The organism is Aeromonas sp. PrichA-15, assembly GCF_017939245.1.
GTDB lineage: Bacteria > Pseudomonadota > Gammaproteobacteria > Enterobacterales > Aeromonadaceae > Aeromonas > Aeromonas caviae.
Window position 1 is genome coordinate 1 of record NZ_JAGKRH010000028.1, and the last position, 108,425, is coordinate 108,425.

Here is a 108,425-nt window from a genome sequence, read left to right on the forward strand (position 1 = left end):
ATAACCTGGCCAGAAGGAGGCAATATCAATATGATGCACGGCGACAGCAGGGTGATGGTGGTGGTGTGTTTGGAGACAACCAGTTTACCAGCACCCTGTCTGTCAACTTCCACTTTCCCAGGATCCCGCGAAGAACCTTTTTTTATCCCTCTTTTTTCTACTGCGCCGCCTCGTCTGCCCCCTTCTCTGCTCACGCAATGAAAACAAATCCGGCCCAGCCCTTGAAAATGTGACATGCAGGACAGAAATTGAACTTCGACAATGAGTTATCTCCGAAGGCCTGAGATATTCATGTTAGGTACAGTTGTGATGGTCTATCTAATAAATAGATTTATGTGATTCAAAATTGTGGCTTTGACCGATTAGAAAAAGTCACTATGATGACTCCATCGAAAGTTAAGCGCCTCGTCTGGCACGACTCTTCAACACCAGACAGGCATATGTACATCACCAAGGAGCAAATACATGTCTACCTACATCAACACTGAAATCAAGCCGTTCAACGCCACCGCCTACCACAATGGCAAATTCGTTCAGGTGTCTGACGCTGACCTGAAAGGCAAGTGGTCCGTGGTGTTCTTCTACCCGGCTGATTTCACCTTCGTCTGCCCGACCGAGCTGGGCGACCTGGCCGACAACTACGCCGAATTCCAGAAGCTGGGCGTCGAGATCTACGCCGTCTCCACCGACACCCACTTCACCCACAAGGCCTGGCACGACACTTCTGACACCATCCAGAAGATCCAGTACCCGATGATCGGCGACCCCACCGGCACCATCACTCGCAACTTCGGCGTGATGATCGAAGAAGCTGGCCTGGCTGACCGCGGTACCTTCGTCATCGACCCGCAAGGCGTCATCCAGATCGTTGAAATCAACGCTGGCGGCATCGGCCGTGACGCACTGGAACTGCTGCGCAAGGTCAAGGCTGCCCAGTACGTTGCTTCCCACCCGGGTGAAGTGTGCCCGGCCAAGTGGAAAGAAGGCGACGCCACCCTGGCCCCGTCCCTGGATCTGGTAGGCAAAATCTAAGCCTCCCCGCTCTGAAGACCGGCCCGTTCAAGGGCCGGTCTTGTTTACGGCCCTCAGAAAATGCGCCGGTCTGCTGTGTGGACCTCTGTTTTCTGTATCCGGTCATCGTGCCGGCCCGCATTCAGCAAGAAGGAATTCGACCATGTTAGATACCAACCTCAAACAACAACTCAACGGTTACTTGCAGTACATCGTCAATCCCATCGAGATCAGCGTGTCCGGCAATGACAGCGACAAATCCGCCGAACTCCTGGCATTGGCCAGCGAGATTGCCGAGATGTCCCCCAAAATTTCCCTGACCGATGGCACCAATGCCCGCAAGCCTTCCATGAGCATCGCGCCCCAGGGCCAGGCCCCGCGCGTGCACTTTGCCGGCATTCCCATGGGTCATGAATTCACCTCCCTGGTGCTCGCCCTGCTGCAAAGCGGCGGTCACCCCTCCAAGGCCGATCCGGCCGTGCTGGAGCAGGTGAAGAACCTCAAGGGCGAGTTCCACTTCGAGACCTATATTTCACTCTCCTGCCACAACTGTCCGGACGTGGTACAGGCCCTGAACCTGATGTCCACTCTGAATCCCGGCATCACCCACACCATGATCGACGGTGCCCTGTTCCAGGATGAGGTGAACGAGCGTCAAATCATGGCGGTCCCGAACGTCTACCTGAACGGTCAGCCGTTCAGCCAGGGCCGTATTTCGCTGGAAGAGATCGTCGCCAAACTCGACACCGGCGCTGCCGAGCGCAAGGCGCAAGAGCTGAGCGAAAAAGCGCCTTATGACATGCTGGTGGTGGGCGGTGGCCCGGCCGGCGCCGCCGCGGCCATCTATGCCGCCCGCAAAGGCATTCGCACCGCCATTGTCGCCGAACGTTTCGGTGGCCAGGTGATGGACACCGTCGGCATCGAGAACTTCATCTCCGTGCCCTACACCGAGGGCCCCAAGCTGGCCGCCAGCCTGGAGCAGCACGTCAAGCAGTACGGCGTGGAAGTGATCACCGAGCAGCGTGCCGCCGCCATCAGCAAGGATGGTTACGTCAACGTGGATCTCGCCTCCGGTGCCACCTTGAAGAGCCGCGCCGTGATCCTGGCGACCGGTGCCCGCTGGCGCGACCTGAACGTGCCGGGTGAACTCGAGTACCGTACCAAGGGTGTGGCCTACTGCCCCCACTGTGACGGCCCCTTCTTCAAGGGCAAGCGCGTGGCGGTAATCGGTGGCGGCAACTCCGGCATCGAGGCGGCCATCGATCTGGCCGGCATCGTCGAGCACGTCACCGTGGTGGAGTTCGCCGATACCCTGCGTGCCGACGACGTGTTGCAGAAGAAGGCCCGTTCCATGGGCAATATCGACATCATCATGAGCGCCCGCACCACCGAAGTCATCGGCGACGGCAGCAAGGTGGTGGGCATGGACTACGAAGATCGCACCACCGGCGAGATCAAGCATCTGGCGGTGGCCGGCATATTCGTCCAGATAGGCCTGGTGCCGAACACCGAGTTCCTCAAGGGGAGCGAAGTGGCCCTGACCCGCTTTGGCGAAATCGAGATCGACACCAAGGGTGCCACCTCCCTGCCCGGCGTCTATGCCGCAGGGGATGCCACCACGGTACCGTTCAAGCAGATCATCATCTCCATGGGGGCAGGTGCCACCGCCGCCCTGGGTGCGTTTGATTACCTCATTCGCAACCCGGCGCCGGAAGCACAAGCTACCCAGGCCGATGCCACCGCCTGATAACCGCCGCCCAACAAAAAACCGACTCCCTGGAGTCGGTTTTTTTATCCCTGTCGTTGGGTCGGCAGCCTTCAACGCCCCTGCGGCGCGTCCCTCTCCTGCCCCTCTTCACTCACCGCTCTCTCTTCTGCATCAGGCACGGCATAGCTCGCCGGCACTGCCTCCCCTTCCAGATCCGTTCTTGGCTCCAGCTCCGCCGTCATGGGGGTGTTGGGGGGCACCGGCATGAAAACCTGATGCTCCGTCAGCGGAATGGGGGCTCGCTTACGCCTGCGCCAGCCGAGATAGGCCGACAGCAGCAGACCGCACAGGGCAAAGTAGACGAACAGCCCCTGTGGTCCGAACGTTGCCATGGTAAAGGGGGCCAGCAGCGGACCCGTCATGGCCCCCAGGCTGTAGGCAAGCAGCAACCCCTGGTTTGCCCCCAGCACCTGATCCGGGCGCAGTTCATCGCAGGCATGGCTGAGGCTCAAGGGATAGATGGAGAACGCCATGCCCCCCAGCAGGAAGACAAGAGTCCCCTCGACTGGCTCACGCCAGGGCTCCGGCAGCAGCACCATCCACAACGCGATCAGGGTCAGCAGGGCGCAGAGCAGCAGGATCACCAACCGTCTGTCGTAACGATCAGATGCACGTCCGATAGGATATTGCAGACACATCCCCCCCAGGATCACCAGCGCCATCATGTCCGCCACCTGGGAGAGGGAGGCACCGCTGTCGGTGAAATAGAGCGGCAACAGCCCATAGATGGCCCCGAGGATGAGGCCCGAGGTAAAGCTGCTGCCCATCCCCGCCGGAGTGAGGCGCACCAGCTCCAGCATTCCCACCGGCTGGGGTGCCACCATGGCCGGCGTCGCCACTCGGGAGAGAGCCAGAGGCACCACGGAGAGAGTCGCCGCCATGGCGCACAGGGCGAACGGCGTCAGCACCATGGGGTCCACCTGCTTGAGCAGCAGCTGGCCCAGGGCAAGTGAACCGTACAGCAGGATCATGTAGAGGGACATCAACCGCCCCCGGTTCGCCGGGGTGCTTGAGACCAGCATCCAGGACTCCAGCACCACGAACAGGCCGCCGGTGGCAAACCCCCGATCAGCCGCAGCGCCGCCCAGGTGACAGGCTCCACCACCATGCCGTGCAGCAGAAACAGAAAACAGAGCAGGGAGGCATAAGCCGCATAGGCCCGGATATGCCCCACCCGGATGATGAGGCGGGCATTGATGAAGGTCCCCAGCACCAGGCCGCCGAAATAGGCAGCCGACACCAGACCGATGGCCTGGGCGGACACCTGCTCGGCGGAGAGACGCACCGTCAGCAGGGTATTGAACAGACCGTGACCCAGAATGAAGATCACCAGACTGGTCAGGGGGGACAGCAACCTTGTCAGTGCCATGGAGTCTCCTCGCAATAAAAGGGTCATGGTAGCCCCTGCCTCCCGCCCCCTTCAACCCGAATGCCCTCCCCCTGCGGGGCTATGCTTGACGGGAACCCCACATGGAGATCCGAAAGATGAGACTCATGCTGTTGTTGGCCGCCCTGCTCTTTTGCGGCAGCGCCCTCGCCTTCCACTGCCCCATGGACAGCGAGACGGGGACCAGCAAGGCCAGCAACGGCGCGGCATAGAGTGGTGACGCGCCGGGTTCATGGTACTGGCCGTGGTACATTTTCCCGCTGATGGGTCAAGACAGCGCCCCCGCCGTACCCTCCCACGCCTTCCACGCCTTCGCCCTGGCCTTCACCCTGGCCCCGGCCCGCTTGGGGATGTCTTGCGCCACCGCGCACCACGCATCGCTCGCTTCATCAACCCGGATCCGGGCCAGGGCGTCAGCGCCGATACCCAGGGCAGGTTTGCCGGGTCTGGTCGGTGCCTTGGGCTGCTCCACCCGCTTCATGGTGCCGACACCCAAGATCATGCACACAGCATCAGCCACGGCCACCAGCTCACCGGGTAGAGCGCTCACAACGCCCGGAGCGGAGACAGCGGCAACCGTCTGCATGGCAACCTTGCGAACGGGTTTCCTCCCTGCTCGTTTCGACTTGTTTTTGCGTGAGAAGGAAGCCCCATAGCAGGCTCTCACGTGAGCCGTAAAGCTGGTGGCTATGATGGCATTGCCCACGCTCGCGGACAGCGCCTGATGCGGCGTGGCGAGGCCAGCAGGACGGGGAAGGGACGGGAACGGCAGGGCGGCGGCAAACATTGGTTAGGACCTCCAGATTGGGGCCATCCTGGCCGGGTATCACGCGCTCCTATGCGAAGTTTTCAGGGTTGCGGAGGTCATTGCCCCCAGGATTTCACGCAGCGACGCGCTATGGCACATCCATATGGACCCTGTTACCAGGGAAGCGGTATCCGGCGACCAGGGACAGCTCGCCGGGGGTGTATCGGTCGCCAGCATCAGCCACCAGCACCTCAAGCGCGACACGCTCGGGGGCCAGCAGCTCGCCCGCTTCCCACAACCACACGGGCCAGGGGTAGGCGTCCCCGAAGTCGTTGAAGCTCTCCAGGGTCAGCCCCTGCCGGGTGGCGCCGGAGCGCAGGGCAATGGCTCCCAGGGCCTCGTCAAGGGCACCGTGGTAGGAGGTGCGGGGATCGCGGTCCAGGTACTCGGAGACGACAACCCATCGGCTCCGGGTCTGCTCGCCCTCCGGCGCCTCCAGGGCGGTCAGGTCAACAAGGCGCATTTAGATGGCCTCCCCTGCCAGGATAGAGCGGGTAACGGCTTCCTTGGCAGCGTAGGGCAGGTCAAGGTCACCCTTGATTTCACCCCAGAGCTTGAGGAGCTGGAGTTTCGTCATCCCCGACATGGGCGAGTCAGCAAACAGCCGGGACATGGCGACCGTGGCGCCCAGGGCTGCCGGGAGGCTGTTCGGGGTGCCTTCCGGGCTGATCTTGATACCCAGGTTGTAGATCTTGTCCAGGCGCCGGACCTGCTCCACCAGCAACCCTTTCGCGTCACCGAACTGGACTTCGATAACAGCGCTCCGGGCCTTGTTCACGGCGTCCTTGATGTGGGGTTGGCTGGCCCAGTCGCTGGCCCTCTGGCGAACGTGGGGACTGTCCGGCTCGCGGGCAATGTGGGTCCGGTATGCCTCGGTCAGGTTGCCCGTCTCGATCCAGAGTTCCAGGCAAGCGCGGTCCTTGATGCGCAGGGGCTTGGCTACGGTCATGCACCCCCCTTACGCAGGCGCTGGCGCAGGTGGCGCAGGTCGCCCAAGGCTCGCTGGTGGATGGCCTCATTGCCGAAGGTGCGGGATGGCAGGGCTGACAGGTCGGCGATCACGGCGGCCAGGATTTCATCATTGGTGCGCTCGGACAGGGCCTTGGCCTTGATGGCCTGTTTGGCGGTGAGGCCCTTGCCGAAGTCGGCGGGGAAGTTGGTTACATCGTTCATGTGTGTCTCTCGCTTGTACCACCAGCGGGGCCAGTGGGCGATAATGCAGTTTTGCGCTATCAATGAAATCAATGACTTGGCGGCCTTGTCTCGCTGCTCAACCGTCAGTAGATGCCCAGTCCACCAGCAGCGACCAGGGCAATCCAGGCGCCGAGCAGCAGGTAGAACAGCCAGGGGATCATGGGCGGGCCCTCATGCGGGCCTGGGAAGCCTCGCGGCGGTCATGCACCTTCTGGCAGTCCTGGCAGAGGCCAGACAGGCCGACCTCAAGCAGGGGGCGAGAGCGCTTGCACCACTTGCAGACCCGGCGCAGGCGTCCGTCTGGCTCGGGAGCGGCGTTCACCTGCACCACTTGGACGGCTTGGACCCCTTTCGGCTGGTGGGAGCGACCCAGCAGCCAGTCCAGTGCGCGGCCCATCAATGCCGACCCGTGTAGCCCTTCGGGCGGCAACGTGCGATACACCCGGCGAGGTATTTTGTCATCTGGGGCAGCGGGTCTTTCTCGTTGCCTACGCCGTTGGCGTTCTGGTGTGCCAGGAAGGCGTCACGCACCTTGCTGGCCTCCGGGTTGCGCAGGCGGTCGATATTGCCCTGGGCCCAGGCGATCAGGTTCTGGTCACGCTGGAGGGCGTCAGGCTTGGCGTTCTCCAGGTCGATGGCTTGTTGGTAGTCGGATTCGCGCAGGTCGGTGCTCATGGTATGGCCTCGTTTGAGTGATAAATGGTCAGCTTATGATGAACGGTCATCATAATTGTCCGGGTAATGTACTGGAACGGGCCCGTTGGATACAAATCTGGCTGGTGGGCAGGCAAAAGAAAGCCCGCCAGGGCGGGGAGCCGATGGCGGGCAAGAGTAGTCAGCGAGACTGGGTGCAGTGTGCCAGGGGGCGGGGGGCGGTTACAAATCGGGTTGGTGGAAGTAACCAGGGGGCGGTGTACCACTACTGACACCACGACCCAGCCCGATTATTTTCATTGTTCCTACGAATCAATCACTTGCCCGCGTCCCCTCGCTGCCTATAGAGCATGGGGAACAGGGGCCAGAACTGGCCGGGGGCGTCCGGTTGGGCGGTGTAGTGCAAAACTGGCTTTCGCAGTGAAGGGCGTCAAGCGCCAAGGCCTCGTCCGTGGGCCCGAGGAGGTTAGGGTTACCTCCACACTGGGAAAACCGTCTTTGTGGTGTGCTTACCCGCCCCGCTTCGGTCGGTACTTGGCGAGGATGGCAAGGCGTTCATCCTCGGTCAGCTCGGCTGGCTTGTGCTCGATGCCCTTCCGACCCTTGATGGCCTGCCACTCGGCGTCCAGATCTGCACCACCAGCAGCACGGGCCACTAGCTCGTCGTATTTGCGCTTAAACAACCTCTCCCACTCGTCCGCCTTGACGTTGCCGCCATGCCACTTACAGGCCCTGGCAGCGAGCTTGACGGCAGCCGGGGCCAGGGGGTCGCGCCTGCTTGCCATGCGGGCCGCCTCGTCATCGTCAGGGAGGCAGAGGTCAGTTGCTGACACCTTGCACCACGCGATGAACGTCCCCACCGATGGCAGGAAGGGGGAGTTGTGCGCCCTGGCCTTGGTCATGCCTCGCCCAAGCTGCTCGCGGGTGGTGATCCCGTTCTCACCGAACGCCTTGAGCCATTCCATTCGCGCCCTCTGCTGCTGCTCCTCGTTCGGCCATGCAGTGTGCCATGCAGGGAAGATGATCTTGAGCTGTTCAAACAGCTTCGCCATCACTGTGAGGTCAAGGGCTGCCACGATCTGCTGGTGGCCCTGGCCGGGGATTGCTGGTGTTGTCAAAACGATTCCTCCAGATACTGGTTTGCGAATTCCACATCAGCCGGGGTGGCTGTTAACTGATAAACACGGTTTTGCATGGACGATGGTGCGGGCCTGTTCTGCTGGTAGCTCTTTAGCACCCATTCAGCCTTGAACCCTGTCCAGCCCCTGGTATCCCATTCACCTATGATTTGCTCGTCAGATAGGCCACCAGCCCTCGCCTTGGCAAACTCCTGGGCCAGGATGCCTATCACCCTCTGACTGACCTTGCCCTTGCTGCCATGCTTCCTCCTGATCGCCTTCACGGCGTCGATGTGTTCGGGTGTCAGGTTGATAGGCGACCAGTCCAGCTCCTGCACCAACTTTTTCGTCGCGCCAGCGACAAGATCTGTTGAACTACCATCTTCTTTATCCCTGTGTTCATTATTCTTACTGTGGGGCTCTGCTGGGCTTTTGCCGGGGCCTTGCTGGGGCTCTGCTGGGGCATTCTCCAGCGAACGCATTGATATTATTGAAAATTTAGCTCGGTTTTGCTGGGTGATTTCCCCGGCGTCTGCAAGTTGCTTCATGATGCGCCGGATTACGTCCTGACTGATGCCAGTTTTGTCTGCCCATTGGGCCCGACCGAATACCAATTGACCCCGCTTAAGGTGGACTGTCTGGCCGCAAGCCGTAACAGTGCGATCCTTGATTGCGGCCTCGCGCAGAAGTCGGGCGTACAGGTGCGACCCCGCCGGGTCTTTCTCGAACATCTCCAAAATGCGGCGCTGTGCCATTACGAAACCCTCCATTACTCATGGTCTCTCTCTATGCCACCCAGACAGTCAGGGGCGGCGCCTATGTGGCTGATTAGGAAGGATTCCCCGGACTTGGGGAATACCGCTGGTGCGGCTGGTGGTACTAGCCAGCGATGCGGGAGGCGATCCAGGCATCCACGGCGTCACTCGGCCATGCGGAGCAGCGGGCGGACAGCTTCACCGGAGCCGGGAAGCGGCCATCGGCGATCAGCACGTACATGGTGGAGCGGGACAGGCCGGTTTTTGCCAGAACAGACTTGATGCGGAGAAGTTGGGGCATGATGCGTTCCTCTGGTGCGGGGCTGGATTGCCCTCGCTTCAATGGGCGTATCCTGGACGAACTGGGATAACGAGACAAACCGGGCATCGGTCCGTTATTGTGCCACCCTCCCCATGTCCCTGATGCGCAAGGGGATTCGACCACCAGCGATGCGGGCATAAGAAAGGGAGCCTAAGCTCCCAGTTTCACGCCACCAACTCCAGCCCTCGCCGCCCGGCCTCCAGGTTGAACACCCCCGCCCTCGCTCGCTCAATGTGGGCAGACCACCACGCCATCATCACAACGCGCTGGGTCAGGTGGTTGGCATGGTTGTAAGACGCCGCCACCTTGTCTTGCAGGCCGTGAGCGAGCGCAGCCTCCACCACCATATGGTTGAATCCGGCCTCATTCAGGGTGGTTGACCCTAGCGCCCTGACCCCGTGCGCCGTCTGGCGATCCTGGAAGCCAAGGCGCTTAAGCGTGATGTTGAGCGTTGACGGGTGCATGTGCTCCAGCGGCTTCCCCCTGTTCGGGAACAGGTGTTCACGGTTTCCAGTGAGACGCCGCAGCTCGGCCAGGATCGCCAGGGTTGAATCGGTCAGGGGGATGATGTGCTCTTTGCCAGCCTTCATCCTGCTCGCGGGTATGGTCCAGGTGCGGGCCTCCTCGTCGATCTCCTCCCACCTCGCGCCAGCAGTCTCCGCAGGTCTGGTCAGGGTGTGGAGCTGTAGCAGCAGGGCGGAGCGGGTCAGAAATTCCATGGACCCGGTATCTATGGCTCCCACCAGCTCCGCGATCCCCTCCATGGGTAGGTGCGGGTTGTTCTCCCGCTTTACCTTCTTGAACACCTGCTTGATGCCCGCGCATGGGTTGGCGTCTATCAGGCCGAAGTTGACAGCGTAGGTCATCACCTCGTTGATGTTGGCGCAACACCGCTTGAGGGTGTCCAGCTTGCCCGCAACCTCCAGCGGACGGAGCATGGCGATCACAGCAGGAGCCCGGACGTCGGCTATCTGGACCTTGCCCAAGCCCGGAAGAATGTGCAGGTCAAACCGCGCCTGGACCTCTCCGCAGTGCTTGGGCGTGTGTTCCGCTGCCTTCAACTCCATGAGCTGGGCCACCAGCGCCCCGAAGGTGTTTACCTGGGCGACCCTCTCCGCCTCCTGGCGGGCCTTCCGGTCGGCTGCCGGGTCAACCCCCTGGGCAATCAAGGCTCGCGCATCCTGGCGCATCTGGCGAGCCAGGGCGAGGCCGACATCAGGGTATTGGCCGAATCCCATATTGGTCCTCTTGCCGCTGGTGGGGCTCACGTACTTGAACACCCAGGACTTGCTGGACTTGCTGATCCGCAGCTCCAGGCCGGAGCCGTCGCGGCGGGTGTTGTTGGCTGGAGTGTTGGGGTCAAACTTGGCCGTCTTCACGGCGCTATCGGTCAGCGGCTTCAGGGCCATTACTTCACCGCCTTGGCTTTGGTCAGGATCCAGCCAGTGTCCTCTGACCATGTGCGCCACAGGGATTCGCAGAAATCAATGGGGTTATTGTAGGCCCCGGCAAGGTAGCCAGAAGCCCAGGCCGACTGCCATGTGATTTGTTCGCTGATCTGCTCTCTGGTATACGCCTGATCATGTAGAAGGGTGATCGCCGCAGCCGCCATCTCCTTGGATAGGGCTTGCCATCCGTCCTCAAGGTTGCGCTGCTCGGAGGCGCACACCTCGGCCCATGTCGAGTACCTGATAGCCTGCTTGTAGGCTGGCGCCTGTGCGGCCATGGAGGGGGCGCTCAGAGCGGACAGCAGGCCGACCAGTGCGATGTTGTTCAGTAATTTCATGACATCTACTCCGGTCGGTTACAGGGTCGGGCCAAACTTGTTGGCAATAGCCCAGTCGATAGTCAACTGCTCGGCGGCCTCCATGTCACCGGCTGCCGTAGCCTCGGCGATCATGGTGATGCGGAGGGCTTGCTCGGCAGCGTGAGCCTCGGCGGCCCTTTTCCGCGCCTCATATGCGGCCTTCTCGCGGTAATGGTTCCTGATCATCCAGGCGATGCCGATGATTGTCACGGTGGCGGTGATGGTGTCCATGATGTTACCTCGCTGATGTACCACGGGCCGATCCCAGTGGTACGCGCAATGGTACATTTTGGGGTAGCTCCCCCCAAACATTACCGGATTATTTCGGACAACCTGGAAAGGCTAGATTCAGTTACGGCGCGGCCCAGAGGGACTTTTCAGGATTTTCATGGACTTAGAAAATGATGCCCCATGGACATGAAGAAGATAGACGACGCCCTGGCCGCAGGCCCCGCCCTCAGTGCCGAGCAACTGGCCGAGGTGAAGCAGTTGAGGGCGAACGGAGAGACCCTGCACAACGCGGGCAAGCATCAGGAATCGGTCGATACTCTGGCCAAGGCCATGGCCATTCTCAGCATCGATCAGGGCTGATACCGCCCCTTCGCCGCGCGACGGTCTCTTTCGCATCGCCCGGATACAGACCGCCAAAATGAAACAAGGCCCTCGCCATCACTGGCGGGGGCCTTTTCACTGCGGATGTCAGCGCTGAACGGGGCTACACCCGGCCACTGTAGACCAGAGTGCAATAGTTGAAGGCTATCTTGCCGTCAACGGCATGGCGAGCAAACTCGCGGCGAACGAGCGCCGTCATCTGATCGTGGGCCGGCGTGCCCGCCACAGGCGCATAGGAGGAGGAGTTGAGCCGTCCAAGCACCCCGTCAAGATCGAATAGCTGGCTGTTCTCGAAGCGATCGAGCCGGTACTCCCCGGTGAAGAAGGCGCGAAAATCCGCCTCACCGAGGTTGCGATGATTGACCTCCTCGTAATCCCCCGAGTAGGCGTGCAGCCCCTCTTCATAGGCCTTGAGAAACGGGGTGTTCGTCAGCCTGTCATTCCAGATGAGGGCGACCTGGCCACCGGGCTTGAGCAGCCGCTGGCACTCCTGCCGAAAAGCCGCGCGATCGAACCAGTGAAACGCCTGGGCGACCGTCACCAGATCCATCGCCCCCGTGGGCAGGCCCGTGGCTTCCGCACTGCCGTGCAGCCAGCCGATGTTCCCCACCTGGGCGAGCAGCCGTTTGGCGGCTGCCCGCATATCGTCGTTGGGCTCCACCGCCCAGACCCGCGCGACCCGGGGGGCCAGCAGGGCGGTCAGGATGCCGGTGCCCGCGCCGATGTCGGCCACCTGGGCCTCTGGCCCCATGGCCAGCTCCCTTGCCAGAAAATCCAGCATGGCGACGGGATAGCTGGGGCGATACTTCACATAGGCCTCGACCCGGGTCGAGAATCGCTGGGTACTGTCCATGGCAGACTCCTCTCTTGCTGCGGCCTTCATGCCGGCTCCCGGCCTGGTGACCAGGATCCCCATGCCACTACACTTGACCCCATCATGCAAGCCCCAAGCGGGTGGCAAACGGCGTACAGGCTGGCTTGCCACCCAGCGAAGCCGCAGGCGCTGCGGGCGGCAGGATACCCATCGGGGCGCCCGCTCACGGGCGTCGAAGGACAAACACCAGGATGGAGCTGCGACACAATGAGACCAGTCAAGAACAGGATTTGCCTCTGGTATGACGGGGATGCCGAGGAGGCGGCACGGTTTTACGCCAGCCTCTTCCCCGACTCCGCCGTCGGTGCCGTACACCGGGCCCCGGCCGACTATCCCGCCGGCAAGAAAGGGGACGTGCTGACGGTCGAGTTCAGGGTGATGGGGATCCCCTGCCTCGGCCTCAACGGCGGGCCCGGGGTCCGCCACAACTGGGCCTTCTCGTTTCAGGTGGCTACCCAGGACCAGGCCGAGACGGATCGTTACTGGCACGCCATCATCGACAACGGCGGTCAGGCGAGCGAGTGCGGCTGGTGCCAGGACAAGTGGGGCATCTCCTGGCAGATCACCCCTCAGGTCCTCATCGAGGCGATAAGCGATCCCGACCCCGAGGCAGCGAGGCGCGCCTTCGAGGCCATGATGCAGATGGACAAGATTGACATTGCCACCATCGAGGCGGCGCGCCGGAGCGAGTAGCCCGTTCGCGCGGGCGCCACACACAACAAGGCCACCCCTGGGGGTGGCCTTGTGCGTATTGGCTGTCAGCCCTTCACGGCGCCGCGATTACTTGGCGTAATCCTCGGTGGGCACGCAGGAGCAGAACAGGTTGCGATCGCCATAGACGTCGTCGATGCGGTTGACCGACGGCCACAGCTTGCTGGCGCGCACGGCGTCGGATGGGAAGACCGCCTCGGCGCGGCTGTAGCCACGGTTCCACTCTGCATCCATCACGTCATCCTGGGTATGCGGCGCATGGACCAGGGGGTTGTCGGCGAGGCTCCAGTGACCGTCCTGCACCCGGGCAATCTCTGCGCGGATGGCGGTCATGGCTTCCACGAAGCGATCCAGCTCGCGCTTGGATTCGGATTCGGTCGGCTCGACCATCAGGGTGCCCGCTACCGGGAAGCTCATGGTCGGCGCGTGGAAGCCGTAGTCCATCAGGCGCTTGGCCACGTCCATCTCGCTGATGCCACTGACTTCTTTGAGCGGGCGGATGTCCAGGATGCACTCGTGGGCCACCCGGCCGTTGCGACCTGTATAGAGCACGGGGAAGGATTCACCCAGCTTCTTGGCCAGGTAGTTGGCGTTGAGGATGGCGACCTGGGTGGATTTCTTGAGCCCCTCGTCCCCCAGCATGGCGATGTACATCCAGCTGATGGGCAGGATGCTGGCCGAGCCGAACGGGGCGGCAGACACGGCGCCGTTGTCACGGCTCTCCTTGTCGGTCTTGACCACGGCGTGACCGGCTACAAACGGTGCCAGGTGTTTCTTCACACCGATGGGGCCCATGCCCGGACCGCCACCGCCATGAGGAATGGCGAAGGTCTTGTGCAGGTTGAGGTGAGACACGTCCGCGCCGATAAAGCCTGGTGCCGTCAGCCCGACCTGCGCGTTCATGTTGGCGCCGTCGAGGTACACCTGACCACCATACTGGTGAACGATGTCGCACACCTCCTTGATGGTCTCCTCGTACACCCCGTGGGTGGAGGGGTAGGTCACCATCAGGCAGGAGAGCTGGTCTCCGACCTCGGCGGCCTTGGCGCGCAGGTCGTCCAGATCCACGTTGCCGGCCTTGTCACAGGCGGTGACGATCACCTTGAGGCCCGCCATCTGGGCGGAGGCCGGGTTGGTGCCGTGGGCAGAGGCCGGGATGAGGCAGACATCGCGATGCCCCTCGCCGCGAGACTCGTGGTACTTCTTGATGGCGAGCAGGCCCGCGTATTCGCCCTGCGCGCCGGAGTTGGGCTGCATGCAGACCGCATCGTAGCCGGTCACCTTCACCAGCCAGTCTTCCAGATCTGCCAGCAGCAGCTGGTAGCCCTGGGTCTGCTTGAGCGGCGCGAAGGGGTGCAGCTTGCCGAATTCAGGCCAGGTCACCGGGATCATCTCGGCGGTGGCGTTGAGCTTCATGGTGCAGGAGCCGAGAGAAATCATGGCGTAGTTCAGGGCCAGATCTTTCGCTTCGAGACGGTGGATGTAGCGCAGCATCTCGGTCTCGGAGTGGTACTTGTTGAACACCTCGTGGGTCAGCACGGCGTCGGTGCGCAGCAGATCCTGCGGGATCGCCTGATGAGTCTGGGCGGCCTGGTCGAGGGTCTCCACATCGAGGCCGTGACCCGCCCCAAGGAACAGGTCGAACAGCTCGGCCACATCCCCTCGGGTGGTGGTTTCAGAGAGGGACACACCGACCGCACCATCGAGATCCGCGCGCAAGTTGATGCCGAGCCCTTCGGCCTTGGCAATGAGTGCAGCCTTGTCCGACGTCAGGACTGTGAGGGTATCGAACCAGCTGTCGTGCTTGAGGGCCACGCCCTTGGCGGTAAGGCCGAGCGCCAGGATGGTGGTCAGACGGTGCACGCGGGAGGCAATAGTCTTGAGCCCCACCGGGCCGTGGTAAACGGCGTAGAAGCTCGCCATGTTGGCCAGCAGCACCTGGGCGGTACAGATGTTGGAGTTGGCCTTCTCGCGGCGGATGTGCTGCTCGCGGGTCTGCATGGCCATGCGCAGGGCGCTCTTGCCACGGGCATCCTTGGAGACGCCGATGATGCGACCCGGCATGGAGCGCTTGTAGGCGTCGCGGGTGGCGAAGAAGGCGGCGTGGGGGCCACCGTAACCCATGGGCACGCCGAAGCGCTGGGCACTGCCGAACACCACGTCGGCACCCAGTTCACCCGGGGATTTGAGCAGCAGCAGGGAGAGCATGTCGGTCCCGACGCAGGCCAGCCCCTTCTGGGCCTGGACGGCGGCAATGAGGGAACGCAGATCGGCCACATTGCCGGTGGTGCCCGGGTACTGGAACATGGCACCGAACACCTCTTCGCTCACGGCCTCGCCCGCAGGGCCGACCACCACCTCGAAACCGAAGTGGACCGCGCGCTCCTTGACCACGTCGATCACCTGGGGGTGAACATCGTCGGCCACGAAGAAGAGGTTGGATTTGGATTTGGCCATGCGCTTGGCCAGCGCCATGGCTTCGGCGGCGGCGGTGGCTTCATCGAGCAGGGAGGCGCTCGCCAGATCCATGCCGGTGAGATCCAGGGTGAGCTGCTGGAAGTTGAGCAGGGCTTCGAGACGGCCCTGGGCCAGCTCGGGCTGATAGGGGGTGTAGGCGGTGTACCAGCCCGGGTTTTCCAGCACGTTGCGCAGGATGACGTGGGGCACATGGGTGTCGTGGTAACCCATGCCGATGTAGCTCTTGGCGATCTGGTTCTTGGCCGCATAGCCCTTGAGCTTGGCCAGGGCCTCCACTTCGGTCATGGGGGCGCCGATACCAAGCGGCCCCGGACGACGGATGGCGGCGGGGACCGTCTGCTCAATCAGATCGTCCAGGCTCTCGGCACCCACGGTGGCGAGCAGGGCCCGCAGTTCTTCCTCACCCGGGCCGATATGACGGCGGATGAAATCGGTTTTTTGCTCGAGTTCAAACAGTGACTGGGTCATTTCCCTATTTCCTGGTAATAGGTCCTGGCATGACATACTGACAACCAAGACCTGATGTTCCTGTAGCCGGTCGATACCGGCTCCACTCATGTTCTGTGTCCGCCGCGGGCAGACGGGGAATGCGGCAAGGGCATCCCGAAGGCGCAAAGACTGCGCCCTTCCTGCAACCGCCATGGCCGCATGATGGCAGTCATACAAGAGGGCCCTGCTGTGTTGGCAGGGCCCGGGGGCATTACTCTTCGTCCACCACGTTCTGGTAGCCGTCGGCATCCAGCAGGTTGGCGAGCTCGCCCGCGTCGTCCAGCTTGATGCGGAACAGCCAGCCGGCGCCGTAGGGGTCGGAGTTGACCAGCTCGGGGCTGCCTTCCAGCTCTTCGTTGACAGCCAGGATCTCGCCGCTCACCGGGCTGTAGATGTCGGAGGCGGCCTTGACGGACTCCGCCACGGCGCAATCTTCACCGGCGCTCACCTGCTTGCCCACTTCCGGCAGATCGACGAACACCATGTCCCCCAGCAGATCCTGGGCGTGCTCGGTGATGCCGACCACGGCTTCGCCGTTGGCTTCGACACGGACCCACTCGTGGGAGGTGGCATATTTCAGTTCGCTCGGGATATGGCTCATTTGTGCTTCCTTTATGCTCTTGGATCGCTTCAACAAAAATGGGGCGGCGAAGGTCAACCCTCGCCGCAATCAATGATTACACCAGCGGCTGGCCGTTGCGCACGAAGGCCGGCTTGGTGACTTTCACGGTGACCTGCTTCTTGCGGATCTCCACCTGGGCCTGTTCGCCGATATCGCGGGGCACCCGCGCCAGGGCGATGCTGTAACCCAGGGTGGGCGAGAAGGAGCCGGAGGTGATCACCCCTTCCCGTGTCTCGCCGCTCTCGCTGGTGAAGGTGACCGGCATGCCGGCACGCAGCACGCCCTTTTCTTCCATCACCAGACCCACCAGTTTGGGCTGGTTGCCGGCGGCCTTCTGGGCTTCCAGGGCGGCGCGGCCGATGAATTGGCGGGAGGCAGGCTCCCAGGCCAGGGTCCAGGCCATGTTGGCGGCGAGCGGAGAGATTGTCTCGTCCATGTCCTGACCGTAGAGGTTCATGCCCGCTTCCAAGCGCAGGGTATCACGGGCACCCAGGCCACAAGGGGCCACGCCGTTGTCCAGCAGGGCCTGCCACAGATCGCACGCCTTCTCTTGGGGGACCACGATCTCGTAGCCATCTTCGCCGGTGTAGCCGGTGGTGGCGATGAAGAGATCCCCGGCCTGCACGCCGAAGAAGGGCTTCATGCCTTCGACCGCCCCATTCTGCTCGGGGGTGAACACCTTGGCCGCCTTGGCCTTGGCGTGGGGGCCCTGCACCGCGATCATGGCAAGCTCGGGGCGCTCGGTCACGCTCACGGCAAAGTCGATGGCGTGATGGCGGATCCAGGCCAGATCCTTCTCGCGGGTGGCGGAGTTCACCACCAGGCGGTAGAAGGTATCGGTCAGGAAATAGGTGATGAGGTCATCGATGACGCCGCCTTCCGGATTGAGCATGCCACTGTAGAGGGCCTTGCCGGGGACGGTAAGTTTGGCCACGTCGTTGGCCAGCAGGTGTTGCAGGAAGGCTTTGACCCGCTCGCCGGTCAAATCGACGATGGTCATGTGGGAGACATCGAACATGCCTGCATCGGTGCGCACCACATGGTGCTCTTCCAACTGGGAACCGTAGTTGATGGGCATCTCCCAACCGTGGAAGTCCACCATCTTGGCACCCGCTTCCAGGTGTTTCGGATGCAATACAGTAGTCTGGATCATCGCTGTGTTTCCTTAAGCGTTCGCGACAACACTCGCAATCCGCCCCGGCTCGTCGGGAACTACGGACCACAAGCTCTGTGCTCGTTCCCGCCCGGGCGGGCAGGAGTGATTCCTTGAACGGAGCGGATTATATGACAAGCGTGCCGGGGCACCGCTCAAAAAAAACTAATCCTCACCCAACTCACTGACACCAGACACTAAGGCAAAAACAGTGATAAAAACAGCCAAAACCGCGCCATTGCGGGATTTAATATTGATTTTTACCGTCCCGTCACAATTTACAGAAAAACGTTTCGCTTCTCGCCAACATTAAAGGCTGACACCCCTAAGGGGCATCTCGCCCTGTCAGATTAGTTTTTTTGTTAAAACCCCGGGGTAAGATTAGATTTTTTCACCTTTGGCCAGGGTGGGCAGCTCCCCATCCAGCCCCATGGCGGCCCGGATCATGCCCTGCTTGAGGGGGCCGAGGGCGTCGACGGCGCGAAGCCCCACCCCGCGCACCAGCTTCTTGAGGGGGTTGCTGCCCGCAAACAGTCGCTTGAGCCCCTCCATGGCCGCCAGCATGCGCGCCGCCTCGCTCTTGCGCCAGCGCTCATAGCCCCGCAGGTTGGCGAGCAGGCCGATGTCCGCGCCCTTGCCGTGATGAATGAGGATCTGCTCCGCCAGGGCGGCGGCATCCAGCAAGCCCAGATTCACCCCCTGCCCCGCCAGCGGGTGTATGGTGTGGGCCGCATCCCCCACCAGCACCAGGCGCTCGCGGGCAAAGTCGCGGGCGTAGCGGGCGGTGAGCGGAATGGCGCTGCGAGCCCCCTCCACCTTGCACAGCCCGAGGCGCCCATCAAAGGCGGCGGTGAGCTGGCGGTTGAAGCCGTCGTCATCCAGGGCGCAGAGCGCCTCGGTGCGGGCCGCGGGCACAGACCACACGATGGAGCAGAGGTCGGGCTGCCACAGGGGCAGGAAGGCGAGCGGCCCCTGAGGGGTGAAGATCTGGCGGGCCACCGCCTCATGGGGCTCGGCACAACGCACCGTCGCCACCAGGGCGTGATGACCGTAATCCCAGCTGGTGAGCGGGATATCGGCCTGACGGCGCACCCAGGAGTGGGCGCCATCGGCGGCCACCACCAGCTTGGCCGAGAGGGCCTGGCCATCTTCCAGCAGCAGCAGGGCGCCCGCTGGCCCGCACTGCAGGCTGGTGGCCCGGGCCGGGGTCAGCATCTGGATATTGCTTGCCCCCGCGATGGCGTCCAGCAGCGCAAGCTGGATCACCCGGTTCTCGACGATGTGGCCAAGGGCCCCCTGACGCAGGCTGGCAGCATCGAAATCGATGTGGCCGAAACTGTCCTGCTCCCACACCTGCATCTTCTCATAGGGCTTCAGGCGGCGCGCCACTATGGCGTCCCAGGCGCCGACCCCTTGCAGGATGTGCTGACTCGCGAGGCTCAGGGCACTGACCCTGTTGTCCGGCGTCTCACCGAGCGTTGCATCGGGCAGCCGGCCTTCCACGATGGCCACCTTGATCGCCCGGTTCTTGAGGGCGGCAGCGAGCCCCAGGCCCACCATGCCCCCCCCCACGATCACCACATCCACATCTTGCATCTGCATTCTCTTGTGTCCTTTCCGGGCGAGTCGCCAGGATCTGCGAGGCGACGCCCACAGGCGTGCCTCTTGCTCGAAATCGTCTTTGCCGCCGGGGCGACAGCGCTTATTGGCCGCACACCTCGTTCACGAATCCCAGGGTGCGGGAGGCGAGCGGTGCCTTGAGCCAGGGCACTCTGCCCATCAGGGAGAGCGCCAGATTGCGGCCCACCACCAGGGGAGCATGATGGTTTGAGAAGAGCTGGGCCAGGGAGGACGTGAGCCAGACGGTCTGGGCCTGATCGTCCCGCCGCGACTGCCAGTAGCCGCTTAGCACCTCAAAGCCGCCGATGTCTTCCCCCGCCGCGAGCGCACGGGCCAGGGTCCGGGTCAGCACGTCCAGATCCCGCATGCCGAGGTTGAACCCCTGACCGGCGATGGGGTGCAGCAGGTGGGCGGCGTTACCCACCAGCACGGTGCGCTGGGCCAGCGGGTAGTCGGCCACCGTCAGCACCAGCGGATAGAGGTGGCGCACGCCGGTGCGCTCGATGCGCCCGAGGCGCCAGCCAAAAGCCTGCTGCAGACGGGCGAGAAAGGCGGCGTCATCCAGTGCAAGCAGCCCCTGTGCCTCGTCCCGCGGCACGCTCCACACCAGGGAGGAGAGGCCGTCCTGCATGGGCAGCAGGGCCAGCGGCCCTCCATCGGTGAAGCGCTCGAAGGCCCGTCCGGCGGGATCCTCGGCGGTCTTGACGGTGGCGATGATGGCGCTCTGGCCATAATCGTGGCGACTGACCGGCATCTTGAAATGCTGGCGCACGAAGGAGTGGCCCCCGTCGGCCGCCACCAGCAGCCGGGTGCGGTAGCGCGCGCCGCCCTCCAGGGCGAGCGTCACTCCCGCCTCGTCGGGGTCGATGGCCTCAAGCCTGGCCGGGCACAACATACGGATCTGCGGGCAGGCGGCGATCGCCTCTTGCAGCACGATGCCCGCCGCCGACAGCTCGATCACCTGACCGAGGGCGGGTAGACCATACTCCGCCGCCGACAGCCGGGTCTGGCCACAGTGGCCCCGATCCGACACATGGATATGGGTGATGGGGGAGCAGTGGGGTACCAGGTGCGGCCAGAGGCCGTGACGAGCCAGCGCCTCGCAAGTACCGGCGGAAAGCGCGATGGCACGGGCATCGAAACCGGGATGAGCATTGAGCTCGGGCGCACTCGCCTCCAGCAGCAGGATCTGCAGGGGGGCGCCATCCTGTCCTTTCAGGGCGGCAAGGGAGAGGGCCAGCACGGCACCGCTCATACCACCGCCGACGATAGCCACGTCGACGTGAACCAGATCAGATTGAGACATGAGAAGAGGGCATAGGCGAAAAAACGTGGGCCAATCCTACCACAAAGGTGGCGGACGGGATGCGAAGCCACGGGCAAAAAACCGCTTTGGCGCCATGGGTTAGCAGAGTACCTCCCCTGCTCTCACCCCTTGTAAAACAGAAAGAGCGCCGTGATGCGCTCTTTCATTGACCCGCTGGGCGGGCAGATCAGTGCAGGGTCGGCGGCGTGCTCGGCGCGGCCGGGCGCTTGCCAAACTCCTCGAACGCCATCATGACCCCGAGGCGCACGTGTTCGTAGAGCACCAGGAAGGAGGCTTCGTTCTCTTCATCTTCCTGATCGAACTCGGCAGAGACCTGGGTGATGCTGGCGATGTCCTGAATCATCTCCTGCAGCTCTTCGGATGCCTTGGAGAGCTCCTGTTGGACCACGCCAAAGCCGGCTAGGAAGGCCTGGGACCAGTCCACCAGCGAGTCGATGCGCTCATCGAGCGGCGCCTCGTCGCTTGGCAGCAGCAACTCGACGCCCTTTTGTGCCATCAGGCTCTCGATCACCTCGTGATAGAGGTCGGTCATCACCTGGCGCACCGGTGCCGGCAGACCGAAACCGTCGTTGATCAGATCATTGAAATGGGGCTGCCAGCTTTTGTCGTCCAGGGCCACGCCACCGCACACCAGGCCGCAGATCACGCCATGGGCCTCGACGGCCGTCGCCATGAGGTCGTGCTGTGCCATCAGGTCCGCCACGGCGGCGTATTTCAGGGGGTTTGTTTTGCTCATCTAGGATCCGCTCAAAGTTCAGGCAAATATGCAGAATTTATGGCCGAGATCCTAGCATTCTCCCCCTGCCAGAGCCAGCAAGGCCTTGAAACTTCTGCATCTGCGCTATATAGTCCCGCCCAGTTGTCCACGTGGATAAAGGCGGAAATCAGCCCCGCCGTATTGAGGAAGGCATGAGCATAGAGGCCGTAGAAATCGTCATTCTGGGACGTCCCTACAAGGTGTCCTGTCCCCTGGGACAACAAGATGCCCTGCGCCAGGCCGCCGACCAGCTGACCGACAAGCTCATTGAGCTTCGTCAACGTTCCAAGGTCTCCAGCAACGAACAGCTGGCCGTCATGGCAGCGCTCAATTTCTGTCACGAGCTCTGCCTTGAAAAAGAGAAAAACCACCAATACTCTGAGACCATGGACAAGCGGATCAAGATGCTGCAACGCACCATCGAAGCCGCCTTGATCGAGCACGGACAATACGGTGAATCCAGCGAAGAGGCGCAACAGCCCTAATCGCACCGAGTTTTGAAATTCCCTGGAGTGTTTGTCAGCCGGTTCAAGTCCCCGAGCCGATATTCATACCAAACAGGGGGTCTGCCTTCTGGCTATTGAGCATGCTCGGCCCGACCGAGAAGCCTGCGGCCAGATTAGATCTCCGCCTTGAACCGACGGTTCAAGGGCCCAAACCGGCAACGGCATCTCCGGGGTACCTACCCAAAAAAGCCCGTCATCACGACGGGCTTTTTCTTTGCCTGCGCGGCAACCCCCTTCCACTCGACTGCGGCGTCTCGCCACCCGGCAGGAGGCAGTAAAAAGCCCGCCAACGGGGCGCAATGCTGTTCAGATAAGCACTTTTTTGACTGATTATTCATAAATTGGATTTGAGTTGAGGGGGCAAGGCTGTGTCCAGTCGATCTTCCTCCAGCCTTTATCCAGCGGGGCTTGCAATAGAAAGAGGGAGGCATCATGCCTCCCTCGCTTTTTTGTCCTGATACTACGTGGACTGGAACTCAAATTCTCTTAAGTGAACAGCATTGCGCTTGATGCGGGCGGGCTCTTGGCCGTGTCAGACGGCCATCTGCTCGTGGGGCGCGCCGTGGTGGCGCAGCCACACAAAGCTCAAGGCCACGATCAGCACCATCACCGTCATGATGGCCCCCAGGGTCACCTGCCCCGTCATCGGGAAGCTGGCGGCCAGCAGGGTTACCACGCCAGCCCCCAGATTCTGCATGCCCCCGAGCACGGCTCCCGCGGTGCCCGCCTGACCCGGGAAGGGCTCGATGGCACAGGAGGTGGCGGTCGGATAGAGGATGCCGCTGCCAATGAAGTAGACCGCAGCCCCGCCCACCAGGGAGGCAGCACTCACCATGCCGAGCAACCCGGGTACTAGGATGATGAGCGACCCCAGGGCCAGGAAGGCGATGCCAAGGCGCATCAGCTTGCCCTGGCTCAGGCGAAAACTCAGTCTGGCGGAAAGCCAGGCGCCGAACAGATAACCGGGCAGCGGCAGCACGAACAGTACGCTGACGGTGCGGGCACTCAGCTTGAGCACGTCCCCCAACAACACCCCGGCCGCCGCCTCGAACACCGCGAGGCCGGCAAAGGTGGCCATCAGACAGAGCAGGTTGCCTTGAAAGCGCGGGTTGCCGAGCACATGACGATAGGCGGCGCCCACCCGCAGCGAATGCTGGCGGGCGGATGCTGGCAGCGTCTCCCCAAACCAGGCCAGCAGTGCCAGGGTGGTCAAGGCACCAAAACCGAATAGGAACCAGTAGCCGGCACGCCAGTTGAACAGCTCGGTGAGCCAGCCGCCCAGCACAGGTGCCAGCAGCGGGGAGAAGATGACCCCCATGCTTACCAGGCTGTTGGCACGGTTGAGCTCGGCGCCACTGTAACGGTCGCGCATTACGGTCCGGCTCATGGCGCCCCCTGCCCCGGTGCCCAGCCCCTGGATCAGGCTGCCCGCCAGCAGGGCGGTGAAGCTTGGGATCAGCTGGATGGTGAGGGTGCCGACCAGGAAGATCATCATGCCGATGATGAGCACAGGGCGACGACCGATGCGATCCGACAAGGGGCCATAAACGAACTGGGAGAGGCCGTAGGGAATGAGGTAGCAGGCCATCACCGCCTGCATCTGGCCGGAGGCCACATGGAAGTCCCCCGCCATCATGGGAATGGAGGGCACATAGAGGGTCTGGGTCATCTGACCCACGGCGACCATCAGAATGGTCAGGAAAAACAGGGGATAGAAGCTGTGCCGATACATACTGTCGTCCGAAAAAGATCAAAAAGCCGCCACCCTCCGGGCAGGGATCTGCAGGAGGTGTCTGACAAAGGTCGTTGAAGAGGAACAAGGCGGAGGACCCGCACCCGCCAGCAGCAGGACGCTCTCTGGCTTACGACAATATTAGTGATTCATATCACAAAAAACGAACGAAACTTTATAATCTGCTTACCCAAGTTTTTCTAATGCGACGGGGCCCAAGGCCCCGTCACTGTCATCTCATCATGGGGGAAGGATTCATCCTGTCCCCTCTTTATCCCACTCTTCTCACCTCGGCCGACGCGCCTTCGAACATGGGGGTACCCGCCTCCCCCAGTCTCAGACAACGAGGAGCAACCTTGCCGGCCAGCCCCTCGTCATGGGTCACCAGCAGCAGGGCGCAGCCTATCTCTCCCAGTTCCTCCAGCAGACAGGCGATGGTCTGTTGCTGGCTCAGGGGATCGAGCCGGGACGTGGGCTCATCGGCGAACAGCAGCACGGGGCGCAGCAACAGGGCCCGGATAAGCGACAGCCGCTGCAGCTCCCCTCCCGAGACCTGGTTTGGCAGGCGCGTCAGCAGCCGTTCATCCAGCCCCAACCGGGCCAGATAGTCGACAAGCCGATGGCGAGGCAGCCTGTGCAGACGCAGCACATCATCGAACTGGGTGGCGAGGCGCACTCGGCTGGCAAAGGCCAGCACCGGATCCTGATAGAGCTTCTGCCAGCGGCAGGGGGCTATCCCTTCCCGGCGCAGCACCTCCCCTTGCAGGGGGCGTTGCAGACCCAGCAGCACGTTGCCGAGGGTGCTCTTGCCCGCGCCGCTCGGCGCCATGATGGCCATTCGCTCCCCTTGCGCCAGGGCAAGGTCGAGCCCCGTGAACAGGGGTTGATCCCCATATCCCATGGCAAGCCCCTTCCCGCGGATGAGCCAGTCACCGGTGGGAGGGATGGTCGCCTCGGGCCAGGCGGAGGGCTCCGCCGCCAGCAGGGCCCGGGTATAGGCATGGGATGGCGTGTGCAGCACACGCTCGGCGGGCCCCTGCTCCACGATCTCTCCTCCCTTGACCACCAGCACCCAGCCCCCCAATGCGCGAGCCAGGGAGAGATCATGGGTGATGGTCAGCAGATGGCGTCCACGGGCCAGGTAGCCCAGCAACAAGGCACCCAGCCTGGCTGCGGCCTGGCTGTCGAGCCCCTTGGTGGGCTCGTCGGCCACCAGCAGACGGGCCTCCCCCAGGGTGGCGGCGGCAAAGGCCGCGCGCTGGGCCATGCCTCCCGAGAGCTGGTGTACAAAAGCGCCCTCCCGCCCGGCCAGTCCAAGCCACTCGAGGGCGGCGCGGGCCCGCGATCGGGCCTCCTTACCCCCTGGCAGCCACCCCTCCTCCACCTGGGCAAGCAACCCCATGGTGGGATCCAGCGCCAGCACCGGCTCCTGGGGTAGCATCGCCAGCTCCCTCCCCCAGAGAGTGCGCAGGCGAGGCGTGTCGGCCAGGTTGTGATGGCGGCCACCCGACACCATCTCACCCCGGCCTGTCAGAGGGGCTGGCAACGTCCCCATCAGGGCATGAGCCAACAGGGATTTGCCCGAACCGCTCTCCCCGATCAGGGTCAGGGCGGTGCCGGGATGAATGGTGAAATCCAGCGCCTGCAACAGAGTTTTCTGGCCATCATCGACCTGCAACCCCTTGATTTTAATGGCCGTCATGAGGTGGCTCCTTGTGAAGATGGCATGTCAAGGCCGCGCGTCTGATGAAGCAGCACCAGAGCCAGCAACATCAGCCCCATGACAAGAATGGGGGCCAGTAGCAGACGGGGAGCCTCCTGATAGTGGGGCAGCGCCTCCGTCATCATCAGCCCCAGCTCGGGCGTGGGCGGCTGAATGCCCACTCCGACAAAGCCCAGGGTAGAGAGGGTTAGAATGGCACCCGCTAGGCCGAAGGCCATCATGGTGAGCAACTGGGGGGCGAGCTCGGGCCAGAGATGGCGCCGCACCACATGGGCATGGCCGAATCCCAGCAGACGGGACGCCTCCACCTGGGGCGAGGCGAGCAGCCCCCGGCTGCGGGCACGCACCACCCGGTAATACTCCACCCACTGGGCCATGGCCAACCCGAGATAGAGGATGGCAAAGCCCCCCTGGGCCATGGCGGAGAAGAGCAGCACCAGCAACAGGCCTGGCAGGGCCAGCACGCCGTCGGCCAGACTGCGCAGCAGACCGTCGACCCAGCCGCCGCGCCAGGCCGAGAGCCAGCCCAGCAATGACCCCAGCAGCGCCGCCGTGATGACGCACAGCAGTCCCAGCAGCAGGGAGAGCCGGGTCGCCGCCGCGAGGCGCGCCATCAGGCTGCGCCCCATCTGATCCCGCCCGAGGGGCTCCTGCCAGGAGGGATCAGCCAGAAACTGTGCCAGATCCTGAGCCGCCGGATCGGGCCAGAGCACGGGGCCCAGCAGGGCAAACAACACCACCAGCAGGAGCAGGCCCAGCCCCGTTTTGACAGACAACGACATGATCAGAACTCCTTGGGACCACGGGGGTCAATGGCAAGACAAAGCAGATCGGTGAGGGTATTGAGCAGCACGAAGAGCACCGCCAGCACCAGCACAGTCCCCTGAACCATGGGGATGTCGCGCCAGAAGATGGCGTGCACCAGCGCATGGCCGATCCCGGGCCAGGCAAACAGGCTCTCGACCACCACGACCCCCTCGATGAGCAGCACCAGCTGCACGCTGGTGTAGGCGATGATGCTGACCCCGGTGTTGCGCAGACCGTGGCGCCAGAAAACCCGGGCCGGCGAAAGCCCCTTGGTGAGGGCAAATCGGTAATAACCGGACTGCACCACGGTGAGCACGCTTTCACGCACCACCCGAGAGAGCACGCCGGAGAGCCCCAATCCCAGGGTCAGGGCGGGCAGCAGCAGGTTGCTCCCCTCCCCGTGCCCTGCCGCACTGACCCAGCCCAGCTCCACCGAGAGCATCACCATGAGCACCAGGCCGAGCAAGAAGGGGGGCAACGCACGCATCAGCACGCTCCAGCCCAGGGTCAGGCGATCACACCATCCCCCCGGGCGCAGCGCACTCAGGCTGCCAAGCGGCAGCGCCACCACCAGCGCCAGCACCACGGAGGCGCTCGCGAGCGTCAGGGTGGCGCCCAGGTGATGACCCACGTCGGTGGCGACCGGTGCGCCCGTCACCAGGGAGCTGCCGAGATTCCCTTGCAGCAAGGCCCACAGCCAGTCGCCAAAACGGGCAAGGGCCGAGCCGGCCAGCCCCAGCTCGCTGCGCACCGCGTTGGCCGCCTCGGCGGTGACATAGTCATAGCCATAACGACCCGCCGCGATGCGAAAGGCGATGTCTCCGGGCAGGGACTGCACCATCAGAAAACAGAGTCCGGCCACCAGCAGGGCAACCACCAGCGCCTGCATCAGACGCTGACCCAGTATCACCATGACGCGAGACAAGGGGGTCGCTGTCATCGTGCGCTCCATGTCAACTTGTCCAGGCCATAGCTGCGCTCCTGGGGATCGAGTTCAAACCCCTCCAGCCCCCGACTGACCGCCGCGCTCTGGCGGTACCAGGCGATGGGCAGGAGCGGCAACTCCTGTTGCAGTGTCGTGGCTATCTCCCGGCGAGCCGCGGCGGCGTCTGTGGGCGACAAGGCTTGCGTGGCAAGGCGGGTCAGTGTTTGCGTCATGGCCGGGGAGTGCCAGTTCATCACCCCCCAGTCCGCACCGGCAGGGGCCAAGTCCCCCAGCAAAGTGACCAGGGGATCCGGTACCAGGGCATAATTGCGGGCGTAGAGACCAAGCTGGAGCGAGCCGTCCTGATGGCCCGCCGGGATCTCGCTCGAGTTGCCCACCGCCACCTTGAGATCCACCCCCACCGCCTTCCACTGCGCCTGCAGTGCCGTGGCGAGGAGCGGCAGCTCCGGACGGTCAGGGAAGGTACGCAGGGTCAGGGCGAAGCGCTCTTCCCCCTTGCGCAGCACACCGTCCTCCCCCGGCTGCCAGCCTGCCGCCGCGAAGGCCGCCCGGGCCGCCTTGACGTCATAGGCAAGCGGCGTCAACCCGAGCTGGTGCCACTCCCCCAGAGTGGGAGGAAAGAGCTGGGTTGCCGCCATCTCGGGATCCCGCAACAGGGCGGCTGCCATACCACGACGATCGATGGCGAGACTCAGGGCACGGCGCACCACCGGATCACTCAGACGGGGATCGGCGCCATTGAGCTTGAGCTGGATGGTTCGTGGCAGGGTGACCGAGGCGATGGAGACCCGTGACGCCTGCTGCAAGCGGCGGATGCTGACCGGATCCAGCCCCCAGGCGATGTCGGCCTGACCGCTCTCGGCCATCAGGGTGCGGCTCTCTGCACGCCCCACCGTCAGGTAGCTGACCACCTCGATTGCGGGCCTGACCCCCTGCCAGCCGTCGAAACGCACAGTCTCTATCCGCTGGGGTTGTTGCAGGCGGGTGATGCGATAGGGGCCAGAGCCTATCACCTGGGTTACCTCCCCCTTGGCATCGTAGGCGGCCTTCGCCAGGATCTGGGTGCTGGGATGGGCCAGCACGGCCGGCAGGGAGGCGAAGGGTTCGCTCAGGGTGACCTTCAAGACGCCATCTCCAGATCCGATGGACGCAATGGGAGTGCTGGTCATCACGCCGGGCTTGCGCCAGGCCTGTTGCAGGGCAAAAGCGGCCTGCTCGGCGCTCACCTCGCTGCCATCGTGAAAACGGGCCCCGGGGCGCAATGTGAATCGCCACTGCAGACCGTCATCGCTACGCGACCACTCACTGGCAAGCCCGGGTTGCAGATTGCCTTTCCCATCGACATCCACCAGGGTCTCCGCCACCTGCATGCGAGTAAAGAAGACCCCGTTGCTGGCGGGGTCGACACTGTGGATCTCCCAAGGCCCCACCATGGCAAGCGGTTTGCCGTCGGCTGCAGTCGTTCCTGCCATCAGAGCCAGGGCGAACCACCCGGCTGCGGTGCATTTTTTTGTCATCCTTTCCATCCAAGCTTCATGTTCATCAACCAAAGAGGCAACGTTATAACATAACAATTAATCAGGAAGAATGACTTTTGATTTTTGATAAATGGCTTATTTGAAAGACAAAAAGCGACTGCGATGCAGATCGTCAAACAACGGGGAGTCAAAGGGGAATAAAAAAGATGGCCCGTCAGGGCCATCATGATGGCGTCAGCGAGTCACCATCTGCTGCGCCCGCTTGACCTGATCCTCGGGGCTCTCATTGCGCGGTGGAATGGTGATGCCCTTCTGGCAGGCGGGCCTGGCTTCCATGCGTGCCATCCAGGCCTGCAAATGCACCAACCCCTCGATGGAGATACCACTCCAGTCGTGGATGCGCACCCAGGGCCAGGTAGCGATGTCGGCGATGCTGTACTCGTCTGCCAGATACTCATGGTGTGCCAGATGGCCGTCGAGCACCTCGAACAGGCGTCGCCCTTCCTTCTGGTAACGCTCGATGGCGGCCGGGATCTTCTCGGGGAAATAGCGATAGAAGACGTTGGCCTGCCCCATCATGGGACCGACGCCTCCCATCTGGAACATCAGCCACTGGATGGCCTGGGAGCAGCGCTTGGGATCCTGCGGCAGCAACTTGCCGGTTTTTTCCGCCAGATAGATAAGGATGGCGCCGGACTCGAACACCGCGAAGTCACCATTGTCCCGATCGATGATGGCCGGGATGCGGCCATTGGGGTTGATGGCCAGGAACTCGGGCTTCTTCTGCTCCATGGTCGCGAAATCAAGGGGAATGACCTTGTAGGGCAGCCCCAGCTCTTCGAGGGCGATCGACACCTTGAACCCGTTGGGCGTGGCGGCAGTGTACAACTCTATCATCTTGGACTCCTTGAACGTTCAGGGGAAAGGATCAGGCCTGGGCGCTGGGCCGGGCACTCACCCGGTCATGCCAGTCCTGCAAACGGGGCTGTTCGGGGGTGATACGCAGGCCAACCACCTTGCCAAAATCAATGGTACAGAGGGCAAGAATGTCGGCGATGGTGAAGCGCTCCCCCGCAATATAGGGCACCTCGGCAAGACGGGCATCAAGCTTGTCAAACCAGATCTGAGCCTGTTGCTTGCACTCCTCCCCCCATTCGGGGAAGACCCGCTCCCGGTCTTTGTAAAAACCGGTGATATGACGAAACGCCATACCGGTCGGCAACCAGAGGTTGAACTCGATGAAGCGACTCCACATCTCTATGGTGGCGCGCTCCAGCGCGGTGCTGCCAAACAGGTTCGGCTCGGGGTGGAGCTCTTCAAAATAGCGGCAGATGGCCAGGGTTTCACTCAGACAGGTTCCGTCATCGAGTTCCAGCACAGGAATGCGCCCGGCCGGGTTCTTGGTCAAAAAGGCGGGCGCCAGGTTTTCCCCCGCCCCCAGATCGACCTGTTGATATTCCATCTCGATCCCCTTCTCCGCCAGAAACATTCTGACCCGACGGGCATTGGGGGCTCGTCTCAACTCATAAACCTTCATGTCACCTCCGTCGACGAACACACAGTGAGCCGCTGCGCAGGCCATAGCAAAGCGGCACAATGTCGGTCAGTTATGACAAATATTGTGCCGCTTGAACAGCCCGCATCGAGGGGGAGATGATTAGCTGCTCAGTCCCCCTGGTTGGCGCTGGCGCAGCAAGATAAGACGGGAAAGCAGCGGGAAATAGGATTCAAACTTGCTTTGCAGCACCAGGCTGCAGGCAGGATCCGCCAGTTCGGCCTCATCCAGAAGAATACCGTTGGAAACGAAATAAAAATGCGGATCCCGGACATCCGGCCCCTGTGGAGTATGTTCATACTGTCGATGCACCAACAGGGGAAGCACCGGCAATCCCAGTGTACTGCCTCCTGCTGGCCAGAGCGGAACAGGCCAGGCAGCGCCCTCTTCTTCCAGCAGCAGGATCGCCGCTTCGTCCTTCGACGGTTGCCACTGCTGGGGCTGTGCCACCCGGACCTCGGTGACATAATCGCTCTCTTCGCTGGCGGCACGCAGTGCGGCCAACACACCCAGAGTCGTCGGCGACGACGGTTTCTGACTAACTAATGACAGATTCATGGCTCATATCCCTATGCTCACCACAGCCTGTTATCCGGCTGTCGCGATAAGACTAGTTGATTACAGGTCTTTATTGGAGCCGTCAGATCTGTCAGTCACCACCCTGACCGAATGAGGGCATAGCAGTTGCTATTCCCGAATATCTTGGTAAGATGTCGCGTCCTTTTATCCCCCGTTCTTTAACATCCAGTGGTGAACCTATGCATCCGATGCTGAATATCGCCGTGCGCGCTGCGCGCAACGCCGGTCAAGTAGTAGTAAAAGCCTTTTCTCAACCCGAGAACATCGAGGTTATCCAGAAAGGCAGCAATGACTTCGTGACCAACGTTGACCGTGACGCCGAAGCGGCCATCATTCACACCATCAAAAAATCTTACCCGGAACACAGCATCGTTGCTGAAGAGTCTGGCGAGATTGCCGGTACCAATCCGGACTACCAATGGATCATCGACCCACTGGATGGCACGACCAACCTGGTCAAAGGCGTTCCGCACTTTGCCGTTTCCATCGCTCTGCGCGTCAAGGGCAAGACCGAACAAGCCGTTGTCTACGATCCCATCCGTGACGAGCTGTTCACTGCCACCCGCGGCAGCGGCGCCCAGCTGAACGGCTACCGCATCCGTGTCGGCAAGGCCAAAGAGCTCTCCGGCACCATCCTGGCCACCGGGTTCCCGTTCAAGCAGAAGCACCACATCGAACCCTACCTGAAGATGTTCCAGAGCATGTTCATCGAGTGTGCAGACATCCGTCGTGCTGGCTCCGCCGCGCTGGATCTCGCCTATGTGGCCGCTGGCCGCGTCGACGGTTTCTGGGAAATCGGCCTGAAACCCTGGGACACAGCCGCCGGTGAGCTGCTGGCCAAAGAAGCCGGCGCCATCGTCACCGATTTCGTCGGTGGTCACAACTACGAAAACTCCGGCAACATCGTGGTAGCCAACCCCCGCGTGCTGAAAGAGATGCTCGGCAAGATCCGCGAAAACCTGCCGGAATCCCTGGCCAAGTAATCCCGGATACCCGCGAAAAAAATGCCAGTCGGTTCGCCGACTGGCATTTTTTATTCCTGACTACAGCGAAAATCCCGCCCCTCTCGATGACTCAGCGGGATCAGATAGTGCCGTTGCGTCCCATGTTGATCACCACCCGGCGGTTCTTGGCTCGGCCAGCTTCCGTTTCGTTGGAGGCCACGTGCTGTTTCTCACCGTGCCCTTCCACCGAGATCTTGCCCTCCTCGATGCCGAGATCCACAAACACCTGCTTGATGGCATCCGCCCGCTTCTCGGAGAGCTTCTGGTTTGGCCAGCGGCCGCCATAGCTGTCGCTGTAGGCGTCGATCACCACCACATCGATGCTCTTGTCTGCCTTCACATAATCACCGATCATCGCCAGCCGCCGCTTGGAGGCCGGTGACAACTGATCGCTGTTCTTGTCATAGGAGAGCACGCTGAAGGCGATGTCGTTGAAGCTGTAGGGCAGCAAGCCACTCAGGCAGTCCATGAACGCCTGGTACTTGACCCTGAAATTGACCGACGAGAGCGATACCCGCACCGGCCTGTCCTGACGATACCAGTCGCGATACTGGAAAGTCGGCATACGCCCTCCTTCCAGCTCGTCCAACATGGTCCAGGCGGTCTGCCCCGCCACCAGGCCGTCAAACTGCTGATAGAACTGCAACTGGCTGATCTGTCGCCCGGCCACCCCGGGACGCCAGCTGGGGGGCATGATCCCGAGGCTCACTGTCTGGGTACGCGCCTGGGGTCGCTGCCCCTTGAGCTCGAAATCCAGATTGATCTTGCGCCCGGCCCGGCTGACAAAGGCCCCGGTTCCCCAGCGGGGAATAGGATGCTCCAGCCTGCACTCCACCTGGGTATCAGAGGTCAGGCGCCAGACGGATTGATCCAGACCGGCGCCAAATTCGGTCACGCCCGCCTGCAACTGCATACTCACTGATATGCTGATCAACCCCAACACCCAAGCATTCAACGGCTTGTCCTCCACACTATCTCGAATTATCTATCGGCAGCGGCAGGACAAGCTTTAGGTCAAAACGCTCAGTGGGGGGAAGAAGGGGCCATCAGCTTGAAGCTGGCGATGCGTCCCGCCAGATCCCGGGCCAGGGCATCCAGTTCGGCACTGTGTTGTTGCAGGGTATGGGAGTGCTGGCGATGGGCCTCATACACGTCACGGATGGTCATCACGTTTTGCTGGATGTCGTCGGTCACGTAACGCTGCTCCTCGGTGGCGGTGGCCACCTGGGCCGTCATGTCGCTCACCTTGCGCACCTCGTTGACGATGTCGGTCAGCTCGCTCCCCGCCCGTTTGGCCTCCGTCACGCTAAGGCCGGCCTGTTCGGTGCCCGTGTGCATGGCAGCCACCGCCTCGTTGGCCCCCTGGCGCAAGCGGCCCAGCATCCGCTCTATGTCATCCGCCGCCTGCTGGGTACGGGAGGCAAGCGCTCTCACCTCGTCGGCCACCACCGCAAAGCCGCGCCCGGATTCACCGGCACGGGCCGCCTCGATGGCGGCATTGAGGGCCAGCAGGTTGGTTCTGTCCGAGATCTGCTTGATGAGGCTCAAGGCCTCCCCCACCGACTCGGTATCCCGATGCAGGCTGTCCACCAGGTGCCGGGTATCCACCAGCGTGCCCGCGACCTGCTGGATGGTGTGGATGGTCTGATCCACCTCCTTGTCACCCTGCTTCGCCCGGCCGATGGCCTGCTGGGTCGCCTGGGAGGTCTGGGTGGCGTTGCGGGCAATCTCCGCGACAGTCGATGCCATCTCGGTGGCGGCAGTCGCCACCAGATCCACCTGCCCGCATCCCCTGACTACGCCGGCATTCACCTCGGCAATGACCTCGGCCGAGCTGGCGGCGCTGCGTATCAGCACGTCACAGGAGTGGCGCACAGCCAGCAGCAAACTCTCCAGGTGCCCGAGGAAATGGTTCAGATCCCGCGCCAGGGCACCCAGCTCATCCCCGGATCGCCAGTCGACCCGCACAGTCAGGTCGTTCTCCTGCACCAGGCGCTTGAAGGTCTGGTGCAGGGCCATGAAGCCCAGATGCAGATCCCGCACCACCCGCCAGCAGACGAAGGTGGTCAGGACGATGCACAGCAACACGCCAGCCGCCCCCCACCAGAAGTCACTGGCACTCCCGACCCGCATCTGTTCAACCCGCTCGAAGAGCTGCTGATAGAGGCTGTCTTCTATCTCCTTGAGCAGGCCTATCTTGTCGGTACTCAAGGCAAACCAGGCCTCCGCATCGACACCAAAACTGCCGCTTGCCGCCTTGTCCAGGGCCAGTTTCTCCATGGCGGCCACCTTGGCCACCACGGGTGAGGCGAGGCTGTCGTTCAGCAACTGACGCTGGGCTGGACTCGCCACCGCCTGGAAACGTTCGAGATAGGTGTTCTGGGCCGCCAGCAGGGAGATGAACTGCTGCAACAGCGCAGGCGTGAAGCTGTCACGGCCAAAGACGTTGCTGAGCGTCGCCCGCTCCAGCCCCGCACGCTCCTTGCTCTGCAGGAAGGCGGCGTAGGCATTGGTCTGCAGGGCGATGGTGGCATCCATGCTGTCGACGCTTATCTTGTCCACTACCGCCAGCAAGGCGGTCACGAGGCGGGTATAGAAGCCGACCTGTTCCGCCACCTCGACCCCCAGGGCGCTGACCCGCTCACGCATGGCGGTGAGTCCCGCCACTCCCTGCTGCACCTCCGTCAGAGCCAGCAAGGCAGGATCCTGATGAAAACGCTGCAACAGGCTGTCCACCACCTTGCGCTGGGCAGGCAGCGCATCGCGAAACTTGTTGCCACCAGAGCCGAGGAAGCCGGCCGACATGCCGCGCTCCCGTTGCAGCTCATGGGCCAGCTGCGCCGCCTCCTTCACCACCGCCAGCGCGACCAGGGCGCCGCTCATCTCCTGTTCGACCCGATAACGTTCGTAGACGTACCGGCCGGAGAAAAACAGCAGGGCCAACAGCGGCAGACAGACCACCAACATCATCTTGTGTGCCAATCCCAGCTTCTTCATCGTCCTCTCCCTCCATGGTTGACGTCGCCAATTATAAGCACAGGTGTTTCAAAATGGCCCTCTTGCCGTCCCATGGCGGCAGATAAGGGACAAGGGCACGCTTTTTTGCCATAATGCCGCCTCCTTTCACGCCGACCGAGATACCATGACCGACGCCGTTCACACCCTCAAGGGCCGTTTTCGCGGCTTTTACCCCGTCGTCATCGATGTTGAAACCGCCGGATTCAATGCCAAGACCGATGCCCTGCTGGAAATAGCCGCCCACACCCTCAAGATGGATGAGCAGGGCTGGCTCGTCCCTGACCAGATCTTCCATTTTCATGTCCAGCCCTTTGAGGGCGCCAATCTGGAGAAAGCGGCGCTGGAGTTCACCGGCATCGACCCCTTCAACCCGCTGCGGGGCGCGGTGGACGAGAAGGAAGCACTCACCGAGATCTTCAAGGGGGTGCGCAAGGGCATGAAGGAGCAGGATTGTGGTCGCGCCATCATAGTGGCCCACAACGCCACCTTCGACCACGGCTTCGTGATGGCCGCCGCCGAGCGGGCCGGCCTCAAGCGCAATCCGTTCCACCCCTTCGCCACCTTCGACACCGCCGCCCTCTCGGGTCTTGCCCTGGGGCAGACGGTGCTGGCCAAGGCCTGTCAGAGCGCCAATATCCCCTTTGACAACAAAGAGGCCCACTCGGCCCTCTACGACACCGAGCGCACCACAGAGCTCTTCTGCCACATCGTCAATCGCTGGAAGAGCCTGGGAGGCTGGCCTCTGGCCAACCCGGATGAAACGACGGACACCGAAGACGAGGGCTGAACACTCCCAGCCCCTGCCCAGACAGGCTGCCCATGGCAGCCTGTCTGCATGAGGGGACCTGTCTGGGCAACGAAGAAGGGCCATTTTCCCGGTTCCCGTTCACCTCCAGCAGAAGATGCGTCCCTTGGCCGGGATCCGCCGATTTTTTTCTCGACATTTAGCCTGTTTTTCGCAAACTAGCTGGCTTTCACACGACTGACAGCAACACAATCCATAAGGAAATCAAATGAATCCTGTTGTTATCGCGGTGGCGCTGATGCTGGTGCTCAGCCTGCTGCGGATCAATGTGGTGGTCTCCCTCGCCATCGGTGCCATCGTGGGTGGCCTGCTCGGCGGACTCTCCCTCGAGCAGACCCTCAGCACCTTCACCGGCGGCCTGGGCGGCGGTGCAGAAATCGCCCTCTCCTACGCCATGCTGGGGGCTTTCGCGGTAGCCATCTCCCGCTCCGGCATCACGGATCTGCTGGCCCGCAAGGTCATCAACCAGCTCGGCAAGGATGCTAGCAGCACCCGCATTCTCTGGGTCAAGAGCCTGCTGCTCACCTCGGTGCTCGCGGTCTCCGTCTCCTCCCAGAACCTGATCCCGGTGCACATCGCCTTCATTCCCATCCTGATCCCGCCGCTGCTGCATGTCATGGCCCAGATGCAGATCGACCGCCGTCAGGTGGCCTGCGTCATCACCTTCGGCCTGACCGCTACCTACATGCTGCTGCCGGTCGGCTTTGGCGGTATCTTCCTGAACAACATCCTGGCCAAGAATCTCGTCGACAACGGCGTACCGGTGGAATTCAGCCAACTGCCCCTGGCGATGGCCATCCCGGTATTCGGCATGTTCCTCGGCCTGCTCATCGCCGTCTTCTTCAGCTACCGCAAGCCGCGTCAGTATGATCTGGAGCAGATCCTGGCCGCCGAACCCGAGACGGTCGAGCTCAATCTCAACCACATCTGGGTAGCCCTGCTGGCCATCGCCGTGGCACTCGGCCTGCAACTGATGACCAACAGCATCGTGCTGGGGGCGCTCGCAGGCTTCATCATCTTCACCTGCGGTGGCGTCATCAAATTCCGCGAGAGCCAGGATGCCTTCACCCAGGGTGTGCGCATGATGTCCCTCATCGGCTTCATCATGATCTCCGCAGCAGGCTTCGCCGCCGTCATGAAGGAGACCCACGGGGTGGAGAGTCTGGTGCAGTCCGTCTCCAGCATGATGGCAGGTCACAAGGGATTGGCGGCCTTCCTGATGCTGCTGGTGGGCCTGCTTATCACCATGGGGATCGGCTCCTCCTTCTCCACCGTGCCCATCATCGCCACCATCTATGTGCCCCTGTGCATCCACCTCGGCTTCTCGCCCATGGCGACCATCGCCCTGGTGGGCACCGCGGGCGCGCTGGGGGACGCGGGTTCCCCCGCCTCCGACTCGACGCTCGGCCCCACATCGGGCCTCAATGCCGACGGTCAGCACGACCACATCTGGGACAGCGTGGTGCCAACCTTCATCCACTACAACATCCCCCTGGTGATCTTCGGCTGGATTGCCGCCATGGTGCTCTGAGTCCATCCCGAGCAGACAGACAAAAGGCGACCCCGGGGTCGCCTTTCTTGTCTTGCACATGCCTCAGATGGCCGGTTGCAGTCCCCGCCTGCCGGCCAGGGCACAGAGACAGGCCACCAGGGCCAACCCCATGCCGGCTGCTCCCACCCCGAGCCAGTGACCCTGTTGCCAGACCAGCATCCCCAGGCTGGAGCCGAGGGTTCCCCCCAGGAACATGCCGGTCATGAAGAGGGTATTGATGCGCCCCCTGGCTTCAGGTCTCAGACCATAGATGCGCTGCTGATGGGCGATGAGTGCGCTCTGCACTCCGAGATCCAGCAAGATGACCCCGCACGCCAGCCCGGCCAGAGAGAGCCACAGCTCGAAGCAGATCCAGGCAAGCACCACCAGCACAGCACCGGCCAATACCACTGGTCTGGCCCCCAACCGATCCGCCATCCGGCCTGCCAGAGGGGCCGCCACCACCCCAGCCACCCCGATGACGCCGAAGAGACCCACCATGTCGGCCCCCAACCCATAGGCAGGTTCGGCCAGGTAGAACGCCAGCACGGTCCAGAAGGCGCTGAAGGAGGCAAACAGCAAGGCCTGGGTCAGGGTCGCGCGGCGCAAGGCGGGCTCCTCGCGCCACAGACCGACCAGAGAGTGAAGCAGACGGCCATAACCGAGGGGAGAGCGCGGCAATCCGGACGGTATCATCCTGGCCATCAGCAGGGCCCCCGACAGGGCCAGGGGAATGGCCAGCCAGAACATGGCGCGCCAACTGCCATAGGCGGTGACCAGGCCGGCGACGGTGCGGCTGAGCAGTATCCCGGCCAGCAGGCCGCTCATCACGCTGCCGACCACGGCACCACGGCGGGCGGGATCTGCCAGGGTCGCCGCCACCGGAACTATCTGCTGGGCAGCCGTGGCCCCGATGCCGAGCAGGACGGAGGCCAGCATCAAGGTGGTGGCACTCGTGGCCGTGGCCGCCAGCAGGGAAGCCAGCGCGATCAGTGCAAACTGCCCCGGAATGAGCCAGCGGCGCTCGACCACATCGCCAAGCGGCACCAGCAAAAGCAGACCCATGGCATAGCCAAGCTGGGTCAGCATGGCGATCAATGGCATGCCCGAGTGCCCGGGAAAGTCCTGCGCCATCACCGCCAGCATGGGCTGGTTGTAGTAGATGTTGGCAACTGCCAGGCCGCATGACAGGGCCATGGCGAAGAGCAGGGAGGGGCCGGGGGTTGCGGCCCCTCCGGCAGAAGGCGATGTACTCATGATCTTCTCCTCGTGGTAGAAGGGCTCCCGCCAGGATACGGGCCCCATGCGCACAGCCTACCCGGGGAGCGTCGCCACCAGTAGAGCGGTGGGGACCATAACAGTTATTCCGCTGGCGTATGCCCCACGCCGGGCAGGCCGGTCACGAATGCCAGAAAGGCGCTCGCCTTGGCACCAGGCTGGCGACCTGCCGGGAGCAGGGTCCAGAGCTCCTGCATGGGCAGTTGCCACTCGGGCAGCACCGCCACCACCTCGCCGCGGGCAAGCTCGGGGGCAAACATCCACTCCGAGGCGATACCGAGCCCCAGTCCAGCCAGCACGGCGGCGCGCATGCCTTCGGCCGCCGAGACCATCAGCCTGCCTTCTCCGGAAACCACCCTCTCCTCGACGCCACGGCGAAATCGCCACTGCTGCCCCATTCCGGGCCGTGGACTGTAAAGCACCAGGTCATGCTGTTGCAGGGCCTGAGGGGTCTCAGGCTCTCCTTTGGCGGCCAGATAGGCCGGCGTCGCCAGCACCCGCATGTCGCTTCGAGCGAGACAGCGGGCGACCAGCGACGAGTCGGCCTGTTTGCCGATCCGCAGAGCCACCTCGATGCCCGCCGAAATGAGATCCACATTGCCGTCATCCAGCAGGATCTCCAGATCCAGTCCCGGGTGAGCCGCCAGAAAACCGGCAAGATGGGGAATGATATGCAGGCGGGCGAAGGTGACGGGAGCGCTCACCCGCAGACGCCCGCTCAGGCCCGCCCGGCATTGCTGCACCATGGCATCGGCCTCGTGGACCTGGGCCAGGATCTCTCTCGCCCGCAGATAGTAGGCCTCTCCGGCCTCGGTGGGCGCCAGCCCCCGGGTCGAACGCAGCAACAGGCGGCTGCCAAGGTGCGCCTCAAGCTGGGCAATCAATCTGGAAACCGTGGGTTGCCCCATCCCCAGTCGGCGGGCCACCGCCGAAAACGAGCCGGTCTCCACCGCCAGCACGAACACCTCCATCACCCCCAAGCGATCCATTTATGGCTCCTCTGCCCTGTGGCACTGTTCGTGGCACAAGGTAGCACCGGGCCTGCCCTCTCGCACCCTCGTTCTGGCTGGAGGCACAAGAAAACCGCGTCAAGGGCGGTCCTGCCATGGAAGAAAGGTGTCGGGATGAAATATCAACCAGGAACGATCGAACAGAGGGACTCGAAGACAAGGCTACAGGGGCTCGATTGCCCCAAGGCTACCCCAGTGCCACTTCCTGAATGGCGGCGCTGTGGGCGAAATAGCGGTGACAGAACTGCATGAACTCCGGCAGCGGCAAGGGACGCGAGTAGAAATAACCCTGGATCTCATCCACCCCTATGGTGAGCACCGCCTTGAGCTCATCGCTGTTTTCCACCCCTTCTGCCACGACACGCACCCCCAACTGATGAGAGAGGGTGGTGATGGTCTCGACGAACAGCGCCTGACGGGGATCCTTGTCGATGGCGGTGATGAAGGAGCGGTCGATCTTGAGCTTGTCGAAAGAGAGTTCACGCAGGTAAGAGAGCGAGGACCAGCCGGTCCCGAAGTCATCGAGGGCCACCCGCACCCCTATCTGGCGCAGGGAGTGAATGATCTGCTTGCTGAGGGCGATGTCATCGAGGGCGATGGTTTCGGTCAGCTCCACTATCAACTGGTGCAGCCCCAACGGCCCATCTTCCATCTTCTCTTCAATCTCCCTGGCCAACCCCATGTTGAACATGGAGTTGGAGAGGTTGATGGAGATCTCGAGCGGTGCTAGCACCTCCTCCGGGAAGCCGGACAGATCGAGCTGCATGCGCCGGATGATCCAGCCCCCGAGCGCCTCGCCCAACCCGTTCTCTTCTGCCAGCGAGATGATGTCGAGGGGGGCAATAAAGCCATATTCCGGATGATGCCAGCGGATCAGCGCCTCGGCCCCCAGCCTCACTACACTCTGGCCGCGCACGATGGGCTGATAGTAAAGGGCCAGTTGCGGGCATTGCGGGCAGTGGATAAGCTCCCGCAGCTCGGTCGACAGCCGGCGTTTGCGCTGATAATGCTGATACATGCTGCTGGAGAAGAGCACATTGTCATTCAGCCGTTTGCGCTTGGCGCTGTCGAGGGCGATATCGGCAAACAACAGCATCTCTTCCGGTGAATGATCCGGTTTCACGTACTGGCTGGTGCCCATGAAGACCCGCACCCGGTGCGCCGGATCGGCGGCAAACACCAGATCCGCCAGCTCGCTGCGCAGTTGCTCCAGAAACGGGAAGCGCAGATAGGTGGGCATGGTGCCGGTGATGATGAGGGTGAACTCGTCACTGCCGGTTCGGGCAACGAAGATCCCCTGGCCAGAGGCGGCCTTGATCCGCGCCGCAAGCCGTTTGAGCAAGGCGTCCCCCACTTCGTAACCCAGACTGTTATTGACCTCCCTGAAATGCCCCAGATCCATGAGGCAGACGGTGATGCTGCTGCGCCGCCCGGGGTGGCTGGTCCACTGCTGGAGGTGCTTGATGAGCGCCGCCCGGTTAGGGAGACGGGTGAGAGGGTCGTTCCACGCCAGAAAATGCTGGCGACGCACTTCGCGAAACAGCACCATCAACATCACCATAGTCGCCAGCATCAGAAACCCCAGGATGAAGAAGTTCTGGGTTCTCGACTCGTTGAGCAGCTCACGCTGGGCGATGGCAGAAGGCCCGGTAAAGTTTTTCACCATCACGTCCCGCACCCCGCGCATCTCGTCATCGAGTGCGGCCGTGAACATCTTGAGTGCGGGGGAATCCGGCTCCCCTTGCACCACATCCTGCTCATAGCGTTCGAAGAGGGCGAGGATCTTGCCGACCGCCTTGTCCGCACCGAATCGGGCCCTGACCGACTTTGCCTCCTTCCCGTGCAGGAAGACATCGAGCCGGTTCCAGGCAATGTCAAAGCGTTTGTTCATCTCCTCCCGGCTGACGGCACCGGCACGATAGAGCTTCAAACCCTCTTCGAAGGCGTGGATCTCCAGCTCGAGCTGGGCCAGTGCCCAGGCGGAGAGCTGGGTGTAGCGCGTCACCTCATTGAACGCGCGGTCATAGTTCCAGACCGACCAGAGGGTCACCCCCAAAAAGGTGGTCACCATCAGGATCAGGCTCAAGAACTTGCTGCTCAGCATCTTATTTGCTCTCCAGCGCCGTCAGCTGCCACACCATCCGGCTGTGATAGATCTCCTTGTTGAGTTCGGGATGGTCGGTGAGGGGATAAATGACCCAGAGCGGCCCCTTGTTGCGCAGGGTCAGAGCCTTGCCATCCTGCTTCTCGGCCACCAGCACCGGGTACTTCTCCCCGTCTTCCAGCGGCAGTGCGGCCCAGTATTCATTGACCGCGAGGGCCTTGACCTCCTGGCTCTTGAGACCGTAGATCCTGACCAGGTCCCGCAGCAACACCCCGCGATAGAGGTGCTCCCCCTCGGTCCAGGGCGTCCCCGTCTTAACTTCCGTCTGCGGCAAGGCCTCAAACTCGGCACGGGTCAGCACCACCTCCCCCTTGCCATTGCAGCACCCCGCCCCCGCAATTCTGAAGAAGGGCTCCTCCGCCAACACCATACCCGACACGAGCCATCCAGATATCAGCAACACCTTGCCAAGCCACTTGCCCATCACGCCCCCCCCTGTCATACGGTTTATTTATTCATCTCACTCTGCTGACTCATATGCAAACAACAGAATGCACCTTCAGACCAAAGTCGCAGTCGTTTGCAACCAGCAACGATTGTGCGTCTTCCAAAAGTATCCAATCGCTTCCCAAAGAATGACACCAGGCGCCACCCCCAGGCAAATGGATTGCACCATTTTTCTTTCACTGGCTCCTCATCAAACCGGATGCCCACCACGGCCGGAAAAAGGTGACAATCTTCGCTACGCATCTGAAAAACAGACACAAAAAGGGCCACTCCATGGAGCGGCCTTCTCATCAGTGCAGTCAGGGTTTAGCTGTCGCGGCGCTTGTTGCCACCGAATTTGCGACCCTTGTCGAAACCGCCTTCACGGCGATCCTTGTTGAAGGGACGGTCACCCTGGGGACGGCGATCCTTGTTGAAAGGACGGTCGCCACGGAACGGACGATCACCACGGGGCGGACGGGGAGCAGTGTTGCCACCGGCCGGCACTTCGGTGTAACGGGTGATCTGCAGCGGACGCTGGCAGACACGGGCCTTCTTGATCACTTCCAGCACCTCGGCGCTCATGCCCTTGGGCAGATCGACGGTGGAGAAGTCATCGGCGATGTCGATGTTGCCGATGAAGCGGCTCTCGATGTTCGCTTCGTTGGCGATGGCACCCACGATCTGGCCCGGCTTGACGCCGTGATGGGCACCCACGTCGACGCGGTAGCGCTCCATCTCCACGTCCGGGTTGTCTTTCAGTGGACGCGGCTCCAGGGACGGCATGCGACGGGCCGGACGATCGCCACGGTCACCGAAGTCACGACCGCCACGGTCGTTGAACTCACGACGCTCGAAGCCACCGCGATCGTTGCCGGCGTTGAACACCGGATCCGGAATGGAGTCATCCAGCAGCAGCGGTTGGTCGCCCTGTACCAGCTTGGCCAGTGCAGCAGCCAGCTCCAGCGGATCGGCAGAATCTTCTTCGATCAGCTCGTTCACCAGGTTGTGGTAGATCTCGAGCTCTTCACCCATCATGGTTTCGCGGATGCGCTCCTTGAACTTGGCCAGACGGTGCTGGTTGATGTCCTCGGTGCTCGGCATCTTCATCGGCTCGATCGCTTGACGAGTTGCGTGCTCGATGGCGCGCAGCATGCGACGCTCGCGCGGTGCCACGAACAGGATGGCTTCACCCTTGCGACCAGCACGGCCGGTACGGCCGATACGGTGAACATAGGATTCGGTGTCGTAGGGGATGTCGTAGTTCACCACGTGGGTGATGCGCTCAACGTCCAGACCGCGGGCGACCACGTCGGTGGCGATCAGAATGTCCAGCTGGCCCTGACGCAGCTTGTCGACGGTACGCTCACGCAGCTTCTGCGGGATGTCACCGTGCAGCGCTTCACAGGCGTGACCACGGGCAGCCAGCTTGCCTGCCAGCTCTTCGGCGGCGTTCTTGGTACGCACGAACACCAGCAGGGCTTCGTAGGATTCCACTTCCAGCAGACGGGTCATGGCGTCCAGCTTGTGCAGACCGGTCACCTGCCAGTAACGCTGGCGAATGGTGGTTGCGGTCGCGGTCTTGGAAGCGATCTTGATCTCTTTGGGCTGCTTCAGGTGCTTCTGGGCAACACGACGGATCTGCTCCGGCATGGTGGCAGAGAACAGGGCAACCTGACGACCGGCCGGGCACTGATCCATGATCCAGTCCACGTCGTCGATGAAGCCCATGCGCAGCATTTCGTCCGCTTCGTCCAGCACCAGGGCTTTCAGACCGGAGAGGTCCAGGTTCTTGCGACGGATCAGGTCCATCACGCGGCCCGGGGTACCCACGACAACCTGAGCACCGCGGCGCAGGGCGCGGGTCTGGGTTTCGTAGGAAGCGCCGCCGTAGATGGGCAGCACGTGGAAATCGGGCATGTGGTGGGCATAGCGTTGGCACGCCTCTGCCACCTGCAGGGCCAGCTCGCGGGTCGGGGCCAGCACCAGGATCTGGGTGTTGCGGTTACCAGCTTCCAGACGAGACAACAGAGGCAAGGCAAAAGCAGCGGTCTTCCCTGTACCGGTTTGTGCCTGCCCCAGCAGATCGTGTCCCGCCATCAGGTGGGGAATTGCTGCGGCCTGGATGGGAGACGGACGCTCATAGCCCACGTCCTGCAGCGCTTTCAATACAGGCGCGGCCAGTCCAAGCTCACTAAAAAGGGGCAGTTGTTCGGTATCAGACATAGATTCTTCCAGATTAAGGCAGGCGGCTAACACCGCGGAATAGCAAAAAGGCGGCGATTATAGCGCCACTTTGTTCTGCTGTCTTGAAAAATGTGATAGGTGTCTCAAGACGTTGGCAATTATAGAGGGATCTCGCGACTATGGCTTGCTTATTTTTCACTCATGATGCGTTATTGCGGATCACGCTTCGCCAGAGTCCTTGTCCCGCTTGTGCTTGAGCACCGCCATGGTCAATCGGCTGGTGCACAATAAACGACCACGTTCATCGCGAATTTCGATCTGCCACACCTGAGTCGTGGTCCCCAGATGCAGCGGGCTGCAGCGCCCCGTCACCACCCCTTCCCGCTTGGCCCTCAGGTGGTTGGCATTGACCTCCAGCCCCACACAGTAACTCTCCTCCCCGACCGCCATGTTGGCCGCAAGCGATCCCAGCGTTTCCGCCAGCACCACGGAGGCGCCTCCGTGCAGCATGCCGAGTGGTTGATGGGTGCGGTGATCCACCGGCATGGTGGCCTCCAGCCAGTCGGGGCCAAAGGCGCTGTAGACGATGTCGAGGTGGGCCATCAGGGTGTTGCGGGAGCTGGCGTTGAGCCCCTCCAGGCTCATGGGTTTGCGCCAGATGGGGCTGCTTTCTTGACTCATGGTGAGCGGACTCCTTGCGTGATCAACGGGTTATCGCTGCGCTGTAGCGGCAAACCAGCAGTGTCGGCGAAAAAGGCGCAAAAAAAAAGATGCCCACGCCGGGGCATCTTGCATCGAGGTTTGCCCTCACCAGGGATAGGTCCCCCCTGGCCACTCGGCCCAGGGACCGTCCCGCCCCGGCAGGCGCGGCTCGGACCAGCGCCATACCTTGCCGAGCCAGGTGCGCAGTTCGGCTTCGAGTTCGCTGTCAGTGAGCGGCGCCTCGGCCACCTTCCAGAAGAAGAGCTCCACCTGCACCTCCGGCAGCACCGACGGATAGAGGTAAACCCCGCCCCAGAAGCGGGGCTCCCTGTCCGGGCTCCAGAGGCCATAGGCAAAGGAGCGCTTGGCCAGGAACTCGGAACGTTGCCACTCAAGATCGGCCTCGTGTTGGCTCAGGCTGAAATGGGCGGAAGGCCACACATCGTCCGGGCGAAACAGCTGATGAAGCTGCTCGCGCTCGCGCAGGATGGCGACAAACTCCACCACGGCCTGGGACGGCGTGGTGGGGAGCAACAGAAAATGCGGGTGCCGATAGGCCTTTGGCACCCGGAATCCCTTGGTAAAGTGGAACATCAGAGCAGTTCCAGCAGGGCCTGCAGCGGATGCTTGAGCTTCTCCCCCTCCATCCGCTTGACCTGGCTGCGGCACGAATATCCGGTGGCCAGGCAGCGAGCCTTGGGCAGGCGTTCAAGAGGCTCGGCCCAGCTCAGGCCATAGATCCCCTTGGAGTTCTCCACCTGTTTGGCGTCGTGACCATAGGTGCCCGCCATGCCGCAGCAACCCACCGACACCGGCTGCAAACGTGCACCGAAGCGACCAAACAGGGTGCTCCAGTCACCGTGGGTGGTGGGCTTGGCGGTCTTCTCGGTGCAGTGGGCAAACAGATACCAGGGGTCGGTGCCAACCTCTTCCCGCAGCGGCAGCGCCTCGGCAGGCAGGGAGAGCAGCCACTCCTGGGGCAGCAGCACCTGGAAGTCGCCGCGGGCGGTGCCGAGCGCCTTCACGTACTCGTCCCGGTAGCAGAGCACCAGAGAGGGGTCCACCCCCACCATGGGGATGCCGAGGGCCGCCACCTTGTTGAGGAACTGGGCGCTGCTGGCTGCGGTGCGGGCGAAGGCGCGCAGGAATCCCTTCACGTGCTGGGGCTTGCCATTGGGTTTGAACGGCAGCAGGTAGGGCTGATAGCCCAGCTTGCTGGCCAGCTTCACCAGGTCACGCACCACGGGGGCGTCGTAGTAGCTGGTGAAGGGATCCTGCACGATGAGCACCACTTTATGGCGCTGCTCGGGGCTCATGGCCTCGAGGCCCGGCAGGTCGAAATAGCGGGCGCGATGGTCGCGCAGCTCCTCGGCCAGGGTCGGTACGCTCAAGAGCGGCACGTCCACCATGCCGATGCTCTTCTCGGTCGCCTTCTGGGCCCAGTCTTTTTCGAGGAAGAAGTTGACCAGTTTCGGCGCCTTGGCCAGCAGGGGCGCATAGCTCTCTACCGTGCCCACGAAGTAATCCTTGGGGCCGCGCAGATAGCGGCTGTGATAGAGCTGCATGAAGCGGGCACGGAAGGTGGGCACATCCACCTTGATGGGGCACTGGCTGGTGCATGCCTTGCACGCAAGGCACCCCTCCATCGCCTCCATCACCTCGTGGGAGAAGTCATACTCGCCCCGGGCGCGGGCCACCGTATTGCGGAACTTGTCGACGATCTGCTTGAAGCGCAGACCGCCGCTTTGCAGCGCCACCTCTTCGGCAAGGGGATCGAAGCCCTGCTCCGACAACTGGCGCAGCCATTCACGCATCAGGCCAGCCCGCCCCTTGGGGGAGTGACGGCGGTCGCGGCTGATCTTGACCGAGGGGCACATGGGGGAGTCGGTCTCGAAGGTGAAACACAGACCGTTGCCGTTGCAATCCAGCGCCCGTGTATAGCTCTCGCGCACGGCAATCGGGATCTGGCGGTCGAACTTGCCGCGCTTGGGCCCGTCCACCGAGACAAGCGAAGCGCCGCTGCCATAAGGCATGCAGATCTTGCCCGGGTTGATGCGGTTGGCCGGGTCGAACGCCCCCTTGACCCGTTGCAGCTCTTCCCACAGCTCGCCGAAGAAGGCGGGGCTGTATTCGGAGCGAAAGCCCTTGCCGTGCTCCCCCCACATCAGGCCGCCGTATTTGGCGGTGAGCGCCACCACCTGATCGGAGATGCGCCGCAGCAGCACCTCCTGCTCGGGATCGCACAAGTCCAGCGCCGGGCGCACGTGCAGCACCCCGGCATCGACGTGGCCGAACATGCCGTAGTCAAGGCCGTGAGCATCCAGCAGGGCACGAAACTCCATGATGAAGTCCGCCAGCGACTCCGGCGGCACGGCGGTGTCTTCGGTGAAGGCCACCGGCTTCTTGCGCCCTTCGGCGTTGCCGAGCAGCCCCACCGACTTCTTGCGCATGGCGTAGATGGTCTCGATGCTCGGCAGGTGGTCGCACACCTGATAGCCAATGACCCCGGCTTCACCACGCGACAGCAGGGCGTCGATGCGCCGGCACAGCTCCGCCACCTTGGCCTTGTGCTCATTCTCGTCGGTGTCGGCAAACTCGACGATGTTGAGCCCCTGCAGATCCTTGCCGGGCACATCCTGGATGAGATCCTTCACCGAGTGCCAGATGATGTCGGCGCGAGCCAGTCCCAGCACCCGGGAGTCTACCGTCTCCACCGACAGGGCGTGGGCCTGTACCATAAAGGGGGCGTTTCTGAGCGCGGAGGGGAAGCTGTCGTACTTGACGTTGACCAAGGTGCGGTAGCGCGGGATGGGGGTGATGTTGAGCCGGGCTTCGGTGATGAAGCCCAAGGAGCCTTCCGAGCCGCACAGCACCCGGCTGACGTCCAGGGTGTCGCTCTCGGGTTGATAGAGGTGCTTGAGATCGTAACCGGTCAGAAAGCGGTTGAGCTTGGGGAAGGTGGCCTCAATGTCGGCGCGCCGCTCGCGGCCGATGCGATAGAGGGTGCGATAGATCTCCCCTTCACGGGTCTCGAGGGCCAGCTTGTCCGCCAGACGCTGACCGGTCACCGGCTCGGTCGCCATGAGATCGCCGTTTTCCAGCACGGCCTTGAGGCCGAGCACATGATCCGAGGTCTTACCGTACACCAAGGAGCCCTGCCCCGAGGCATCGGTGTTGACCATGCCCCCCAGGGTGGCCCGGTTGGAAGTGGAGAGATCCGGCGAGAAGAAGTAGCCGTGGGGCTTCAAAAAGGCGTTGAGCTGATCCTTGACCACCCCGGCCTGGGCCCGCACCCAACCCTCTTCCAGATTAATTTCCATGATCTGGTTCATATGGCGCGAGAGATCGACGATAATGCCGCCGCCCAAGGATTGACCATTGGTGCCGGTACCGCCGCCGCGAGGGAAGAAACTCAAGGTCGCGTACTCGGGCCCCTGGGCCAACTTGAGCATCACCGCAATATCGTCCGCGCTGCGCGGATAGAGAACCGCCTGAGGTACGACCTGATAGACGCTGTTATCCGTCGCCATCGCCAACCGGCTTGCATAAGACTTTTCGATATCACCACGAAATGCTGATCGCGCCAGCAACTCAAGAAACTGCAGGGTTGTAGGTGACAAACTGTCCTGGTAATCGAGTCTCGGGATCATAAATCCTTGTTCCCATCCTTTGCTTGATGCCGGCATTCCGGCGACAACGACCGTTCGGACCAGCCTCTTTGCGGGTGTCCGAACCAGTCCGCTCACATGTGAGCGGGCAGTATATCAGCTAGAAAACCGCTTGCGCGCGCAATCTTCACCATTTGAAAGGAGGACTTTTATGGCTCACTACAGCCATGTTATCAGTACGCTTATTCGCACCGAAAAACAGGCGCTGACCCTGTCGCTGTTTGGTTGCATCACCTTTGCCATCTTCGGGATCGGTTATGGCCTCTTCGTCGGTTCCAACGCCATCATGCTGGACGGCATCTTCACTCTGTTCAGCATTGGCATGACGGGCCTTGGGCTCATCACTGCCTACCTGGTTACTCGCCCCTCCGACGCCCGTTTCCAATACGGCTACGCCCACTTCGAACCCATCGCCAACGTCATCAACGGCGCCATCATTCTGCTGCTTTGCCTTGGCGCCCTCTATGGCGGCATCACCTCCCTGCTGGCGGGCGGACGAGAAATAGATCTCGGCCACGCCCTCATCTATGCCGTCGTCTCCACCTTCTTCTGCGGCATCCTCTATCTCATCGAGGCCGACGTGGCCGAGCGGGTCAACTCCGAGCTGGTGCGGGTGGACTCCAAGGAGTGGCTGGTGGATACCCTGCTCAGCGCCACCCTGCTCATCGGCTTTCTGGTCGCCATCGGGCTCGATACCCTGGGTTACGGCCACTACAACCGCTATATAGACCCGGTGCTGGTCTCGCTGCTGGCCCTGTGTGCCACCCTCATTCCCATCAAGGTGCTCGGTCGCAACCTGCGGGAAGTGCTAAAAATTGCCCCCAAGGGGGATGTTTCCCGGCTGGTGGCCAGCGAAGTCGAAGCCCTGCGCCTGCGCCATGGGGTCGAGTGCTACAGCCACCTGGCAAAAAGCGGCCGCCGCTTCGATCTCGAGCTCAACATCCTGGTGGCCCCCGGCCAGGAGTGGCCCGTCGAACGCCAGGATGCCCTGCGCCAGGAGCTCTGGTCCCGCCTCGGCGACACCCTGGGAGACGCTTGGCTCTCGGTCTGCTTCACCCGGGAAAAACGCTGGTTGTAAGCCGCAAGGCGGGGGCTTGCCTGGCAAGCTCCGCCTGTCCCTGTTGCCCTGTTGGGCGAGCGCCTCTCCCTGCGCGTCCAGACCCCCTTGCCAAATGGCGGCGAGTCGTTATCATCAGGGCTCACTTTTGACCCGAGGTTTTATTGCCCATCATGGACAATCCCCGAAGTAGCCCTTCGTCTTTTCCCATCAAAGCCTATCTGTACCTGCTCAACCAACGCCTCTGAAGCGATCGTCTCCGTCACCACGGCCACGCCGTGACCACGATTCACTGCATCTGTCTTCATTGAGGTCAATCACATGGAATTCTTGCTGGACCCGTCAATCTGGGTCGGTCTGCTTACCCTGATCATCCTGGAAATCGTTCTCGGGATAGACAACCTGGTCTTCATCGCCATCCTGGTGAAAAAACTGCCCCCCGCCCAGCGGGACAAGGCGCGCATCATCGGTCTCTCCCTCGCCCTGCTGATGCGCCTGGGACTGCTCACCATCATGTCATGGCTGGTCACCCTCACGGCTCCTCTGCTGCACATCTGGGATCACCCCTTCTCCGGTCGGGATCTCATCCTGATGGGAGGCGGACTCTTCCTGCTGTTCAAGGCCACCTCCGAGCTGCATGAGCGACTCGAGGCCAAGCCCGAGGAGCAAGGCGGCACCGGCGTCTATGCCGGGTTCGGGGTGGTGATCGCCCAGATCCTGGTGCTGGATGCCATCTTCTCGCTGGACTCCATCATCACCGCCGTCGGCATGGTGGATCACCTCGGCGTCATGATGGCGGCCTTGACCATCGCCATGGTGGTGATGGTGCTCGCCTCCAAGCCCCTGACCCGCTTCGTCAACGCCCATCCCACTGTGGTGGTGCTCTGCCTGAGCTTCCTCTTGATGATCGGCTTCAGCCTGGTGGCGGAGGGCTTCGGCTTCCACATTCCGAAGGGCTACCTCTACGCGGCCATCGGCTTCTCGGTGCTCATCGAGTTCTTCAACCAGCTCGCCCAGCGCAGTGCCCTGCGCCACGAGGCGCGCCAGCCCCTGCGCGAGCGCACCACCGCCGCCATCTTCAAGCTGATGGGGGGGAACAAGCGCTCCGCCCACCCGCAGGAGGACGAAGAAGAGGTGCAGGCTCAGCCCCTGCCCCCTGGTTTCGGTGAAGAGGAGCGTTACATGGTGAGCGGCGTGCTGTCGCTGGCCGAGCGTTCCATTCGCACCATCATGACCCCGCGCTCCGAGATGGAGTGGATCGACATGAGCGACAGCGAGGACGAGATCCGCGCCCTGCTGCAACGGGCCCCCCACAGCCTGTTCCCGGTCTGTGACGGGGAGCTGGACGAGATCATCGGGGTGGTCAAGGCTCGGGATCTGCTGTTTGCCCTCAACGAGGGGCAATCCCTGGCAGCACTAGCCAGACAGAACGAGCCCGTCATCGTGCCCCAGACCATCAACGTGATCCGGCTGCTGGCGGAGCTGCGCCAGGCCAGGGGCAGCCTCATTCTGGTGGCGGACGAGTTTGGCGTCATCCAGGGGCTGGTCACCAACCACGATCTGCTGGAGGCCATCGTCGGCGAGCTGCCGGACGAGGACGAGACCCCCGATGTGGTGCGCGAGGGCGAGCATTGGCTCATCCACGGCACCACCAACATCCATCAGGTGGAGCAGGCCCTGAACTGCGACGGTCTGGTGAGCGAGAGCGACGAGTACGTGACCCTGGCGGGCATGCTGCTCTCCCACTTCGGCAGCTTGCCCGACGTCGGTCAGCAGTTGCACCTCGGCCAGTTCTGCTTCGAGGTCATGGCCGTGAGCGAGCGGCGCATCGAGCGAGTACGGGTCACCCCACTCTCCCCCTGATCATCGGTGGCAATGCAGCAAAAGAGGGCCTTTGGCCCTCTTTTTTCTGGCCCGAGCCCGGCCCCTCCCGCGCCATTGCTGCGATAACGGCAATTCTCTTCTGCAATACCCCCTCTTTTTCACAATAAAAATCCCCTTTAGAGTCACCTCACGCCCAAAGATTGAGGAATCCATCATGCACCACGATCCCCTGTTCTGCCCCCTTCGCCTCGGCCAGCTGCACCTTGCCAACCGCATCGTCATGCCCCCCATGACTCGCTCCCGCGCCAGCCAGCCCGGGGACGTGGCCAACGCCATGATGGCGACCTACTACGCCCAGCGTGCCGGGGCCGGCCTCATCATCAGCGAAGGCACCCAGATAGATCCCTTGGGCAAGGGCTACGCCTGGACGCCGGGCATCCACAGCGCCGAGCAGGTGGCAGGCTGGAAGCAGGTAACAGACGCGGTCCACGCCCAGGGGGGCATCATGTTCGCCCAGCTCTGGCACGTGGGCCGGGTCACCCATCCTGGCAACATCGGCGGCGCCCAGCCCCTCTCCTCCTCCGCCATCCAGGCCAAGGGAGTGAAGGTGTTCGTCGACAACGGCAGCGATGCCCCGGGGTTTGTGGAGACCGTCACCCCGCGCGCCATGACCCAGGCCGACATCGACGCCGTGGTGGGGCAGTTTCGCCGGGCCGCCCGCAACGCCATGGAAGCGGGCTTTGACGGCATCGAGTTGCACGCCGCCAACGGCTACCTCATCAACCAGTTCCTCGACTCCGAGTCCAATACCCGCACCGACGGCTATGGCGGTTCGCTCGAAAACCGGCTGCGTTTCCTCAAAGAGGTGACCGAGGCGGTCTGTGACGAGATCGGTCCCGACCGGGTCGGGGTACGCCTTGCGCCGCTCACCACCCTCAACGGCACCGTGGATGCCAACCCCCAGGAGACCTATCTGGCCGCCGCGCGCCTGCTGGGCCAGCTCGGCGTGGTCTATCTGCACGTCGCCGAAGCGGACTGGGACGACGCCCCCTTGATGGCGGAGAGCTTCAAGCAGGGGCTGCGCGATGCCTTCCCCAACACCCTCATCTACGCCGGCAAGTACGATGGGGAACGCGCCCGCGCCGCCATCGAGGCGGGCTGGGCCGACATGATTGGCTTCGGTCGCCCCTTCGTGGCCAACCCCGACTTGCCGAACCGCCTGCGCCACGGCCATCCGTTCGCCCCCCATGACCCCGCCACCCTGTTTGGCGGCGGCGAGAAAGGGCTGACGGACTACCCCGTCTATGGGGCAGAGCGGGCATAAGGCGGCTGGCGCCGAACCTCTTCCAGGGCGGGCCCTCCAACAGGGGGCTCGCCTTGTTGTCTTGCCAGTGCAACAGCAGTTCAAGGCATTGTTACGCCATGTAATTCAATCAAGGCACCCACCCCTCTCATCCAAGGAGTCACCATGACCCATACCCAGGCATGGTGCTGGCACGCCCCCGGCGAACCGGACCAGCTCACCCTCACCCGGCAAGCGCTCCCCACCCCCGGGCCCGACGAGGTCCTCGTCGCCAACCGGATCATCGCCTTCAATCCGGTGGACTGGAAACTCATCGAACAGGGTCATCCCCACTGGCAGCCAGGCCATGTGCCCGGCGTCGATGGCATGGGCACCCTGGTGGCGCCAGGGGCCAACGTCACCCACCTGCGCCCCGGCACCCGGGTCGCCTATCACACCGACTTGCGCCACGGCGGCAGCTTTGCCCGCCACACCCTGGTGCCGGCTCGCGCCCTGATGCCGGTGCCCGATGCCCTGAGCGACGAGGCGGCCGCCGCGCTCCCCTGCCCCGGCCTCACCGCCTGGCAGGCACTGGCCAAGCTGCCTCACCTGCACGGGGAGGCCCTGCTCATCACGGGGGCTGGCAGCAGTGTCGGCCGCTTCGCGGTGCAACTTGCCCTCCAGAAGGGGGCCCGCGTCTTTGCCAGCGCCAGCCCGCGCCATCACCAGTGGCTCAAACAGCTAGGCGTGCAGGGGGTGGCGGACTATCGGGATCCCGACTGGCTGGCCCAGTTGCAGGCCGCCAACGGCGGTGAACCCTTCGAGGGGATCATCGATCTGGTCTCCAGCCAGCAGGCAGAAGCCTTGCTGCCTGCCCTTGGCTATTACGGCCACATGGTGACGGTGCTCGGGCGCATCGCGCGCAACCCGCTGCCCGCCTTTAGCCATTGCCACTCGTTGCACGAGATTGCCCTCGGCGCCCAGCACGCCTTTGGCTCGGACAAACAGTGGAGCCGTCTGGTAGCGGCCGGTGTCGCCATGATGGCGCAGATGGCGAGCGGCGAGCTGACCCTGCCGCCGCTGGTGGTGGGCGACTTCGACGCCCTGCCCGCCCTGCTCACCCGCGTCAAGCAGGAGGGACAAGGGGAAAAGTATCTGGTGAGGGTGGGTTGATACCCGCCCAACGATGGCACAAAGAGGCCCGCCATGGCGGGCCTCCTGCATTCAAGGTGTGCAAGGCGGCCTGCTCAGTGCAGGCTCACCCCGTGCAGGGCGGCATGGAGGCGAATGTCCCGGGTCAGACGCACCTTGTCCGCGAGGCTCAGCCAGCTCGCCTCCACGGCATTGAGACTGAGGCGGCACAACTGCTCCTGGCTGGCGCCAAGCCCGTCGGCCAGGGCCTGGAAGTTGGCCCCCAGGTATCCCCCGAAATAGGCGGGATCGTCGGAGTTCACGGTGACGCAGAGCCCCTGCTCCAGCAGCCTCAGCACATTGTGGTGGGCCATCTGGTCAAACACCCAGAGCCGCACGTTGGAGAGGGGGCAGACGGTGAGGGGCAGCCGGGTGTCGGCAAGATAGCTCAGCAGCGCGGGATCCTCGACGCAGCGCACCCCGTGATCGATGCGTTGCACTCCGAGCTCCCGGATCGCCTGCCAGATGTAGTCAGCCGGCCCCTCCTCGCCGACATGGGCCACCAGCGGCAACCCCAGCTCGCGGCAGCGAGCGAAGACCCGGGCGAACTTGCTGGGCGGGTTGCCCTGCACCCCCGAATCGAGGCCGACCCCGTGCAGGCGCGCCAGGTGCGGCGTGGCCTCTGCCAGGGTGGCGAATGCCGCCTCTTCACTCAGGTGGCGCAGGAAGCTCATGATGAGCCGCCAGCTGATGCCAAAGGCTGCTTCGCCAGCCTGCAGCGCCCGCTCGATACCCCCCAACACGGTGGCAAAGGGCACGCCGCGGGCGGTGTGGGTCTGGGGGTCGAAAAAGATCTCCACGTGCACCACGTGATCGGCAACGCAGCGCTCGAGATAGGCCCAGGTGAGGTCGAAGAAATCCTGTTCGTGGATGAGCACGCTGGCACCGAGGTAGTAGAGATCGAGGAAGGATTGCAGGCCGTCGAACTCATAGGCGGCGCGCAGGCTGCCAACATCGGGCCAGGGCAGCGCCACCCCGTTGCGCTGGCCGAGCGCGAACATCAGCTCGGGTTCGAGGGTTCCCTCGATATGCAGCTGCAGTTCCAGCTTGGGCAAGCCGGCAATAAAGTGCTCCATGATGACGGCTCCATCGTCAGACTCCGTGCGGGCACCACCGGGGCGGCGCCCTCCCTTCGCCTTCATTGTGCACCCATCTGGCCCGCCGGAGGAGACTTGTCATCAAAGGGCCTTATAATGGCGGCACAAAAACCATAACCGATTGAAGAGACGAACAGAGGGATGCCCTGTCCCCGCTCTTGCGCCCTACAAGGAGAATTCATGAAGAAAAACGTCATCTGTGACATTGACGGCGTCATCCTGCACAACAACGATCTCATTCCCGGCGCCGACCGCTTCGTCCACCGCCTGCTGGAGCAGGGCAGCAAGCTCCTGTTCCTCACCAACTACCCGGCCCAGACCCAGAAAGATCTGCAAAACCGCTTCCGATCCGCCGGAATAGAGGTGCCCGAGGAGTGCTTCTACACCTCCGCCATGGGCACCGCCGACTTTCTCAAGCGCCAGGATGGCAAGAAGGCCTATGTGATTGGCGAAGGGGCCCTGACCCACGAGCTCTACAAGGCCGGCTTCACCATCACCGACATAGACCCCGACTTCGTGGTGGTGGGGGAGACCCGCAACTACAACTGGACCATGATGCAGCAGGGCGCCAAGTTCGTGGATCAGGGGGCCCGCTTCATCGCCACCAACCCCGATACCCACGGCCCCCTGATGTACCCGGCCTGCGGCGCCCTGTGTGCCCCCATCGAGCGGATGACCGGCAAGAAGCCCTTCTATGTCGGCAAGCCGAGCGCCTGGATCATTCGCGCGGCCCTCAACCGGATGGAGGCCCACTCCGACGACACCATCATCATCGGCGACAACCTGCGCACCGACATCCTGGCAGGCTTCCAGGCCGGTCTCGAGACGGTGCTGGTGCTCTCCGGGGTGAGCAAGGTGGCGGACATCGACCGCATGCCGTTTCGACCGAACCACATCTTCGACTCCGTGGTGGACATCGACATCGTCTGATCCCGGGTGCCGCCCTTCCGGTAGCCTTCAGCCTGCACGGGCCCCCTTGGCAAAGGGGGCCCGTTTCGTTTAACGTAAGCGCAACATCGTTAAACAAACTAAACGGGAGCAGGATGCTCCCCTCGCCACCCCAAGGACGCACCATGAAGAGCCTGAACGACTGGATCCTGCTGGACAAGCACACTGTCTCCCCCACCCCGATGATGCCAGCCCCCGAGCGCATCAGGGCCGGAACGCCGAGCCAGACGGCATGGAACCACTACTCCGACCCGAGCCAGCAGTTTCACGTGGGCTTCTGGGCTTGCGAGCCGGGCTGCTGGGCCGTTCACTATACCGAACACGAATACTGCCAGATGCTGGAAGGGGAGGCGGTGCTCCACGACGAGCAGGGCGGCCGCCTGCACCTCAAACCGGGGGATCAGTTCGTCATTCCCGCCGGTTTTGTCGGGCAGTGGGAGACCCTCACCCCTTGTCGCAAGCTCTATGTGATCTTCGAACCCGCCGCGACTTGACGCGCACGTCAACCCTGACCCTCTCTCTTCAGGCGGCCGGGCGGCCGCCATCCCCTGCGCAACTTGACGCTTACGGCATGATTTTCTGCGGTTTTCCCGCTTGCAAAAGGGTTTTCCGCTAGGCATTGTGATTGGCGAGGAATGTAAATGGAATTTCGAGCCCAAACGTGGGGGGCTCATATAAAAATCAAGAGGATTACCGCCAATGTGTTCTATTTTCGGCATTCTGGACATCAAGACCGACGCCACTGCCCTGCGCAAATCGGCCTTGGAGATGTCCAAGCGACTGCGTCACCGCGGGCCTGACTGGTCCGGCGTCTACAGCTCCGACAAGGCCATCCTGGTGCACGAGCGCCTGGCCATCGTCGATCCGGGCAACGGCGCACAGCCTCTCTACAACCCCGAGCGCACGCACGTATTGGCCGTCAACGGCGAGATCTACAACCACAAGGAGCTGGAGAAGAACCTCAAGGTCGACTTCCAGTTCCAGACCCACTCCGACTGTGAAGTGCTGCTGGCCCTCTACAAGGAGAAGGGCCCGGCGTTCCTGGACGATTTGAACGGCATCTTCGCCTTCATCCTCTATGACGCCGAGCAGGATGCCTACCTGATTGGTCGCGACCACATGGGGATCATCCCCCTCTATACCGGCCGCGACGAACACGGCAACTTCTATGTCGCCTCCGAGATGAAGGCCCTGGTGCCGGTGTGCAAGAGCGTCGAGACCTTCCCGCCGGGACACTACCTGTGGAGCAAGGATGGCGAGCTTAAAACTTGGTACAAACGGGACTGGATGGAATACGCGCCGGTCGAGCACAACGTCAGCGACAAGGCCGAGCTCAAAGCGGCCCTGGAAGCGGCGGTCAAGCGCCAGCTGATGTGCGACGTGCCCTATGGCGTGCTGCTCTCCGGTGGTCTGGATTCGTCCGTCATCTCCGCCATCACCAAGCTCTATGCCGCCCGCCGGGTGGAAGACGATGGCAAGAGCGAAGCCTGGTGGCCGCAGCTGCACTCCTTCGCCGTGGGCCTGGAAGGGTCGCCGGATCTCGCTGCCGCCCGCAAGGTGGCCGATCACCTCGGCACCATCCACCACCAGATCCACTTCACCGTGCAGGAAGGACTGGATGCCCTGCGTGACGTCATCTATCACCTCGAGACCTATGACGTCACCACCATCCGCGCCTCCACGCCCATGTATCTGATGGCCCGCTACATCAAGGCGATGGGGATCAAGATGGTGCTGTCGGGAGAGGGCTCCGACGAGCTGTTCGGCGGCTACCTCTACTTCCACAAGGCCCCCAACGCCCGTGAGTTCCACGAGGAGAACGTGCGCAAGCTCGCCTCCCTGCACCTCTATGACTGCCTGCGCGCCAACAAGTCCATGGCCGCCTGGGGCGTGGAAGGCCGCGTGCCCTTCCTCGACAAGGAGTTCATGGACGTGGCGATGCGCCTCAATCCCGCCGACAAGATGTGCGGCAAGGGCAAGATCGAGAAGCACATCCTGCGGGAAGCCTTCGAGGATCTGCTGCCCCACGAAGTGGCGTGGCGCCAGAAGGAGCAGTTCTCCGACGGCGTGGGCTACTCCTGGATTGACAGCCTGAAAGCCATGGTCGAGGAAGAGGTGACGGATCAAATGTTCGAGGCCGCGGCCTTCCGCTTCCCCGTCAACACCCCGCTCACCAAGGAGGCGTACTACTACCGCGCCATCTTCGACGAGCACTTCCCGCTGGAGTCCGCCGCCCGCACCGTGCCCTACGGCAAGTCGGTCGCCTGCTCCACCCCGACCGCGCTCGAATGGGATGCCAAGTTCAAGGAGATGGCCGACCCCTCCGGTCGCGCCGTGATGGACGTCCACCAGCAGGGTTACTGATCGCCCCTGACCTGAATACAAAGCCCCTCTCGAGGGGCTTTGTTGTTTTCTGCCATTCCATTGCCGCTTTTTGCCTTCCCCTTCCCTGTTTGCGGCTTGGCGCAGGAAACGCCTCGTGTCACATTGTCTGCGCCTGGAAGCAAAGATAACGACACAAGGAAGAGACCATGAAACGACTGTTACTGCCCCTGATACTGGGCACCCTCCTTTTCAATGGCGCCGCCTGCGCGGGCGACCACCTCTGGAGTCAGAGCCTGCCCGATTACAGCCAGGGTTATGACGAGACGCGGGATCCGGCCCGCGATCTCGCCGCCGCTACCGCCAAGGCCAGTGCCGAGGGCAAGAAAGTCCTGTTGCTGGTGGGGGGCGAATGGTGCAGTTGGTGCCAGGAGATGAACCGCTTTCTAGACCGGGAACCCGATCTCGCCGGCCAGCTCAACCGCACCTTCGTGGTGGTCAAGGTGAACGTCAGCGAGCAGAACAAGAATGAATCCTTCCTGAAAGCCTATCCCGAGTATCTGGGGGTCCCCCACTTCTACGTGCTGGATGCCAAAGGCAGGCTGCTCGAGTCCTTCAACACCGGGCTGCTGGAGAAGGGGAAGAGTTACGACGGGGAGAAACTCGGCAAATTTATCGCCTATTTCCAGCCCAGGACCACCCACGGCTGACTCGCCAGTCAATCAAACAGGGCCCCGCACGGTCAGTGACAGTACAGGGCCTTGATGGCAGCGCAAACAGGGAAGTGGCATGTCTGCGACACACCGACCATCCATCACCCAGGACAAGGACGAAAAAGATGTTGCGAATACTGGGCAAGGCGTCGTCAATCAATGTGCGCAAGGTACTGTGGACCTGTGCCGAACTGACCCTCCCGTTCGAGCTGGAGGAGTGGGGATCCGGCTTCAGACCCACGGACACCCCGGCGTTTCTGGCACTCAACCCCAATGCCATGGTGCCCGTCATTCAGGATGAGGATTTTACGCTGTGGGAGTCGAACACCATCATCCGCTACCTGGCGACGCGCCATGGTGCCAATGCACTCTATCCCGCCGAGGCGAGAGCCAGGGCCAGGGTCGATCAATGGATTGACTGGCAGGCATCGGACTTGAACACCGCCTGGCGCTACGCCTTCCTGTCGCTGGTGAGGCGCTCCCCCCAGCATCAAGACCATCAGGCCCTTCACGCAGCTTGCCTGCAGTGGTCTCACTGCATGGAGATCCTGGAGAGACAGCTTCAAACAACCGGAGGATATGTGGCCGGTCCGCACTTCTCGCTGGCAGACATTCCCATCGGGCTGTCAGTCAACCGCTGGCTGGAGACGCCCTATGATCGCCCGTCGCTACCCGCCGTGGACGACTACTACCAGCGACTGAAAGAGCGGCCGGGGTTTCGACGCTACGGGGCCAATGGCACGCCCTGAGGCGAGCAAGATAACCCGGGCAAGGAAAGAGACGGCAGACCGGGCCAACGCGCTGACCCGGTCTGCACAGCTTCAGGGCTGGGCATCCGGCTGATTGGCGGGGGCGGCCTTGATAAAGGCCTGCAACTGCTCGCAGTTGGCGACGATGCGCGCAATGGTGGGGTAGTCATCCAGGGTCATGTCGAAGCGACGGGCGTTGTAGACCTGGGGCACCAGCATGCAGTCCGCCAGGGTGACCTCGTTGCCCACGCAATAGATGCCGGCGGTGGTCATGAGAAGCTGTTCCAGCGCGGTGAAGGTCTCGTCTATCCAGTGGCGATACCATGCATCCCGCGCCATCTTGCTCTGCTCCAACTCCTGCTCCAGGTAGTGCAGCACGCGCAGGTTGTTGAGGGGGTGGGTGTCACAGGCGATCATGTTGACGATCTGGCGCACCCGGGCACGTTCGATGGGGGCGGAGGGCATCAGGGGGTAGGCGGGATAGGTCTCGTCGAGGTACTCCATGATGGCCACCGACTGACCCAGATGCACGTCATCGTCCACGAGAAACGGCACCAGTCCCTGGGGATTGACCCGGCGGTAGGCCTTCTCCTTCTGCTCACCCTGCCGCAAGTTGACCGGGTGCTGCTCATAATCGAGCCCCTTGAGTTGCAGTACCAAACGCACACGAAAGCTGGCCGATGAGCGCCAATATCCAAACAACTGCAGCATAGTGTGTCCCTGTGGTGGCAGGTGTCTGCCACCTGCCGTGTCGCCCGCCCCTCCCGGGGTCGGGCTCTCCTAGCTAGCCCGCTTGGCCGTTGCTTGCGTGACCCGCTGCAAAATGGTGCCAAACAGACTCATCCCGTTGCGATCCTGCATCGCGATGGACACTGTATCACCAAAGCGCAGAAAGGGTGTAGTGGCTTGACCTGACTCGATAATTTCCAGCATCCGCCGCTCGGCAAGGCAGGAGGATCCCCGGCTTCTGTCGTAGTTGGAGACGGTGCCCGAGCCGATGATGCAGCCCGCCCCGAGCGGCCTTGTCTTGGCGGCATGGGCAATCAGCTCATCAAAGTTGAAGGTCATGTCCACCCCGGCGTCGGGCTGCCCGAACAGGGCGCCGTTGAGGTGGGTCACCAGGGGCAGGTGGACCTTGCCATCGCGCCAGTCATCCCCCAGCTCGTCCGGGGTGATGGCCACCGGCGAGAAGCTGCTGGAGGGCTTGGACTGGAAGAAGCCAAAGCCCTTGGCAAGCTCCCCGGGAATGAGGTTGCGCAGGCTCACGTCGTTGACCAGCATCAAGAGCTTGATGTGGCTCGCCGCCCCCTGCGAACGGGTGCCCATGGGCACGTCGTCGGTGATGACGGCGACTTCCGACTCGAAGTCGATCCCCCACTCCTCGGAGCCCATCACGATGGGGCCACGGGGCGGCAGGAAGCTGTCAGAGCCTCCCTGATACATCAGGGGATCGTGCCAGAAGCTTTCTGGCATGTCGGCGCCGCGCGCCTTGCGCACCAGCTCCACGTGGTTGACGTAGGCACTGCCGTCAATCCACTGGTAGGCGCGGGGCAGCGGGGAGAGGCACGCCTCCTCATCGAAGGGGAAGGCGTCGGGGCAGGCGCCCTCGTTGAGTCGCTGATAAACCTTCGCCAATTGCGGCGCCACTTCTCCCCACTGGTCGAGGGCCGACTGCAGGGTCGGGGCGATGGTCGTCACATGGACGGTGCGCGCCAGATCGCGGCTCACCACCACCAGGGCGCCGTCGCGCTTGCCATTGTTCAGGGTTGCCAGTTTCATATCGAATTCCTTATTTGCCGAGCGCCTCTGGACGCTGCCAGCTGGTGACATAACCGGGGTATTCAACCCCTTCGCAGATCGGGCCGACGGCCAGGGCATCCCGGGTGTCGAGCATCACCGCCACCTCGTCGGTGAAGGTCTTGGCATGGGCCTGCCCCGCCGCAAAGGCCTTGGGATGGGGACCATGGGTGAAGCCGGCAGGGTGGAAGGTGACCATGCCCCGCTTGATGTTGTCCCGGCTGAAGAAGTCCCCGGCGTGGTAGAAGAGCACTTCGTCGAAGTCGTCGTTGCTGTGGTAGAAGGGCACCCGCAGGGCGCCTGGGTCGCTCTCGATGGGACGCGGCACGAAGGTGCAGACCACGAACCGGCTCGCAACGAAGGTGGTGTGGGCCGAGGGAGGCAGGTGGTAGCGGTGGCTCATCAGCGGGCGGATATCCCGCCAGTTGAGGCGCACCACGCACAAGTCCCCGTGCCACCCTTGTGCATCCAGCGGGTTGAACGGCCAGGTGACGACCGAGACCTGATCGTGGCGCTTGATCTGCAGCGACCAGGGGTTTTCATCCTGCTGGGCCAGGAAGCGCTCGTTGATGGCGGGCACGTCCAGGGCCGCCGGATCGAAGATGGCGTGATTGCCCACCAGTCCCTTGTCCGGCAGCTGATAACTGTCTTCCGTCGCCTCGATCATCAGGATGAAGAGGGGTGCGGTGGGCTCGATGCGCCACATGGTGCCACGGGGGATCACCACGTAGTCCCCCTCCCGCAGGGTCAGATGGCCGTAGTCGCAGAAGAAGTCGCCTCCCCCCTCGTGAATGAACAGGAGCTCGTCGCCATCGGCGTTGCGCACCAGAAACGGCATCCTCTCGCTCAGGCGCCAGATGCGGTAGCGGCAGTGGGGGTTGCTGAGCAGATCCGGCATCACCCAGGGGGAGAGGGAGCTCACCTCCTCCTGCAGATCGTTTAAGTCAAACGCCCGTGGCCGAAGCGGCCCTTCCCAGTTGACCCAGTCGGTGGGAGCGTGCTTGTGGTGCATGTGGGTGGCCGGACCGAAGAAGCCCGAGCGCCCCAGCTCGCGCTCATAGATGGCCTGCTCCGGCAGATCGGCATGGGCCTGGCGGGAGTGGGTTCCCTCCCGATGGGGGAAGCTTATCCAGTTACGCATCGCTCGGTTCTCCGTTTTTCTGGCCCTGCGCGGCACTGTTCACCTCCCCTTGCGTGGATCCGTCCAGCACGCCACGGCGGATCTGATCCAGCTCGATGGATTCGAACAATGCCTGGAAGTTGCCCTCACCAAAGCCCTCGTTACCCTTGCGCTGGATGATCTCGAAGAACACGGGACCGATGACGGTATCGGTGAAGATCTGCAGCAGGATGCCGTCTTTCGTCGGCGAGCCGTCGATGAGGATGCACAGCGCCTTCAGCGCGGCCAGATCCTCCTGATGACCCGCGACCCGGCTGTCCACCTTCTCGTAGTAGGTGTCCGGCGTCGGCATGAAGCCGGTTCCCCGCCCTCTGAGCGTGCGGATGGTGTGATAGATGTCGGCAGAGGCGAGCGCGATGTGCTGGATCCCCTCCCCCTTGTACTGGCGCAGGTACTCCTCTATCTGGGACTTGTCGTCCGCCGACTCGTTGATGGGGATGCGAATTTTGCCGCAAGGGGCCGTCATGGCGCGCGAGTGCAGTCCGGTCAGCTTGCCCTCGATGTCGAAGTAGCGGATTTCCCGGAAGTTGCCGATCCGCTCGTAGAAATTCGACCAGAGGTTCATATTGCCGCGATGGACGTTGTGGGTCAGGTGGTCGATCTCATAGAGCCCCGCGTCCACCTCGGCCATGCGGGCCTGCCAGTCGGGGTAGAAGATAAAGTCCACGTCATAGATGGAGCCCCGATCGCCATAGCGATCGACAAAGGAGAGGGTGCTCTCGCCGATGCCGTAGATGGCGGGGATGTTGAGCTCCATGGGGCCGATTTTGCCCACAAACGGCTTGGCCCCCTGGCCAATGGCGTACTGCTGGGCACGGCCGGCATCGCTCACCCGAAACGCCATGCCGCACACGCTCGGACCATGGGCCCGGGCAAACTCCTCCGCCTGGGAGTGGGGCTCGGCATTGACCACGAAGTTGATGTCCCCCTGGCGATAGAGCCAGCACTGCTTGTGCCTGTGCTTGGCCACTTCGGCAAAGCCCAGTGAGACGAACAGCGCCTTGAGAGCCGCAATGCCCTTGAGATCCGGCGCCGTGTACTCGACAAACTCAAACCCGTCGGTGCCAAGGGGGTTGATGGTGTGAGTACGGGAAGAAGGGGTGGTCATGATGCGCTCCTTGCGATGAACTGATAACGAAACGGTTCACGCCGCAAGGGCTCGACAGGCAGCCCGCACGGCATTGTTAACAACTTGTTTCATTAGAGTGGCGAGCGCAGGGAATGAGAAGGGGCGGCGTTCAGATAGTTTGGCGGGGATCCGCGCCAAAAAATGTAAATGAAATGTGACATCACAGCCCCAACCTTGCACTGCGCTCGTTAGCGTCCCGCAAGGCTGTCAGCTTTGCCTTACAGCGACCAATAACGGGGTTCGATATGGGGCAGCACCGCCCTCGCCTTTAGCAATCGAGTCCTTTGCGGGTTGATGAGCCAGGCTTGCTCCCCCAACGCCAGCAGGGGCAGATCGTGCAGGCTGTCACTCAGGGTGAGTGCGGCCTCCAGGGTCAGGAGCTCGGGCAGCAGCTTGTGCCTGCCATGGCAATAGAAGCGCGGCACTAGGCCGCCGAAACGGTAACCCATCCGCGAGCCGATGATGCGGTGAGGGAGCCTTGGCAGTTGACGATGGAGCTGGGCACGGACCAGGGCGCGGGGACTGGCGGAGATGACCCAGCAGCGGCACCCCTCCCCCGTCAGGAGGGCTCGCGCCTCCCGATACAGACCGGGCCGGGTCAGGCTGTACTGCCGTATCAAGGCGTGCCAGGCCAGGGGGTATAGCCCGAGGGTGATGGTCCACCAGATGAGTGCAATGCCGCGACTGCGCTGACCTGGCAGCAGATAGATCACGGCACCGAACGCCATCAGTGGCCACAGCAGCAGCGGCCAGATACGGCGGCGCAAGATGAAACGCAGCAACCCCGCATGGCTGTCATCCGGCGCCAGGGTGTCATCGAAGTCGGCCAGGATCCAGCCACGGGCTGGGACTCTCACGGTTGCTGCGCTCATTCGGTGATCTCTGCGATGGCGGCATGCAACTCGGGCAGGAGGAACAGTGTCCCCTCATCGGGCGGACAGACGAGATCGAAACTCTCACCTGCCAGGGTGAAGGCGAGGCGCCAGGCGTGCAGATAACCGCGATCCGCCACCGTGCCGCCGTAACGCTCATCCCCGAGGATGGGGGCTCCCACGCTCTTCAAGGCCACCCGGATCTGATGGGTCTTGCCGGTCCGGGGCTTGATGCGATAAAGGCGCAGCCCCTCGCGCACCGAAACGGAGTCGAACCAGCTGATGGCCGGGTTATCCTGGGTGCGGCTCAGCATCCAGCTGCCGCCTCGCCCTTTCTCCATGTCCCCCTTCACCCAGCCCTGCTTCTTCTTCGGCTTGCGATCGGAGAGGGCCAGATACTGCTTGCTCACTTCCCGCGCCGCGAAAGCCATGCTGAGGGCGCGATTCGCTTCGGGGGTGCGGGCCAACAGCACCAACCCAGAGGTCATCTTGTCCAGTCGATGGACCGGATAGAGGTCAAGACCGGTATCCATTCTGACCCGATTGACGAGACCCGGCTCGCCGGCATCATCGTGCATGCCAATGCCCGGACGCTTGTTGATCACCATGAAATCTTTGTGCTGCAATTGTATCCGGTACATGTATAACCCTTTAGAATGTTACTTGTTAACAACTTGAATGCAGGCCTGCTGGCCATCTTCATGGACCCTCAGCACAAGAATCGCACGAATGAAAAAATGCCTGTTTTGGCTGTTGTTGCTTGGCATCACTTGCTTCTCGCCCCTCCAGGCCAGTGAACGGACACGTGATCTGCCGGAGAAGGTGGTATTGCAGTTGCGCTGGCTGCATCAGCCCCAGTTTGTGGGCTATCACATGGCCAAGGCCAAGGGGTATTACGCCGACGCCGGTCTGGATGTCGAGATAAGGCCAGGTGGCAAGGGAATAAGTCCGGTTCAGGAGGTGCTGGCCGGACGCGCCGACTTTGGCGTCGGCAACACCGAGGTGCTGACCCACTACGCCCAGGGCAAGCCGCTGCTGGCGCTGGCCAGCGTCTACCAGCACTCTCCCTCCATCTTCCTGGCACGCCGCGACAGCGGCATTCTCACCGTTGCGGACATGCGTGGCAAACGGATCATGATGTTTCCGGGTCATCAGGATGCCGAACTGCTGGCCACCCTCTACTATCAGGGGCTTCACGAGCGCCAGCTCATCCCGGTACCCACTTCGGTCAACATCGACGATCTGATCGCTGGCCGGATAGACATCTTCAACGCCTATCTGAGCAATGAGCCCTTCTATCTGGAAGAGCGCGGCATCTCGGTGTCCGTCATCAACCCTCGCAACTACGGCATCGATTTCTACAGCGACATTCTCTTCACCACCCAGGCACAGGAGCGGCTCAATCCGGATCGGGTGGCACGTTTTCGTGCAGCCAGCCTCAAGGGATGGCGCTATGCCCTCACCCACCCCGAGGAAGCCATCGCCCTGCTACGCACGGAGTATGGCGTCAACCGCAGCCAGGCCCACATGGAATACGAGTTGCAGATGAGCAAGGAGATGATCCAGCCGCTCTATGTGGAGATCGGGTATATGAATCCGGATCGCTTCGCTCACATCATGCAGCAGCTGGTCGAGATAGGCCTCCTTGCCAAGCCGGTCTCCCTGACCCGTTTCCTCTATCAGGTCCCCTCAGAACAGTGGATCTTCTGGCGTCCATGGTTCCTGCTGAGCCTGGGTGTTGGTGGTCTCATCCTGCTGCTCTCCCTCTATCTTCTGATGAGCAACAAGCGGCTCAACCAGGAAGTGGCCCTGCGCAAGCAGCGAGAGCAGGAGATACTGCAACTGGCCCGCCTCGATCCCCTTACCGGGCTGCCCAATCGTCTGAGCCTGATGGAGCAGTTGAAACACCAGGTACAAAGCGACAATCCGGGCTGCCTGCTGTTTTGCGATCTCAATGACTTCAAGCGCATCAACGACAACTTCGGCCACAGTCAGGGGGATGCCATCCTCTGCCAGCTGGCCCGACGGATCCACGACGCCATCGGCCACCAGTGCTATTTTGCCCGCTTGGCGGGGGACGAGTTCATCCTGCTGCTGCCGGGCTACGATATCCGTCAGGCAGAGGAGGTCACCGCCGTGATCCGCCAGGCCATGCAGGCCCCCTTCGTGGTCAATGACCAGCCGATGCAGGTGGGCATCAGCATCGGCGTCAGCCACTACCAGCATGACTGGAGCCCGGAGCAGTGGCTCATCCAGGCCGACAGGGCCATGTATTGTGACAAGGGTGGCCGCGTCATCACGCTGGCGGAGCAGTCCGGCTGACTGGCTCATCTCCCGGCACACAGAGCCGATCCCCCGTGAAACCGATAAACAGGAAGGCCACCCCTGGGGTGGCCTTCCTGCATTGCATGAGTCTGACCGCTCTTACCCGAAGGTCTGCCCCAGGGATTTGAGCTGGCGAGCCTTAGTGAGCAGGATGTCGCTCGAGGCGTCCATGTCTTGCATCTTGTTGCTGTTGGTGTGGGAGTGCTGGGAGATGGCGTTGACGTTGCGGCTGATGTCCTCCACCACCGCCTGCTGCTCCTCTGCCGCCGTCGAGATCTGGGCCGAGAGGTCCACCACCCGTTCTATTTCCGCCAGCACCTGATGCAGGCTCTCTGATCCCTGGCGGGTCAGGGTCACGCAGGATTGGGTCTGTTGCAGGTTCTGCTGCATCATGCCCTTCCAGCCGTTCAGGGTACGCTGGATCTGGCCTATGCTGCTCTGGATCTGCTCGGTCGCCTTGTGGGTGCGCGTGGAGAGGGTTCGCACCTCGTCCGCCACCACCGCAAAGCCTCGCCCCTGCTCCCCTGCCCGCGCAGCCTCGATGGCGGCGTTGAGCGCCAGCAGATTGGTCTGATCCGCAATGCCCTGGATCTCGCTCATCAGCACACCGATGCGGTCCGACTCCTCCGCCAGTGCCACGGCGGCCGTGAAGGCATGCTCTGCCTGGGTGGCCAGCTCCGTCACCCTGTGCTGGGTATCTTCCAGTTGCTGATCGGTGTTTTGGCAGTGCGCCTTGGCCTGGGCTATCTGGTTGTCCGTCTCCAGGATATTGCGGGCAATCTCGTGGGCTGTCGCCGCCATCTCGGTGATGGCCGTCGCCACCTGCTGGGTCTGGACATCCTGTTCGGCGATGTCGGCGCTCGCCTCGCTGGAGGCTGTTTTCAGATGCACCGCGAGATCCTGCAGGGAGAGGGTCGCATCGTCCACTCGTCCAAGGACGGTGCGGATCCTGGCCTGCAACAGCTTGATGTGGAAGTCTGCAATGGCACTGGCATCCTCCCCCGAATAGATGAGCCGGGTCAGGCTGTCATATTCGTCCGCGAGCTGTCGCAGATAACGGGGGGTAGTGATGAGGGTGTCACGATAGATCAGGGCCAGCCACAAGAGGGGCAACAGGATGAACAGCGGCCCCCAGGGCCCCATCAGATAGGCTCCCCCCGCCAGCATCAGCAAGACACCGACGATGGCCACCCCGTGGCGCATCGGGCGCAGGCTCAATCCGCCCTTTCGCTCCCCCCGCTCCACGCTCTTCAATCTGGCATAGGTGCGCCCGGCCACGGCTTTCATCTCCGGCGCGGCGCGACTGCGGACCGACTGGTAGCCATTGATCCGCCCCTGCTCGAAGATAGGGGTGACATAGGCATCCACCCAATAGTAACGCCCATCCTTGCAGCGGTTTTTCACCATGCCGCGCCAGGGTTTGCCCTGCTTGAGCTTGCCCCAGAGGTCAGCAAAGGCAGCCTTGGGCATGTCCGGGTGGCGAACCATGTTGTGGTGCTGGCCGATGAGCTCAGCCCGGCTGTACCCCGCTACCCGGCAGAAGTGATCATTGGCGTAGGTGATCACACCCTGCAGGTCCGTAGTGGAGACCAGCTGTTCATTGGCAGGAAAATCCACCTCTTCGTCGATGAGATGAACCTGGCTTTTCTTCATGGCACACACCCCTTGTTTGATCACCCACTGAGTGTAGCCAAACGCCTACGGGCAAGCAACGCAGAGACCCAGTCGGGGAGGATGGCTGAGACACAATTTGCATCCTGTTTGACGCCGCGCAAGATTATGACCCCAAAAGACCAGGTTTGGCCAAAAAACACTCGGCATTTTCCCAGGTTCACCTCTCTCCCACACGATGCATCACACCAAAAAATGGTTCCAACGAGTCTGTGTTACTGGTGTTACCAGGGGCCCGTCAGGGGAGAGCACACTTGATACGACCTTGGACCTAAGCATAATTGACGTTAACGTAAACGTAGTGTGAGATGATGCCGTTCACCCTACACATCCAGCAGACACGCACCCCATGAAAGGAGTCACCATGTCCAACCTCTCCCCCTCGGCCGGCAAGCGTTTTCGCACGGCCCTGGCCAACGAAAAGCCCCTGCAGATAGTCGGCACCATCAATGCCTACATGGCGCTGATGGCCGAGCGCAGCGGCTTCCAGGCCCTCTATCTCTCCGGCGCCGGGGTGGCGAACGCCTCCTATGGCCTGCCGGATCTCGGCATGACTTCCATGAATGACGTGCTCATCGATGCCGAACGCATCACTGCCGCCACCCAGGTGCCACTCTTGGTGGACATCGACACCGGCTGGGGGGGCGCCTTCAACATCGCCCGCACCATCCGCGCCTTCGAGCGCGGCGGTGTGGCCGCCGTCCACATGGAAGATCAGGTGGCCCAGAAGCGTTGCGGCCACAGGCCCAACAAGGCCGTGGTCAGCGTCACCGAGATGGTGGACAGGATCAAGGCGGCGGTGGATGCCCGCCAGGACGAGAGTTTCGTCATCATGGCCCGCACCGACGCCCTGGCGGTGGAAGGGCTGGGCTCGGCCCTGGAGCGCGCCGCCGCCTATGTGGAGGCGGGCGCCGACATGATCTTCGCCGAAGCGGTCACCGAGCTCGAGCAGTACGACCGTTTCAGGCAGGCGGCCGGGGTGCCGATCCTCGCCAACATGACCGAGTTCGGCAAGACCGAGCTGTTTGACAAGGAGGCGCTCGCCTTGCATGGCGTCGACATGGTGCTCTACCCCCTGAGCGCCGCCCGCGCCGCCAACCAGGCCGCCCTCAACGTCTATCAGACGCTTCGCCGCGACGGCCACCAGCGCGCCGTGGTCGACACCATGCAGACCCGGGAGTCCCTCTACGATTTTCTCGGTTACCACCACTACGAGCAGACCCTGGACAGGCTGTTCACCCAGGATCTTTCGACCAAGGAATAAGACGGCGACCGGCCGCCTTATGCTGGCGGCTGGCGCATCAACGGACTGAATGAGGAAACATGTGATGAGCGCCCTGCCCGAAACCACCGGCTTCAAGCCGAAGAAATCCGTCGCCCTTTCCGGCACCGCCGCCGGCAATACCGCCCTGTGCACCGTGGGCCTCAGCGGCAACGATCTGCACTACCGTGGCTACGACATCCTGGACGTGGCCACCAGCTGCGAGTTTGAAGAGATAGCCCACCTGCTGGTGCACGGCCACCTGCCCAATGTGGCGGAGCTCGCCGCCTACAAGGCCAAGCTCAAGGCCCTGCGCGGCCTGCCCACCGGGGTCAGGACCGCCCTGGAGCAGTTGCCTCCCTCCGCCCACCCCATGGACGTGATGCGCACCGCCGTCTCCGTGCTGGGGTGCCTGTCGCCGGAGAAGGACGATCACAACCACCCGGGCGCCCGGGACATCGCCGACAAGCTGATGGCCTGTCTCGGCTCCGTGTTGCTCTACTGGTACCACTTCAGTCACAACGGTAAACGCATCCATGTGGAGACCGACGACGACTCCATCGGCGGCCACTTCCTGCACCTGCTGCACGGGCACAAGCCACGCGACTCCTGGGTTCGCGCCATGCACACCTCTCTCATCCTCTACGCCGAGCACGAGTTCAACGCCTCCACCTTCACCGGCCGCGTCATCGCCGGCACCGGCTCGGACATGTACTCCTGCATCACGGGAGCCATCGGTGCCCTGCGCGGGCCCAAGCACGGGGGCGCCAACGAGGTGGCTTTCGAGATCCAGAAGCGCTACGAGAACCCGGACGAGGCGGAGGCCGACATTCGCGCCCGCATCGAGAAGAAGGAGGTGGTCATCGGCTTCGGCCACCCGGTCTACACCGTCTCCGATCCCCGCAACAAGGTGATCAAGGAGGTGGCGCGCGAGCTCAGCCAGGAGCAGCACAACACCAAGATGTTCGACATCGCCGAGCGGCTGGAGTCCACCATGTGGGAGGCCAAGAAGATGTTCCCGAACCTCGACTGGTTCAGCGCCGTCAGCTACCACATGATGGGGGTGCCCACCGCCATGTTCACCCCGCTGTTCGTCATCGCCCGCACCTCAGGCTGGTCGGCCCATGTCATCGAGCAGCGCATCGACGGCAAGATCATCCGCCCGAGCGCCAACTACGTCGGTCCGGCCGATCTGACCTTCGTGCCGCTCAAGGAGCGCAAGTGATGATCAACACGCAATATCGCAAGCCCCTGCCCGGCACACAGCTTGACTACTTCGACGCCCGGGAGGCGGTCAACGCCATCGCCCCCGGCGCCTGGGACAGGCTCTCCTACACCGCCCGCGTCCACGCCGAGAACCTGGTTCGCAAATGCGATCCGGCCATCCTCGGCGAGTGCCTCGGCCAGATAGTGCACAACAAGCGCGATCGCGACTTTCCCTGGTTCCCGGCGCGGGTGGTGTGCCACGACATCCTGGGGCAGACCGCCCTGGTGGACCTCGCGGGCCTTCGCGACGCCATCGCCGATCAGGGGGGCGATCCCGCCCAGGTGAACCCGGTCGTGCCGGTGCAGCTCATCGTCGACCATTCCCTGGCCGTTGAATGTGGCGGCTTTGACCCGCAAGCGTTCGAGAAGAACCGCGCCATCGAGGATCGCCGCAACGAGGATCGCTTCCACTTCATCGACTGGACCAAGCAGGCGTTCAAGAACATCGAGGTGATCCCGCCTGGCAACGGCATCATGCACCAGATCAACCTGGAGAAGATGTCCCCCGTCATCCACGCCGATCGCGGTTTGGCCTACCCGGATACCTGCGTCGGCACCGACAGCCACACCCCCCACGTGGATGCCCTCGGCGTCATCGCGGTGGGGGTGGGCGGGCTGGAAGCCGAGAACGTGATGCTGGGGCGCGCCTCCTGGATGCGGCTGCCTTCGATCGTCGGCGTCGAGCTCTCCGGCAAGCCGCAGCCCGGCATCACCGCCACGGACCTGGTGCTGTCGCTCACCGAATTCCTGCGCCAGCAGAAGGTAGTCGGCGCCTATCTGGAGTTCCGTGGCAAGGGGGCCGCCGCCCTCACCCTCGGCGATCGGGCCACCATCTCCAACATGGCGCCGGAATATGGCGCCACCGCGGCCATGTTCTTCATCGACGGCCAGACCATCGACTACCTGAAACTGACCGGCCGTGACGACGAGCAGGTCAGGCTGGTGGAGACCTACGCCAAGGAGGCGGGCCTCTGGGCCGACGCCTTGGTGGACGCCCAGTACGAGCGCGTGCTGCACTTTGACTTGTCGAGCGTGGTGCGCACCCTGGCGGGCCCCTCCAATCCCCACCGTCGCCTGCCGGTGACCGAACTTGCCACGCGGGGCATCGCGGTGGATCTGGACAAGGCTCGTGCCCAGGAGGCTGACGGCCTCTTGCCCGATGGCGCCGTCATCATCGCCGCCATCACCAGTTGCACCAACACCAGCAACCCGCGCAACGTGATCGCCGCAGGCCTGTTGGCCCGCAACGCCAACCGGCTCGGCCTCAGCCGCAAGCCCTGGGTCAAATCCTCCCTCGCCCCCGGCTCCAAGACAGTCGCCCTCTACTTGAAAGAGGCGGGACTGGACGAGGAACTTGAGCGGCTCGGCTTCGGCGTCGTGGCCTTTGCCTGCACCACCTGCAACGGCATGTCCGGTGCCCTGGATCCCGCCATCCAGCAGGAGATCATCGAGCGGGACCTCTACGCCACAGCGGTGCTCTCGGGCAACCGCAACTTCGACGGCCGCATCCATCCCTATGCCAAGCAGGCGTTTCTCGCCTCCCCGCCCCTGGTGGTGGCCTACGCCATCGCCGGCACCATCCGCTTCGACATTGAAAAAGATGTGCTGGGGGTGGTGGACGGCAAGGAAATTCGCCTCAAGGATATCTGGCCGTCTGATGAAGAGATCGACGCCGTGGTCAAGGCGTCGGTCAAGCCGTCCCAGTTCCGCCAGGTCTATATCCCCATGTTCACCCAGGAAGAGGATCAGAGTCCCAAGGTGACGCCCCTGTACGACTGGCGTCCGCAAAGCACCTATATCCGTCGCCCCCCTTACTGGGAGGGGGCACTGGCGGGCGAGCGCACCCTGCGCGGCATGAGGCCCCTGGCGCTGTTGCCGGACAACATCACCACCGACCACCTCTCCCCTTCCAACGCCATTCTGCCCGGCAGCGCGGCGGGGGAATATCTGGCGAAGATGGGCCTGCCGGAGGAGGACTTCAACTCCTACGCCACCCACCGCGGCGATCACCTGACCGCCCAGCGCGCCACCTTCGCCAACCCCCAGCTGGTCAACGAGATGGCGGTGGTGAACGGCGTGGTGCAGAAGGGGTCCCTCGCCCGCGTCGAGCCGGACGGCAAAGTGATGCGGATGTGGGAAGCCATCGAGACCTACATGGCACGCAAGCAGCCCCTCATCATCGTGGCCGGTGCCGACTACGGTCAGGGCTCGTCCCGTGACTGGGCGGCCAAGGGGGTGCGCCTTGCCGGGGTGGAGGTGATCGCGGCGGAAGGCTTCGAGCGCATTCACCGCACCAACCTCATCGGTATGGGGGTGCTGCCGCTCGAGTTCAAACCGGGCACCACCCGCCTCACGCTGGGCCTCGATGGCACCGAGACCTATGACGTGGTGGGAGCACGCCAGCCGCGCACCGATCTCACTCTGGTGATCCGCCGTCGCAGCGGCGAAGTGATCCAGGTGCCAATGACCTGCCGCCTCGACACCGCCGAGGAGGTCTCGGTCTATGAGGCGGGTGGCGTGCTGCAACGCTTCGCCCAGGACTTCCTGGCGTCAACCGCGCAAAAGGCCGCAAGCTAAATCGCAACCCCGCCCCTTTGAAAAAGGGGAAGGCATAAGGCACCCTCTCCCTTTGGGAGAGGGTTGGGGTGAGGGGACATCCCCCTCATCCGCCCTTCGGGCACCTTCTCCCAGAGGGAGCAGGATCAATGACTCTTCTAAGGACACTCTCTATGGCCCACATACCACAAGTCAGAATTCCGGCCACCTACCTTCGTGGCGGCACCAGCAAGGGGGTCTTCTTTCGCTTATCTGACCTGCCCGAGCGCTGCCAGCAGCCGGGCCCGGCACGGGATGCCTTCTTCCTGCGGGTCATCGGCAGCCCCGACCCCTACGGCGCCCACATGGACGGCATGGGGGGGGCCACCTCCTCCACAGCCAAGTGCGTGATCCTCTCCAAAAGCCAGCAACCCGATCACGATGTGGACTACCTCTACGGCCAGGTCGCCATCGACAAGGCATTCGTGGACTGGAGCGGCAACTGCGGCAACCTCTCCACCGGCGCCGGGGCCTTCGCCATCCACGCCGGCCTGGTGGACCCGTCCCGCATCCCGGAGCACGGCACCTGTGAGGTGCGGATCTGGCAGGCCAATATCGGCAAAACCATCCTCGCCCACGTGCCGGTGACAAACGGCCAGGTGCAGGAGACAGGCGATTTCGAGCTGGACGGGGTGACCTTCCCCGCCGCCGAGATCGTGCTGGAGTTTCTCGAGCCGTCCGACGAGGGTGAAGACGGCGGCGCCCTCTTCCCCACCGGCAATCTGGTGGACGATCTGGAGGTACCCGCGTCTGTTGTAAAGAGCGGCGTACTGAAAGCCACCCTGATCAGCGCAGGCATCCCCACGGTGTTCGTCAACGCCGAGGACATTGGTTATGAGGGCACCGAGCTGCGCGAGGCGATCAACACAGACCCGCAAGCGCTCGCCCGTTTCGAGGCGATCCGGGTTGCCGGTGCCCTGCGCATGGGGCTCATCAAGCGCCCCGAAGAGGCGGCCACTCGCCAGCACACCCCGAAAATTGCCTTCGTCGCACCCGCCAAGGATTACCGCACCGCCAGCGGCAAGGAGATTATTGCCGGCGAGATCGATCTGCTGGTGCGGGCCCTCTCCATGGGCAAGCTGCACCACGCCATGATGGGCACCTGCGCCGTGGCCATCGGCACGGCGGCGGCCATTCCCGGCACCCTCGTCAATCTGGCCGCCGGGGGCGGCGAGCGCGAAGCGGTGCGCGTTGGTCACCCCTCCGGCACCCTGAGAGTCGGAGCCCAGGCAGAGCAGGTAGCGGGACAGTGGACGGTCACCAAAGCGGTGATGTCCCGCTCCGCCCGCATCCTGATGGAAGGCTGGGTGCGGGTCCCTGGAGATGCCTTCTAGCCCGCTGCGGCATCACACCGACCAGGCCAGCCAGACGAAAAGAGCCCCAAGGCGACTGCCCCAGGGCTCTTTTTTGGATGTTTCAGGCTGTGAAAATCACATCATCATTGCGGTCTTGCCACACACTCCACCTTTCTTGGCACATTGTGCTTCACGTCCCCGCCGATGAGCCGCTTGACCTGCCCTGGTGGGCAGCGACCGTCATCCACATAGGCGGTCTCCCCAAGGGGCAGCCTGCCTGGGGGTGGATCCTGACTCAGATAGGTGACGGGAATGGGCGCAGGCGCAAACCCACTGCACCCCGACATCAGGAGTGCGCCGCACCACAGAGCCAGCATGCCTCCCCTCTTTCCTGCAACCGCCATCGCTCACTCCCTGCCTCTGTCGGGGCACCGACCCGGCGCCCCTCGTTTCGGCAGTCTACCCAGGGATGGCGCCGGACCGACGCCCGTCTCCGGCGCCGTTGTGACGATTCCAGACACAGGCAAAAATATCGGCGTTCACGGCTTCGACCCGTAGTAGTGGGCCAGCAGGGCATCGGCCTCGTCCACGGGGATCGCCATCTGCGGCCAGCGCGCGGCCTTCTCCTTGATGTCCCGCAGACTCCCCAGCTCCGGGCGCAGTGCGCTGCCGAGGTGGCGGTTCAGGGCATCAAAGCGGGCGATCACCGCCTGTCGGCTGAAGTGCCCGGGCGCCAGATCCAGCCTGTAGCCCTGAAACAGCCACTGGAGTCCCTGATAGACGGCGGGGTGATAGACGCTGTGATGATCCTCCTCCTCGAAGTAGCGGCTGGTGACGTGCAGGTTTGCGCCGGGTGCCCCCACTACCCGCCGCGCAAACTGCTGCAGGCGATCCCGGTGAAGCGCCGAGCGCCCGAATCCCGGGGTGAAGGGGTTGTTGGCCACCGCCATGAACAGCGAGGAGGCGTGCCTGAGCGGCCCGGTCAACTCCGACGCGATGCGCTCGTAATTGCGGGGGTAATCGAACCAGAGGCTGGCGTCGATGGCGATCACCCCCTGGAACTGGCCGCCGTCTTGCGCCTGTGCATCGAGCGCCAGCAGGCCGCCGAGGGAGTGACCCACCAGCAGGGCCGGCGCCTGGGTCCGAAACCTCTCCTCGATGAGGGGACGCAGCTCCTCGCCCAGATAGCGCAAGAACCGGGGCCCGCCCCCCGTCACGGCATAGCCGGGCCCCGCCGGTGCCCCATTGGGCAAGGTCATGGTGTGGCTCGGGGTGTAATCCCGCATCCGGTCGGTGTTGTGCACCGCGACGATGATGAGGGGGGGGATAGCCGGATAGAGCCCGGCCCGCAGGGCCCGGGTGATGCCGACAACCTCCAGCAGACTCTTCTCCCCGTCGAGCAGATAGAGCACGGGGAACCGAGCCCCTGGCTCGCGTTCATATTCCTGGGGCAGGGAGACGCTGTATTGCCGCGTCTCCCCCAGCAGGGCCGAATGGTGGGTGAAGCGCTGGGCGTAGTGGAGCATGTCTGCCTGGGCAGAAGAGAGTGTGATCATGGTGAGCAGCAGGGTGATGAGTCTTGTCATTGGATGAACCAGGATTGTGTCGCCAGCCTTGGGGATCCCCCGTAGGGTGGCGCACAGAGACGACAACAGGGCCCGCAGGCCCTGCTGTCGTCGGCCGTTACAGCTTGTAGGTGAAGCCTGCCATCAGGTTCGCCGGCTCGCCGTACATGTTGAAGGTGCTGGTGGAGCCGACCCGGTAGAAGTACTCCCGGTCGAGCAGGTTGTAGAGGTTCAGGGTCGCCTGCATCCTGTCGTTGATCTCGTAACGCACCGCCGCATCGAACAGGGCATAGCCCCCCTGATGGGTCTCGACCCCCTTCTGGTTGAAGCCGTAGTCGCTCACCGCCGTCATCCCTGCCCCGAGGTGCAGCCCCTGCACCCAGTCGGCCAAGTGGTAGTCGGTCCAGAGTGAGAGGGCGTGACGGGGGATGGTGTCGAATTTCGGGTTGTGATCCCCGGCCTTCTCCTCGATGTCGGTGAAGGTATAGCCGGCCATCACCATCCAGTTCTGGCTGAGATAGCCGCTCGCCTCCAGCTCCACCCCTTGCGTCTCCACCTTGCCGGTCGCCCAGTAGGTGTTGGTGATGGCAATGCCCTGATCGTCGTAGGCCTGGGCCGCGATATTGTCGTCCTTCATCAGGAAGAGGGTCGCCCGGGTGTTGAGCAGGCCGTCACGCAGCGAGGACTTGATGCCGGTTTCCCACTGGCTGCCCTCCCGGGGCTTGAGCAAGTTGCCGCTCTCGTCCTGGCTGGTCTGGGGCTTGAACACCTTGGAGTAGCTGGCATACCAGGCGTGTTCGTCGCTCAGGTCATAGACGGCCCCCGCGTAGGGGGTGAGCTTGCCGTTGAACGCACTGGACTCGCCGCTCTGGGCTCCAGAACTCAGGGTCGTGCTGACGGCATCCAGATCGTACCAGGAGACGCGGGCCCCGGTGATCACCGAGAGCGGCTCCATCAGCCGCCAGGTCACCTTGCCATACAGACCGAGCTCCGACTGCTCCTCATGGTCATTCTTGGTGTAGCTGTAGTCCGGCTTGGCGACCCGGATCGGGTCGAAATCGAACACATTGATCTTGCCGAGGTTGCGGTTGGTGTAGGTCTGGATGTCCGACTCGTAGCGCTTGTAGTCGGAGCCCAGCACAAACTCGCTCTTGTGCCCCAACAGATCGAACATCTGACTGTAGTTGGCATCGAAGGCCATGTTCTTCTGCTGGTTCCCCTGGCCGTTGAACATCAGCCCGGTGTTGCCCGCCACGTCCACGGGGCCGTTGGTGAAGGTCTGCTCCAGCCGCATGTCGTGATCCATGTAGCGGGCCGAGACCTGACCCACCCCGCCGTTGGCAAAGGCGTGTTGCAGCGAGGCCCCCACATCCGTGGTGTCGGCGTCGAAGAAGTCTTCAGCCGACCCCAGGTAGGTGCTGCGGCCGATGTCGAGCAGGGAGCCGTCCTTGTACGCCGGCAGGCCGTTGGTGGGCAGGATGTCCTTGGTCTGGTGCAGGGCGTAGACGGAGAGGCGGGTGCGATCCGAGAGATCGAACTCCAGGGTGCCGTAGTAGGTACCGTTGTCGTTGTTGTTGTAGTCCACCTGGTTCTTGATGTCGGCGTTGGCCACCACGACGCGACCGCGCAGGGAACCCTCGTCGTTGAGTGCGCCCCCCATGTCCGCCTCCAGGTAATGCCTGTCCCAGCTGCCATAGCGCGCCGTGACCGAGCCCTTGAAGGCGTCGGTCGGACGCTTGAGCACCATGTTGATCACGCCCCCCAGCTCGCTGGTGCTGTTGAAGAGGCCGGAGGGGCCCCGCATGATCTCCACCCGATCCACCGCCGCCAGCGACGGCAGAGTGCCGTACTTGCTCTGCATGGGCGATGGCAGGCCGTTGAGGTTCACTTCGTCGTACTCATAGCCACGGGAGAAGATGGAGGAGCGACCGCTGTCATTGACCAGGGTGCGCAGACCCGGCGTGAACTTGGCCAGATCGTCCACCGCCACGAAGTTGCGCTCCTCGATGTAGTCGTTGGTCAACACGGTGATCGACTGGGGGATGTCTTTGAGGGCCGCCGGCGTCTTGGTGCCGACGGTGGCCGAGTCGACCCCATAGCCTCCCGTCTCCTCCGACGGCGACATCCCGTAGAGTGGATTGCCATAGACGACCAGGGTTTCGTCCGGCTTGATGTCCGGTGTGTGTGCCCCTGCTGGGGCGGCAACGGTGACGGCCAGAGCGGCAGAGATGGCCAGAGCCAGCAGGCTTCGCGCTTTATCCTTCAAGACAACCATAGTAAGAGTGACCCCAAGATGGAGATGATAATCATTTTCATTTGATTTTCCGGGGGCTAATATATCACTCCATCTTCCGCCGCAGTTTTGCGGTGTGGTCATTTCACTCTTCGACATGGTCAAATTGCACATGACTGACACAGTGGCAAGGGACACCAGCGCACGCCCACGGGGGCGCTTCACCGGCAGGGTGGAGAACCTGGTGATCCAGGAGGGTCTTCGCTTTCACAACAAGGACATCGTTCACAAGGCAGACTTCGCCACCGAGCGGGAGTTGCCGCCGCAGTTGATCATCGCCATTCCCCTCGAGAGCCGGGCCCTGATGACCTATGGCGCCACTCACAGGCTCAAGGGGTGTCGCTTCCACGAGTCCGACCCCATAGTGGCAACCGCCATCCTCTATACCGAGCCCGACATCGTGCAGGGGGCGGCCAAAGCCCAGGTGCGCAGCCGCAGCATCGTCCTCTCCCTGGACCACACCTGGCTCGCCCACAACCTGGCACAGGCGCATCGCAAGGCTTTCACACAGACCTTCAGCCGCCATCTGAGCCGCGTCGACTGGACCCTGCCCGCTGCCCTTGGACAGATTGCGGAAGCGCTCAATCTCACCAGCAGCCAGAACGCCTCCGAGATGCTGATGCGCAAGGCCTTTGCCCTCAGTGTCTGGGAGAGCCTGATGACCAACCTCCAGCAGGCCGCCTCCCCCTGTTGCCAGCGCCAGAACGAGCAACCGACGCGCCTCAAGATGCTGCTCAGGGATGAAAAAGTGGACGAGATGACCCTGACCGAGATCGCGGCCACCCTCGGCATGAGCGTCTCCACCTTGCAGCGGGCCGCAAAAAAAGAGCTGGGCATGAGCCTGCAGCGCTACCTTCGCCAGCGAAAGCTGCAAGAAGCGCGGGCCAGGCTGGAGGCGCGCAGCCTCTCTCTGCAAGGGGCCGCCGCCCACGCCGGCTATGACCATGTGGCCAATTTCATCACGGCGTTTAGAAAGCAGTTCGGCTTCTCGCCGACGCGGATCGCCAGACAGGGTAAAGAGCAGGAACAGGCGCCCTCTGCAACGCCTTGAGCCTCCTTGTTCATGCGCAATACATCTTTGCTCTGGGATAGTAGGCACCACGCAGGTGGGGTGGCGCTTGAAATCAGCGCTCGTCATCCACACATTCAGTGCATACAATGCGTTAACGAAGCACACTTGGTCGCTTCACCCCGGAAATCAAGAGGACATCAAGATGGATACCCGTTCTATCTACACTGGCACCCAGGGTGCCGTGCGCGACACCAACAAGGTGCTGCGCAACACCTACATGCTGCTCTCCCTCACTCTTGGCTTCTCAGCCGTGGTAGCCGGGGTAGCAACCGTCATGAACATGCCGCCCCTGCACTGGGCCGTGTTCCTCATCGGTGTCTACGTCCTGATGTTCCTGACCGAGAAGAACCGTGACAACGGCATGGGGCTGGTGTTCACCTTCGCCCTGACCGGCCTGCTGGGCTATAGCCTCGGCCCCATCATCAACATGTACATGAACAACGGCGGCGGCGAGATCGTGATGACGGCGCTGGGCGGTACTGCGCTCACCTTCTTCGGCCTGTCTGCCTATGCCCTGACCACCAAGCGGGACCTCTCCTTCCTCGGCGGCATGCTGTTCGTCGGGTTCTGGGTACTGCTGGTTGCCATGGTCGCCAACATCTTCCTGCAGATGAGCGCCCTGAGCCTGGCCCTGTCCGCCATGTTCATGCTCTTCTCCTCCGGCGCCATCCTGCTGACCACCCAGCAGATCGTGCGCGGCGGCGAGACCAACTACATCTCTGCCACCGTCACCCTGTATGTCTCCATCTACAACATCTTCCTGAGCCTGTTGAGCCTGCTTGGCGGCAACCGCAACTGATGGATGCTTGATATGCACAAGACCCCGCTTCGGCGGGGTTTTTATTGGCGCCCATTTCTGTCAGGATAAGTTGCAAATCAAGGATATGAAGCGAAGTGGCCCTGATCCAAATCAGGGCCGTTTCGTTGCCGACGGGTTATGCTGTCGCTTTCGTTTCGCTCAAGGGTTGCCTTCATCCCATGCCCATGGACTTCTCAGGTTTATTGCGCCGTCTGCTGACCGACAGCCACATCGATTTCACCTCGTTCAAGGGTGGTGCCTAGCATGCCGATGGATTTCTCCGGCCTGCTGCGCCGGCTGCTGACAGACAGCCACATCTATTTCGCTCTCAAGGTCCTGCTCGCCATCGCGGGGCTGCTCGCCTTCGCGCTGGCTACCGGTGACATCCAGCTCACCGTGCTGCTCTCCCTCGGGGTGGTGGCCGGCGCCATCGCCGAGACCGACGACAGCCTCTGGGGCCGGGTCAAGAACCTCGCCATGACCCTGCTCTGCTTCCTGTTTGCCTCATTGTGCGTACAGTATCTCTTCCCCACCCCCTGGCTCTTTGCCATCGGGCTCGCGGGCTCCACCTTCCTCTTCGTGATGGTGGGGGCCCTCGGCCAACGCTACGCCACCATCAGCTTTGGCTCCCTGCTGATTGCCATCTACACCATGCTGGGGGCCGCCAAGGCGCCGGATCTCTTCTATCAGCCGCTGGCCCTGTGCGCCGGGGCCCTCTGGTACGGCCTGGTGTCCCTGGTCTGGCTCTGGCTGCTGCCCTACAAGACCCTGCACGAGCAACTGGCCCAGAGCTACTTCGCCCTCGCCCGCTACTTGCAGGAGAAATCCCGCTTCTTCCCGGCCGACGAACACGGCGCCCAGGCCATCCGCCACAATCTGGCCCAGCTCAACATCAACCTGGTCAATGCCCTGAACCAGGCCAAGACGGCGCTCAATGCCCGTCTTCATGCCCCCGGCCGCCACGGGGTGGCCCCCGAGCTCGCGGGCCTGCTGCGCCTCTACCTGCTTGCCCTGGAGATCCAGGAGCGGGCCACCTCCAGCCACTACCCTTACAGCAAGCTGGAAGCAGAGCTCAAGCAGGGCATCGTCCTCGACGGCTTCCAGGAGGTGCTGTCACAGCTTGCCGACGCCTGTCAGCAGCTTGGCTACGCCATCCTGGTGCACAAGCCCTACACCCACCACAAACGCATTCACTGGACCCTGGAGGCCCTCGGCGATCAGCTGGAGTTCACCCACCTCAAGCAGCACTACCCCAAGACCCTGCTGACACCGATGAAGTTCCTGCGTCGCAACCTGGCCAGCATCAACCAGTTGCTACAAAGCGCCGAAGAGCTGCAAAACCCCGCCGCGCCGCCCACTAGCCTACCTCCCCTGGCACGGCCGGTCGCCCTGCCCTTGCTGGCATTGCTCAGGCAGCACCTGACCCCCAACTCCATGGTGTTTCGCCATGCCCTGCGGCTCTCCCTCGGGCTGGTAGTGGGCTATGGCATTCTGCAGGCGTTTCACCTGGACAAGGGGTACTGGATCCTGCTCACCGTATTGTTCGTCTGCCAGCCGAGCTACAGCGCCACCCGCCGTCGTCTGGTTCAGCGGATGCTCGGCACCTTTGCCGGTATCCTCATCGGCGTGCCCGTGCTCTGGTTCTTCCCCGAGCTGCACCTGCAACTGGGGATCATGGGGCTGGCCGCCTTCCTGTTTTTCACCCAGGTGCGCAGCAACTACAGCGCCGCCGTCTGCTTCATCACCCTCTACGTGCTGATGGCGTTCAACCTGCTGGATGGCATCGGCTTCGCCATCCTCGGACCCCGCCTGCTCGATACCCTGCTCGGCTGCCTGCTCTCCTACGCCCTGGTGGCCTGGCTCTGGCCCGACTGGCAATACAAGCGGTTGCCGACCCTTATCGCCAACTCCCTGTCCGCCAATGCGAAGTACCTCTCGGCGGTACTCGCCAGCCTGCATCGCCAACGGGATGAATCCCTGGACTACCGGGTGGCCCGCAAGTGTGCCCACCTCGCCGACAGCGAGCTGGCCATGGCCTGGCAGAGCATGCTGGTGGAGCCGAGCAAGCGCCGCCGCTTCCTGGATCTCTGCTTTACCCTCACCTGGCGCAACCATGCCTTGCTCTCCTATATCTCGGCGCTCGGGGCCCATCGCGACAAACTCGAGCCCATCGAGGGGCTGGAGGAGATAAGCCGCCACATCAGCCAGACCCTGGAGCAGGCCGCCGGTCACCTGGCGGGGCAGATGCCGAGGCCGCTCGCGGGAGCCTGTCCGGCCATCGCTCCGGAGAGCAGCGAGGAGCAGCTGATGCTGAGCCAGCAGCTCACCCTCATCAGCCAGTTGGCAGACGAGCTGTTGATGCTGGCCAACGACGGCCAGTTGCTGACAGGTCAGGGGCGAACCTAGCCGGACATAGCCGCCGGACCGATCCCGCCCGAGGCAGGTGCCAAGCGCCGCCCCGGTTGCCGGACGGGACGCAAGACGCTACCATGCCCGCCCCATTGAGATAGCCTTTTCGAGGAAGCGTCATGTCCGAGCCACACCATTTGCAGTTCAACGGCCAACTCATCGAGACCGATGCCCAGGGCTATCTACGCCACAGCGAGCAATGGAGCGAGGCGCTGGCCCTGGTGCTGGCCGAGAAAGAGGGGATAGTGCTGGAGGATCCCCACTGGGAAGTGGTGCGTTTCGTGCGGGCCTTCTATCTGGAGTTCAACACCTCCCCCGCCATCCGCGCCCTGGTCAAGGCAATGGAAAAGCAGTACGGCCCGGAGAAGGGCAACAGCCGCTACCTCTACAAGTTGTTCCCGGAAGGCCCCGCCAAGCAGGCCACCAAGATCGCAGGCCTCCCCAAGCCGGTGAAGTGCATCTAGGCCTCCTCGGCAGCCCGATAGCCCGATAGCCACACTGCCTCCCCCGTGTTGGACACAAAAAAAGACCGCACCCATGTTGCCATGAGGCGCGGTCTTTTCATTTCATCGTCCTGTCAGGGGTTGTAGGCCACCACCGAGCCGCTCAAGCCCGTCATCTGGCTGATCCGGCTCTGCATGCCCTGCAACTTGGCCTTGGAGACATCCGGTCCGATGAAGACCCGGTTGATCTGCCCCTGCACCGGGGTTCTCGGCGACGTCTGGGCCGAGTAGCCCGCCGCCCTCAGCTTGCTCACCAGAGCATTGACGCTGTCTGCATTCTTGAAGGCGCCGAGCTGCAGGATCCAGCTCCCCTGAGCCGGGGCTGCTGCTGCCGGTGCCGTAGTCGGCTGGGCCATCTTGCTCGCGATGAGATCATCCATGGTCTTGATCTGGCCCGCCTGTGGCTTGGCCTCCACCGGTTTTTGCACCTCTACCGGCTTGGTTGGCACCGGCTTGGGTTTGGGCTGCTCCACCGGTTTCTTGGCGATCACTTCCGGCTTGGGCTCGGGTTTGGGCTCGGGTTTGGGCTGGGGCTTGGATTGCGCCACGACCTGTACCGGCTGCTGCTGGGTGATGGGAGCCTGACTGGCTCCCGGCTGATTGGCCAGGGTCACGGTATCGCCAATCTCCTCTACCTGCCACTGGGTCGCGGCAGAGGCCTGCTGCTGACTCGCCAGATGCTCGGCCGGCAGGGTGCTCGCCGCCGAGACCTGAAGCGCAGGTTTGGCGGGCTCCAGCTCCGGACGCAGGGGGATCTTGGCGAAGGCCTCGTCCTTCTGCTCCAGCTTGTTGCCGTCCATCAGGTCCGGCAGAAAGATGACCACCAGGGCGACCAGGATGACGGTCCCCACCAATCTGTTTTGAAACTTCGAAGCCAAGTTAATTTCCACCCATGTTACTTAGGATCCATTGCAATCTTGCACACTTCGCAAAGAACGCCTCCCCTCACGCCGGCTGGCGAAGCCGGGTCCCTCGCCACCCACTTGGCCTGAAAGGGGATTATCCAGTGCAAAACCCGGCCCGTCGTCACGATGACGGAGCCAGGGGAGCGAACGGCTCAGACCGCGCTCAGAGCCAGCACGTCGGCGACAGTGTAAAACGAGCCGAACACAATGACCATATCGTCAGGACTCGATGCGGCCAAGGCGGCGCCGTAGGCATCCCCCACGCAGGCAAAGGTGAGCGCCACGCCCCGGCCGCTGCCAAGGGCAGTCGCCAACTGGTCGGCCGTGGCCGCGCGCGGGCCGTGGAGGCTTGCCAGGAACCACTCGTCAATCAGACCGTCAAGCTCGGCCAGCGACCCCGCCATGTCCTTGTCCTTGAGCATGCCAACCACGGCGCGGCGCTTGCCCTTGCCGGGGCGCTGACGCAGCTGGCTGGCGAGATAGGCGGCAGAGTGGGGATTGTGGGCCACGTCGACGATGACCAGCGGCGAGGTTTGCAACTGCTGCATCCGGCCAGCAAGGCGGGCATTGGCCAGGCCGTCGCGGATGGCGGACTCCGCCAATGGCAGACCGAGGGACTCCAGGGCCGCCAGCACGGTGACCGCATTCATCAGCGGCAGGGCCGGTTTGGGCAATCCCGACCAGTGGTGCAGGCCGTGATAATCCCAGTCACCTTCATGCTCGTCACCACGAAAATCGATGCCGACCTGACGCAGGCAGGCGCCGAGGCGCGCCGCTTCGCTTGCGATGGTCGACGGCGGATTGGGCTCCCCGCTGATGGCGGGTTTACCTTTGCGATAGACGCCGACTTTCTCCACCGCCACCGCCTCCCGGGTATCCCCGAGCCAGTCGCAGTGATCCAGGGCAATGGAGGTGATCAGGGCGACGTCGGACTCCACCACATTGGTGGCATCGAGCCGCCCCCCCAGCCCCACTTCCAGCAAGAGCACATCGGGCGCGGCGCGGCGAAACAGCCACAGACCCGCCAGGGTGGCGAACTCGAAGAAGGTGAGGGCGATGTCGCCCCGGGCGGCTTCCACCTCGGCAAAGGCCGCGCAGTGATCGCCATCGGCCAGCTCCTGGCCATTGACGCGCACCCGCTCGGTAAAGCGCAGCAGATGGGGGGAGGAGTAGACACCGACCCGGTAGCCGGCGGCCATCAGGATGCTGGCCGCCATGGCGCAGGAGGAGCCCTTGCCGTTGGTGCCCGCCACCGTGATCACCTTGAACGGCAGTTCGGTGAGGCCCATGCGGCGGGCAACCGTGCCGACCCGCTCCAGCCCCATGTCGATGTTGGCCGGGTGGATCTGCTCCAAATAAGAAAGCCAGTCGACCAGCGACCGGCTTTGGGATTGTTGCATGTGTGAACTCATCTTCAGTCTTCGATGACCTGAGTGTTCATCAGCTTGGCCAGCAGACCGGCCAGGCGGTTGCGCATTTCGCGCCTGTCGATGATGAGATCGATGGCACCCTTCTCCAGCAGGAACTCGGAGCGCTGGAAGCCTTCCGGCAGTTTCTCGCGCACGGTCTGCTCGATGACGCGGGGGCCGGCAAAGCCGATCAGCGCCTTGGGTTCGCCTACGTTGATGTCACCCAGCATGGCCAGGCTCGCGGAGACGCCACCCATGGTGGGGTCGGTCAGCACGGAGATGAAGGGCAGGCCCGCCTTGGTGAGGCGATCTAGGGCCGCACTGGTCTTCGCCATCTGCATCAGGGAGAACAGGGCTTCCTGCATCCGCGCACCACCGGAGGTGGAGAAGCAGACCAGGCCGCGGCCCTCCTTGATGCTCTCCTCGACGGCGCGCACAAAGCGGGCACCGACCACGGAGGACATGGAGCCCCCGATGAAGGAGAACTCGAATGAACAGGCGACGACCGGTACCCCCTTGAGGGTCCCCTTCATCACCACCAGCGCATCCTTCTCGCCCGTCTCTTTCTGGGCGACAGACAAACGATCCTTGTAGCGCTTGGAATCCTTGAATTTCAGGATGTCTTGCGGCTCCAGCTCGGCCGCGACTTCGCTGCGTCCCTCGGCGTCGAGGAAGCTCTCGAGACGGGCACGGGCGCTGATGCGCATATGATGGTCACACTTGGGGCACACTTCGAGATTGCGCTCCAGCTCTGCCCGGTAGAGCACCTGTTCGCAAGCAGTACACTTGGTCCACACCCCTTCCGGAATGTTGTGACGACGCGGTGTGGTGATCTTGCTCTTGGGAAGGATCTTCTCAAGCCAGCTCATGGAATTCCTTAATGCATTTGTGCCTGACAAAACACATCGAGCCTTGATTGTTCAATGACTTAACGGCTCGATGGCAATAAACGACGGATCATTAAACCACAAATTTTCGGGCCCAGTTACTAAAAACTGGTCGTACCCGGTGCCGAGTCCGGCAGCCACAGCGGGCCGAGGGGCGGCCGGGGCAACCCGAATTCGGCCGGGTAATCCACATCCACCAGATAGAGGCCGCCCGCCTTGGCGGTCGGGCCCGCCAGGTTGCGATCCTTCGCCGCCAGCACCTCGGCAATCCACTCCACCGGTTGAAGCCCCTGCCCCACCAGCAGCAGGGAGCCGGTGATGTTGCGCACCATGTGATGCAGGAAGGCGTTGGCCTTGATGTCGAGCACGATGTAGGGGCCGGAACGGCTGACACACAGGTGGGTCACATTGCGCCAGGGGGTGTTGGACTGACAGGCGACAGCCCGGAAGGTGCTGAAGTCGTGCTCCCCCAGCAGGCTCTGGCCGGCCTGGTGCATCAGCGCCGCATCGATGGTTTCGTGGTAGTGACTGACGCCACTGCCGAGGATGGCCGGGCGGTAGTTGTGGTTGTAGATGACGTAACGGTAGCGACGGGCGGTGGCGCTGAAGCGGGCATGGAAATGCTCGTCCACCTCCCTGACCCAGCGCACGGCGATGTCAGGGGGCAGGTTGGAGTTGAGCCCCAGGGTCCAGGCGCCTTCTGCGCGGTTCGACTCGGTATCGAAGTGGATCACCTGGCCGGTGGCATGCACCCCCGCATCGGTGCGACCGGCACACTGGATGGAGACGGGGTGGTTGGCGATGCGGCTGAGGGCTTTTTCCAGCTCCTCCTGAACGCTGATCACTTCGCGCTGGCGCTGCCAGCCGAAGTACCGGCTGCCGTCATATTCAATACCAAGGGCAATTCGCATGGGTAACGGTGTCTTCTGATGAAAGGATGCAGTGAAAGAAACGGGGCGGATTATACGCGCTCGGGCTCAAAAGTCCCAGACCGGGCGAGGCCGCGCCCAAAGAGAGAGGGCAGCCCGCAGGCTGCCCTCTCTGGTGCATGGATGACAAGGGCCTGCCTAGCCCAGGCGCTTGAGCAGCTTCTGCGCCTCGCTGCGCTGGTGCTCGCTGCCCTGGGCCACCGCCTCTTCCAGCAGCTCGCGGGCGCTCTCCTTGTCGTCGATCTCGAGGTAGGCCCGGGCCAGATCCAGCTTGGCTCCCACCCCGCCGTCATCGGCATCCACATCAAAGCCGTTGGACTCCGGCAGCACCTCAGGGAAACCGTCCAGCCCCACATCCAGGGAGAAGCCCTGATAGGGTTCCTGCTCCGTGCTGCTGGCATCGGCATCGGCATCGGCCAGCAGCTTGTCGATTTCAACGAAGTCGCTGTCTTGCACCTGCTCGCGGGGCTTCACCTCCCCCTGATGGGACTCCACCTCGGCGAAGGCATCCTCGAAGTCCGCCAGGGCCAGCTCGCTTGGATCCCACTCGGACGCCGCCGGCTTGGTGGGCTCCAGCCCGAGCTCGGCCAGCATGTCGTCCACATCGTCCTTGCCAAACCCCGTCTCGTCGATGTGCGGCGCCTTGGCGGCAAGCTCATCGTCGGTCGGCTCGCCAAACCCGGTCTCTAGATCGCTCAGATCGAAGTTGGCCAGTGTCTCGTCACGCTGGCTGCGGCTCTCCTTCTGGGCCTGGGCCAGATCCGCTTCCAGATCCGCGTCCAGCTCGGCAAACAGGGCGGCTTGCAGCTCCTCCTCGGTCATGATCTCGTCATGACCACGAGCAGAGGAGCTGGGCTCGTCGGAGAGATCGAGTTCCGGCACCACGGGCAGATCGAAGTCACCCTCGTGGGCCAGATCCAGCTCGGGCACCAGATCCGGATCCCGGTTCGCCGTCGTCACCGCAGGCTCCACATCAAAAGCGGAGAGCGCCGTCTCGTCATCCCGGAAGATGACATCGGCGGCAGCACTGGCGCCATCTTGCTTCCTGCTCACTTCCGGCTCGTTGAGATCCGGCATGCCATGGAGGGGCTCGTCATCCGCGATGCCCACCGTCATCAACTGCTCAAACTCGCTGTTCTCGTCTCCCATGACCATGGAGGTCGACTCGGAGAGGCTCTTCTCCTGCTCTTCCAGCTCGCGGCGGGCACGAGCACGCAGCCAGAGCGTGACCAGGGCAAGCACCAGGAGTACCGGCAGCAGGATGATCATGGCGAGATTGAGCGGCGAAGAGAGCAGCTCCATCAGCCAGCTCTGTTTGGGCACCGGCGCCACCACAGGAGGCGTCGGATTGGCCTTGAGTTCCGCCACCTCTTTTTGCAGGGCGGTTTGATCCTGCAACTGGGCCTTGAGGGTCTCCACCTCTTCGGTCAGGGCTTGCAGGCGCAGCTTGAGCCTGTGGTTCATCTCGGTGACCTGGCCGAGCTGGGCGTTGGCATCTTCCAGGGCCAGCGCCATCTCGGTGGAGGGTTTGCCCACCGCAGTGGCGGGCAGGGGCGCCGGCGCCGTGCTGGCGGTGCTGCTCGCAGCAGCGCTCACCACCACGGGGGTGGAGACAGCCGCCTTGGCGGTCTCCTTCACCTCGGGGGCAGGAGCCGTCGCCTTGGGTGCCGCCGGGATCGGCGCCGCCTTGGGCGGTGTATTCTTGGCCACCACAGCCGGCTTGGCCGGAGCAGGCTTGCTCACCACCGGCTGGGCGACGTGGGATTGCTTGTTGGCCAGGTATTTGGGGCTCAGCCCCTTCCAGCTCGCGTTGTCGCTGTTGAAGCGACGGCGTGCTTCGGCATCCGTGATGCGCCCCGCCTCTGCGGCGGTGGGCAGCAGGATGTGGGAACCCACCAGAATATGGTTGATGTTGCCGTCTGCGAAGCTTCGGGGGTTCTTGTCATAGATGGCCACCATGGTCTGGTAGACACTTACCCGGTTGGACGGGCGATGCTTGCTCGCCAGACTCCAGAGGGTATCGGTGGGACGCACGGGACCATAACTGCCAGCCGACGCAGCAGGCACCTGACGCACGATGGGCTGGGCTCTGGGCAGGGTGACGGGCGCCACGGGCTGGGCCCGGGGCTCTGGTTGCACCGCGGGGGGCGGTGAGCCATCCGGTCCCTTGAGTTCGACAAAGAAGGGTTCTCGCGCCCCCTCTTCGGCCTGAACCGTGCCCAGAAGCCCCAATGCGAGTAGCGTTGCCAGCGTTATGCGGGAATGTCCCATATTCGTTCCTTCGTATGACGGCCCTATCACATTGAAAAATCTGGATAGTTACCCCAAAACAATCGGCTCAATATAAATCAGGCGCCGGTCTCAAGCCAGCGATCCGACATATTTCGCGCCCGGCGGCGACCAGAAAGCAGCCCCAGACGCGAACCAGAGTGTAGAAAAAAACCTAGTCCACTGATATCACACGGTATTCCAAAAACCGGAGAGTGGGTTCCCGGTCACATCCCGGGGCCAGGGCGCCCACATCAAGGCGGGGTTCCCTCCCCGCCCGGGGCCGACATCCGGCCTCAGAGGTAGTCGCGTACCAGCAGTTCGGCAATCTGCACGCTGTTGGTTGCCGCGCCCTTACGAACGTTATCGGCCACGATCCACATATTGATACCACTCGGATGAGAAATATCCTGGCGTACCCGCCCGACCATCACGTCATCCTGACCGGTGGCATCGCGCACCGGGGTCGGGTAGTCCCCTTCATCATCAAACAGGGTGACGCCCGGGGCATTGCGCAACAGCTCCTTGACCTGCTCGGCGTCCAGCGGCTGGTGCAGCTCCACATGAACCGCCTCAGCGTGACCGTAGAAGACCGGTACCCGCACGCAGGTGGGGTTCACGGCGATGCTGGCATCCCCCAGGATCTTCTGGGTCTCCCACACCATTTTCATCTCTTCCCGGGTGTAGCCGTTGTCGGTGAAGTCATCGATCTGCGGGATCAGGTTGAAGGCGATCTGCTGCGGATAGAGGGTCGGCTCCACCGGACGGCCGTTAAGCAGGTGGGCGGTCTGGCCCGCCAGCTCGCTCACCCCTTCCTTGCCGGAGCCGGATACGGATTGGTAGGCCGCCACGTTGATGCGACTGATGCCCACCTCGTCGTGCAGGGGCTTGAGGGCCACCAGCATCTGGATGGTGGAGCAGTTGGGGTTGGCGATGATGTTGCGGTTGCGAAAATCGGCCAGGGCGTCCGGGTTCACTTCCGGAATGACCAGGGGAATGTCCTCGTCGTAGCGGAAGCAGGAGGTGTTGTCGATGACGATGCAGCCGTGCTCGGCGGCGATGGGCGCCCATTTGGCCGAAACCTCGGCACCGGCGGAGAAGAGTGCAATCTCCACTTGGCTCCAGTCAAAGACCTCCACATCAAGGATGTCGACGTTCTTGCCGCCAAAACGCACCGTGTCCCCAGCGCTGCGACTGGAGGCGAGCGGATAGAGGGTCGCTACCGGGAAGGCGCGCTCCTCCAGGATCTCGATCATGGCCTGACCCACGGCGCCGCTGGCACCCAATACCGCTACGTTGAATTGCTGACTCACTGATCTGTTCTCCTGTTATGCGGCCCGTCGGGGCCGGGCATGAGGGCCACGGCTGGCACGCGTATCGGTTTGATGACAGGCCCGCCATGATGCCGGGCCGGGGGGAAGCGCCGCCTGGGCAAGCCCCTCCCCTTGTTGAAATCGGGTTTATTGCTCCGAGACGGCAAAGCCCAGTCGGGCCAGTCTGTCGTCGGCGAAGGGCCCTTTCAGTTGCAGGGCGCCCAATTCGCGCCGCTCGGGGTAGCGCTTGCGCTGCTCATCGAAGCTGCCGGGCAGCCCGATCCGGTTGCGAAAACGGGCGTCGTCACGGCGCACGTCATAAACAAGGTGGACAAGCTGCTTGATGAGCGCCTGATCCGCCGGCTGCCCCGGCGTCAGCTCGCGCACCTCTGGGGCAGGCAGCAGGGATTGCAGATCCTGGCGCGGGGTGCGCCCCAGTTGCCGGCACAGCGCCTCATAGAGCATCCAGGTGCCACGGGCCTTGCCTTCCAGGCTGTAACCGGCGATGTGCGGGGTGGCCAGCTCGGTATGGGGCACCAGTTCCTTGAGGGGCTCCGGCTCTCCTTCCCATACGTCCATCACCAGCCGCAGGGGATGGGGTCCCTGCTGGCGGACAAGCAGGGCATGGTTGTCCCACACCTCGCCGCGGGAGGCGTTGATGAGGATCTGCCCGGCCGGACGCTCGGCGATCTCCTCGGCTCCCAGCAGGTGGAAGGTGGCCTCTTCCCCTTCACGAAGATAGGGGACATGGAAGCTGACGATGTCGGCATCCAGGGCAGTGCGGTAATCCACGAAGTCGCCAGCGGCGCCGCTACGGGCCAGGGGCGGGTCGCAGCGCAGCACCTTCATCCCGAGCGCCTCGGCCTTGCCGGCCACGCTCTCGCCGGTGTTGCCGGCGCCGATGACGGCGAGGCTCATCTCGCTCAAGGTCAGCTCATGGCGTTCCGCCAGAACCAGCAGGGCGGAGAGCACGTAGTCCCCCACCGACACCTTGTTGCAGCCGGGGGCGCTGAAGAAGGGGATGCCCCGCGCCGCCAGCAGCCCCTGATCGATGTGATCCGTACCGATGGTGGCCGTGCCGACAAACCCCAGCCTGGGGCAACTCGCCAGGAGCGCTTCGTTGACCCGGGTCACGGAGCGCACCAGCAGCACATCCGCCTCTTGCAGATCCGCGGCCTTTATTTCTCGTCCCGGCAGGGGAACCACTTCACCAAATTCCGCAAACAGCTCCACCGCATGGGGCATATTTTCATCAACGACGATCTTCATCGGCACGCATCTCGTCCACAAGGGCCACAGGCGCGCCATTCTAGCCCAAACGCGACGGATTTTCAGAGGCTTGTTGGCAGACCGCTCTGCGGCCATCTTTCCGCCTTCCGGCCTCAGGTGCGGGCACGATGCCCGGCAGCATCATATGTAACAGCCTGTTGCCCTCGCCCCCTTCGCCTTGACCAGAGCAACCTGACTGGCACAATGACGCCTCTTTTTAGCCGCTCGCGCCACCGAACCGGACCCCTTGATGCCGACTCACTCCTCTTCGTTGCCACGCCGCAAGGTGCTTCATTTCAATGCCCTCCTGCTCCTCCCCCTGCTGCTGCTCGTCTGCCTGCCCTGGCAGCCGTTCATGACCCAGGCCCTGCAATCGGGCTGGCTATGGTGGCCCTACGCCCTCACCCGCATGGTGGACTTGCCGGGGCTGGTCTTCACCATCGCCGCCCTGCTGCTGCTCACAAGACACAAGCTGACGCTGGACGGTCGCGCCCTGCTGGCGCTGGCTGGCGCCCTCTTTGCCGTGCTGGCGAGCGACTGGGTCATCAAGAGCCTCATCAAGCTGCTGACCGAGGAGCCCAGGCCCTACCTCATCTGGCTGGAGAGCCAGGAGCTGATCCCCGCCATCCGCCAGTTCTATGGGGGAAGCCAGGCCCTTCGCAGCGAACAGGTCCACGCCGCGACCCAGTTGCTGGCGCTGCCCGCCTGGCTCGGCCAGCACTGGCAGGCAGAGGTCAACTATGCCTTTCCCTCCGGTCACAGCATCGCCGCCATGAGCCTCGCCCAGTTCTTCGGCCTGATCTGGCTGGCCCGGGCACCCGCCGGAGCCTGGCTGCTGCCGCTCTGGGCCATCGGGATCGGCCTCTCGCGCACCCTTATCGGCATGCACTGGCCCCTGGATGTGCTGGCAAGCGCCCTGCTTGGCAGCCTCACCGCCCTCCTGGCCGCCCGCTGGTGGTTGCGCCACTACTGACGTCCAATAAAAAACGGGCGCCTGGGTGCCCGTTTTTATCGCTTGTACGCCACTCACCCCTTCTGCTGCCAGCCCTCGGGATACTTGTAGCCGACGAAGCGCTTGGCGGCATAGGCCTTGAACTCGGGGGAGTTGTAGGCGGCCGCCACATCCTTGGCGAACGGCTTGTCCGCATCGGCGCTCTTGACCACCACCCAGTTGATGAAGTCGTAGCTGCGCTCGAGGAAGAGCCCTGAGCTGAAGGGGATCCCGCTTGAGGCGGCAAAGTTGCCGTTGATGACGGAGAAGTCCACATCCTCACGGGAGCGCGGCAGCTGCGCCGCTTCCAGCAGCACCAGCTTGAGATTGTGGGGGTTCTTTACCACGTCGAACTCGCTCGCCTTGAGGGGATTGATCCCCTCCTTGAGGCTCAGCCAGCCCAGATCCTGCAACATCAGCAGTGCCCGCGCCTGGTTGGTGGGATCGTTCGGGATGGCGACCGTGCTTCCCTCTTTCACCGCCTTCAGATCCCCCAGCTTGCCGGCGTAGAGGCCCATGGGACCGGTCGGCACCTGGGTGATGGGCGCCAGAGAGAGACCCCGGTCTTTGGCGAAGCTCTCCAGATAGGGCTTGTGCTGGAAGCAGTTGACGTCAAGCGACCCGTCCGCCAGGGCGATATTGGGGGTCACGTAATCGGTGAACTCCACCAGTTTGACCTTGTAGCCCTTAGCTTCGAGCTGCGGCTTGATGGCGTCGGTGACCATATCGGCAAAGTCGCCAACCGTGGTGCCGATGACGATCTCTTTCTTCGCCTCATCGATGGCAAAGGCGGACAGCGGCAGGCTGCTGGCGAGCAACGCCAGGGCGGAAAGGGTGAAGAAGGAACGACGTTGCATAAAAAACTCCCTGTCAACATGATCATCAAAACGGTGAGCGGTCGGGGGCGCGAACATGCAGTCAGCGCACAACCATCTAGCCATCCAAACGGCTAACTGAGCATACCATAACAGAGCTCGTAGCCTTCGCCAAGCAACAAAACCGGGCAAGCTTGGCCAGCACGATGTAAAGCGCATCCCGCAACTGGATGAAAAATCTTTGACGGAGCACGCAGTTATGTGCCTTGCCCTCTCCCTGCCTGGCGTCAAACTGACTTATTGTGGTCATTCGATACCCATTTCAACGGGTTCCTATGAGGGCCTGATGGGCTGCTCTACACCCAGACAACACAAGGAGTCACCGTGTTCGATCATGTTGAAATCAAGGTGGTGCGTTTTGACTCCTGTCAGCACTTCTACGCCACCGTACTGGCTCCTCTTTTGATAGAACTCAAATGGTCTGATGAGACGGCTGCCGGTTTTGGCCTGATGGGCCGCGATCACGTGGGCTTCCTGATTGAGCGGGGGCAGCAGGGCGCCTCCTGCCATCTCGCATTCAGGGCCGACGACGCGACACAGGTGGATGCGTTCCATCACGCGGGGATCAAGGCAGGCTTTGCCTGCAATGGGTTGCCGGGACTGCGTCCCCACTATGCCCCCAATTACTACGCCGCCTTCCTGGGCGATCCCGATGGCAGCAACATCGAGGCGATGACCTACATTGAGTCCTCACACGCCGCAAACACATCGCAGCACTGTGCCACCCAGCAAAAGGCCCTGCATTCGGTGAATCCAGGGCCTGAGAAGTACACGTAATGAGTCGGGTTAGATTATTTGACCGCCTTGCTGGCGTTCTCCAAGGCCTGCTTCTCGGCGGCGTTCATGATGGACGCCTGGCGGTTTTGCTCGGCCTGGTAGCAGGCGTCCTTGCTGATCCCTTGCGCCTGGCATTCCGCCATGCGTTGTGCCGGGCTGGCGCAACCGGCCAAAAGGCCAGCTAGGGAGACGAACAGGATTATCTTCTTCATGGTACTTCTCATCGTTAATGGAAAATCGTCCAACTACGCAGTAGCGGGTTGATGCGTCGCCCCTTGTCATGCACACCACAACTGAGAAAACGGGCTCCATGACGCGCATCCTAGTGCCCGCCACGCCGTCGGTCAGCTCACAATTTGTATCAAGATGTACGCGAGAATGGCTCCCAGGATGGCGCTGTATCTCATCCGCAACGGAGAAAGGAGACAAAAAATGCACAAACACCATCACCCAGGCCTGCTGGTGGTCGATATTCAGGGCAAGCTGGCCCGCTTGGTCGAGGAGAGCGACGCCCTGATTGCCAATACCGCCAGGCTGGTGCAAGGGGCCAGGGTGCTGGGGCTGCCGGTTGTCTGGCTGGAGCAGAACCCGGACAAGCTCGGTGCCACCGTGCCCGAATTGCAATCGCTGCAGGCAGGCGATCTTGTGCTGCCCAAATACAGCTTCGGCGCCCTGGGGGAGCCCACTGTGGCGACCGCGCTGGCCGAAAGCGGGATCGAGCATTGGCTGGTATGTGGCATCGAGACCCATATCTGCGTCTACCAGAGCGTGTTGGGACTTCTGGCCAGCGGCACCCGGGTCTCGCTGGTGGTGGATGCGGTGTCGTCTCGCTCCGCTGCCAACCGGGATCTCGCCATAGGCCAGCTTGCGGCCAGGGGAGCTGCGCTGACGTCGGTGGAGATGTGCCTCTATGAGCTGATGGGGGACTGCCGCCATCCGGCATTTCGCCAGATCCTCTCCCTGGTGAAATGACCGCCATGATGGACAACATGGCGCCCTTTCTGTTCGCCCTCATAGCCTTCGGGGCGGCACTCATGGTGACGGTGACGGGGATGGCCGCCACCCGTCACTATCTGGCCTGGCTCTGGCTGGGGATCATGCTCTTCTTCGGGCTGTGGTGGACGCTGCTGGGGATGCCGCCGCTCCTCGCCGAACCAGCCCCTCTCTGACCATGCCGCCCGGGCGGCTCAGCTCCCCAGACGCTCCTGCAGATAGTCGTATCCTCCCTCCTCCCTTGGCACGAAGCTCAGCCTGTGGGTCAGACCGGGGGGCGCATCATCGGCATGATGGGAAACGAACAATAGCTGGGTTCCCTCGCCCACGAGGCGCGCTACCATCTCCCGCACCAGGTGACGGTTGAGGGGATCCAGTCCCTGCAGGGGTTCGTCCAGGATGAGCAGCGGCGGATGCTTGACCAGGGCACGGGCGATCAGCACCAGTCGCTGCTGACCGAAAGAGAGAGAGTGGAAAGGCTGCGCCCCCTGATCGGCCAGCCCCAGCAGGGCCAGCCACTGGTTGGCCAGCGCCAGCTGACGATCCCCCGGCCGGGTATAAAGCCCGATGGAGTCGTAGAAACCGGAGAGGATCACTGTCTGCACCGGGCAGCTGACACGATAGTCCAGATGCAGCGCCGGGCTCACGAGCCCGATGTGGCGCTTGATCTCCCAGATGCTCTCGCCGCTGCCCCGCCGCCGTCCGAACAGATGGAGCTCATTGTTGTAACCTTGCGGGTGATCTCCGGTGATGAGGGAGAGCAGGGTCGACTTGCCAGCGCCATTCGGTCCCACCAGTTGCCAGTGCTCCCCCTCGTCAATGGTCCAGTCGAGCCCATCGATGATCACCTGATCCCCGTAAGCGATACGCATGGCTTTCATGACGACCCGAGGGCCGGGAGGCAGGGGCTCGGGGGTCGTCAGCGTTGGCGGCAAACGGGGGGACGTGGTTTCGGCGCGTGCCAGCTGGGCAACCTCCTGGCTGCCGAGCACCGCCTCGCGCTCCCCCGCCAGCAGCAGACGACACTCGCCGAGCAGGCCGAGGTGAGTGGCAAAGGGGGGGATCTCGTCAAAACGGTTGACGATCACCACCAGGCGCAGCCCCTCTGACACCAGGTCGGCCAGCAACATCATCAAAGAAGCCCTGGCCCCCTGATCCAGACCATCGAAGGGTTCGTCCAACACCAGCAGTTCGGGCCGCCCCAGCAGGGCCCGGGCCAGCAGCAGCTTGCGCCCCTCCCCGCTCGAGAGGTAGCGATAGGGGCGCTCCCACAGGGATTCAATGCCAAAACGGGCCAGCAGCGCGCGGGCCTCATGCTCCTCACCCCCTGCCTCCAGCATCAGGGTCGATACCCGATACCCCGCCTCCTCCTCTTCCCCCAGCATGTCGGTATTGCGCCGCTGCCAGTCCAGCTCCCCCAGCTGTTGCTGCGACTCGAACGAGAGTCGCTCGGCCCGGACTCGACCCGATACCGCTCCGGCACGCACGACCAGCTCGCCGCACAGGGCCGACGCCAGCGCCGTCTTGCCGCTGCCGTTGCTGCCGACGAAGGCCCAGCAGGCCTGCGGGGTGAGACAGAGTTCGGGAATAACCAGGGTGTGGTGGCCACGCAGGGCCAGGGTGGCGGATTGCCACTGCAATGAGGTCATGGGATCGTCCTGTGATGGGTGCGGAGCGCCTTGCGCATTCCCCTTGTAACAGAAAAAGGGGGGCGCAGACAAAAACGGCGCCATTGCGGCGCCGTGTCATCAAAAAGCGGGGACGGGTTTAGCCGGCCTTGTGCTGCTCGGCCAGATAGAGCCAGGTGTCGACCACGGTATCCGGGTTGAGCGACACGGAATCGATCCCCTGCTCGACCAGCCAGGCGGCGAAGTCCGGGTGATCGGACGGCCCCTGGCCGCAGATCCCCACGTACTTGCCCGCCTTGAGGGCGGCGGCGATGGCCATGGCCAGCAGTGCCTTGACCGCCTCGTTGCGCTCGTCGAACAGGTGGGCGATGAGCCCGGAGTCCCGATCCAGCCCCAGGGTCAACTGGGTCATGTCATTGGAGCCGATGGAGAAGCCGTCGAAGTGCTCGAGGAATTTGTCCGCCAGCAGCGCATTGGAGGGCAGCTCGCACATCATGATGACTTTCAGGCCGCGCTCGCCACGGCGCAAGCCGTTCTCAGCCAGTATCTCCACCACCTGCTCCGCCTCACCCAGGGTACGCACGAAGGGGATCATCACCTCGACGTTGGTCAACCCCATGACATCCCGCACCCGTTTCATCGCCTCGCACTCGAGGGCGAAGCAGGGGCGGAAGCTGTCGGCGATGTAGCGCGACGCACCACGGAAACCGATCATGGGGTTCTCTTCATGGGGTTCGTAACCACGGCCCCCCACCAGGTTGGCGTACTCATTGGACTTGAAGTCCGACATCCGCACGATGACCCGCTCAGGCCAGAAGGCGGCCGCCAGGGTAGCGATCCCTTCCGTCAGCTTGGCTACGTAGAACTCACGTGGGCTCTCGTAGCCCGCGATCATCCTGGTGATGGTGGCCTGGAGTTCCGGGGTCTGCTGATCGAACTCCAGCAGCGCCTTGGGGTGCACCCCGATCATGCGGTTGATGATGAACTCGAGGCGGGCCAGGCCCACGCCGGCATTCGGCAACTGGGCAAAATCGAAGGCGCGGTCCGGATTGCCGACGTTCATCATGATCTTGATGGGCAGGCGCGGCATGTTGCCTACCTCGGTCACCGCCACGTCAAAGTCGAGCTCGCCGTCATAGATGAAGCCGGTATCCCCTTCCGCACAGGAGACGGTGATGAGCTGACCATCCTGGATGTGGTCGGTGGCGTTGCCACAACCCACCACTGCCGGAATGCCGAGCTCCCGGGCGATGATGGCGGCGTGACAGGTGCGTCCACCCCGGTTGGTGACGATGGCGGAAGCGCGCTTCATGATGGGCTCCCAGTCCGGGTCGGTCATGTCGGTGACCAGCACATCGCCGGGCTGCACTTCATCCATCTGGCTGATGGAGGAGATGACACGGGCCGGACCCGCGCCAATCTTGTGGCCGATGGCACGCCCCTCGATCAGCACCTTGCCGGTTTGCTTGAGGGCAAAGCGCTCGAGGGTATTGGCTTCCTGGCGGCTACGCACGGTTTCCGGACGGGCCTGAACGATGTAGAGCTTGCCATCCTGACCATCCTTGGCCCACTCGATGTCCATCGGGCGGCCGTAGTGCTGCTCGATGATGAGGGCCTGCTTTGCCAGGGCCATCACTTCCTCGTCCGTGATGCAGAAGCGGTTGCGCTCGGCATCGGTGGTGTCGACCACCTTCACCTGACGGCCATGACCGGCATCCCCGGAGTAGGTCATCTTGATGAGCTTGGACCCCAGCGTCTTGCGCACCACGGCAGGGCGCCCGGCCTTGAGGGTCGGCTTGTGCACATAGAACTCGTCCGGGTTGACGGCCCCCTGCACCACCATCTCGCCCAAACCCTGGGCGCCGGTGATGAAGACCACGTCGTTGAAGCCGGATTCGGTATCCAGGGTAAACATGACGCCTGAGGCAGCGAGATCCGAGCGCACCATGCGCTGCACCCCGGCGGAGAGAGCGACCCCCTTGTGGTCATAGCCCTGATGGACCCGGTAGGAGATGGCGCGATCGTTGAACAGCGAGGCAAACACATGCTTGATGGCCGTCATGACGGCATCGATACCGCGCACGTTGAGGAAGGTCTCCTGCTGACCGGCAAACGACGCATCCGGCATGTCTTCCGCAGTGGCGGAGGAGCGCACGGCAAAGGATGCCTCGAGCCCCGCGCTCAGCTTGTCATAGGCCTCGCGCACCGCCTGCTCCAGAGCGGGCTGGAAGGGCGCTTCCACCACCCAGTCGCGGATCTGCTGACCGGCCCGGTTGAGGGCGGCGATGTCATCCACATCCAGACTGTCGAGCAGGTCATGGATCTTGCCGTTGAGGCCGCTTAACTCCAGAAACTCGTTAAACGCAAAGGCCGTGGTCGCAAACCCGCCCGGCACGGACACGCCGACCCCCGAGAGGTTGCTGATCATCTCGCCAAGGGATGCATTCTTGCCGCCGACGCGTTCAACGTCCTGCATACCGAGCTGTTCGTACCAGAGTACGTACTGTTGCATTTGCATGTCTCCAGGTTGGGGGGCCAGGGTGACAATTCACCTGCTGTGCCAAGTCGTGTGTTTTTGTTAGTGTCTGTTGCCAACGACCATGAAAACGTTTTCTATTTATTGTCAAAAAAATCCCCGAGCAAGAGTTGGGGATGGTCGTTTGACACAGGCATTCTACAATAGCGACACAAAAAGGTAACGACTCAGGTTTGCAAGCGAGTTCACAACTTGGGCATGGCAGATCTGTTGACAAAAACGATATGGTTTCGAGAGATACTTATTTCTCGCCGCCCCCTGGAGCGCACCACAGGAGTCCGCAGTGCACACCGTATTCTATGTATCCGACGGCACCGCCATCACCGCCGAAGTCTTCGGCCACGCCGTGTTGAGCCAGTTTCCCCTGGCCTTCGAGCAGGTCACCATCCCCTTTGTCGAGACCCAGGAGAAAGCGCGCCAGGTACGGGCACGCATTGACGAGCAGTTTCGCCAGACCGGGGTGCGCCCCATCCTGTTTCACACCATCGTCGACCCCATGGTACGTGAAGAGGTGCTCAAGGCCCAGGCCAGCAGCCACGATTTTCTCAACACCTTCGTGAGCCCTCTCGAACAGGAGCTCGGTATCAAGGCCGAACCCAGGTTGCATCGCACCCATGGCATGGAAAACCGCAAGCTTTACGACGATCGCATCGAAGCGGTCAACTTTGCGCTGGCCAACGACGATGGCATCACCACCAGGGAGTATGACGAGGCAGACATCATCCTCATCGGGGTCTCCCGTTGCGGCAAGACACCGACCAGCCTCTATCTGGCACTGCAATTTGGCATTCGCGCCGCCAACTATCCCTTTATCGAGCAGGACATGGGATCGCTGGAGCTGCCCGCCGCCCTCAAGGCCAATCGCCACAAATTGTTCGGCCTCACCATCATGCCGCAGCGGCTGCACGAGATCCGCAACCAGCGCCGCGCCAACAGCCGCTACTCCTCGCTTGATCAATGCAAACAGGAGCTGGCCAGCGTCGAGAGGCTGTTCCGCCAGGAGGCGATCCGCTTCCTCGATACCAGCTCCCACTCGGTCGAGGAGATCAGCGCCAAGATCCTGGAAGCAACCGGCCTTCGCCGCCAGCTCTGCTAACCTGCAAGGCTGTGACAGCACAACGCACCATGAAATAGATGAGTGGCAAGATAACGAAACAGAGAAACAGGATGAAAAAATGATGCCAGCATCATCGCTGGCATCCCATCACTCGCGGGGCAAGCAGGCTCAGGGCTTGTTGAGTTCCTTGTTGTTCATCAACATGCCGTGAAAATTAATGAGTCCCCTGCCCTTGCGGACTCGCTCGCTCAGCCAGCAAGCTGGCACCAGCCCCATCCCGGCAGCAAGGATGAGCACCATGGCGATGTGGTTCACCAGGTAATCCGCTCCCAACCAGCCCCAGACAACAAGGCTGCTCATCGCCATCGTCAGCAACATGGGGGATAGCCAGATCCCGAGCCAGAGCACGGCCATCACCAGGCCACCGACAATACGCTCCATCATATGAGTCCCTTTTCATCAAAGGGCAAAGGCATCATAAAAACCAATTCGCGTCAACAGGCGAAAATCCATCCGAACACAAAACCAGCGACCACTCTCAAAACCCCTTTCCAGATCATTAAAAACCTGCATGTCGCACAAAATAGCAGCCAATGATGAGGAAAACAGGTGCATGAATGGTCGATTATCACTATTCTGCTCGGGTTGGTAGCCGCTACAAAAAACAGCCAGCGGCAAACCGTAACGATATAAATACGGATTTCGTCACGTTTTCGGCACAAGATGCCGCGCCAGGCAGAGGACGTGCTGTGGCTGACGGGACGCGAGCCGAGTGATTTCAGCGACGTAAGGAAGGAAGCATGGATCTTCAACAACACGGCGAGGAGCTCAAGCGCGGTCTGAAAAACCGCCATATCCAGCTTATCGCACTGGGCGGTGCCATCGGTACAGGCCTGTTCCTCGGCATTGCCGACACCATCAAGATGGCGGGCCCTGCGGTGCTGCTGGGCTATGCCATCGGCGGCTTCATCGCCTTCCTCATCATGCGCCAGCTGGGCGAGATGGTGGTGGAAGAGCCGGTTGCCGGCTCATTCAGCCATTTTGCCTACAAGTACTGGGGTGACTTCGCCGGCTTCGCCTCCGGCTGGAACTACTGGGTGCTCTATGTACTGGTGAGCATGGCCGAGCTGACGGCAGTCGGTATCTATGTCCAGTACTGGTGGCCCGAGATCCCGACCTGGATGTCGGCGGCCTTCTTCTTCGTGCTGATCAACGCCATCAACCTCTCCAACGTCAAGGCGTTCGGCGAGATGGAGTTCTGGTTCGCCATCATCAAGGTGGTCGCCATTCTCGGCATGATCGGATTCGGCGGCTGGATGCTGTTCTCCGGCAGCGGTGGCCCCGAGGCCACGGTCAGCAACCTCTGGGCCCAGGGTGGCTTCTTCCCCAACGGCGTCGGCGGGCTGGTGATGGCAATGGCCTTCATCATGTTCTCCTTCGGCGGTTTGGAGCTGGTCGGCATCACGGCAGCGGAAGCGGACAATCCCGAGAAGAGCATCCCAAAGGCCACCAACCAGGTGATCTACCGCATCCTCATCTTCTACATCGGTGCCCTCACCGTACTGCTCTCCCTCTATCCCTGGGGCAAGGTAGTGGAAGGCGGCAGCCCGTTCGTGATGATCTTCCATGCGCTCGACAGCAACCTGGTAGCCAACGTACTTAACCTGGTGGTGCTGACCGCCGCGCTGTCGGTGTACAACAGCTGCGTCTACTGCAACAGCCGCATGCTGTTTGGCCTGGCCAAGCAGGGCAACGGCCCCAAGGCCCTGCTCAAGACCAACAAGAGCGGCGTGCCCCTGACCGCCATCACCATCTCGGCCGCGGCCACCCTGCTGTGCGTGCTCATCAACTACCTGATCCCGGGCAAGGCCTTTGGTCTGCTGATGTCTCTGGTGGTCTCCGCCCTGGTCATCAACTGGGCCATGATCAGCCTGGCGCACCTCAAGTTCCGCAAGGTGAAGGCCGCAGAAGGGGTCACCACCAAGTTCAAGGCACTGTGGAGCCCGTTTGGCAACTATCTCTGCCTCGCCTTCATGGCCGCCATCCTGGTGATCATGTACATGAACGACGGCACCCGCATCTCGGTCGAGCTGATCCCGGCCTGGGTCCTGGTACTCGGTATCGGCTATCTGCTCAAACAGAAGAGCCAACGCAAGCTGGCGACCAACCTGGGCTAGGCATCGAGCCTCCTCCAACAAAAATGCCGGTCAGTGACCGGCATTTTTTATTCCATTCCCGTTTCACCTGACCCAATTCGCGGCTCACTTGTCCTGCCAGCCCCTGCAATGACAAACCCGAGGGGTTGCCTCGGGTTTGAGTGATGGACAAAGGGGCTGTGTTATTCCAGCAGGAAGACGGCTTCTACATTGTCAGTGATGCTGATCTGCTGCTGTTGATAGCTGTTTTCCATCATGTCGGCGGCAGGGGCTGCCGCAGCCTTCATGGCACGGGTATAGACCGGCATGGGGGAACTGTTGCGGTATTCAACGCTATATACCTTGCCAAGCTTCATGCCGAAAGCCTTGGCCAGGGATTCCGCCTTGCTCGTGGCATCAGCAACAGCACCAAGCCGGGCCTGCTCCTTGATGACCTGTGGTGACTTCAGGCCGTACTCTATCTGGGTCACGGACTCCAGACCCGCCTTGAGGGCGGTATCCATCAACTGGCTGAGTTTGTCGAGTTGATAGAGTTTGACGGCCAGTTGGCGCTGGGCACGGTAACCCACCATTTCAGGCTGCTTGTTCTGGGGGTACTGGTACTCGGGGGAGATCACCAGATTGCCAGCCTCCACGTCGCTGCGCTTGATGCCCAGGCTCTCCAGCTGGCCAAAGAAGGCTGCTACCTTGGTATCTACCTGCTGTTTGGCCTTGATGCCCTGCTTCTCCAGTGCCGTGACGGCGACATTGAGCGTCAGCATGTCTGGTTCAGCCTTCTGCTCCGCATAGCCACTGACGACCAGATGGGGGGCCTGAGGAACCTCGATGGCAAGCAACGGAGCACTGACAACCAGCGCGGACAGGGTAAGAAGGGGACGCCACATAAAAAAACCTCCATCATTTAGATGGAGGTCATTATGCATGTCGTCGATTGGGATTCATATATCGTGTGTCGGCGGGATCTGGTCCAGCACCTGATTGGTCATGTCGATATTGATGCTGATCTCCCCTCCTCCTGAATTGCCATGGCTTGTCATCACGGGAGCAGGCGCCTGGCTGCCAAACAGCGATTCATCCTCAAAGTGGAACGAATCCCACGACAGAACATGACCTTGTGATGGCAGATTCGGCTCGGACGTCGTCACGACGGCCAGCGCACCCCAGTCAAGCTCCTCGCCGTGGCTGAGCAGCCCCTGCAAGGAGCTATCGCTCAGGCTCTGCAACGAATACTCCTGCTGCCCCCACTCATGGCCGACCAGCACCATCATATGGGGCAGGGGCGCATCCTCTGCCGGCGTGAAGCTGATACGAGAAGCGGCAAAGTCCACATTCAGCAACCCCGCCACCTCACCATCTTCGCTCTCCAGCTCCAGACCGTTGAGCGTGTCACCCGTCATCGTGGCCTGATAGCCAAAGCGGCCGGTGCAGACGATATTGTCCTGCCCGTTCCAGCTATAGCGAATGCCGTCGATGTCGACCCAGTTGAATGACTGCATGGTGACCCTCTCCTGATACTGCAGCTATCTTATCTGCCCACTCCATCAAATAACAGGGGCCGGGCACACCCGGCCCCCATACCCTGCTTACGGATCGACCTTGAGGTTGCCCTGATCCAGCAGATCCTGAATGATCTGCAGATTGGATTTGCCAGCCGTCAGATCCACGTTGTCAAAGAGGATGGTATGAGTCGTGGTGCCACTTCCCGCTCCATCCAGATCAATGGTCAGTGTCGACTTGCCACTGCCCGGACCAGGAGCAAAGGTAAGATAGTGATCCAGTGTGCTCGCATCGGCATGCTCACCACTGAGCAGTTCACTCAGGTCCAGAACATCTCCATTGGCCCCCGTGGTGAAGTCTTTGATGGTATCCGTGCCTCCTGCATCACCTGCCATCCATTTGAAGGTATCCTTGCCAGCCCCACCAGTCAGGGTATCACTGCCGGTACCCCCAATCAGCAGGTCGTCGCCCCCACCACCACTCAAGATGTCGTTACCTGCCAGTCCGCTCAGGACGTTGGCATTGCCATCGCCGGTCAGGCTGTCGTTGAACATGGACCCTACCAGATTTTCCATGTTGCTCAGGCTGTCTGTCCCCGCCCCTCCGGTATTCTGATTGGCGCCATTGACTGTGACCGTGACCCCAGCAGCGCTGTCGAAGTAACTGGCCGTATCATTGCCGTTGCCGCCGTTCAGGGTATCGTTATCAGCACCACCAATCAGGAGATCATTGCCCTCACCACCATTCAAGGTGTCGTTACCGAGTCCTCCAAGCAGGATGTCGTTCCCGGCATTGCCGTTGAGCGTATCGTTTCCAGATCCCCCAATAAGGATCTCGTCGAGATAGCTCCCGGTGAGTGTCAAACCGCTCTGCACATCTACATACACCTTGGCCGTATCTGTGGTCGTGCTATTGGTGTAGTTGAACGAACCCTCGTAAGAGTTGGGGGTCGCATTGCCGGAGGTATCATCAAATGTTACCGAGCCTGCATTGTCTGTGACGGTCCCTCCCACAGCTCCCGAGACGCCCGTGATCATCTGGGTCGCAGCCAGAGGCCCGGTGTCATTGGCAAGCAGAGCCCAATCCGGAATGGTCGCCGGGTCCTGGTTGGTGATGATAAAGTCATCACGAACCACGGTAGGACCGACCGCCGGGTTGATAACGATGGACAAGGTGCTGGACGCAGTATCCCCATCGTTGTCTATCACACTGTAACCCACGACCTGGTTTATCCCCCCGACCGGAATGGATGTCGGCGGAGTATAGGTGTACGCGCCGTTGTCCATATCCACCTTGAGGATGCCGCCTGCAAGTGTAATGGTCCATTCATTGGTCGCTGTATTGAAAGTCCCGACTGATGTTCCTCCCGAGACGCCAGCGGAGTCCGTCTTCTGGTTGTAGGTATAAGTCACCCCTCCCACGGTAATGGCATTGAGCCAGCCACCATCGGCCCCGGCACTCGCCGCTACACCGTTGATAAGTTGTCCTGCCAGGGGCGGAGCTACCACGGTGCTCAAAAGGGTCGCGGTCAGTTGGCTGAAGTCAGTCACCACCACTGCGGTGGTATTTGCCGGGCTGGCACCACTGACCCCGTTGTAGGCAATAGGATCCAGTGCAGACTGGGTCGCTCCCGAGCCCATCCCGAGCGCGTACGAATTGATGTTGTTCGCCGTCAGGAAATCGGCCCAGTCCTTGGTTTCACCGCTCAGTGTCGTGCCGTCACCATCGATCCCGTTCCCACCGCCAAGCGAGTTGTTGCCATCAGGAACTGTGGCGGGGGTACCGCTCAACGAGCTGGCATTTGGCAGACCATCCGACATGAAGTAAGAGACATTTTGCGCATTAGCGAGTTTACCTGTATCGCCAAAGGCTTTGATTGCCTCGTTCAGTGCATCATCGTAGTTGGTCGAGTTCGTGGGGGTAAGGCCAAGGATGATGGCCTTGGCTACATCGACCGAGACCCACACCCCGGTCGGATTGGCGGCTGAAGTGGAGAAGGTCACGATATTGACCATGACGCTGCCGTAGGCGCTGTATTTGTCCAGCAGCTCCAACGCGGACTTCTGCATCACCTGCATCCGAGTCATGCCTTGATAGCCCGATGGGTCACCCATACTGCCGGAGATATCGAGGATCAACATCAGATTCGTGTTCTGCACCTGAGTCGCCTGGCCTGCATTGGTAACAGCATTGGCAATGGGGGCATCATCGCTGATCACAACCTGCAGGTTACCCGTGCCACTGTCGCCACTGGCATCCGTAGCCGACACGACGAAACTCGGACCATTCGCTGTATCACTGTTGCCCTGAACGTTGTGAGTCAGCACATTGTCTTTGAGCGTGTAGGTATAGTTCACCGTGTAGACACCGGCTGTGGGGCCGCTGACACCGGTTACCGTCAGCATTCCTTCCGTATTGTTGATCAAGGTCTGACTGCCGCCACTGGTCAAATTGTAAGCCTGCCCACCGATGGTCAAGGTAGTCAGATTTTCCCCCTGGGTGTTGATGGTGAAGCTGCCATTGAATATCTCCGAATTACCACTGGCAGCGGTCCCCTCAGGCAGTCCCTCCTCATCAACCGTCGCATTGCCGATGGTCAATACAGGGACACGGGTATCCTGAGCAATATTGATTGTCAGTGTTGCCGGATCCGTATCACCATCGCCATCTTTGAGCGTGTAGGTAAATACCTCCGAGGCCCCCACGGGAACCGATGCCGCCGTGAGCGTATAACTGTATTCGCCATCCAGCCCCATGGTCAGCGTCCCATACAGCCCGGTCACGGTGAATCCACCGGCAGGATTACTGTCTGAATTGCCGTTCGAGCTCACGACCTGGCTGATTGCTGCACCATCAGCCCCCATGACGTCCACCCCAGCACCGGCTGTACCGCCGATGGTACCCGCCCCGGTAATCACATTCCCCGTCACCGGAGTGAACACACCTTCAGTAGCACTGTCAGCATCATCGTTGGCCGTCGGCACGTCGTCCACGATCTGCACGCTCAGGGTGTTCGAGGCCGAGTCCCCGTCGCTGTCCACCAGGCTCACCGCGAAGTCTTCGAACAGGCTGTTGTTGCCGTTCGCCGTCGGGTGCGCCTCGTTGTCGTTCAGGGTGTAGCTGTAGCTCACCAG

The 108,425-nt window shown here is 62.5% G+C and carries 97 protein-coding genes, 1 other RNA gene and 1 pseudogene; 35 read left to right on the forward strand and 64 right to left on the reverse strand.

Annotation, left to right across the window (positions count from 1 at the left end):
- From J9889_RS04620 to ahpF, 3 genes are all read left to right on the forward strand, one after another.
- Positions 1-233 (forward strand): hypothetical protein (locus tag J9889_RS04620; protein WP_210556036.1); only part of this gene is annotated, 233 nt, incomplete at its 5' end.
- A 232-nt stretch (positions 234-465) separates the two neighbouring features.
- Positions 466-1,032 carry an alkyl hydroperoxide reductase subunit C gene (gene ahpC / locus J9889_RS04625; RefSeq protein ID WP_010675074.1) on the forward strand — a complete coding sequence of 189 codons (567 nt, stop codon included), beginning with the start codon at positions 466-468 and terminating at the stop codon, positions 1,030-1,032.
- A 142-nt stretch (positions 1,033-1,174) separates the two neighbouring features.
- Positions 1,175-2,758 carry an alkyl hydroperoxide reductase subunit F gene (gene ahpF, locus J9889_RS04630; RefSeq protein ID WP_052816412.1) on the forward strand — a complete coding sequence of 528 codons (1,584 nt, stop codon included), beginning with the start codon at positions 1,175-1,177 and terminating at the stop codon, positions 2,756-2,758.
- A 71-nt stretch (positions 2,759-2,829) separates the two neighbouring features.
- On the opposite strand, the pseudogene J9889_RS04635 reads toward ahpF, so the two are convergent.
- The 13 genes and pseudogenes from J9889_RS04635 to J9889_RS04695 all read right to left on the reverse strand — a co-directional run bounded on the left by J9889_RS04635 (position 2,830) and on the right by J9889_RS04695 (position 11,055).
- A pseudogene (locus tag J9889_RS04635) lies at positions 2,830-4,148 on the reverse strand (MFS transporter).
- A gap of 286 nt (positions 4,149-4,434) precedes the next feature.
- Positions 4,435-4,752: a hypothetical protein gene (locus J9889_RS04640; protein WP_210556037.1), complete on the reverse strand. Its 318-nt coding sequence runs from the start codon at positions 4,750-4,752 to the stop codon at positions 4,435-4,437.
- Between the two features lie 310 nt (positions 4,753-5,062).
- Positions 5,063-5,437 carry a hypothetical protein gene (locus tag J9889_RS04645; RefSeq protein ID WP_210556038.1) on the reverse strand — a complete coding sequence of 125 codons (375 nt, stop codon included), beginning with the start codon at positions 5,435-5,437 and terminating at the stop codon, positions 5,063-5,065.
- Positions 5,438-5,923: a hypothetical protein gene (locus tag J9889_RS04650; protein ID WP_210556039.1), complete on the reverse strand. Its 486-nt coding sequence runs from the start codon at positions 5,921-5,923 to the stop codon at positions 5,438-5,440. It lies immediately after the preceding gene.
- Positions 5,920-6,147 carry a hypothetical protein gene (locus J9889_RS04655; RefSeq protein ID WP_210556040.1) on the reverse strand — a complete coding sequence of 76 codons (228 nt, stop codon included), beginning with the start codon at positions 6,145-6,147 and terminating at the stop codon, positions 5,920-5,922. Before J9889_RS04655 ends, J9889_RS04650 begins: the two co-directional genes overlap by 4 nt.
- Positions 6,148-6,325: 178 nt before the next feature.
- Positions 6,326-6,565, reverse strand: a complete 240-nt coding sequence (locus J9889_RS04660) for a hypothetical protein (RefSeq protein ID WP_210556041.1) — start codon at positions 6,563-6,565, stop codon at positions 6,326-6,328.
- Positions 6,565-6,843, reverse strand: a complete 279-nt coding sequence (locus J9889_RS04665; protein ID WP_210556042.1) for a hypothetical protein — start codon at positions 6,841-6,843, stop codon at positions 6,565-6,567. The genes J9889_RS04660 and J9889_RS04665 overlap by 1 nt, the downstream gene beginning before the upstream one ends.
- Positions 6,844-7,331: 488 nt before the next feature.
- Positions 7,332-7,940 carry a replication protein P gene (locus J9889_RS04670; protein ID WP_210556043.1) on the reverse strand — a complete coding sequence of 203 codons (609 nt, stop codon included), beginning with the start codon at positions 7,938-7,940 and terminating at the stop codon, positions 7,332-7,334.
- Positions 7,937-8,695, reverse strand: coding sequence for a hypothetical protein (locus tag J9889_RS04675; RefSeq protein WP_210556044.1), 759 nt, complete (start codon positions 8,693-8,695; stop codon positions 7,937-7,939). The genes J9889_RS04670 and J9889_RS04675 overlap by 4 nt, the downstream gene beginning before the upstream one ends.
- A 124-nt stretch (positions 8,696-8,819) precedes the next feature.
- Positions 8,820-8,996: an AlpA family transcriptional regulator gene (locus tag J9889_RS04680; RefSeq protein ID WP_210556045.1), complete on the reverse strand. Its 177-nt coding sequence runs from the start codon at positions 8,994-8,996 to the stop codon at positions 8,820-8,822.
- 185 nt (positions 8,997-9,181) lie between these two features.
- Complete coding sequence (locus J9889_RS04685) at positions 9,182-10,426, reverse strand: integrase arm-type DNA-binding domain-containing protein (protein WP_210556046.1); 1,245 nt, start codon at positions 10,424-10,426, stop codon at positions 9,182-9,184.
- Positions 10,426-10,803 carry a hypothetical protein gene (locus tag J9889_RS04690; RefSeq protein WP_210556047.1) on the reverse strand — a complete coding sequence of 126 codons (378 nt, stop codon included), beginning with the start codon at positions 10,801-10,803 and terminating at the stop codon, positions 10,426-10,428. The genes J9889_RS04685 and J9889_RS04690 overlap by 1 nt, the downstream gene beginning before the upstream one ends.
- A gap of 18 nt (positions 10,804-10,821) precedes the next feature.
- Entirely contained in the window at positions 10,822-11,055 is a 234-nt protein-coding gene (locus J9889_RS04695) for a hypothetical protein (RefSeq protein WP_210556048.1), read from the reverse strand.
- Positions 11,056-11,235: 180 nt separating this feature from the next.
- On the opposite strand from J9889_RS04695, the gene J9889_RS04700 reads away from it, so the two are divergent.
- A complete protein-coding gene (locus J9889_RS04700; protein ID WP_210556049.1) occupies positions 11,236-11,415 on the forward strand; it encodes a hypothetical protein in 180 nt (59 codons plus the stop codon).
- Positions 11,416-11,539: 124 nt separating this feature from the next.
- Here J9889_RS04700 and J9889_RS04705 read toward each other — a convergent pair whose 3' ends face one another.
- Complete coding sequence (locus J9889_RS04705) at positions 11,540-12,289, reverse strand: class I SAM-dependent methyltransferase (RefSeq protein WP_052816420.1); 750 nt, start codon at positions 12,287-12,289, stop codon at positions 11,540-11,542.
- A gap of 228 nt (positions 12,290-12,517) precedes the next feature.
- Between J9889_RS04705 and J9889_RS04710 the strand changes: the two genes are divergently transcribed.
- The gene (locus J9889_RS04710) at positions 12,518-13,003 is read left to right on the forward strand and encodes a VOC family protein (RefSeq protein ID WP_052816421.1); all 486 of its coding nucleotides are present in this window, start codon (positions 12,518-12,520) and stop codon (positions 13,001-13,003) included.
- An 87-nt stretch (positions 13,004-13,090) separates the two neighbouring features.
- On the opposite strand, the gene gcvP is transcribed toward J9889_RS04710, so the two are convergent.
- The 6 genes from gcvP to J9889_RS04740 all read right to left on the reverse strand — a co-directional run bounded on the left by gcvP (position 13,091) and on the right by J9889_RS04740 (position 21,446).
- A complete protein-coding gene (gene gcvP / locus J9889_RS04715) occupies positions 13,091-15,967 on the reverse strand; it encodes an aminomethyl-transferring glycine dehydrogenase (protein ID WP_210556050.1) in 2,877 nt (958 codons plus the stop codon).
- A 232-nt stretch (positions 15,968-16,199) separates the two neighbouring features.
- The gene (gcvH, locus tag J9889_RS04720; RefSeq protein ID WP_042076214.1) at positions 16,200-16,589 is read right to left on the reverse strand and encodes a glycine cleavage system protein GcvH; all 390 of its coding nucleotides are present in this window, start codon (positions 16,587-16,589) and stop codon (positions 16,200-16,202) included.
- Positions 16,590-16,665: 76 nt separating this feature from the next.
- On the reverse strand, positions 16,666-17,763 hold the full coding sequence (gene gcvT / locus J9889_RS04725) for a glycine cleavage system aminomethyltransferase GcvT (protein ID WP_042017028.1): 1,098 nt from the start codon (positions 17,761-17,763) through the stop codon (positions 16,666-16,668).
- 381 nt (positions 17,764-18,144) lie between these two features.
- Positions 18,145-19,365 (reverse strand): FAD-dependent 2-octaprenylphenol hydroxylase, encoded by a 1,221-nt coding sequence (locus J9889_RS04730; protein ID WP_052816376.1) that lies wholly within the window; start codon positions 19,363-19,365, stop codon positions 18,145-18,147.
- Between the two features lie 100 nt (positions 19,366-19,465).
- A complete protein-coding gene (gene ubiH / locus J9889_RS04735; protein WP_052816375.1) occupies positions 19,466-20,689 on the reverse strand; it encodes a 2-octaprenyl-6-methoxyphenyl hydroxylase in 1,224 nt (407 codons plus the stop codon).
- A 187-nt stretch (positions 20,690-20,876) separates the two neighbouring features.
- Complete coding sequence (locus tag J9889_RS04740; RefSeq protein ID WP_042864005.1) at positions 20,877-21,446, reverse strand: UPF0149 family protein; 570 nt, start codon at positions 21,444-21,446, stop codon at positions 20,877-20,879.
- Positions 21,447-21,619: 173 nt separating this feature from the next.
- Between J9889_RS04740 and zapA the strand changes: the two genes are divergently transcribed.
- Complete coding sequence (gene zapA, locus J9889_RS04745) at positions 21,620-21,952, forward strand: cell division protein ZapA (RefSeq protein WP_010675086.1); 333 nt, start codon at positions 21,620-21,622, stop codon at positions 21,950-21,952.
- Between the two features lie 16 nt (positions 21,953-21,968).
- Positions 21,969-22,151: non-coding RNA, 6S RNA (gene ssrS / locus J9889_RS04750), on the forward strand.
- 354 nt (positions 22,152-22,505) lie between these two features.
- Here ssrS and emrD read toward each other — a convergent pair.
- The 8 genes from emrD to J9889_RS04790 all read right to left on the reverse strand — a co-directional run bounded on the left by emrD (position 22,506) and on the right by J9889_RS04790 (position 30,772).
- Positions 22,506-23,705, reverse strand: coding sequence for a multidrug efflux MFS transporter EmrD (emrD, locus tag J9889_RS04755; protein WP_109112651.1), 1,200 nt, complete (start codon positions 23,703-23,705; stop codon positions 22,506-22,508).
- Between the two features lie 271 nt (positions 23,706-23,976).
- Positions 23,977-25,407 carry an ATP-binding cassette domain-containing protein gene (locus tag J9889_RS04760; RefSeq protein WP_052816373.1) on the reverse strand — a complete coding sequence of 477 codons (1,431 nt, stop codon included), beginning with the start codon at positions 25,405-25,407 and terminating at the stop codon, positions 23,977-23,979.
- The gene (locus J9889_RS04765) at positions 25,404-26,210 is read right to left on the reverse strand and encodes an ABC transporter permease (RefSeq protein WP_010675089.1); all 807 of its coding nucleotides are present in this window, start codon (positions 26,208-26,210) and stop codon (positions 25,404-25,406) included. Before J9889_RS04765 ends, J9889_RS04760 begins: the two co-directional genes overlap by 4 nt.
- A 2-nt stretch (positions 26,211-26,212) precedes the next feature.
- The gene (locus tag J9889_RS04770; RefSeq protein ID WP_052816372.1) at positions 26,213-27,175 is read right to left on the reverse strand and encodes an ABC transporter permease; all 963 of its coding nucleotides are present in this window, start codon (positions 27,173-27,175) and stop codon (positions 26,213-26,215) included.
- Entirely contained in the window at positions 27,172-28,698 is a 1,527-nt protein-coding gene (locus J9889_RS04775) for an ABC transporter substrate-binding protein (RefSeq protein ID WP_052816371.1), read from the reverse strand. Before J9889_RS04775 ends, J9889_RS04770 begins: the two co-directional genes overlap by 4 nt.
- Before the next feature lie 195 nt (positions 28,699-28,893).
- On the reverse strand, positions 28,894-29,556 hold the full coding sequence (locus J9889_RS04780; RefSeq protein ID WP_210556051.1) for a glutathione S-transferase N-terminal domain-containing protein: 663 nt from the start codon (positions 29,554-29,556) through the stop codon (positions 28,894-28,896).
- A 31-nt stretch (positions 29,557-29,587) separates the two neighbouring features.
- Entirely contained in the window at positions 29,588-30,196 is a 609-nt protein-coding gene (locus J9889_RS04785; RefSeq protein ID WP_052816369.1) for a glutathione S-transferase family protein, read from the reverse strand.
- Between the two features lie 120 nt (positions 30,197-30,316).
- On the reverse strand, positions 30,317-30,772 hold the full coding sequence (locus J9889_RS04790) for a hypothetical protein (RefSeq protein ID WP_080990068.1): 456 nt from the start codon (positions 30,770-30,772) through the stop codon (positions 30,317-30,319).
- A gap of 200 nt (positions 30,773-30,972) precedes the next feature.
- Between J9889_RS04790 and suhB the strand changes: the two genes are divergently transcribed.
- Positions 30,973-31,776 (forward strand): inositol-1-monophosphatase, encoded by an 804-nt coding sequence (gene suhB / locus J9889_RS04795; RefSeq protein WP_103858438.1) that lies wholly within the window; start codon positions 30,973-30,975, stop codon positions 31,774-31,776.
- Between the two features lie 100 nt (positions 31,777-31,876).
- Here suhB and J9889_RS04800 read toward each other — a convergent pair whose 3' ends face one another.
- Together J9889_RS04800 and J9889_RS04805 are read right to left on the reverse strand one after the other, a co-directional pair.
- Positions 31,877-32,752: an OmpA family protein gene (locus J9889_RS04800; protein ID WP_039038755.1), complete on the reverse strand. Its 876-nt coding sequence runs from the start codon at positions 32,750-32,752 to the stop codon at positions 31,877-31,879.
- Between the two features lie 68 nt (positions 32,753-32,820).
- Positions 32,821-34,794, reverse strand: coding sequence for a methyl-accepting chemotaxis protein (locus J9889_RS04805; protein ID WP_162540591.1), 1,974 nt, complete (start codon positions 34,792-34,794; stop codon positions 32,821-32,823).
- Between the two features lie 145 nt (positions 34,795-34,939).
- Here J9889_RS04805 and rnt point away from each other — a divergent pair, with 145 nt between their 5' ends.
- Together rnt and J9889_RS04815 are read left to right on the forward strand one after the other, a co-directional pair.
- Complete coding sequence (rnt, locus tag J9889_RS04810) at positions 34,940-35,602, forward strand: ribonuclease T (protein WP_010675098.1); 663 nt, start codon at positions 34,940-34,942, stop codon at positions 35,600-35,602.
- 226 nt (positions 35,603-35,828) lie between these two features.
- Entirely contained in the window at positions 35,829-37,151 is a 1,323-nt protein-coding gene (locus J9889_RS04815; protein ID WP_103858439.1) for a Na+/H+ antiporter family protein, read from the forward strand.
- Positions 37,152-37,214: 63 nt separating this feature from the next.
- On the opposite strand, the gene J9889_RS04820 is transcribed toward J9889_RS04815, so the two are convergent.
- The 8 genes from J9889_RS04820 to J9889_RS04855 all read right to left on the reverse strand — a co-directional run bounded on the left by J9889_RS04820 (position 37,215) and on the right by J9889_RS04855 (position 48,568).
- Entirely contained in the window at positions 37,215-38,408 is a 1,194-nt protein-coding gene (locus J9889_RS04820) for an MFS transporter (protein WP_103858451.1), read from the reverse strand.
- 104 nt (positions 38,409-38,512) lie between these two features.
- Positions 38,513-39,418, reverse strand: a complete 906-nt coding sequence (locus tag J9889_RS04825) for a LysR family transcriptional regulator (protein WP_210556052.1) — start codon at positions 39,416-39,418, stop codon at positions 38,513-38,515.
- A gap of 208 nt (positions 39,419-39,626) precedes the next feature.
- Complete coding sequence (locus tag J9889_RS04830) at positions 39,627-41,543, reverse strand: bifunctional diguanylate cyclase/phosphodiesterase (protein ID WP_103858441.1); 1,917 nt, start codon at positions 41,541-41,543, stop codon at positions 39,627-39,629.
- A 1-nt stretch (position 41,544) separates the two neighbouring features.
- Complete coding sequence (locus J9889_RS04835) at positions 41,545-42,027, reverse strand: molybdopterin-binding oxidoreductase (RefSeq protein ID WP_043154943.1); 483 nt, start codon at positions 42,025-42,027, stop codon at positions 41,545-41,547.
- Positions 42,028-42,356: 329 nt separating this feature from the next.
- Positions 42,357-44,255 (reverse strand): DEAD/DEAH box helicase, encoded by a 1,899-nt coding sequence (locus J9889_RS04840; RefSeq protein WP_029314717.1) that lies wholly within the window; start codon positions 44,253-44,255, stop codon positions 42,357-42,359.
- Between the two features lie 180 nt (positions 44,256-44,435).
- Positions 44,436-44,897, reverse strand: coding sequence for a hotdog fold thioesterase (locus J9889_RS04845; protein WP_103858442.1), 462 nt, complete (start codon positions 44,895-44,897; stop codon positions 44,436-44,438).
- 126 nt (positions 44,898-45,023) lie between these two features.
- Positions 45,024-45,512: a hypothetical protein gene (locus J9889_RS04850; RefSeq protein ID WP_210556053.1), complete on the reverse strand. Its 489-nt coding sequence runs from the start codon at positions 45,510-45,512 to the stop codon at positions 45,024-45,026.
- Positions 45,512-48,568 carry an FAD-binding and (Fe-S)-binding domain-containing protein gene (locus tag J9889_RS04855; RefSeq protein ID WP_210556054.1) on the reverse strand — a complete coding sequence of 1,019 codons (3,057 nt, stop codon included), beginning with the start codon at positions 48,566-48,568 and terminating at the stop codon, positions 45,512-45,514. The genes J9889_RS04850 and J9889_RS04855 overlap by 1 nt, the downstream gene beginning before the upstream one ends.
- Positions 48,569-48,737: 169 nt before the next feature.
- Between J9889_RS04855 and J9889_RS04860 the strand changes: the two genes are divergently transcribed.
- The 4 genes from J9889_RS04860 (at position 48,738) to J9889_RS04875 (ending at position 53,922) form a co-directional block, all read left to right on the forward strand.
- Positions 48,738-49,664, forward strand: coding sequence for a cation diffusion facilitator family transporter (locus tag J9889_RS04860; protein ID WP_210556055.1), 927 nt, complete (start codon positions 48,738-48,740; stop codon positions 49,662-49,664).
- Between the two features lie 300 nt (positions 49,665-49,964).
- Positions 49,965-51,506, forward strand: a complete 1,542-nt coding sequence (locus J9889_RS04865) for a TerC family protein (protein ID WP_210556056.1) — start codon at positions 49,965-49,967, stop codon at positions 51,504-51,506.
- A 175-nt stretch (positions 51,507-51,681) separates the two neighbouring features.
- The gene (locus tag J9889_RS04870) at positions 51,682-52,791 is read left to right on the forward strand and encodes an alkene reductase (protein ID WP_109113112.1); all 1,110 of its coding nucleotides are present in this window, start codon (positions 51,682-51,684) and stop codon (positions 52,789-52,791) included.
- 144 nt (positions 52,792-52,935) lie between these two features.
- On the forward strand, positions 52,936-53,922 hold the full coding sequence (locus J9889_RS04875; RefSeq protein ID WP_210556057.1) for a zinc-binding dehydrogenase: 987 nt from the start codon (positions 52,936-52,938) through the stop codon (positions 53,920-53,922).
- 74 nt (positions 53,923-53,996) lie between these two features.
- On the opposite strand, the gene J9889_RS04880 is transcribed toward J9889_RS04875, so the two are convergent.
- On the reverse strand, positions 53,997-55,016 hold the full coding sequence (locus tag J9889_RS04880; RefSeq protein WP_210556058.1) for an adenosine deaminase: 1,020 nt from the start codon (positions 55,014-55,016) through the stop codon (positions 53,997-53,999).
- Positions 55,017-55,217: 201 nt separating this feature from the next.
- On the opposite strand from J9889_RS04880, the gene J9889_RS04885 reads away from it, so the two are divergent.
- The 5 genes from J9889_RS04885 (at position 55,218) to J9889_RS04905 (ending at position 59,769) form a co-directional block, all read left to right on the forward strand.
- Entirely contained in the window at positions 55,218-55,967 is a 750-nt protein-coding gene (locus J9889_RS04885) for an HAD-IIA family hydrolase (protein WP_010675115.1), read from the forward strand.
- Positions 55,968-56,110: 143 nt separating this feature from the next.
- The gene (locus J9889_RS04890) at positions 56,111-56,479 is read left to right on the forward strand and encodes a cupin domain-containing protein (protein WP_210556059.1); all 369 of its coding nucleotides are present in this window, start codon (positions 56,111-56,113) and stop codon (positions 56,477-56,479) included.
- Between the two features lie 205 nt (positions 56,480-56,684).
- On the forward strand, positions 56,685-58,349 hold the full coding sequence (gene asnB / locus J9889_RS04895) for an asparagine synthase B (protein WP_041213050.1): 1,665 nt from the start codon (positions 56,685-56,687) through the stop codon (positions 58,347-58,349).
- A gap of 167 nt (positions 58,350-58,516) precedes the next feature.
- Positions 58,517-59,017, forward strand: coding sequence for a thioredoxin family protein (locus J9889_RS04900; protein ID WP_109113015.1), 501 nt, complete (start codon positions 58,517-58,519; stop codon positions 59,015-59,017).
- Positions 59,018-59,145: 128 nt separating this feature from the next.
- Positions 59,146-59,769 (forward strand): glutathione S-transferase, encoded by a 624-nt coding sequence (locus tag J9889_RS04905; RefSeq protein ID WP_048208735.1) that lies wholly within the window; start codon positions 59,146-59,148, stop codon positions 59,767-59,769.
- 72 nt (positions 59,770-59,841) lie between these two features.
- On the opposite strand, the gene maiA is transcribed toward J9889_RS04905, so the two are convergent.
- The 6 genes from maiA to J9889_RS04935 all read right to left on the reverse strand — a co-directional run bounded on the left by maiA (position 59,842) and on the right by J9889_RS04935 (position 65,388).
- On the reverse strand, positions 59,842-60,480 hold the full coding sequence (maiA, locus tag J9889_RS04910; protein ID WP_210556060.1) for a maleylacetoacetate isomerase: 639 nt from the start codon (positions 60,478-60,480) through the stop codon (positions 59,842-59,844).
- A 69-nt stretch (positions 60,481-60,549) separates the two neighbouring features.
- On the reverse strand, positions 60,550-61,548 hold the full coding sequence (locus J9889_RS04915; protein ID WP_210556061.1) for a fumarylacetoacetate hydrolase family protein: 999 nt from the start codon (positions 61,546-61,548) through the stop codon (positions 60,550-60,552).
- Positions 61,549-61,558: 10 nt separating this feature from the next.
- Positions 61,559-62,707 (reverse strand): homogentisate 1,2-dioxygenase, encoded by a 1,149-nt coding sequence (locus tag J9889_RS04920; protein WP_210556062.1) that lies wholly within the window; start codon positions 62,705-62,707, stop codon positions 61,559-61,561.
- Complete coding sequence (gene hppD, locus J9889_RS04925; RefSeq protein ID WP_109112664.1) at positions 62,700-63,854, reverse strand: 4-hydroxyphenylpyruvate dioxygenase; 1,155 nt, start codon at positions 63,852-63,854, stop codon at positions 62,700-62,702. The genes J9889_RS04920 and hppD overlap by 8 nt, the downstream gene beginning before the upstream one ends.
- A 239-nt stretch (positions 63,855-64,093) precedes the next feature.
- A complete protein-coding gene (locus J9889_RS04930) occupies positions 64,094-64,747 on the reverse strand; it encodes an HAD family hydrolase (protein ID WP_210556063.1) in 654 nt (217 codons plus the stop codon).
- Positions 64,744-65,388 carry a TIGR01621 family pseudouridine synthase gene (locus tag J9889_RS04935; protein ID WP_052814554.1) on the reverse strand — a complete coding sequence of 215 codons (645 nt, stop codon included), beginning with the start codon at positions 65,386-65,388 and terminating at the stop codon, positions 64,744-64,746. The genes J9889_RS04930 and J9889_RS04935 overlap by 4 nt, the downstream gene beginning before the upstream one ends.
- An 88-nt stretch (positions 65,389-65,476) precedes the next feature.
- On the opposite strand from J9889_RS04935, the gene J9889_RS04940 reads away from it, so the two are divergent.
- Positions 65,477-67,069, forward strand: coding sequence for a GGDEF domain-containing protein (locus J9889_RS04940; protein WP_052814555.1), 1,593 nt, complete (start codon positions 65,477-65,479; stop codon positions 67,067-67,069).
- Positions 67,070-67,171: 102 nt separating this feature from the next.
- Here J9889_RS04940 and J9889_RS04945 read toward each other — a convergent pair whose 3' ends face one another.
- Positions 67,172-68,725: a PAS domain-containing methyl-accepting chemotaxis protein gene (locus J9889_RS04945; protein WP_210556064.1), complete on the reverse strand. Its 1,554-nt coding sequence runs from the start codon at positions 68,723-68,725 to the stop codon at positions 67,172-67,174.
- 382 nt (positions 68,726-69,107) lie between these two features.
- Here J9889_RS04945 and prpB point away from each other — a divergent pair, with 382 nt between their 5' ends.
- The 4 genes from prpB (at position 69,108) to prpF (ending at position 75,199) form a co-directional block, all read left to right on the forward strand.
- Entirely contained in the window at positions 69,108-70,007 is a 900-nt protein-coding gene (gene prpB / locus J9889_RS04950; protein WP_052814557.1) for a methylisocitrate lyase, read from the forward strand.
- A 64-nt stretch (positions 70,008-70,071) separates the two neighbouring features.
- Complete coding sequence (gene prpC, locus J9889_RS04955; RefSeq protein ID WP_210556065.1) at positions 70,072-71,229, forward strand: 2-methylcitrate synthase; 1,158 nt, start codon at positions 70,072-70,074, stop codon at positions 71,227-71,229.
- Positions 71,229-73,847 (forward strand): Fe/S-dependent 2-methylisocitrate dehydratase AcnD, encoded by a 2,619-nt coding sequence (acnD, locus tag J9889_RS04960; RefSeq protein ID WP_210556066.1) that lies wholly within the window; start codon positions 71,229-71,231, stop codon positions 73,845-73,847. The genes prpC and acnD overlap by 1 nt, the downstream gene beginning before the upstream one ends.
- A 152-nt stretch (positions 73,848-73,999) precedes the next feature.
- The gene (gene prpF / locus J9889_RS04965) at positions 74,000-75,199 is read left to right on the forward strand and encodes a 2-methylaconitate cis-trans isomerase PrpF (protein WP_109112660.1); all 1,200 of its coding nucleotides are present in this window, start codon (positions 74,000-74,002) and stop codon (positions 75,197-75,199) included.
- Between the two features lie 104 nt (positions 75,200-75,303).
- Here prpF and J9889_RS04970 read toward each other — a convergent pair whose 3' ends face one another.
- The 3 genes from J9889_RS04970 to J9889_RS04980 form a co-directional block, all read right to left on the reverse strand.
- Entirely contained in the window at positions 75,304-75,537 is a 234-nt protein-coding gene (locus tag J9889_RS04970; RefSeq protein WP_202040496.1) for a DUF6719 family protein, read from the reverse strand.
- 162 nt (positions 75,538-75,699) lie between these two features.
- Positions 75,700-76,746 carry an alpha/beta hydrolase-fold protein gene (locus J9889_RS04975; protein WP_210556067.1) on the reverse strand — a complete coding sequence of 349 codons (1,047 nt, stop codon included), beginning with the start codon at positions 76,744-76,746 and terminating at the stop codon, positions 75,700-75,702.
- Between the two features lie 97 nt (positions 76,747-76,843).
- Positions 76,844-79,000: a TonB-dependent siderophore receptor gene (locus J9889_RS04980; RefSeq protein ID WP_244053482.1), complete on the reverse strand. Its 2,157-nt coding sequence runs from the start codon at positions 78,998-79,000 to the stop codon at positions 76,844-76,846.
- Positions 79,001-79,130: 130 nt separating this feature from the next.
- Between J9889_RS04980 and J9889_RS04985 the strand changes: the two genes are divergently transcribed.
- The 5 genes from J9889_RS04985 to J9889_RS05005 all read left to right on the forward strand — a co-directional run bounded on the left by J9889_RS04985 (position 79,131) and on the right by J9889_RS05005 (position 83,762).
- Positions 79,131-80,069 (forward strand): AraC family transcriptional regulator, encoded by a 939-nt coding sequence (locus J9889_RS04985; protein WP_246878037.1) that lies wholly within the window; start codon positions 79,131-79,133, stop codon positions 80,067-80,069.
- 163 nt (positions 80,070-80,232) lie between these two features.
- Positions 80,233-80,889: a Bax inhibitor-1/YccA family protein gene (locus tag J9889_RS04990; protein ID WP_210556068.1), complete on the forward strand. Its 657-nt coding sequence runs from the start codon at positions 80,233-80,235 to the stop codon at positions 80,887-80,889.
- A 95-nt stretch (positions 80,890-80,984) separates the two neighbouring features.
- Positions 80,985-81,152, forward strand: a complete 168-nt coding sequence (locus J9889_RS04995) for a hypothetical protein (RefSeq protein WP_158654765.1) — start codon at positions 80,985-80,987, stop codon at positions 81,150-81,152.
- Between the two features lies 1 nt (position 81,153).
- Complete coding sequence (yccS, locus tag J9889_RS05000; RefSeq protein WP_210556069.1) at positions 81,154-83,295, forward strand: YccS family putative transporter; 2,142 nt, start codon at positions 81,154-81,156, stop codon at positions 83,293-83,295.
- Between the two features lie 122 nt (positions 83,296-83,417).
- Positions 83,418-83,762, forward strand: a complete 345-nt coding sequence (locus J9889_RS05005) for a TusE/DsrC/DsvC family sulfur relay protein (protein ID WP_039038798.1) — start codon at positions 83,418-83,420, stop codon at positions 83,760-83,762.
- A 113-nt stretch (positions 83,763-83,875) separates the two neighbouring features.
- Here the strand turns inward: J9889_RS05005 and dedD are convergent, their stop codons facing one another.
- The 7 genes from dedD to J9889_RS05040 all read right to left on the reverse strand — a co-directional run bounded on the left by dedD (position 83,876) and on the right by J9889_RS05040 (position 92,781).
- Complete coding sequence (gene dedD, locus J9889_RS05010; RefSeq protein ID WP_210556070.1) at positions 83,876-84,679, reverse strand: cell division protein DedD; 804 nt, start codon at positions 84,677-84,679, stop codon at positions 83,876-83,878.
- Between the two features lie 179 nt (positions 84,680-84,858).
- Positions 84,859-86,118 (reverse strand): bifunctional tetrahydrofolate synthase/dihydrofolate synthase, encoded by a 1,260-nt coding sequence (gene folC, locus J9889_RS05015; protein ID WP_164882630.1) that lies wholly within the window; start codon positions 86,116-86,118, stop codon positions 84,859-84,861.
- Between the two features lie 2 nt (positions 86,119-86,120).
- The gene (gene accD, locus J9889_RS05020) at positions 86,121-86,984 is read right to left on the reverse strand and encodes an acetyl-CoA carboxylase, carboxyltransferase subunit beta (protein WP_210556071.1); all 864 of its coding nucleotides are present in this window, start codon (positions 86,982-86,984) and stop codon (positions 86,121-86,123) included.
- Between the two features lie 119 nt (positions 86,985-87,103).
- The gene (truA, locus tag J9889_RS05025; protein ID WP_103858300.1) at positions 87,104-87,913 is read right to left on the reverse strand and encodes a tRNA pseudouridine(38-40) synthase TruA; all 810 of its coding nucleotides are present in this window, start codon (positions 87,911-87,913) and stop codon (positions 87,104-87,106) included.
- Between the two features lie 156 nt (positions 87,914-88,069).
- Positions 88,070-90,202 (reverse strand): FimV/HubP family polar landmark protein, encoded by a 2,133-nt coding sequence (locus J9889_RS05030; RefSeq protein ID WP_210556072.1) that lies wholly within the window; start codon positions 90,200-90,202, stop codon positions 88,070-88,072.
- 293 nt (positions 90,203-90,495) lie between these two features.
- Positions 90,496-91,512 (reverse strand): aspartate-semialdehyde dehydrogenase, encoded by a 1,017-nt coding sequence (locus J9889_RS05035; protein ID WP_210556073.1) that lies wholly within the window; start codon positions 91,510-91,512, stop codon positions 90,496-90,498.
- Positions 91,513-91,659: 147 nt separating this feature from the next.
- Positions 91,660-92,781 (reverse strand): 4-phosphoerythronate dehydrogenase, encoded by a 1,122-nt coding sequence (locus J9889_RS05040; RefSeq protein ID WP_160837088.1) that lies wholly within the window; start codon positions 92,779-92,781, stop codon positions 91,660-91,662.
- Between the two features lie 250 nt (positions 92,782-93,031).
- Here J9889_RS05040 and J9889_RS05045 point away from each other — a divergent pair, with 250 nt between their 5' ends.
- Complete coding sequence (locus J9889_RS05045) at positions 93,032-93,754, forward strand: phosphatase PAP2 family protein (RefSeq protein WP_029314731.1); 723 nt, start codon at positions 93,032-93,034, stop codon at positions 93,752-93,754.
- A 53-nt stretch (positions 93,755-93,807) separates the two neighbouring features.
- Here J9889_RS05045 and J9889_RS05050 read toward each other — a convergent pair whose 3' ends face one another.
- Positions 93,808-94,629, reverse strand: a complete 822-nt coding sequence (locus tag J9889_RS05050) for a MetQ/NlpA family ABC transporter substrate-binding protein (RefSeq protein WP_210556074.1) — start codon at positions 94,627-94,629, stop codon at positions 93,808-93,810.
- Between the two features lie 342 nt (positions 94,630-94,971).
- On the opposite strand from J9889_RS05050, the gene J9889_RS05055 reads away from it, so the two are divergent.
- Positions 94,972-95,424, forward strand: a complete 453-nt coding sequence (locus J9889_RS05055) for a VOC family protein (RefSeq protein ID WP_102948550.1) — start codon at positions 94,972-94,974, stop codon at positions 95,422-95,424.
- 14 nt (positions 95,425-95,438) lie between these two features.
- Here the strand turns inward: J9889_RS05055 and J9889_RS05060 are convergent, their stop codons facing one another.
- Positions 95,439-95,636 (reverse strand): hypothetical protein, encoded by a 198-nt coding sequence (locus tag J9889_RS05060; RefSeq protein WP_010675148.1) that lies wholly within the window; start codon positions 95,634-95,636, stop codon positions 95,439-95,441.
- Positions 95,637-95,856: 220 nt separating this feature from the next.
- Between J9889_RS05060 and J9889_RS05065 the strand changes: the two genes are divergently transcribed.
- Together J9889_RS05065 and J9889_RS05070 are read left to right on the forward strand one after the other, a co-directional pair.
- Positions 95,857-96,396 carry a hydrolase gene (locus J9889_RS05065; protein ID WP_210556075.1) on the forward strand — a complete coding sequence of 180 codons (540 nt, stop codon included), beginning with the start codon at positions 95,857-95,859 and terminating at the stop codon, positions 96,394-96,396.
- Between the two features lie 17 nt (positions 96,397-96,413).
- Positions 96,414-96,593 (forward strand): hypothetical protein, encoded by a 180-nt coding sequence (locus J9889_RS05070; protein WP_223918067.1) that lies wholly within the window; start codon positions 96,414-96,416, stop codon positions 96,591-96,593.
- Between the two features lie 18 nt (positions 96,594-96,611).
- Here J9889_RS05070 and modF read toward each other — a convergent pair whose 3' ends face one another.
- Both modF and ppsA read right to left on the reverse strand, forming a co-directional pair.
- Entirely contained in the window at positions 96,612-98,066 is a 1,455-nt protein-coding gene (modF, locus tag J9889_RS05075; RefSeq protein ID WP_210556076.1) for a molybdate ABC transporter ATP-binding protein ModF, read from the reverse strand.
- Positions 98,067-98,184: 118 nt separating this feature from the next.
- Positions 98,185-100,557 carry a phosphoenolpyruvate synthase gene (gene ppsA, locus J9889_RS05080; RefSeq protein ID WP_210556077.1) on the reverse strand — a complete coding sequence of 791 codons (2,373 nt, stop codon included), beginning with the start codon at positions 100,555-100,557 and terminating at the stop codon, positions 98,185-98,187.
- Between the two features lie 307 nt (positions 100,558-100,864).
- Between ppsA and J9889_RS05085 the strand changes: the two genes are divergently transcribed.
- Positions 100,865-101,677 carry a pyruvate, water dikinase regulatory protein gene (locus tag J9889_RS05085; protein WP_010675153.1) on the forward strand — a complete coding sequence of 271 codons (813 nt, stop codon included), beginning with the start codon at positions 100,865-100,867 and terminating at the stop codon, positions 101,675-101,677.
- A 129-nt stretch (positions 101,678-101,806) separates the two neighbouring features.
- Here the strand turns inward: J9889_RS05085 and J9889_RS05090 are convergent, their stop codons facing one another.
- A complete protein-coding gene (locus J9889_RS05090) occupies positions 101,807-102,082 on the reverse strand; it encodes a hypothetical protein (protein WP_080989835.1) in 276 nt (91 codons plus the stop codon).
- 356 nt (positions 102,083-102,438) lie between these two features.
- On the opposite strand from J9889_RS05090, the gene J9889_RS05095 reads away from it, so the two are divergent.
- Entirely contained in the window at positions 102,439-103,815 is a 1,377-nt protein-coding gene (locus J9889_RS05095; RefSeq protein ID WP_010675155.1) for an amino acid permease, read from the forward strand.
- 161 nt (positions 103,816-103,976) lie between these two features.
- On the opposite strand, the gene J9889_RS05100 is transcribed toward J9889_RS05095, so the two are convergent.
- From J9889_RS05100 to J9889_RS05110, 3 genes are all read right to left on the reverse strand, one after another.
- Positions 103,977-104,678, reverse strand: a complete 702-nt coding sequence (locus tag J9889_RS05100) for an SIMPL domain-containing protein (protein ID WP_010675156.1) — start codon at positions 104,676-104,678, stop codon at positions 103,977-103,979.
- Positions 104,679-104,732: 54 nt separating this feature from the next.
- The gene (locus J9889_RS05105) at positions 104,733-105,290 is read right to left on the reverse strand and encodes a hypothetical protein (protein WP_210556078.1); all 558 of its coding nucleotides are present in this window, start codon (positions 105,288-105,290) and stop codon (positions 104,733-104,735) included.
- Positions 105,291-105,377: 87 nt separating this feature from the next.
- A partial coding sequence (locus tag J9889_RS05110; protein WP_210556079.1) for a type I secretion C-terminal target domain-containing protein occupies positions 105,378-108,425 on the reverse strand: 3,048 nt, incomplete at its 5' end.

What these genes read in the sequence shown, in the direction of transcription:
- J9889_RS04695 (WP_210556048.1), bottom strand. Translation starts at nt 11,055, where the DNA reads ATGGACACCATCACCGCCACCGTGACAATCATCGGCATCGCCTGGATG.
- yccS (WP_210556069.1), top strand. Translation starts at nt 81,154, where the DNA reads ATGCCGATGGATTTCTCCGGCCTGCTGCGCCGGCTGCTGACAGACAGC.
- J9889_RS04675 (WP_210556044.1), bottom strand. Translation starts at nt 8,695, where the DNA reads ATGGCACAGCGCCGCATTTTGGAGATGTTCGAGAAAGACCCGGCGGGG.
- J9889_RS04730 (WP_052816376.1), bottom strand. Translation starts at nt 19,365, where the DNA reads ATGCAGATGCAAGATGTGGATGTGGTGATCGTGGGGGGGGGCATGGTG.
- J9889_RS04780 (WP_210556051.1), bottom strand. Translation starts at nt 29,556, where the DNA reads ATGATAGAGTTGTACACTGCCGCCACGCCCAACGGGTTCAAGGTGTCG.
- J9889_RS04845 (WP_103858442.1), bottom strand. Translation starts at nt 44,897, where the DNA reads ATGAGTCAAGAAAGCAGCCCCATCTGGCGCAAACCCATGAGCCTGGAG.
- J9889_RS04830 (WP_103858441.1), bottom strand. Translation starts at nt 41,543, where the DNA reads ATGCTGAGCAGCAAGTTCTTGAGCCTGATCCTGATGGTGACCACCTTT.
- truA (WP_103858300.1), bottom strand. Translation starts at nt 87,913, where the DNA reads ATGCGAATTGCCCTTGGTATTGAATATGACGGCAGCCGGTACTTCGGC.
- J9889_RS04890 (WP_210556059.1), top strand. Translation starts at nt 56,111, where the DNA reads ATGAAGAGCCTGAACGACTGGATCCTGCTGGACAAGCACACTGTCTCC.
- J9889_RS04700 (WP_210556049.1), top strand. Translation starts at nt 11,236, where the DNA reads ATGGACATGAAGAAGATAGACGACGCCCTGGCCGCAGGCCCCGCCCTC.
- J9889_RS05005 (WP_039038798.1), top strand. Translation starts at nt 83,418, where the DNA reads ATGTCCGAGCCACACCATTTGCAGTTCAACGGCCAACTCATCGAGACC.
- J9889_RS04765 (WP_010675089.1), bottom strand. Translation starts at nt 26,210, where the DNA reads ATGTCGTTGTCTGTCAAAACGGGGCTGGGCCTGCTCCTGCTGGTGGTG.
- J9889_RS04815 (WP_103858439.1), top strand. Translation starts at nt 35,829, where the DNA reads ATGAATCCTGTTGTTATCGCGGTGGCGCTGATGCTGGTGCTCAGCCTG.
- J9889_RS04760 (WP_052816373.1), bottom strand. Translation starts at nt 25,407, where the DNA reads ATGACGGCCATTAAAATCAAGGGGTTGCAGGTCGATGATGGCCAGAAA.
- J9889_RS04820 (WP_103858451.1), bottom strand. Translation starts at nt 38,408, where the DNA reads ATGAGTACATCGCCTTCTGCCGGAGGGGCCGCAACCCCCGGCCCCTCC.
- J9889_RS04770 (WP_052816372.1), bottom strand. Translation starts at nt 27,175, where the DNA reads ATGACAGCGACCCCCTTGTCTCGCGTCATGGTGATACTGGGTCAGCGT.
- acnD (WP_210556066.1), top strand. Translation starts at nt 71,229, where the DNA reads ATGATCAACACGCAATATCGCAAGCCCCTGCCCGGCACACAGCTTGAC.
- gcvT (WP_042017028.1), bottom strand. Translation starts at nt 17,763, where the DNA reads ATGATCCAGACTACTGTATTGCATCCGAAACACCTGGAAGCGGGTGCC.
- J9889_RS04840 (WP_029314717.1), bottom strand. Translation starts at nt 44,255, where the DNA reads ATGTCTGATACCGAACAACTGCCCCTTTTTAGTGAGCTTGGACTGGCC.
- J9889_RS04850 (WP_210556053.1), bottom strand. Translation starts at nt 45,512, where the DNA reads ATGTTCCACTTTACCAAGGGATTCCGGGTGCCAAAGGCCTATCGGCAC.
- J9889_RS05060 (WP_010675148.1), bottom strand. Translation starts at nt 95,636, where the DNA reads ATGAAGAAGATAATCCTGTTCGTCTCCCTAGCTGGCCTTTTGGCCGGT.
- zapA (WP_010675086.1), top strand. Translation starts at nt 21,620, where the DNA reads ATGAGCATAGAGGCCGTAGAAATCGTCATTCTGGGACGTCCCTACAAG.
- J9889_RS04835 (WP_043154943.1), bottom strand. Translation starts at nt 42,027, where the DNA reads ATGGGCAAGTGGCTTGGCAAGGTGTTGCTGATATCTGGATGGCTCGTG.
- J9889_RS04975 (WP_210556067.1), bottom strand. Translation starts at nt 76,746, where the DNA reads ATGACAAGACTCATCACCCTGCTGCTCACCATGATCACACTCTCTTCT.
- J9889_RS04945 (WP_210556064.1), bottom strand. Translation starts at nt 68,725, where the DNA reads ATGAAGAAAAGCCAGGTTCATCTCATCGACGAAGAGGTGGATTTTCCT.
- J9889_RS04790 (WP_080990068.1), bottom strand. Translation starts at nt 30,772, where the DNA reads ATGAATCTGTCATTAGTTAGTCAGAAACCGTCGTCGCCGACGACTCTG.
- J9889_RS05030 (WP_210556072.1), bottom strand. Translation starts at nt 90,202, where the DNA reads ATGGGACATTCCCGCATAACGCTGGCAACGCTACTCGCATTGGGGCTT.
- hppD (WP_109112664.1), bottom strand. Translation starts at nt 63,854, where the DNA reads ATGACCACCCCTTCTTCCCGTACTCACACCATCAACCCCCTTGGCACC.
- J9889_RS04880 (WP_210556058.1), bottom strand. Translation starts at nt 55,016, where the DNA reads ATGGAGCACTTTATTGCCGGCTTGCCCAAGCTGGAACTGCAGCTGCAT.
- J9889_RS04650 (WP_210556039.1), bottom strand. Translation starts at nt 5,923, where the DNA reads ATGACCGTAGCCAAGCCCCTGCGCATCAAGGACCGCGCTTGCCTGGAA.
- J9889_RS04900 (WP_109113015.1), top strand. Translation starts at nt 58,517, where the DNA reads ATGAAACGACTGTTACTGCCCCTGATACTGGGCACCCTCCTTTTCAAT.
- J9889_RS04690 (WP_210556047.1), bottom strand. Translation starts at nt 10,803, where the DNA reads ATGAAATTACTGAACAACATCGCACTGGTCGGCCTGCTGTCCGCTCTG.
- J9889_RS04705 (WP_052816420.1), bottom strand. Translation starts at nt 12,289, where the DNA reads ATGGACAGTACCCAGCGATTCTCGACCCGGGTCGAGGCCTATGTGAAG.
- J9889_RS04940 (WP_052814555.1), top strand. Translation starts at nt 65,477, where the DNA reads ATGAAAAAATGCCTGTTTTGGCTGTTGTTGCTTGGCATCACTTGCTTC.
- J9889_RS04775 (WP_052816371.1), bottom strand. Translation starts at nt 28,698, where the DNA reads ATGACAAAAAAATGCACCGCAGCCGGGTGGTTCGCCCTGGCTCTGATG.
- J9889_RS05095 (WP_010675155.1), top strand. Translation starts at nt 102,439, where the DNA reads ATGGATCTTCAACAACACGGCGAGGAGCTCAAGCGCGGTCTGAAAAAC.
- ubiH (WP_052816375.1), bottom strand. Translation starts at nt 20,689, where the DNA reads ATGTCTCAATCTGATCTGGTTCACGTCGACGTGGCTATCGTCGGCGGT.
- accD (WP_210556071.1), bottom strand. Translation starts at nt 86,984, where the DNA reads ATGAGCTGGCTTGAGAAGATCCTTCCCAAGAGCAAGATCACCACACCG.
- ahpC (WP_010675074.1), top strand. Translation starts at nt 466, where the DNA reads ATGTCTACCTACATCAACACTGAAATCAAGCCGTTCAACGCCACCGCC.
- emrD (WP_109112651.1), bottom strand. Translation starts at nt 23,705, where the DNA reads ATGTATCGGCACAGCTTCTATCCCCTGTTTTTCCTGACCATTCTGATG.
- J9889_RS04860 (WP_210556055.1), top strand. Translation starts at nt 48,738, where the DNA reads ATGGCTCACTACAGCCATGTTATCAGTACGCTTATTCGCACCGAAAAA.
- J9889_RS04855 (WP_210556054.1), bottom strand. Translation starts at nt 48,568, where the DNA reads ATGATCCCGAGACTCGATTACCAGGACAGTTTGTCACCTACAACCCTG.
- gcvP (WP_210556050.1), bottom strand. Translation starts at nt 15,967, where the DNA reads ATGACCCAGTCACTGTTTGAACTCGAGCAAAAAACCGATTTCATCCGC.
- J9889_RS04985 (WP_246878037.1), top strand. Translation starts at nt 79,131, where the DNA reads ATGACTGACACAGTGGCAAGGGACACCAGCGCACGCCCACGGGGGCGC.
- prpC (WP_210556065.1), top strand. Translation starts at nt 70,072, where the DNA reads ATGAGCGCCCTGCCCGAAACCACCGGCTTCAAGCCGAAGAAATCCGTC.
- prpB (WP_052814557.1), top strand. Translation starts at nt 69,108, where the DNA reads ATGTCCAACCTCTCCCCCTCGGCCGGCAAGCGTTTTCGCACGGCCCTG.
- J9889_RS04645 (WP_210556038.1), bottom strand. Translation starts at nt 5,437, where the DNA reads ATGCGCCTTGTTGACCTGACCGCCCTGGAGGCGCCGGAGGGCGAGCAG.
- maiA (WP_210556060.1), bottom strand. Translation starts at nt 60,480, where the DNA reads ATGCTGCAGTTGTTTGGATATTGGCGCTCATCGGCCAGCTTTCGTGTG.
- prpF (WP_109112660.1), top strand. Translation starts at nt 74,000, where the DNA reads ATGGCCCACATACCACAAGTCAGAATTCCGGCCACCTACCTTCGTGGC.
- J9889_RS04980 (WP_244053482.1), bottom strand. Translation starts at nt 79,000, where the DNA reads ATGGTTGTCTTGAAGGATAAAGCGCGAAGCCTGCTGGCTCTGGCCATC.
- modF (WP_210556076.1), bottom strand. Translation starts at nt 98,066, where the DNA reads ATGACCTCATTGCAGTGGCAATCCGCCACCCTGGCCCTGCGTGGCCAC.
- J9889_RS04680 (WP_210556045.1), bottom strand. Translation starts at nt 8,996, where the DNA reads ATGCCCCAACTTCTCCGCATCAAGTCTGTTCTGGCAAAAACCGGCCTG.
- J9889_RS04865 (WP_210556056.1), top strand. Translation starts at nt 49,965, where the DNA reads ATGGAATTCTTGCTGGACCCGTCAATCTGGGTCGGTCTGCTTACCCTG.
- J9889_RS04870 (WP_109113112.1), top strand. Translation starts at nt 51,682, where the DNA reads ATGCACCACGATCCCCTGTTCTGCCCCCTTCGCCTCGGCCAGCTGCAC.
- J9889_RS04935 (WP_052814554.1), bottom strand. Translation starts at nt 65,388, where the DNA reads ATGTACCGGATACAATTGCAGCACAAAGATTTCATGGTGATCAACAAG.
- J9889_RS04710 (WP_052816421.1), top strand. Translation starts at nt 12,518, where the DNA reads ATGAGACCAGTCAAGAACAGGATTTGCCTCTGGTATGACGGGGATGCC.
- J9889_RS04970 (WP_202040496.1), bottom strand. Translation starts at nt 75,537, where the DNA reads ATGCTGGCTCTGTGGTGCGGCGCACTCCTGATGTCGGGGTGCAGTGGG.
- J9889_RS04905 (WP_048208735.1), top strand. Translation starts at nt 59,146, where the DNA reads ATGTTGCGAATACTGGGCAAGGCGTCGTCAATCAATGTGCGCAAGGTA.
- J9889_RS05040 (WP_160837088.1), bottom strand. Translation starts at nt 92,781, where the DNA reads ATGAAGATCGTCGTTGATGAAAATATGCCCCATGCGGTGGAGCTGTTT.
- J9889_RS04825 (WP_210556052.1), bottom strand. Translation starts at nt 39,418, where the DNA reads ATGGATCGCTTGGGGGTGATGGAGGTGTTCGTGCTGGCGGTGGAGACC.
- J9889_RS05105 (WP_210556078.1), bottom strand. Translation starts at nt 105,290, where the DNA reads ATGCAGTCATTCAACTGGGTCGACATCGACGGCATTCGCTATAGCTGG.
- J9889_RS04930 (WP_210556063.1), bottom strand. Translation starts at nt 64,747, where the DNA reads ATGAGCGCAGCAACCGTGAGAGTCCCAGCCCGTGGCTGGATCCTGGCC.
- J9889_RS04915 (WP_210556061.1), bottom strand. Translation starts at nt 61,548, where the DNA reads ATGAAACTGGCAACCCTGAACAATGGCAAGCGCGACGGCGCCCTGGTG.
- J9889_RS05045 (WP_029314731.1), top strand. Translation starts at nt 93,032, where the DNA reads ATGCCGACTCACTCCTCTTCGTTGCCACGCCGCAAGGTGCTTCATTTC.
- J9889_RS04640 (WP_210556037.1), bottom strand. Translation starts at nt 4,752, where the DNA reads ATGCAGACGGTTGCCGCTGTCTCCGCTCCGGGCGTTGTGAGCGCTCTA.
- J9889_RS05070 (WP_223918067.1), top strand. Translation starts at nt 96,414, where the DNA reads ATGGCGCCCTTTCTGTTCGCCCTCATAGCCTTCGGGGCGGCACTCATG.
- J9889_RS04805 (WP_162540591.1), bottom strand. Translation starts at nt 34,794, where the DNA reads ATGAAGAAGCTGGGATTGGCACACAAGATGATGTTGGTGGTCTGTCTG.
- J9889_RS04920 (WP_210556062.1), bottom strand. Translation starts at nt 62,707, where the DNA reads ATGCGTAACTGGATAAGCTTCCCCCATCGGGAGGGAACCCACTCCCGC.
- asnB (WP_041213050.1), top strand. Translation starts at nt 56,685, where the DNA reads ATGTGTTCTATTTTCGGCATTCTGGACATCAAGACCGACGCCACTGCC.
- J9889_RS05100 (WP_010675156.1), bottom strand. Translation starts at nt 104,678, where the DNA reads ATGTGGCGTCCCCTTCTTACCCTGTCCGCGCTGGTTGTCAGTGCTCCG.
- J9889_RS04740 (WP_042864005.1), bottom strand. Translation starts at nt 21,446, where the DNA reads ATGAGCAAAACAAACCCCCTGAAATACGCCGCCGTGGCGGACCTGATG.
- rnt (WP_010675098.1), top strand. Translation starts at nt 34,940, where the DNA reads ATGACCGACGCCGTTCACACCCTCAAGGGCCGTTTTCGCGGCTTTTAC.
- J9889_RS05050 (WP_210556074.1), bottom strand. Translation starts at nt 94,629, where the DNA reads ATGCAACGTCGTTCCTTCTTCACCCTTTCCGCCCTGGCGTTGCTCGCC.
- J9889_RS05065 (WP_210556075.1), top strand. Translation starts at nt 95,857, where the DNA reads ATGCACAAACACCATCACCCAGGCCTGCTGGTGGTCGATATTCAGGGC.
- J9889_RS04785 (WP_052816369.1), bottom strand. Translation starts at nt 30,196, where the DNA reads ATGAAGGTTTATGAGTTGAGACGAGCCCCCAATGCCCGTCGGGTCAGA.
- J9889_RS04655 (WP_210556040.1), bottom strand. Translation starts at nt 6,147, where the DNA reads ATGAACGATGTAACCAACTTCCCCGCCGACTTCGGCAAGGGCCTCACC.
- J9889_RS04660 (WP_210556041.1), bottom strand. Translation starts at nt 6,565, where the DNA reads ATGGGCCGCGCACTGGACTGGCTGCTGGGTCGCTCCCACCAGCCGAAA.
- J9889_RS05090 (WP_080989835.1), bottom strand. Translation starts at nt 102,082, where the DNA reads ATGATGGAGCGTATTGTCGGTGGCCTGGTGATGGCCGTGCTCTGGCTC.
- J9889_RS04990 (WP_210556068.1), top strand. Translation starts at nt 80,233, where the DNA reads ATGGATACCCGTTCTATCTACACTGGCACCCAGGGTGCCGTGCGCGAC.
- J9889_RS04685 (WP_210556046.1), bottom strand. Translation starts at nt 10,426, where the DNA reads ATGGCCCTGAAGCCGCTGACCGATAGCGCCGTGAAGACGGCCAAGTTT.
- suhB (WP_103858438.1), top strand. Translation starts at nt 30,973, where the DNA reads ATGCATCCGATGCTGAATATCGCCGTGCGCGCTGCGCGCAACGCCGGT.
- ppsA (WP_210556077.1), bottom strand. Translation starts at nt 100,557, where the DNA reads ATGCAACAGTACGTACTCTGGTACGAACAGCTCGGTATGCAGGACGTT.
- gcvH (WP_042076214.1), bottom strand. Translation starts at nt 16,589, where the DNA reads ATGAGCCATATCCCGAGCGAACTGAAATATGCCACCTCCCACGAGTGG.
- ahpF (WP_052816412.1), top strand. Translation starts at nt 1,175, where the DNA reads ATGTTAGATACCAACCTCAAACAACAACTCAACGGTTACTTGCAGTAC.
- J9889_RS04875 (WP_210556057.1), top strand. Translation starts at nt 52,936, where the DNA reads ATGACCCATACCCAGGCATGGTGCTGGCACGCCCCCGGCGAACCGGAC.
- folC (WP_164882630.1), bottom strand. Translation starts at nt 86,118, where the DNA reads ATGAGTTCACACATGCAACAATCCCAAAGCCGGTCGCTGGTCGACTGG.
- J9889_RS04665 (WP_210556042.1), bottom strand. Translation starts at nt 6,843, where the DNA reads ATGAGCACCGACCTGCGCGAATCCGACTACCAACAAGCCATCGACCTG.
- J9889_RS04885 (WP_010675115.1), top strand. Translation starts at nt 55,218, where the DNA reads ATGAAGAAAAACGTCATCTGTGACATTGACGGCGTCATCCTGCACAAC.